Genomic DNA, 114051 nt, shown 5'->3' with positions numbered 1-114051 from the left:
AGAGACCGGCGTGCCGCTGCCGACCGTGCAGAAGCTGGTGAGCCGGCTGTCCGCCGCGGGACTGATCGAAAGCACGCGCGGCACGGGCGGCGGTTTTCGCCTGTCGCGACCGCCCGCGATGATCTCGCTCGCCGACATCATCGAGGCGGTCGAGGGACCGATCGCGCTGACCTCGTGCGTCGATGGCGCATCGCAGGATTGCTGCGTCGAGCAGACCTGCAAGGTCAAGCCGCACTGGAACGCCGTCAACGGCGCGGTCCGCGGTGCGCTTGCCGGCGTGTCGCTCGCCAGCCTTTCGCAAACCCCTGTTTTGCAGGTGCCCGCATGAAGAACACATTGCACGCAGCGCTTTACCCCTTCCTCCGCGTCTCCGCGTCTCCGCGTGAATCAATTTTGTTCACGCGGAGACGCGGAGACGCGGAGATTTTAGAGAGCCGCTTTGCGGCCGAGGACAGATAATGGCTACCCGGAACGCAGAGGCATACGCCGCCGCGAACAAGACGTACGAGTGGGGCTTCTCCTCGGACATCGAACAGGAATTCGCGCCTAAAGGTCTGTCGGAAGACACGGTGCGCTTCATTTCCGCCAAGAAGGGCGAGCCGCAGTGGATGCTCGACTGGCGGCTGAAGGCGTTCGCGTTGTGGCAGACGATGGAAGCGCCAGACTGGTCGAAGCTCAACGTGCCCCCGATCGATTACCAGGACGCGTACTATTACGCGGAGCCCAAGGCGAAGCCGAAGCTCGGGTCGCTCGACGAGGTCGATCCGGAGATCCTGCGCGTCTACGAGAAGCTCGGCATTCCGATCGGCGAGCAGAAGATGCTGGCGGGCGTGGTCGAGGATCCGCTGAACGAGGACGGCACGCCCAAGCGTCGCGTCGCGGTGGATGCGGTGTTCGACAGCGTCTCGGTCGCGACCACGTTCCGCAAGGAGCTCGCGGCTGCAGGCGTGATCTTCCGCTCGATCTCCGAGGCGATCAAGGAATATCCCGATCTCGTCCGGAAATGGCTCGGGAAGGTCGTGCCGCAGCGCGATAACTATTTCGCGACGCTGAACTCGGCGGTCTTCTCCGATGGCACGTTCGTCTACATCCCGGAGGGCGTGCGCTGCCCGATGGAGCTGTCGACGTACTTCCGCATCAACGCCGAGAATACCGGGCAGTTCGAGCGCACGCTGATCGTCGCGGACAAGGGCAGTTACGTTTCGTATCTCGAGGGCTGCACCGCGCCGATGCGCGACGAGAACCAGCTGCACGCGGCGGTGGTTGAACTCGTCGTGCTCGACGATGCCGAGATCAAGTATTCGACCGTGCAGAACTGGTATCCGGGCGACGAGAACGGCGTCGGCGGGATCTACAACTTCGTCACCAAGCGTGCGCTGTGCCAGGGCAAGAACTCGAAGGTCAGCTGGACTCAGGTCGAGACCGGCAGCGCGATCACGTGGAAATACCCATCGTGCGTGCTGCTCGGCGATGGCTCGGTCGGCGAGTTCTATTCGGTCGCGGTGACGAACAATCGCCAGCAGGCCGATACCGGCACGAAGATGATCCACCTCGGCAAGAACACGCGATCCACGATCGTGTCGAAGGGGATTTCGGCCGGGCGTTCGGACAACACGTATCGCGGACTGGTGCGCGTCGCGCCGACCGCGGAGGGCGTGCGGAACTTCACGCAGTGCGACAGCCTGCTGCTCGGCGACCAGTGCGGCGCGCATACCGTGCCGTATATCGAGGTCCGCAACCCGTCGGCGCAGATCGAGCACGAGGCGACGACGTCGAAGATCTCCGAGGACCAGCTGTTCTACGCGATGTCGCGCGGGCTGGATCAGGAGGCGGCGGTGGCGCTGATCGTGAATGGCTTTGCGCGGGAGGTTTTGCAGCAGCTGCCGATGGAGTTCGCGGTGGAAGCGCAGAAGCTGCTGGGGATCTCGTTGGAGGGGTCCGTTGGATAGCCCGTTCTTCTTTGAAGGCACCACGTACTGGTCTCGGGGCGATGAGAGAGCACACTTCGATTGGCTGGGTAATATAGCGAGCATTCGCGATATTCGGGGGCAGGGGCGGCGGGTCTTTCTGACAATAGACCGAAGCGCTGTAACGGCGCAGGATCTCGAGGAATTAAACGCCGTTTATCGCCGTTACGGTGGTGATCTGAAGCAGCTAGAAATCATAGAAGAAGACGTAAATGCTGAAAATTGAAAACCTCCACGCCGAGATCGACGGCAAGGAAATTCTCAAGGGCCTGTCGCTCACCGTGAACGCGGGCGAGGTGCACGCGATCATGGGGCCGAACGGGGCGGGCAAGTCGACGCTGGGCTATGTGCTCGGCGGGCGGCCCGGTTATGAGGTCACCGCGGGCTCGGTGACGTTCGACGGCGTCGACCTGCTCGAACTCGAGGCGCACGAGCGCGCTGCGGCGGGCGTGTTCCTCGGCTTCCAGTATCCGGTAGAGATCCCCGGCGTGTCGAACGTCCAGTTCCTTCGCGAGGCGCTTAACGCCCAGCGTGCGACGCGGGACGAGAAGCCGCTGTCGGGCGGTGAATTTCTGAAGCTTGCGCGCGGGCAGGCGGATCTGCTTGGCATGGATTACGACATGCTCAAGCGGCCGGTGAACGTCGGCTTTTCGGGCGGCGAGAAGAAGCGCAACGAGATGGTCCAGATGGGCATCGTCAACCCGAAGTTCGCGATCCTCGACGAGACCGATTCGGGCCTCGACATCGATGCGTTGCGCGTCGTCGGCGACGGCATCAACCGCATCATGCGCGCACCCGACAAGGCGGTGCTGCTGATCACGCACTACCAGCGGTTGCTGGATTACGTGGAGCCGGACTTCGTCCACGTCCTGGCGGACGGCAAGATCGTCCGCTCGGGCGGCAAGGAACTGGCGCAACAACTCGAGAGCGAAGGCTATGTGGGGATCGCCGCATGAGCGTTCTGTCGCAAATCCTCCCCGGCACGGGGAGGGGGACCAGCGAAGCTGGTGGAGGGGGTTCTCCGCTGGACGTCACGTCTGTGGAAGCCCCCTCCACCCCACCGCTAAGCGTCGCGGTCCCCCTCCCCGTGGCGGGGAGGATTTCAGGATCGGACTTCCTTCGACGCGCGAGGAATCCTGGCGCTGGGGTGATCCGGCAGCGATCGCGGCGGCGGCCGAATTGCCGCGCGGCATTGCGCTGGATGCTGGCGAGTGGTTTCTCGACTTGCCGGGTGCGCGGGCGGTGTTCGTCGATGGCGTGCTCGACGAGGGGCGCAGCGATCTGCGGCACGTCGCGATCGTTCCGATCGACGGCGGATCGCATGCGCTTGGGCGGCGGACGACCGGTCTGGGCTGGTCCTTGCGCGTCGACGCGGATGCGACGGCCGAACTGATCCAGATCGTCCACATCGCGACGGGCGGCGACAACCAGCTTCCAGCGGAGATCGTTCTCGCCAATGGCGCGAGCGCGTCGGTGGTCGAGACGTATGTCGGGGCTGGGTGGTCGAACCGGTCGACGCAGATGATGCTTGGCAAAGGTGCGAAGCTGACGCGCGCGGTGCGGTTGCTTCAGTCCGATGGCTTCGTGTCGTTGCGCGAGGAGGTCGAGGTCGGCGCCGAGGCGAGCCTGATCGTGACGGTCCTCGGCGCGGGCGATGCTGGGACGCGGATCGATGGTGCGATCACCGTGACGGGTGACGATGCGTTTGCCGAATATGGCGGCGCGTTGCTGACACGGAACGACCAGCGGCAGGAGTGCGCGGTGTCGGTGCGGCATGCGGCGCTGAACGGGCAGAGCAAGCAGATCTGGCGTGCGGTCGCGGCCGACAAGTCGACGGCGAGCCTTGCGGCGCGGGTCGAGGTGGCGCGCGATGCGCAGAAGACCGACGGCGTGCAGTCGTTGCGCGGGTTGCTGTTGCAGCGCACCGCGACGGTGAATCTGAAGCCCGAGCTGGAGATTTTCGCGGACGACGTGAAGTGCGCACACGGCGCGACGGTCGGCGAACTCGACCAGCGCGCGCTGTTCTACATGCAGAGCCGCGGCATCCCGCATGCGAAGGCGCAGGCGCTGCTCACGCGCGCGTTTGTAGGCGATGCGTTCGTGCAGATCACGGACGAGACGGTGCGCGAGGCGTTCGTGGCGGACGCCGATGCGTGGCTGGAGCGGGCGCTTTCTGCTCCGCTTCCGCCTGCGGGAGGGGTTGGGGGAGGGGCTTCATCATGAGTATCGTTCTCGACCAGGCCCTCCTCGACCCCTCCCGCAAGCGGGAGGGGAGGCGTTGGATCGCCTGTCGGATTTCCCGGCGATCCCCGATGGCTGGGCGTATCTCGATACCGCTGCGACTGCGCAGAAGCCGCAGGTCGTGGTCGATGCGATTACGCGCGCGTATGGCGAGACCTACGCGACGGTGCATCGCGGCGTGTACCAGCGTTCGGCGGACATGACGATCGCCTATGAAGTGGCACGTAAGGCCGTGGCGCGGTTCATCGGTGCGGGGTCACCCGACGAGATCGTGTTCGTGCGCGGCGCGACCGAAGGGATCAACCTCGTCGCACAGTGCTGGGCAGGCGAGCAGTTGAAGGCGGGCGATCGCATCCTGCTCTCCATGCTCGAGCATCATTCGAACATCGTGCCGTGGCAGATGGTCGCCGAGCGCGTCGGGGCGGCAATCGACGTTATCCCGCTCACCCCCGACCACCGCATCGATCTCGACGCGATGGAGCGGATGATCACGCCCGCGCACAAGCTGGTCGCGCTCGGGCATGTCTCGAACGTGCTCGGCTCGGTGCTCGACGCGAAGCGCGCTACCGAGATCGCGCATTCGGTCGGCGCGAAGATCCTGCTCGATGGGTGTCAGTCGGTGCCGCGGATTGCGGTCGACGTGAGGGCGATCGGCTGTGATTTTTACGTGTTCTCCGGGCACAAGCTGTACGGTCCGACCGGGATCGGCGTGCTGTGGGCGAAGCCGGAATTGCTCGACGCGATGCCGCCGTACCAGGGCGGCGGGTCGATGATCGACAAGGTGTCGTTCGCCAAGACCACTTACGCGCCGCCGCCGGGCCGGTTCGAGGCGGGGACGCCGCATATCGTTGGCGCGCTCGGGCTGCATGCGGCGATCGACTATGTCGAGAGCATCGGCCTTTGTGCTATCCATGCGCACGAGACGGCGCTGGTGACCGCCACGCGTGAGGCGCTGTCGGGGATCAATTCGGTGCGGCTGTACGGCCCGGCGGACTCGGCGGGGATCGTGAGCTTCACGATCGAGGGGGTTCATCCGCACGACATCGGCACCATATTGGACGAGGAGCGCGTCGCGATCCGCGCCGGCCATCACTGCGCGCAGCCGCTGATGGAGGCGCTGGGTGTCGAGGCGACGGCACGTGCGAGCTTCGGCGTATATAACGGGCCGGCGGACGTCGAAGCGCTGGTGCGCGGTATCGAGCGAGTAACGAGGATCTTCAAATGAGCGATCGGTTCGAGATCGAGGAAGTGGATGCCGTCGCATCGCCGCCCAAGGCACGCGTCGTGATGGAGACGGACTCCGACGCGGAACGGAAGCGCGATTATCTCGCCGGGTTCCTGGCGCAGAAGCCGCAGGTGGACTCGCCGGTCGAGCCCGGCGGCGCTGTGTACGATGCGATCATCGAGGCGCTGAAGGAAATCTACGACCCCGAGATCCCGGTGAACATCTATGACCTGGGGCTGATCTACGGGGTCGAGGTGACCGAGGACGGGCATGCGGTGGTGGCGATGACGCTGACCACGCCGAACTGTCCTGTCGCGGAGTCGATGCCGGCAGAGGTTGAGATGCGCGTCGGGTCGGTGCCGGGGGTCGGGTTTGCGGAAGTGAACCTGGTCTGGGATCCGCCCTGGGATCCGCAGAAGATGTCGGACGAGGCGAAGCTAGAGCTCGGGATGCTCTGACTTCTGCTTCCGCTCGCGGGAGGGGGCAGGGGGTGGGCACGCGCTCACCTCTCGAACGACGGTTATGAGTGGCTGGCCGGGAGCCCACCCCGGCCCCTCCCGCACGCGGGAGGGGGGAAGGAAGGACGATCATGGCGACGACATTGCGAGCACGGCCGGCGGCGCTGAACCTCACGGAGACGGCGCATGCGCGGATCGCCGACCTGATGGCGCGGGCTCCGGCGGATGCGATCGGGGTGAAGCTGTCGACGCCCAAGCGTGGGTGTTCGGGGCTGGCCTATTCGGTGGATTACGTCACCGAGGCTAAGCCGTTTGATGAACGCATCGACACGCCGGGGGGGACCTTGTTCGTCGATGGCGGGTCGATCCTGTACCTGATCGGCTCGACGATGGACTGGGTCGAGGACGATTTTACCGCAGGGTTCGTGTTCCAGAATCCGAACGCCAAGGGTGCCTGCGGGTGCGGCGAGAGCTTCACGGTCTGAGAGTTGCCGTAAGGAAACGTGTTTCCCCGCGAAGGCGGGGACCCAGGCTGGGCTCCCGCCTTCGCGGGAGAACAAGGACGAGCGGACTGCCGTTGGATTTCGGCTCCTCTCTACCACCCCGGCGAAGGCCGGGGCCCAGTTGGGAAACGCTGCTGACATAGCGCTGCGCATCGCCACGATGACCTTGCCAACTGGACCCCGGCCTCCGCTGGGGAGGATATTGTCGCTCGGGTAAGTGGATGGCCGCTGGCCTTGCCCCGTGGTCTCGTCCTGTGCCACTCCCCGCGCAACAAGAGGGGATATCCGTGGCCAGTCTGTTTCGCCGAAAAATCGTCACCGAGCAGCCGCCCGAGCATCAGCTCGCGCGGACCTTGTCTTGGCCGCATCTCGTCGCGATGGGCGTCGGCGGGATCGTCGGCACCGGCATCCTGACGCTGATCGGCGTTGGCGCAGGGCTTGCCGGGCCGGCCGTGATCCTCTCGTTTATCATCGCCGGCGGGATTTGTGCCTGCGCGGCGCTCGCCTATGCCGAGATGGCAACGATGATCCCGGCGTCGGGCAGCGCGTACACCTATAGCTATGTGGTGCTCGGCGAGCTGATCGCGTGGGTGATCGGCTGGTCGCTGATCCTCGAATACTCGCTCGTCGTGTCGACCGTCGCGGTCGGCTGGTCGGGCTATGCCGCGCCGTTGCTGCGCGGGGCGTTCGGCTTCCCCGAGGCGCTGACGCTCAGCCCCGAGCTAGGCGGTATCCTCAACGTCCCCGCGATCTTCATCATCGCGGTCGTCGCTGGCGTGTTGTCGTTCGGCACGCGCGAGAGTGCGACGCTGAACGCGGTGCTGGTCGCTGTTAAGATGATCGCGCTAACCGTGTTCGTGTTCATCGCGCTGAAGTATTTCAATAGCGCCAATTTACACCCGTTCATGCCCTACGGCTTCCCCAAGGCCGTGCAGCCCGACGGTGCCGAGCGCGGCGTGATGGCGGCGGCGGCGATCATCTTCTTCGCGTTCTACGGCTTCGACGCGATTTCCACCGCGGCGGAGGAGACCAAGAACCCCGGCCGCGATCTCGCGATCGGGATCGTCGGGTCGATGGTTGCATGCATCGCGATCTACATCCTGGTGGCGGTCGCCGCGGTCGGCGCGCTGTCCTACACCCGGTTCGCCGGCAGCGCCGAGCCGCTCGCGCTGATCCTGCGCGAGATCGGTCGGCCCGGGTTTGCGACGTTCCTCGGCGCCTCCGCGGTAATCGCGCTCCCGACCGTGCTGCTCGCCTTCCTGTTCGGCCAGAGCCGGATCTTCTTCACGATGGCGCGCGACGGGCTGCTCCCGTTGAGCCTCGCCAAGGTGTCGAAACGCGGCGCCCCCGTCCGCATCACGTGGATCACCGCGGCGATCGTCGCGGTGATCGCCGGCCTGTTGCCGCTCGCCGAGATCGCCGCGCTGGCCAACGCCGGCACGCTCGCCGCGTTCGTCGCGGTCTGCGCCTGCATGCTCGTGATGCGCCGCCGTGCGCCCGATGCGATCCGGACGTTCCGCGCGCCGGCGGCGACGCTGGTCGGCACAATCGGTATCCTCGGCTGCCTGTACCTCTTCTTCAGCCTCCCTCGAAGACGCAGCTCTATTTCGGGCTGTGGAACCTGCTCGGCCTAGGGATCTACTTCGTCTACGCGCGGCCGCGGGCACTCGCCGAGTGACCGGCTGGACGATCGGCATCATCGGCGGGTCGGGGCTGTACGCGGTCGACGGCATCGAGGACGGCCGCTGGCAGACGGTCAAAACGCCGTGGGGCGAACCGTCGGACGCGATCTATACCGGTCGCGTCGGCCATGTCGGTGTCGCGTTCCTGCCGCGGCACGGCCGAGGGCATCGCATTTCCCCTCGGCGCTCAACGCGCGCGCAAACATCGACGCGCTGAAGCGGCTCGGGGTCACCGACGTTCTTGCAGTATCGTCGGTAGGCTCGCTGGTCGAGGCCCGCCCGCCCGGCAGCTTCACTGTCGTCGACCAGTTCGTCGATCGCACCAAGGGGCGGCCGTCGAGCTTCTTCGGCACGGGCCTCGTCGCGCATGTTTCGATGGCGGATCCGGTTTGTCCGCGGCTCTCCCGCTATGCCGCCGACGCAGCGCGAGAAGCCGGCGCGCAGGTCGACGACCGCGGCACCTATCTCGCGATGGAAGGCCCGCAATTCTCGACCCGCGCGGAAAGCCGGCTCTACCGGCAATGGGGCTGCGACGTGATCGGCATGACCGCGATGCCCGAAGCGAAACTCGCGCGCGAGGCGGAGCTTCCCTACGCGCTGGTCGGCATGGTGACGGATTACGATTGCTGGCGCGAGGACGAGGCGGGCGTCGACGTCGCGCAGGTCGTGGCGCAACTTGGCGCGAATGCGGCAAAGGCCCGCGCGATGGTGATGGCGCTGCTGCGCAATCTGCCGATGGAGCGCGAGGCTTCGGCGATCGACACGTGTCTCGACACCGCGATCATTACCGCGCGATGTGCGCGATCCGTCGCTGGTGGCGAAACTCAGCGCGATAGCACGACGCGCGCTGTAGCGGGCGGATCCGCCGAGACGGATCCGCGCACGCGACTTACTTCTTCTTGTTCTTCCGCGCGGCGTACTTCGCGTCGCGAATCGCCTTCTTCTCGGCGTCGGTCAGCTCGACCTTGGCCTCGGCCTCGCGCTTCTTGGCAGCAGCCGCTTCGGCCTCCGCCTTCTTCGCAGCCTTGGCTTCGTCCTCGGCAGCACGCTTGGCGGCGCGCTTCTCGCGCTCGGCCAGTTCCTTGGCTTCACGCGCGGCGAGGCGCTCGGCAACGACCGCCTCGTCGATCGGCGGCTTGGCCTTCAGCGCTTCGAGCGCCTTCTGCTTGGCGGCGGCTGCGCTGCTCGTGCGGTCCTGGAAGCTGGGGTCCTTGAAAGAGGCCATTGTCGTAGAATAATCCTGTAATATCGGTCTGACCGCCCCGACGCAGGAATGCGCGGGCAGTGACGCTGACGGCGCCTGTAAATCATCGCGCGCCGGATCGGAAGAGATGTGTTCGAAAGCGCAGGTTTCAACCCACGCTGCGCAAACGGTGTCACCGATTCGTCACATCATCGTCATGCAAGCGTCATCCAAATCGCATCGTAACGTCACGTGCTCCGCATAGTCGCCTAATCGAGGTCGGCAGGGGGAGCCTGAGTCGATCCGTCAGATCAACGATATCGACCGGGAGTCTCTCGAATGACCATCTTCAAGCGCACGAGTCTTGTTCTGCTCGCCGGCACTGCCTGCCTTGCCCTCTCGGCCTGCGATGGCGCGGACAGCGTCGCGTCGCCGGGCGAAGGCGTGATCGTCGTACCGGGTACGCCGACGCCGAGCCCGACGCCCACGCCGACTCCTACCCCGACCGCAGGCACGCCCGCGACGTCGTGCCCGACCGGCACCACCGATGTCGGCGTCCTCGGCAATTACCGCTCGTGCCGCCTGCCGTCGCTGATCACGTCCGCCTTGAGCCTGCCAAAGGCCGCGGGCGTCGCCTATGAGATCAACGGCCGCGTCGACGTCGGCGTCGACATCGGCGGCGCAGGCAGCGCACCGGGCGGGATCGCCACCACGCTGACGATCGCAGCCGGCTCGCTGGTTTATGCCAACACGACCAATGCGGATAACGACTACATGGTCGTCAACCGCGGCTCGAAGCTGATCGCCGAGGGCACCGAGACGCAGCCGATCATCTTCACTGCGCAGGCGAACATCACCGGCGGCGTCACCGACGAATCGCAGGGCCTATGGGGCGGCATCATCCTGGCCGGTCGTGCACCGATCTCGAACTGCAACAATACCGTCCCCGGTGGCAACGTGGCCTGCGAGAACGTCGTCGAGGGCACCAGCACCGCGCTGTACGGCGGCGCGACGCCGACCGATAGCAGCGGCAGCATCCGCTACGTCCAGATCCGCTATTCGGGCACCGTCATCAGCCCGAACAACGAGCTTCAGGGCCTGACGCTCGGCGGCACCGGCTCGGGCACCACGCTCGATCACATCCAGGTCCACAACAGCTCGGACGACGGCATCGAGATTTTCGGCGGTCGCAGCAACCTGCGCTATCTAGTGCTGACCGGCTCGGATGATGACGGCCTGGATACCGATGTCGGCTGGCAGGGCTTCGTCCAGTTCGTGCTGGCGATCCAGAAGCCGGTCAACACACAGACCGACAACTACTCGACCGAGATCGATTCGAACGGCTCGGAAGACGCGCTGCCGCGCCAGGCTTACACGCTCGCCAACTTCACCTTCATCGAGACGTCGACCGCGACCAACGCGGCGATCCGTCTGCGCGGTGGTGCCGATGCGACCTTCGTCAACGGCATCGTCAGCAACCCGAACAGCGCGTGCCTCAACGTCATCGCCGGCGCCGATGCGGGCGGCAAGACGACCATCCGTCCTGCCGACACGACGTTGCAGGACAAGGGCCCGCCGGTGTTCAACTCGGTCGTGTTCAGCTGCCTGACGCCGTATGCGACGACCACCGTCAACGGCATCACCGTAACGGTCGAGGAGCAGCAGGCGCTCTTCCGCGCCGGTACCAACAACACCGATAGCGCCGCGGTCGGCTCGGCCGTCACCGGCACCTTCCTACCCGCGGGCGCATCGAGCACGACCACCGCGTTCAACGCCGCCACGCTCAACCCGACCGGGACGTCGTTCCTCGTCAACACCAACTATGTCGGCGCGGTCAACGGCAGCACCGACACCTGGTATCGCGGTTGGACCTGCAACTCGAACCGCGCGAGCTTCGGGACGACGAGCAGCGCCTGCACCGCGCTGCCGACCAGCTGACACCCACGCCAAGCCTGAGGCTGCGCGGGGGCGGGGGCCCGCCGCGCAGCCTTGTACCTACCGAATTCCTCTTGTTGCCGGGGCAGCCATGAAGTCATCCGTTCTCGTCTCCGTCCTGCTCGCGACGACGACGTTCGTCCCGGCGCAGTCGTTCGCGCAAAGCGCTCCCGCCGGCAGCGTCGTCTCGCCGCAGGCAGGGACGCCGGTCGAACAGCGCACCGACCCCGCTGCTCAGGCCGAACAACAGCAGGAGCAGGTCGAGATTTCGACGCCTGGCGGCAGTGGCACCGGTGAGGACATCGTCGTCGTCGGCCGCAACGTCCCGAACGCGGTCCGCGCCACCGCTGCCGTCGTCAACGTGCTGTCCTCGGCGGATATCGCGCGGACCGGCGAAGGCGATATCGCCGGTGCGCTCCAGCGCGTCACCGGGCTGTCGGTGGTCGGCAACGGCCTCGTCTATGTCCGCGGTCTCGGCGATCGCTATTCGTCGTCGCTGCTCAACGGCTCGCCGCTGCCGTCGCCGGAGCCGCTTCGCCGCGTCGTGCCGCTCGACATCTTCCCGACCAACGTGATCGCCTCGGCGGTCGTCCAGAAAAGTTATTCGGTCAATTATTCGGGCGAATTCGGCGGCGGCGTCATCAATCTGACGACCAAGGCGGTCCCCGAAAAGACGTTCTTCCAGTTCGGCGGATCGGTCGGCGCGGACACCGTCACGACCAGCGAACTCGGCTATGTCTATGACGGCGGCAAGCACGACTGGACCGGTTTCGACAGTGGCGAGCGCAAGGTGCCCGGCTTTATCAAGTCGGCGGGCGCGAACGGCACGTCGCTGACTGGCGCGCAGATCACCGCATTGTCTAACGCCAAGACGACCTTGCTCCAGCAGAACAACCAGATCCCGGCCAACCTCTCGGGCGAGACGAGCTTCGGCACCTCGGCCGATATCGGCAGCACGCGCGTCGGCGTGATCGCCGCGGCGGGGATCAGCAACACGTGGCGGACGCGCGACACGCTCCAGCAGTCGACCGACGACGTCGGCGGCATCCTCACGCGCGATTTCCGCACCGTGCTGACCGACAACCGCTCGATCATCAACGGGCTGCTCGGCTTCGGCGCGGAGTTCGGCGAGAACAAGATCCGCTGGACCAACCTCTACATCCACGACACGCTGAAGCAGGGCCGCCTCAGCACCGGCTCGACCTCGAACATCGGCGATGTCGACGGCATCCAGCCGTTCATTGTCCAGAACACGAGCTGGTTCGAACGCCAGTTGATCGACACGCAGCTGGTCGGCGAGTTCAAGTTTGGCGATTTCGCGCTCGATACGCGCGGCAGCTACGCGAAAACCGAGCGCAACTCGCCCTACGAACGCCAGTTCACCTATCAGTACAATGCAAATGTCGGTGACTATACCAATAACCTCAGCGGCTTGCAGAGCGCGGCGGTGGCGTTCAGCGAACTCGACGAGACGCTCTGGTCGGGTCAGGCGAACCTCACCTGGAACGTGCCGTTCGACCGCCCGTTCGCGCTGTCGGTTGGCTATGCGTATAGCGACACCGATCGCACATCGAGCCGCTATACCTTCCGTTATCAGACCGCGGGCAACGTCGCGCTGAACGATGCGGTCGCGCAGGAACGCCCCGACTATCTGTTGTCGGACTTCAACCTCCAGACCTATGGCATCGGCCTCGCCAACACGTGCGTCGCGCCAAACTGCGCGCCGACCTACGACGCGTCGCTGCGCGTCCATGGTGCCTATGCGCAGGTCGAGGGCGAGATCCTCGACGGTCTGCGCGCCAACGTCGGCATTCGTTACGAGGACGCGCTGGAGACGGTGCTGCCGGGTGGCGGTGCCGGCGTCTCGTTCGCGCAGACTAATCTGTCGCGCGCATACTGGCTGCCTGCGGTGACGGTGACGTGGAACTTCGCGTCGGACATGCAGCTGCGCGGGCATATGTCGAAGACGCTGGCCCGGCCGCAGTTCCGCGAGCTCGCGCCGCAGCTGTATCAGGATTTCGAGAGCGATCGCCTGTTCTTCGGCAACCCGTTCCTGACCGACTCGCAGCTATATAACGGCGAGCTGCGCTACGAATGGTATTTCGCGCGCGACCAGAAGTTCAACCTGGCGGGCTTCTATAAGCGCATCGACAACCCGATCGAGGCGGTCGCGTTCTTCCCGGCGGGCAGCGACACGCTCCAGACCGGCTTCGCCAACGCACCGCGGGCAAACCTGTACGGCGGAGAGGTCGAGCTGCAGAAATACGTCCCGCTCGACGGCCTCGGCGGCGATTTCTTCGCGACCCGTCGTCTCGTCGCGATCGCCAACTACACCTACACGCACTCCGAGCTGCAGGTCGGCGACGAACTGATCGCCAGCCCGATTCAGAGCAACGGCACCACCGCCAGCCTGCGTCCCGCCAACGTGCTGTTCCAGGACGGCGCGGCGCTGACCGGGCAATCGGATCACCTCATCAACCTGCAGCTCGGGATCGAAGACAAGGCGAGCCTGTCGCAGCTGACGTTGCTGTTCAATTACGCCAGCGACCGCGTGACGAACCGCGGTCCGGTCGGCGGCGGTGGCGGCGTTCGCCTGCCCGATCTGATCGAGAAACCCGGCATCCGCTTCGACGTCGTCGCGCGGCAGGGCATCGCCGTCTCGGGTAAGCAGATCGAGGTGAAGTTCGAAGCGCGCAACCTGACGGGGACGGGGTACCGCGAGTACCAGACTTTCTCGAACGGCGCCGAAGTCGACATCAACCGCTACAAGCTCGGCCGGGTGTTCACACTGGGGGCGAGCGTGCAGTTCTAAGGGCCGAAATACCTCTGCATGCTGCCACCCCGGCGAAGGCCGGGGCCCAATTGGCAAGGTGGACGTAATGGAGCGATGTGCCTCATTATCGCCGTCCCCCAATTGGGCCCCGGCCTTCGCCGGGGTGGTATGAGTTCATGAGGCTCGCCGACCTCAGCGCTCACCCCCAAGCTTTCTCCCGAAACCATTTGGTGATCACGTACTTGACCCCCGCGCGTACCTTCATCCCATGATGCAGCGTCGCCGCATTCAAGCTCCCGTCCGCGCGTCGGTTGTTCCACGCAAGCAGCTTGCCCGTCTCCGGCTGGACGATCTTGTCGACCACCTTGAACCGCGTCGCACCGCCCGCCTCAGGCTGGTTGAGATAGATCATAACGGTCCACGTGCGGTTGCCCGCCACCCCGCAATAACGATGATAGTCGACGCCGTTCGGCTCGAAATAGTCGGTGTGCCCTTTGAACTCCTGTCCGACCGCATAGCGCTGTCCCTGCAACGGCTCGCCGTGCACCGGGTCGAGCCCGGTCAGCGCCGCGATCCGAGCCTCGACGTCGATCACGACCGGATCGTCCGCCGACAGATCGCCCGTCTCGCTCGTCCGATAGCTCGCGTCACCGTTCGAATCGGAGATTGTCGACGGACGCCGCACCGCATCGATCCGCTCGATCAACGCCGTGCACAATTCGGGCGGCAGGAAGTCGCGCCGTACGAACAAATCGAGCTTTGCGCTCGGCACGCGTTGCACGCCGGGCGCGGACAGTCGGGTGAGGACCGGTTCGGGGGCAGGCCGCAGCCACTGGACGGAAGAGGATCGGACATCTGGGTCTTCTGCCCATCGGCGACGTAATGCGCTACCCCAGCTGTAACGCGCATGGCCGGCATCAGATTTCGTATGTTTGACGTACAAGCCATTGACGCGGAATTGTAACATGGCATGCCTACGCGGCGAGATGCGGGAAATTGGGGTGGGTCGCGCATGCGATTGAAGCTGGACGCGAGGGCGCGCCGTATCTTGCGGCGTATGCCGGTCGTGAATGTCTATAGTGTCGTCGAGCTTGCGCTGCTCGCGGGGCTTGCGGTCCAGTGCGCGCGGCTGGCCTGGACCATCGTGACGCCGATCACGCCGCTCGGCGACTGGCGCCCGGCCGCGTCGATGGTAGTCGGCTCGCCCGCCGACATCTTGCGCGGCTTCGATCCGTTCTTCCGTCTCGGCGGTGTGCCCGGAGCCCCGGCGACGGTAACGTCGCTCCAGCTCACCCTGTTCGGCACGCGCATGGACGAGGCGATGGGTCGCAGTTCGGCGATCATCGCCGGTCCTGACGGCGTTCAGCAGAGCGTTGCGATCGGCGATGAAATCCAGCCGGGCGTTCGTCTGAAGGCGGTCGCGTTCGATCACGTCACAATCGATCGGGGTGGTGTCGACGAGGATCTCTTTCTCGATCAGTCGGGTGCGGTAGCACCGGTCGTGCCGGGCGCTACTTCGGCCGGCGCGTCGTCCGATGCTGCCGGCATCCCCATTGCACAATTGCGGACCGAGATTGGCTTCATCCCTAGGATCGATGGGGGTCGGATCAGCGGGCTGACACTCCGGTCGCAAGGATCCGGTGCCGCATTTCGCGCGGCCGGGCTGAAAGACGGCGACGTGGTCACGTCGATCGGCGGACGACCTGTCACTGGGCCTGGCGATCTTGACCGGATCACCAAGGATTTCGCGGGCGGCGGCAACGTCCCCATCACTGTAGAGCGCGGACAGGATACTCTGTCTCTCGCCATCACGATTGCGCCTCCTCAATGAAAAGCTTCTTCTCGGACCCGTCGTGGCCTTGGTCCTCGTGGCTAGCGCGCATGCGCAGACTACGCTGAACGTTCGCGATGCCGATATCCGCGCGTTCATCGCCGATGCCGCCAAGGTTACCGGGCGCACGTTCATCATCGACAACCGCGTCGCCGGCAAGGTGACGGTGGTGACCGATCGCCCGCTGTCGCGCTCCGAGTATTTCGAGGTCTTCCTCTCGACGCTTCGCGCCAACGGACTCGTCGCAGTGCCGACCTCGAATGGCGCCTTCCGCGTCCAACCACTCGACAACGCCGCGTCGCAACCCAGCCGGATCGGGGTCGCCGGGGCCGCGCGCAACAGCTACGTCACCGAAATCGTTCGCCTCCGTGCGATCGACGCGCAGTCTGCGGTCGAAACCGTCCGCCCCCTGGTCAGCGCACAAGGCTCGGTCAGCGCGAACCGCGGGGGCAACAGCCTCGTCGTCGTCGATTTCGCCGACAACATCCGCCGCATCCGCGAAGTCCTTCGCCGGATCGACACCGACACCTCGTCCACCCGCGTCGTCGCGCTCAAGAACGCCAGCGCCAAGGAGATCGCGACCGCGCTGCAGGGCCTGATCGGGACCGGCACCGGCGGCGGGCAGGGCGGTGCCGCCGCCACTGGGCCGAGCGCCTCGGTCGTCGCTGTCGAAGGCTCGAATGCGGTCGCGCTCCGCGGCGATCCGACCACCGTCGCCCGCCTTGCGCAGGTCGCGGTCGACCTCGATCAGAAGGCGCGTAACGGCACCGAGATCAAAGTCGTGTTCCTCGAAAACGCGGATGCCGAGCAGTTGCTGCCGGTGTTGCAGGAACTCGTTGGCCAGACCCCGACCCAGCCCGTCCAAACCGCGCTTTCCCGCTCCAATTTCGGATCGAGCAGCACCAACGGCGCGTCCGGCGGCCAGTCGAATATCTCGCAGCCACAGGTCAACCAGTCGGTACCGACATCCGGTGGCTCAGCAGGCTCCGGACAGCCCGCGATCACCGCCGCGGGCGGAAAGACCGCTGCGGTGGTGACGCGTTTCGCCGGTGCCAACGCGATCGTCATCGCCGCACCCGCCGAAATCCAGCGCCAGCTGAACGACGTCGTCCGCCAACTCGATACGCGCCGCGAACAGGTGCTGGTCGAGGCGATCGTCGCCGAAGTCTCCGATACGACCGCCCGCACGCTCGGCGCGCAGTTCATCGTCGGTGATCCCAGCGGCGGCGCGTTCGGCGCGTCGACCTTTTCCAATTCCGCGCCGAACATCCTGCAGATCGCCGGCGCGATCGGCGCGACGCAGCTCAACACGTCGAGCACCACGACGGTCAATACCGACGGCAGCACGACGACCACCAACACCACCAGCGACGCCGCGAACACGCTGCAACAGTCGGCGATCAGCTCGATCCTAGCCGCGACCGGCGGGTTCGGCGGGTTCGGCGGCAAGATCGGCAGCACCTTCTTCGGCGCGATCATCAACGCGGTGAAGAGCGACACAACCTCGAACCTGCTCCAGGTCCCGCACCTCGTCACGCTGGACAACCAGGAGGCGCACAGCCTCGTCGGGCAGGAGATCCCGATCACCACGGGGCAGGCGCTCTCGACGAATTTCGACAACGCGTTCCGGACTACGCAGCGCCAGAATGTCGGTATCGAACTGACTGTACGCCCGCAGGTAAACTCGTCGGGGACGGTGAAATTGAACCTGCGCCTGGAGGTCAGCTCGATCGCCGGCCCGGTATCGAGCGACAACAGCGACCTGATCCTCAACAAGCGCGAGGTCGAAACCGTCCGCACCGTCGACGACGGCCAGATCGCGGTGATCAGCGGCCTGCTCGACGACAACGAGCGCCGCACGATCGAGAAGATCCCGCTGTTGGGTGATATCCCCGTACTGGGCCACCTGTTCACCTCGAAGGCGAAACAGCGGTCGAAGACCAATCTGATGATCTTCATCCGCCCGACGATCCTGCGCACCGCGGAGGACAGTCGCAAGCTGACCGAACAGCGCTACGGCTATGTCCGCCTGCAACAGGGCCTGCAGGATCCGAAGGAGGAGCCGTCGATCGACCAACTGATCCGCGACTATATGGGCGCCGCGCCGCCGATCCCGTCCGGCCCGATCCCCGGCAGCATCGAGGATCCGCGCATCGCGGTACCGGTACGCACCTCGACGATGGTCGTCCGGCCCAAGAAATGATTATCCGCGAAGGCCATGAGATCGACGCTCTTCCTTCCCCCTCCCGCTTGCGGGAGGGGTCGGGGAGGGGCTGCCTTAATCACGGACGAAGCGATCGAGGGCTATGTCATTCCCTCCCCGACCCCTCCCGCGAGCGGGAGGGAGCAGTGAAGCGTTTTCATCGACCGACCTGCCCCAGATCACCATCCCCTACGCCTTCGCCCGAAAGTTCGGCGTCGTCGTCGATCATACCGACACCGACTCGCACCTCACGATCGCGATGCGTGCCGGAGCAGACCCCAAAGTCCTGCTCGAACTCCGTCGCTATCTTGCCCGCCCATTCGACGTGACCTTCGTCGAACAGGTCGCGTTCGACCGTCTGCTGTCGAACGTCTACGCGATGGACGGCCAGGCCAACGCGCTCGCGGCGGTGGGGATGGGCGACGAACTCGACCTGCTCGCGGGTGACATGCCGACCGCGGAGGATCTGCTCGACACCGCCGACGACGCGCCCGCGATCCGCCTGATCAACGGCATTATCGCCGACGCGGCGCGCAACGGCGTGTCGGACATCCATATCGAGCCGTACGAGACCGGCCTCGTCGTCCGGATGCGGATCGACGGCGTGCTGCGCGAGACGCTGCGGATGCCGCCCAACGTCGCGCCGGTCGTCGTCAGCCGCATCAAGGTCATGGCTCGCCTCGACATCGCCGAGCGCCGCGTGCCGCAGGATGGCCGCATGGGGCTGACGCTTGGCGGCAAGCTGCTGGACGTCCGCGTCTCGACGCTGCCGAGCCGGGCCGGCGAGCGGGTCGTGCTGCGTATCCTCGACAAGGAAAACGCTGGCATCGACCTTGAAGCGCTCGGCCTCCCGCCCGCACTGTTCGCGCTGCTCAACGAGGCGCTGAGCGAGCCGAACGGCATCATCCTCGTCACCGGCCCGACGGGTTCGGGCAAGACTACCTCGCTTTACGCCGCGCTGCGCTTGCTCAACGATGGCAGCCGCAACATCCTGACCGTTGAGGATCCGGTCGAGTATGCAGTCGATGGCGTCGGCCAGACCCAGGTGAACCCGAAGGTCGGCCTGACCTTCGCCGCGGGCCTGCGTGCGATCCTCCGCCAGGATCCCGATGTCGTCATGGTCGGCGAAATCCGCGACCGCGAGACCGCCGAGATCGCGGTGCAGGCGTCGCTCACCGGCCACCTCGTGTTGTCGACGGTCCACACCAACGACGCGATCGGCGCGATCACCCGCATGCGCGACATGAAGGTCGAGAGCTTCCTGCTCGCTTCGACGCTCCGCGCGGTGATCGCCCAGCGCCTGGTCCGCCGCCTCTGCCCGACCTGCCGCAAGGCCGTCCCCGCCTCGGATACGGTAGCCCCGCTGCTCGGCATCCCCCCCGAGGCGATCGTCTACGTCGCGCAAGGCTGCGAAGACTGCAGCCAGACCGGCTACAAGGGCCGCATCGGCGTGTTCGAAGCGGTCCGCATCGACGACACCATCCGCCGCCTGATCAACACCGACGGCCACGAATCGGAGATTACCGCGCACGCGTTTGCGAAGTCCCCGAACCTCGCCCAGTCCGCCCGCGACCTCGTCCTGTCCGGCCAGACAACGGCCGAAGAAGCCGTCCGCGTATCCCGCCGCGACACAACCGAGATCGTGGAAAATGCGTAACGCCCAGAAAATCCTCCCCGGAACGGGGAGGGGGACCAGTGAGGCTGGTGGAGGGGGGCACCGCGCGCGCACCACCTGACATCATCCGCCACGGCTTCGCGCGCACGATCCCCACAGCTGGAACGTTCGCGGCACGCCCCCTCCACCACCGCTACGCGGCGGTCCCCATCCGCTTGCAGGGGAGGATGATGGCTGATTTCGACTACATCGCGATCGACACCAAAGGCGCCGAACGCCGCGGCCATGTCGCCGCCGCCGACATCGACGTCGCGCGCGCCACCCTCGACGCGCGTAAATTCTATGTCGTGAAGATCACCCCCGGCGCCCCCCGCAGGCAACCAAAGGCCGCCCGCTGTTCGGCCTCCAGCTCGGCACGCCGAAGATGTCTGGCAAGAACCTCACCCTCTTCACCCGCCAGCTTGCCACGCTCAACCGCGTCTCCCCGCTGGAGGAATCGCTCCGCACGATCACGCGGCAAACCGAACAAGACAGCGTCCGAACAATAGTCCAGCACGTCCATGCCGGTGTCGTCGAAGGCCGCCGCCTCGCCGACGCGATGGCGCGAGAGCCGAAAAGCTTTCCGCCCTTGTACCGCGCGATGGTGTCTGCCGGCGAAAGCTCGGGCTCGCTCCCGACGATCCTCGACCGTCTCGCCGCCCTGCTCGAACGCCAGGCCGAAATCCGCGGCAAGCTCATCACCGCGCTCGCTTATCCTTCGATCCTCGCGCTCGTCGCGTTCGGGGTCGTCACCGCGCTGATGATGTTCGTGGTGCCGCAGGTGGTCGAGCAATTCGACACGGTCGGCCAGCAACTCCCGCTGCTGACGCGGATGGTGATGGCGTTCTCGGCGTTCCTCGTCGGATACTGGTGGGTGATGCTGCTGATCGTCGTCGGTGGCGGCCTAGCCGGGTGGCGGGCGTTGAAGGACCCAACGCTGCGGCTCGCGTTCGACGGCTGGCTGCTCCGTATCCCGCTACTCGGCCGCCTGATCCGAGACCTTCACGCAGCAAGAATGGCACGCACGCTGGGCACGATGGTGGCGAGCCGCCTGCCGCTGCTCGACGGCCTCAACCTCACCGCCAGCACGATCCACAACCGCCGCCTCCGCCTTGCCTCCGACCAGATCGTCGACGCGATTCGCGGCGGTGGTTCGCTCTCCGCCGCGATGCGCCGTGCCGGTGTCTTCCCGCCGCTGCTGACCTATCTCGCGGCATCTGGTGAGGCAGCAGGTCGGCTCGACGAGATGCTCGAGCGCGCCGCCGACTATCTCGAACGCGAGTTCGACCGCTTCACCGCCACCGCGCTGTCGCTGCTCGAGCCGCTGATCATCGTCGTGATGGGCGGCATCGTCGCGACGATCGTGCTATCCATCCTGCTCCCGATCCTCCAGCTCAACACGCTGGCCGGACAATGAGGTTTCGTATGCGTCCCGAACTGAAGAAACGCCGCCGCGAGGCCGGCTTTACCCTCGTCGAGCTGATGGTCGTGATCGTCATCATCGGCCTGCTTGCAACGATCGTCGCACTCAACGTGCTGCCCTCGGGCGACACCGCGCGGATCCAGAAGGCGAAGGCCGACATCGCTCAGATCGAGGGTGGTCTGGAACTCTACAAGCTCCAGAACATGACCTTCCCCAACACCACGCAGGGGCTGAACGCGCTCGTCACCGCACCCGCGGGGCTGACCGATCCGTCGCGCTATCAGCGCGGCGGGTATCTGAAGAAGTTGCCGAACGATCCCTGGGGTCGCCCGTATCTCTACGCCTCGCCCGGCGCGCATGGCGAGGCCGACGTCTGGACCTTCGGGGCGGACGGTAAGGAAGGCGGCGAGGGGATCGATGCCGACATCGGCAGCTGGCAGTAAGCGGGAGGCTGGCTTCACGCTGGTCGAGTTGATGGTCGTCGTCACGATCATCGGACTCGCATCCGCTGTCGCCGTGCTTGTCATGCCGGACCCACGCGGCCGCGTGCTCGACGAAGCGACGCGCTTCGCGTTACGCGCCCGCGCCGCGCATGATTCTGCGATTGTCGAGACACGCCCGGTCAGCGTCTGGGTTACCGGCGGCGGCTATGGCTTCGACCGTCGCATGGCGGGTGGCTGGACGCCGATCGCCGAGAAGCCAATGCGCGTCGAACGCTGGAACGACGGGACCAAGGCCAGCATCGGCGATACCAGCGGTCGCACGCGGGTGACGTTCGATCCGACCGGCCTTGTCGATCGCCCCGCGGAGATCCGCCTCGACCGCGGCGGCGTGGCGGCAACCGTGCACATCGACGCCGACGGCAGCGTGCGAGCCGATGCGGGCTGAGCGCGGCTTTACCCTCATTGAAATCATGGTCGCGCTGGCGGTGTTCAGCCTCGCAGCGATGGCGCTCGTGCGCCTCGAAAGCGCGACGATCCGCGGCGCGTCGATCCTCGACGAAACGCTCGTTGCGCAGATGGTCGCGCGCAACGTAGCGATCGACGCGGTCACTAGCGCGCAACCGCCGACCGCGGGCCGCGTCACCGGCGTCGAGACGAACGGCGGCCAAGCCTGGACCTGGACCCGGCAGGTCAGCGCGCTCGGCGGCTCCAGCGTCCTGCGCATCGACGTCGCGGTCGCGGACCGCACTGGCACGCAACTCGGTCGGTTGACGATGGTTCGCCCTGCGCCACGGTCGGCGACATGATGCACTCCAGTTCCCCGGCCTCCGGTGAGGAACGAGTTAGGGGCACGGATTCCGAGGCCGGCTTCACGCTAATCGAAGTCATGGTGTCGCTCATGATCTTCGGGATGATCGCGGCCGCCGGCGTCGCCATCCTGTCATTCAGCGTGAAGGCGCAAAGCAGCACCGGCGCCAAGCTCGACGATATCAGCGCGCTCACCCGAACGATGTCGATCCTGTCCGCCGACCTCGCCCAGGCCTCGAACCGGTCGACTCGCGACGAAGCCGGCACCACCGTTCCCGCGTTCGTCGGCGAGAGCGGGTCGGGTGTCACGCCGATGCTGCGGCTCGTCCGCGCCGGCTGGAGCAACATCGACGGTGCAGCACGGCCGAGCACGCAGAAGGTCGCCTACCGCGTCGATGCCGGCACGCTCCAGCGGATCGCCTACCCGATGATCGATGGCGCGCAGGGTCTGCCCCCCGCCGCACTGCTCACCCACGTCCGCCAGGCCGCGTTGCGCTACCGGATCGCCGGCGCGTGGAGCGATCGCTGGGATGGCGCCAGTGGCAGGCCGTTACCCGATGCGATGGAACTCACCGTCCAGCGTGACGACGGCACGCAGTTCCGCCAGATGTTCCTCGTAGGGACGGGATATGTCCCCACACCGGCTGAAGGAACGGGCCCGTCGACCACGCCGCCGCCCGGCACGCCGTCGAAGGAGATGCCCGGTGCGCGGACCTGATCGCGGTTCGGACCGGGGTCGGAACGGGGGCCAGAACGGGGGCAGCGCTGCTCACCGTGCTGATGCTCGTCGCGATCATCGCCGTCATGGCAGGCGCGGCGCTGGAGAAACTGCGCCTGTCGACCCGGCTCGCGGGCAACGCCGCGACCGGCGAACAAGCGCGCGCCTACGCGTTCGCCGCCGAGACGATGGCGCTGACCCGCGTCTCCAATCTGCTCGGCCAGAGCCCCAAGCGGGTGACGCTCGCCGGCAACTGGAGCAACACGCCGTTCGGCCTGCCGGTCCCCGGTGGCTTCGCGACCGCCCGGGTCCGCGACGGCGGCAATTGCTTCAATCTCAACGCGCTCGTCACGCAAGCGACCACGCCCGGCGTGTATGTCACCAACCCCGAGATCCGCCCGCAATTCGTCCGGCTGATGCGGTTGCTGGGCGTCCCGACGCAGGTCGCCGAACAGGTCGCATCGGGCACCGCGGACTGGATCGACAGCGACCAGGACCAGCAGGCGATGGGCGCGGAGGACGGCGCGTATCTCGGCCGCGAGACGCCGTACCGCACCGCCGGCACGCTCATGTCCGACCCGAGCGAACTCCGCGCAGTCGCCGGCATGACGCCTGAGATCTACGCCACGCTGCGGCCCTGGATCTGCACGCTGCCGATCGCCAAGCCGTCGCCGATCAACGTCAACACGCTGGCGCCCGAACAGGCGCCGCTGTTCGCGATGCTGTATCCCGATACGCTGTCGGTCGGCAGCGCGCAGCAGATGCTGTTGCGTCGTCCGCCGCAGGGCTATGCCGACGTCGGCGAGATCACCAAGGCGGCGGCGTTGCAGGGTGCGGCCACCCTCGCGCCCGGTGCCGAGGCGACGGTGCTGTCGAAATGGTTCACGCTCGATATCGACGTGACGCTCGGCCGCACGCAAATGCAGGAACGCGCGCTGATCGACGCGAACCGACTTCCCGCGCAGCTCGTATCGCGGCAATGGGGCGAGCCATCATGACGACTTTGCTATTCCTTCCCGCCGGCGAGACCGGGTTTCGCTGGATGCGTGTCGCGGACGCGCGCGTGGTCGGGGAGGGGAGGGGATCCCCGATGCGATCGACGACGAGACGATCGCGGTAGCACCGGCGGATGCGGTGACGCTGCACTGGGCAGAGCTGCCGTCGCGTTCGGCAGCGCAGGCGACGGCGGCCGCGCGTATTCTCGCCAGCGAGGCGAGCGCGTCGCCGCTTATCGAACTGCATGTCGCGGTCGGTGACGAAGGCGCGAGTGACCGCCCGATCGGCGTGGTCGGCGTCGCGACGATGCGCGACTGGCTGCGGATGCTTGCCGAGGCGGGTGTCGATCCGGTCGCGCTGATCCCCGCACCGATGCTCCTTCCGCGCCCCGACGAGGGCTATGCGAGGGCGGAGCTGGCCGGGAGCGGCGTCGTTCGTGGTACGTCGAGCGGCTTCGCCGACGAGGCGCGGCTGACTGAGCTCGTAACCGGCGGCACCGCGCCGACCACGATCGACCGCGTCACGCTGGAGGCGGCGATCGTTGCCGCCGCCGCTTCGCCGCCGCTCGACCTGCGCCAAGGGCCGTTCGCACGGCGGCGCAGGTTCGCGATAGACTGGGGGCTGATCCGACGGCTTGCGCTGTTGTTGCTGACGATCCTCGCGGTGACGCTCGCGATCTCGCTCGTCCGCATCGCCAAGTACAGCTTTGGCGCGGATGCGTTGGAGGTTGAGGCAGACACGGTCGCCGTGACCGGCCTGCCGCGCGGCGAGACCGTGGTCGATGCCAGCCGACAGCTCGACGAACGGCTGTCGCGCGTACGCGGGCCGGGGCTCGGCTTCACCAACACGACCGCTGCCGCGTTCGCTGCGATCCGTGCCACGCCGGGGACCGAAGTCACCGGGCTCGATTTCCAGGCGAACGGCGACCTGCGACTGTCGGTCGCGGTCGAACGTGAGGCGCTCGCGACCGACCTCAAGCGTGCGCTCGAAGCAGCGGGCTTCACCGTCCGCGCGGGCGTATTCCAGGCCGCCGCCGGTCGTGTGACGGGTGAACTCACGATCAGCCCGGGGAGCGGACGATGACCGGCTTGAAGACGTGGTTCGAAGGCCGCTCGCTCCGAGAACGTCGCCTATTGCTCGTAATGGCCGCGCTCGCGGTGCTGACCTTGCTGTGGGCGCTGATCATCCGACCGATCGGTGACGGGTTGTCGAGCGCGCGCGAACGCCACGCCAGCGCCGTAACGCGGCTGGGCGAAACGCGCGCGCAGGTCGCGACGTTGCGCGATATCCAGCGTGACCGGGCAAGGCCGCTGACGGGCACGCTGGCGGACACGGTCCGCGCCGAGGCTGACCAAGCCGGCTTCGCGCTCGCGTCACTCGATCAGGACGGCGCGAACCGGGTGCGTGTGGGTATCCAGTCGGCGCGACCGGCGGCGCTGACCGCTTGGCTCGCGCGGCTCGAACGGCTCGGTATCCTCGTCGATTCGGTGGCGATGACCGACAAGGGCGACAAGACCGTCGGCGTCGCGCTCACGTTGAAGGCGCGCGGCATGAGGCGGATCCGTTTGCGCACCGGACCCGCCGCGCTGTTCGGTGGGATGCTGCTGATCGCGCTGATCGTCTTCCTGCCCATGCGCGCGGTGCTCGGCTGGGTCGGGGTCGGCGACGAGGGGCTGGTCGCGCGGCGCGTGTCGGGGACGATCTGGGGCGCGACGCTGACCGAGGCGCGGTTCGGCGATCTCGCGCTCGGCGACCTGCGCGCCCGGTTGTCGCCGCTGCCGCTGCTGGTCGGCCGCGCGACGATCGCCTTTGCCGGGCCCGATTCGGTGTCCGCCAGACCATTGCGCGGATCGGCGAGCGTCAGCCGCCATAGCTTCGGGGTCGATCACATGACCGCGACCGTCGCGACGGGGCGGCTGTTTGCGCCAGTGCCCGTTGCCTCGCTCGATCTCGACGACGTCTCGGTTCGGTTCCGCGACGGCCAGTGCGAGGCTGCCGAGGGTCGGGTCCGCGCGACGCTGGCGGGCGATGTCGGCGGGATCACGTTGCCGCAGTCTGTGAGCGGCACCGCGCGCTGCGACGGCACGGCACTGCTGTTGCCGCTGGCTAGCCAGGCCGGGACCGAGAGCATCGCGCTCAGGATCGAAGGGGCAGGGACCTACCGCGCCGAATTGTCGCTGCGACCGTCCGACCCGCTGGCGGTGCAAAAGCTGGAACAAGCTGGCTTCGTGCGCGGGCCGAACGGCTACCGGCTCGCCATCGAAGGACGTTTTTGACGTCTTTTTGGCAAGTCGACGGTTGACGCCGCCCGGCGACCCCCGCTAGGGGGCGATGCCTACGCGGCGGTCGTAGTTCAATTGGTTAGAGCGTCGGCTTGTGATGCCGGATGTTGCGGGTTCAAGTCCCGTCGGTCGCCCCATTTTCCCTTATTTTCGTAGGCCCCCGCAACGCGGGCGCTTTGGGCTGGTAAAACCGGTCGAAAAATAATATTTCGCGGCCCGGTAATTTTATTCCTCTTCAGGAGCCGGCGATGACAGCGGTTTGGGACCTTCCCGATTTCGACGACCACGAGGGCGTACATGCCTTCACCGATCCCGAATCGGGCCTGCGCGCGGTAATCGCGCTGCACTCGACCAAGCTCGGGCCGGCGGCTGGCGGCACGCGGTTCTGGCATTATGCCGATAACGGGCGTGCGGTGACCGACGCGCTGCGCCTGTCGCGCGGCATGAGCTTCAAGAACGCAATGGCCGGTCTGGAGCTCGGCGGCGGCAAGGGCGTTGTCCTCGCGGCCAAGCCCGGCGACGTCATCACGACGGCACAGCTTGAGGCGTTCGGCCGTGCGGTCGATTCGCTTGGCGGGCGCTATGTGACGGCGGAAGACGTCGGCATGTCCGAAGAGCGGATGAAGGTGATCGCCACGCAGACGCGCTACGTGTCGGGCCTGCCGGTCGCGAGCGGTGCGGCGGGCGGCGATCCCGGGCCGTACACCGCGCTCGGCATCTATCTCGGCGTGAAGGCGGCGGCGGCTCGTGGGCTCGGCGCGACCGACATGAAGGGCGTGCGCGTCGCGATCCAGGGCGTGGGCTCGGTCGGCGGCGGTCTCGCGCGGTTGCTCGCCAAGGACGGCGCGGTGCTGACGCTGGCGGACGTCGACGAGGGGCGTGCGCAGAAGCTGGCGGGCGAACTCGGCGCGACCGCGGTCGCCGCAGAGGCGATTCTGACGACCGAGGCGGATATCTTCAGCCCGAACGCGCTCGGCGCGATCCTGACCGAGATGTCGATCGCGGCGCTGAAGGCGAAGGTCGTCGCCGGCGGTGCGAACAACCAGCTGAGCGTCCGTGAGGACGGCGCGCGCCTGCATGCCCGCGGTATCCTGTACGCGCCGGATTATGTGATCAACGCGGGCGGGATCATCAACGTCGGCCTGGAGTATCTCGGGCAGGGCGATGAGGCCGAGGTGAAGGCACGCATCGCGCGCATCCCCGAGCGCCTGATCCAGGTCTGGGACGAAAGCGACCGCTCGGGCGAGCCATCGTCGGATGTCGCAGACTCGATCGCGAAGCGCCTGATTGGCCGCTGAATACAAGCAGCCTTCGCTCGTTTTGAGGGCGGGCGCTCCGATTACTCCCGTCATCCTGACGAAAGTCAGGATCCAGAGTAACTAAGCGTCGCCCTCTGCGGCCCTGGATCCTGACTTTCGTCAGGATGACGGCGTACGGGGAGGCGCCTCCCTCTTCCCGATGGGGAGAGGGTTCGAAGTCCGAGGTGACAGCCTCGCGATGTTGCCATAATGGCTATGCCCAGTGGCCACTCTACACGCCTTCGCAAATCCCGCGCGCTTCCTGAAGATCGCCAAGACGTTGACGCCGTTGCTCTTCTGGGCCGGCGTCGCGCTGATCGTGCTGGGCTGCTGGGCGGGCTTGACGCAGACCCCGCCGGATTATCTCCAGGGCGAGACCGTCCGCATCCTCTACATCCACGTCCCCGCCGCCTGGCTCGGGATGGGCGGGTGGAGCGGGATCGCGATCTCCAGCATCATGTTCCTCGTCTGGCGCCACCCGCTGGCCAGCGTCGCGGCGCGTGCGATCGCGCTGCCGGGTGCGGTGTTCGCGGCGCTATGTCTCATGACCGGCTCGATCTGGGGGCGGCCGACCTGGGGAACGTGGTGGCAATGGGATGGCCGGCTGACCTCGATGCTGCTGCTGTTCTTCGTCTATCTCGGCTATATGGCGCTCGCGAAGGCCGATGCGGATCGTGGCGGCGATGGGCGCGTGCCGGCGCTGTACGGGATTGCCGGGTCGGTGCTGCTGCCGATCATCCGCTATTCGGTGGTGTGGTGGAATACGCTGCACCAGGGGCCGAGCATCGGTCTGACGCAGTCGACGATCGCGGGTTCGATCCTGTGGCCGCTGCCGATCATGCTGGCCGGGTTCACGTTCGCGTTCGCCGGAATCGTGCTGATGCGGATGCGGACGATGCTGGCGATCACGAAGACCGAAGCGCGTATGCGCAGAATGGCGAGATCATGAATCCCTGGCCGTTCGTGACTGCTGCTTATGCCGTGACGCTGGGCGGCGGCGCAGTCATCGCTCTCCTGAGCTATCTCGCGATGCGGAAGGCCGAGAAGCCTGTCGTGAGCGAAGACGAACGATGAAGGCCAAACATCAACGCCTGACACTGGCGCTGCTGGCACTCGGTGCGGTCGTCGTCGCCGGGCTCCTCGCGCTGTCGGCGCTGAAGGATCAGGCATCATTCTTCTATGCGCCATCCGACGTTCGCCGCGACGGTCTGCCGCTAGGACGCGCGGTGCGGCTCGGCGGAATGGTCGAGGGCGGTTCGGTCAGGCGCGCGGCAGACGGCATCACCGTGCACTTCGTCGTCACCGATGGGCAGGCGACCACCCCGGTCGTCTTCGCAGGGATCGTCCCCGACCTGTTCCGCGAGAAATCCGGCGTCGTCGCCGAAGGCCAGTTCCAGCCCAACGGCAGCTTCGTCGCGTCGAACCTGCTCGCCAAGCACGACGAAAAATACATGCCGCCGGAGATGGCCGGCAAGATGCACGAGACCAAGACGCTCGAACCGGACGCCAAGCCGTGATCGCCGAAGCAGGCCTCGCCGCGCTCTGGTTCGCGGGTGCGCTGGCGGCGTTGCAGCTGGTGATGGCCGCTATTGGCATCGCGCGCGATCGTGAAGACGTTGCGGCGGCGGTCCGGCCGGTCGCGATCGTCCAAGGGTTGCTCGCCGCGCTTGCGATGGCGCTGCTGATTGAACTCTTCCTCGACTCCGACATGTCGGTAAAACTGGTCGTCGAGAACAGTCATTCCGCCAAGCCGTGGCTCTACAAATTCGCCGGCGCGTGGGGGAATCACGAAGGCTCGATGCTGCTCTGGGTGACGATCCTGGGGCTGGCCGGCGGAGCCGTCGCGATCTTCGAGCGCTCGCTGCCCGAACGCACGCTGACCGCGACGCTCGGTGCGCAGGCGACGATCGCACTCGGATTCTACGCGTTCCTGCTGTTCTCCTCGAACCCGTTCGCGCGGCTCAATCCCGCAGCGGCCGATGGCCTCGGGCTCAACCCGCTGTTGCAGGACCCTGGGTTGGCGTTCCACCCGCCGACGCTCTACACCGGCTATGTCGGCCTCTCGGTCGCGTTCTCGTTCGCGGTCGGCGCGCTGGTCACCCGCGACGTCGGGCCGGCGTTTGCGAAAGCGATGCGCCCCTGGGTTCTGGTCGCGTGGATATTCCTGACGCTCGGCATCACCGCGGGCTCGTACTGGGCGTATTACGAGCTCGGCTGGGGCGGCTGGTGGTTCTGGGACCCGGTCGAGAACGCCTCGCTGATGCCGTGGCTCGCCGCCACCGCACTGCTCCATTCGGTGACCGTGCTCGCGACGCGCGACGGCCTGCGAGCCTGGACGATCATGCTGGCGGTCGTCGCATTCTCGATGTCGATGATCGGCACCTTTCTGGTGCGCTCGGGCATCCTGACCAGCGTCCACGCGTTCGCGGTCGATCCGGAGCGCGGCGCGTTCATCCTCGCGTTGCTCGCGATCTACATCGGCGGAGCGCTGGCGCTGTTCGCAGCGCGGATCGGCACCGTTCGCGCGGGCACGACCTTCGATCCGGTCAGCCGCGAAGGCGGGCTGGTCGCGAACAACCTGCTGTTGTCGGTGATCCTCGGGATCGTCCTGATCGGCACGCTCTACCCGATCGTCGCGGCGAGCTTCGGCGTGCAGCTGTCGGTGGGGCCGCCGTTCTTCAACAAGGCGGCGGGGCCGATCGCGTTGCTGCTGGTCGCGGTGATGGCAGTCGGGCCGCTACTGCGCTGGCGCCGTGACGATGCGAAGGCGGTGCTCCGCCGCGTGATGCTGCCGATCGGCGCGACGCTGGTGGCGGCGCTCGCGCTGCTGTTCGTCTGGCCGGGCGTGCTGCCTTGGGCCGGGCTGTCGCTCGCCGCAGGGCTCGCCGTCGCCAGCGTCGCGCCGTTGTGGAAGCGCAATCTCAAGCGCACACCGCTGTTCACCTACGGCATGGTCCTCGCGCATCTCGGCATCGCTGTCAGCTTGGCCGGGATGGCGTCGGATAGCGCGTTTACCAAGGAAACGCTGGCCGCGGTCCGTGCGGGCGAGCCGGCACGGGTCGGACCTTATACCGTGACGCTCGACGGGATCTCGCCGGTGATCGGCGAGAACTGGTCGGCCCTGGAAGCGCGCGTCACCGCAACGCGCGGTAGCAGCGAGAGCATCCTGCGCCCGCAACTCCGCTTCTTCGCCAACCCGCCGACCAGCACAAACGAATCCGCCATTCTCACGGTGCTCGACGGCCAGCTCTATACCGTGCTCGGCCAGCCGGACGGGCAGGGGCGCTGGCAGCTTCGGCTCTGGTGGAAGCCGTTCGTGACCCTCATCTGGCTCGGTGGCGTGCTGATCGCGCTGGGCGGTATGCTGTCGCTGATCGGTCGGGTGCTTCGCGAGCGACGCGCCTCGATGCGGGCTGAATGGGCATGAAGCGGTTCGCGCTCTGGGCGCCGCTGGCGATCTTCGCGCTGCTGTTCGCAGTGGTGGCGAGCGGGCTGTTCCGACCGGCGGAGAAGGTAGTGCGATCGGCGATGGTCGGCAAGCCGCTCCCCGATTTCGCGCTGCCGGCGATGGTCCCCGGCAAGCCGGGCTTGACCAGCGCGTCGTTCCGGCAGGGCAAGCCGCGGTTGCTCAACGTGTTCGCAAGCTGGTGCATCCCGTGCATCGCCGAGGCGCCGCAACTGATGCGCCTGAAGGCAATGGGCGTACCGATCGACGCGATCGCAATCCGCGACACCGCGCCGGCGATCGCTGGATTCCTGCGCCGCAACGGCGATCCGTACGAACGGATCGGCAGCGATCGGGCCAGCCAGGTGCAACTGGCGCTGGGCTCGTCGGGGGTGCCGGAGACGTTCGTGATCGACGGCCGTGGGATCGTCGTGAAGCAGATCATCGGCGATATCCGGCCTGAGAATGTCGCCGAGATCGTGCAAGCCGTGAAGGACGCGCGGTGAAGAGGTCGCACTTCATTCCCCTCCCGCTTGCGGGAGGGGTTAGGGAGGGGCTTCTCGTGTCTCACCAACCGTACGTTTGCGTCCTGCCCTCCCCGACCCCTCCCGCGAGCGGGAGGGAGGTTCTTGCCGCGCTGTTGCTCTGCATCTCGCCGACCTTCGCCCAGCCGGTCACTCCGCCAGCGCATTACGCGAACGTGCAACTTGCCGACCCCGCGCAGGAAGCTTCTGCACGCGCGCTGATGGAGACGCTGCGTTGCCTCGTTTGCCAAGGGCAGTCGATCGCCGATAGCGATGCCGACATGGCTGCAGACATGCGTGCGCTGGTGCGTGAGCGGATCGAGCGCGGGGAGAAGCCTGCGTCGATCCGCGACTGGCTGGTGTCGCGTTACGGCGATTATGTGACGTACGACCCGCCGCTGTCGGGGCTGACGTGGCCGTTGTGGCTGGCGCCGATCCTGCTGCTTGGCATCGGCGGCTGGATCGCGCGGTCGAGCTTCCAGCGGAGGACGGGCTGATGGGTTACGTCTGGCTGGCCGCGATCGGGGTGGGAGCGTTTGCGCTGCTCGCGGTATTGAAGGTGAACCGGGTTCTTTGGACAATGGTCGCGGCGGCGCTGATGCTCGGCGCGGCGGGCTATGCGTGGCAGGGCCAGCCAGGGCTTGCCGGCCATGAAGTGTCCACCGGACTTGCAGCAACGCCGGACGACAGCGCGATGCTCGAACTGCGCGACCAGATGCTCGAGCGGTATACGGGCGCGGCGGCGTACCTGGTTGCGGCGGACGCGATGACGCGGATCGGCGACCGTCGCGCGGCTGTGCAGGTGTTGCTTGGAGGGCTCAGGATCGCCCCGAAGAGCGTGGTAATGTGGACCGGGCTCGCCAACGCGCTGGCGGCGCATGATGCCAACCAAGTTTCGCCACCCGCTTTGTTCGCATTCCAGCAAGCGATGCGGTTAGCGCCGAAGCATCCTGCGCCGCCGTTCTTTCTCGGACTGGCCTATGTGCGAGCGGGAGAGTTCGCGACGGCTCGCCCGTATTGGGCAAAGGCGCTGGCGTTGACGCCAGCCAACATTTCATACCGAGGCGAGATCGCCACTCGGCTCGCGCTGCTGGATCGGTTTATAGCTATGCAAGATACGCCGGACGCCGGCCAAAAATAATCTCGTCATCCTAGGGCAAGCCCAAGATGACGAGATTAAGCGCTTACTGCCCGCGACCGGTCTTCGACTGCAGTTCGTCGATCTTCTTCGACGCATCCGCCTTGGTCAGCGTCTCGTCAAATTCCTCATGCGCTTCCTCGGACAGCGTCTTGAGGTAGCTCGCCTGCGCACCGGTCATCTTTTCGTCGCCGGTGGTCCAGTCGTCCGGGTCCTTCTCGGCGTTCGAGAACGGTTCGGACTTGGGGTTCGGGGTGTCGGACATTGGAAATTCCTTTCCCTGTCCAACACCCGTGTTCCGTATCCGTTCCCGAGTCAGCCGGACCATGCTTCGTAAGGTAAACCTAGATCATCGGCGACCGCCTTGTACGCGATCTTGCCCTTGTAGACGTTCAGCCCGTTGGCGAGGTGCGGGTCGGCCTTCATCGCGGCCTCGGCACCCAGGTTGGCGAGCTTCAGGGCGAACGGCAGCGTCGCATTGTTCAGCGCGAACGCCGACGTGCGCGCCACCGCGCCGGGCATGTTGGCGACGCAATAGTGGATCACGCCGTCGACCTCGAACACCGGATCCTCGTGCGTCGTCGCGTGCGACGTCTCGAAGCACCCGCCCTGGTCGATCGCGATGTCGACCAGCACCGAGCCGCGCTTCATCGTCTTCAGCATCTCGCGCGTAACGAGCTTGGGTGCAGCGGCCCCGGCACCAGCACCGCACCGATCACCAGATGCGCGTTCTTCACCGCCGCGGCGATCGCGGCCTTCGACGCATACGCCGTCTTGATCTGGCTGGAGAAGAACATGTCGAGTTCGGCGAGGCGATCGTTCGAGATGTCGTAGATCGTCACGTCGGCGCGCATGCCGACCGCCATCTGCGCCGCGTTGACGCCCGACACGCCGCCGCCGAGGATCGCGACTTTGGCAGGCGCGACACCGGGCACGCCGCCGAGCAGAACGCCACGTCCGCCCTGCTCCTTTTCGAGATAATGCGCGCCGACCTGCACCGACATGCGGCCTGCGACCTCGGACATCGGCTTCAGCAACGGCAGGCCGCGACGGTTGTCGGTGACGGTCTCGTACGCGATGCAGGTCGCGCCGGACTTCATCAGCCCCTCGGCCTGCGGCTTGTCGGCAGCGAGGTGGAGGTAGGTAAAGAGCAGGTGGCGCGGTTCGAGCATCGCGATCTCGCTCGGCTGCGGCTCCTTCACCTTCACGATCATGTCGGCGCCGGCGAACACCGCGGCTGCGGTTGGCAGGATCGTCGCGCCTGCGTCGATATAGTCCTGGTCCTCGAAATCGATGCCCGATCCGGCCTGCGTCTCGACGACGACCTCGTGACCGGCGGCGACCAGTTCGGCGACCGATGGCGGGGTCAGGCCGACGCGATATTCGTGGTTCTTGATTTCCTTGGGGACACCGACGCGCATTGATTCCACTCCATTATCGTTTGCGCCATACTAGCGCGACTTGGACGGGAAGGGTTCGCAAACTGGTCGCGGTGCGATACCGCTTCTGCAAGATGATTGCATCCTTTGCCCTCGAAACGGGATAATCTTGAGCATCACGATCGAACGCAGGATTCTGGACCTGCTCGCCGCCAATTCCGACCTGACCAGCGCCGAGCTCGGCGACGCGGTTGGCCTATCGGCCAGCGCCGCGCATCGCCGGGTCGCACAGCTTCGGGAGAGCGGCGCCATCGTCGGTTACCGTGCGGTGCTGTCGCAGGCAGCGCGCGGTGATCCGAGCATTGTCCTCGTCAACGTCACGCTGCGGGATCAGCGCAAGGAAACGATGGCGGCGTTCGAGGCGGAGATCGTCGAGTGTCCGCAGGTCGTGCAATGCTTCCTGATGAGCGGGGAGGCGGACTACATGCTCCACGTCGAGATCCGCCACGGCGAGACGTTCGAGCGCATCCACCGCGAGACCTTGTCGCAACTGCCCGGGGTAACGCGGCTGGCGTCGCACTTCGTCATCCGTGAAGTGATCCGGCGATAGTGTTTTCCTGCGAACGCAGGAACCCAGGGCCAAGAACACCAGCGCCTGTTACCCTGGGCTCCTGCGTTCGCAGGAGAACCGGAGTGTTCTCACCTCAAGCGCTGGCGCGATCAGCCCCAGTTAATCCACGTTGCCCGCCCCGCCGTTGCCGCCTCCCGGCCCGCATGCTAAATGCGCGCGCTTGGGGCACAGGGTGAAATCGGAAATTCGATGAAGATTGCTGCACTTCCGGGTCGATTCACCGTCCAGTGAGCGTCGACCAGACCGCCGCGGCCTCGACCGTGCCACCCGCCAATCTCGATCTCGAGACGGGGCATCACAACTCCGACGGCATGCTGAAGCTCGCCTTCGGTGCGATCGGCATCGTCTTCGGCGATATCGGTACCAGCCCGCTCTACGCCTTCCGCGAGACCTTCGCCGGCCACCACAAGCTCGCGCTCGACGCGGCACACATCATGGGCGTCATCAGCCTGATGTTCTGGTCGATGATGATCGTCGTGACGGTCAAGTACGTCATCATCATCATGCGTGCCGACAACAAGGGCGAGGGCGGCAGTCTCGCGCTGCTCGCACTCGTCTCGGGCAAGACGAAGACCAAGCGCTGGAGCAAGGGCATCATCCTGCTCGGCGTGTTCGCGACTGCGCTGTTCTATGGCGACAGCATGATCACGCCCGCCGTCTCGGTGTTGTCCGCCGTCGAAGGCCTCGCCGTCGCCGCGCCCGCGTTCGCCGGCCTGGTACTGCCGATCGTCATCGTCATCCTGATCGGGCTGTTCTGGGTGCAGAAAAGCGGCACCGCGCGGATCGGCCTCGTCTTCGGGCCGATCATGCTGGTGTATTTCAGCGTGATCGCGGTGCTCGGTATCCTCAGCATCGTCCAGACCCCCGAGGTGCTCTGGGCGCTGTCGCCGCACTATGCGGTCGAGTTCTTCATCATCGATCCCGAGCGGGCGTTCTTGGCACTCGGATCGGTCGTCCTTGCAGTCACCGGCGCGGAAGCGCTGTATGCTGACATGGGCCACTTCGGGCGCAAGCCGATCGGCTTGTCGTGGCTGTTCTTCGTGCTCCCGGCGCTGATCCTCAACTATATGGGGCAGGGCGCGCTACTGTTTCGCGATGGTCGCGAAGCCTTGGTCAGCCCGTTCTACAATCTCGCGCCCGAAAGCCTCCAGCTCCCGCTCGTGATCCTCGCGACGATGGCTGCCGTCATTGCCTCGCAGGCTGTCATATCCGGCGCGTTCTCGGTGACGCAGCAGGCGATCCAGCTGGGCTTCATCCCGCGGCTGCGCATCGAGCACACCAGCGCCTCGACCGCCGGCCAAATCTACATCCCGCTCGTCAACGGCGCACTGATGGTCATGGTGATCCTGCTCGTGCTGTTCTTCCGCACCTCGTCGAACCTGACGAGCGCGTACGGGATCGCGGTCACGGGAGCGATGTTCATCGACACGTGCCTGCTCGGCGTCGTGCTGTTCCGCCTCTGGAACTGGCCGAAGATCGCCGCGATCCCGTTGCTGGCGATCTTCTTCACCGTCGACGGCGCCTATTTCGCGGCCAACCTTACCAAGGTGCCCGCCGGCGGGTGGTTCCCGCTGCTGGTCGGGTTCATCATCTTCACCTTCCTGACGACCTGGTCGAAGGGGCGGCAGTTGATGATCGACCGGATGCATGAGGCCGCGATGCCGATCAAGGTGTTCATCGGCTCGGCGGCCAGCTCGGCGTCACGCGTGCCGGGTACGGCGGTGTTCATGACCTCCACCGCGGACGGCGTGCCACATGCGCTGCTCCACAACCTCAAGCACAATAAGGTGCTGCACGAGCGCGTCATCCTGCTGACCGTCAAGATCGTCAGTCAGCCCTATTGGCCCGCCAACGACCGTGCGGTGCGCGAGGAGCTTGGCAGCGGCTTCCACCGGCTCGTGCTGCGCTATGGCTTCATGGAGGATGCCGACGTGCCTGCGGCGCTGCGGCAGGTCCATAATTGCGGTGCGGACTTCAAGATGATGGACACCAGCTTCTTCCTGTCGCGGCAGACGCTGCTCGCGTCGGACAAGCCCGGCATGATGATCTGGCGCGAAAAACTGTTCGCGTGGATGCTTCGCAATGCGGAAAGCGCGATGGAGTTCTTCCGCCTGCCAACCAACCGTGTGGTCGAGCTCGGTAGCCAGATCGAGATCTGATCATGACGGATACGCTGCCAGCCCCGATCATCGTCACCGCCTTGTTCGGTCGCCAGGACACCGCGTTCTTCGACTCGATGCGCCGCGAGCATTTTCCGCCCGAGCGCAACCAGCTCGATGCGCATCTGACGCTGTTCCACCATCTGCCGCCCTCGGGGCTCGACGAGCTCAAGCACCGCCTGAACCAAGAAACGCGCGGCATTCGCTCCCCGCAGGCGCGCGTCGGCGGCCTGATGTCGCTTGGTCGCGGTGTCGCCTACCGGATTGAGTCCCCCGAGCTCGTCGGCATCCGGGAGCGCCTCGCTGACGCGTTCACCGGCATGCTGACGCCGCAGGACGCTGGCGGCTGGCGTCCGCACGTCACGATCCAGAATAAGGTCAGCCCGCAGGTAGCCAAGCTTTTGCTCGGCAATCTGCAGCGCGATTTCACCCCGAAGGACGTCGAAATAGCCGGTCTGGGCGCGTGGTGGTATCGTGGCGGACCCTGGGAAGCGATTTCCCGGCACATGTTCGCTTGACCGTCCGGAAACCGCTTCCTATAGGCCGCGCCTCGCAGGGAAGAATGCTTCCCTGACGGACGGTACGGCGAAGTAGCTCAGTTGGTTAGAGCACGGGAATCATAATCCTGGGGTCGGGGGTTCAAGTCCCTCCTTCGCTACCATTTTCAAATACATTCCACGGGTCGTTGACCACCAGGATCGCGTCGCTGCGAGCGAGCGCTAGCAATGTCAGCCCATGTTCGCGGGCGTGGTCGATCGCCAGGCTGGTCGGGGCGGAGATACCCACCAGCATCGGCGCGCCGGCGATCAGCGCCTTGTCGACCATCTCGAAGCTGATCCGCGACGTGACCAGGATGAAGCCGTCGACGGGCTGCGCAGCGATCGCCAGTCCGCCGACCAGCTTGTCGAGCGCGTTGTGGCGACCGACGTCTTCATAGGCCGCGATGACCTTTCCTGAGCGATCACAGGCTGCGGCCGCATGAATTGCCCCTGTAGCGGCGTTGAGCGGCTGATGGGCGCGTAACCCGGCCAAGGCGGCAAACAGCGCGGAGACGGGCGTGGCGGGCCTTGGCGGCGTTCTGGGCACCGGTTTGCGCAGTTGCTCGAGCCCGGAGATTCCGCAGAGCCCACAGCTCGTATCGCTGGTCCGATGGCGGACGCGGTCGTGAATGCGGCCCTTGCAGCGCTCGGACAGCCCGACGCGGACGATCCAGCCGGCCTCCGCCTCGAAGACATCGATGTCTCGGACATCGTCGGCGCTGTCGGCAAGTCGCTCGGTCAGCAGGAAACCGGTGGTGAACTCGGCCAGATCGGCTGGGGTCATCATCATCACCGCATAGCCGAGCCCGTCGATCTCGATCGCGACCGGTACCTCGATCGCGATCGCACGCTCGCCCGCAGTGATCGAGATCGGGGCGCAGGATCTTGATCGGCAATGTCCGTGAAATCATAGGAGGGCGAGGTCTTCCGGGGTGTTGATGTTGACGATCGGTCCGCCAGCCGGGATCGGCAGCGCGCCGATCGCCTCGGCCCAGCCACGCACCGACCGTCTCTGCGATGCCGCAATATGCGCGATCAGCGTGGCGGTCGACGCGGTTTCCCAATGGCCTAGCACGGGCGCTTCGGGGCAGTAGGCGGGCGCCCGTCGCAACAATGCGTCGAGCAGCCCGCGCGGCAGCCGCGGCATGTCGCAGGCGATCGTCAGGATCGACGTGAACCCGAGCCCGTTGGCGTACTGGAGCGCGCCTGCGATACCGCCCAGCGGACCAAGCCCGGGGCAGGGCAGGTCGGGGATCGCGCCATCCGGCCCGACGATCACCACTTGGTCGACATGATGCAACAGCAGTTCGCGCGCATGTTCGGCGAGCGCGCGACCGTCGAACATCGCGCGCGCCTTGTCCGACCCGAACCGCGACGATCGCCCGCCCGCCAGGACGACACCAAGAACATGCGGTTGGGTCAGCGCGTCTTCTCGATCCGCACAGGCACCGATTTCGCGGCGGGCACATGGCTTTCGCGGGCATGGTGAGCAACCGGCATGAGCAAATTGCACTCCGGGTAATACGCACCCAGGCAACCCTCGGGGATCGAATATTCGACCACGCGGAGCTTGTTCAGGCGACGGTCCGAATTGCCGCCGGCATCGCCGACCAGATCGACGTCGTCGCCATCGGTGATGCCCATCCGGATCATGTCGCTTCGGTTCATGAAGACGATGTCGCGCGTGCCCTTCACGCCGCGGAAGCGGTCGTGATAACCATAGACGGTCGTGTTGAACTGGTCGTTCGACCGCAGCGTCATCAGGCGGAAGCGACCCTCCGCCTCCTCGAATCCGGTGACGTTCAGCGCCTGTGGAATGTTGATTTCCGCCTTGCCGCTCTCGGTCTTCCATTCGCGATGTGCGGCCGGGACGCCCTTCCAGAAGCCGCCAGGCGTGAACATCTGGTCGTTGAAGTTCTTGAACAGGTCCGGATACGTCACCTCGATCGCATCGCGGACACGCGCATAATCGCGCACCCATGCATCCCAGTCGAGCTTCGGATTGGGCGCGAGCGTCGCCTTGGCGATCCCGGCGACGATCGCCGGCTCAGACAGCAGCGTCTCCGCGGCGGGCGTGGCCTTGCCCTTCGAGCCGTAGATCTGGCTGAACAGAATCCTCGATCGACACGCTCTGCGGCCCGGTGCCCTGCATATCGGTCTCGATCTCGCCCGAGGCAGGGAAGCAGATACGACGTCTCGCCCGGCAGCAGGTGCGAGCGATTGAGTTTGGTCGCGATATGCACGGTCAGGTCGAGCCCGCGCCATTTCGGCTCCATCCGCGCATGGTCCGGGATCGCGCGAACGAAATTGCCGCCGAGACCGATAAAGGCCTGCGCGCTACCATCGAGGACCGCCTCGCAGGCTTCGACCGTATCCCAGCCCTTGGCGCGCGGCGGCTCGAACCCGTATTGCCCCGCGAGTTTGTCGAGCGGCGCGAGTTCAGGCTTCTCGGTGATGCCAACGGTGCGCTGGCCCTGCACGTTCGAGTGGCCACGAACCGGGCCCATGCCCGCGCCGGGCTTGCCGATGTTGCCGCGGAGCAGCATCAGATTGACGACCATGTGGACGTTGTCGATCCCGCCGACATGCTGGGTCAGGCCCATGCCGTACACCGCGATGACTGCCTTCGACTTGGCATAGACCTTTGCGGCTGCCTCGATCTCGGTCCGGGGCAGGCCGCTCTCATGCTCGATCGTCGCCCAATCGGTCGCGCGCGACCTCGGCGAAAGCCTCGAATCCGGTCGTGTGCTCGGCGAGAAACGCGTGGTCGAGCACCGGCAGGCCGTTGATCCGCTTGGCGTTGTCGTCGGCCTCGATGAGATATTTGCACATCCCCATGATCGCGCCGACGTCGCCGCCGGTCTTGAGCTGGTGGTATTGCGACGCGATCGGCGTCGACTTGCCCGTGACCATCTCGATCGGGTTCTGCGGGTCCTGGAATTTCTCCAGCCCTCGCTCCTTAAGCGGGTTGAAGACGACGATCTCGACGCCACGCTTCGCACAGTCGCGCAACGGATGCAGGAACCGCGGGCTGTTCACCCCCGGATTCTGCCCGAAATAGAAGATCGCGTCGCACTTCTCGTAATCCGAGAGATGGATCGTGCCGACCGCCGAACCGATCGCCGACTTGAGGCCGACCGACGTCGTCTCGTGGCACATATTGGAGCTGTCAGGCAGGTTCTGGCTGCCATACATCCGCGCGAGCAGGCTATACATGTACGACGTCTCAAGGCTGGCGCGGCCAGAGGCGTAGAAGATGACCTTGGTCGGATCATAGGTCTTCAGCTTGGCGCCGATACCCGCGAACGCCTCATCCCAGCTGCACGCGGCGTATTTGTCAGTCGCGGCATCATATTTCAGCGGATGTGTGAGGCGCCCGGCCTGTTCGAGATCATAGTCCTTCCAGCCGATCAGTTCGCTGACCGTATGCTGCTCGAAGAACGCCGGCGTCACGCGGAACGAGGTCAGCTCCCAAGCGGTCGCCTTGGCACCGTTCTCGCAGAACTCCGCAACGTGCGGGTGCGCGGGTTTGCCCCAGGCGCAGCTCACGCACGCAAAACCGTCCGGCTTGTTCTGGCGCGCGAGCTCGCGAATCACCTCCGGCCCAACCTTCTCGCGCGCCGAAATCTCGACCAGCGACTTCATCGAGCCCCAGCCGCCTGCTGGTGCGGTGTAGTCTTCGATCTCTACGGTCCGGTCGTCGCTCATGCTCATCTCCGCTTTTGACCTCTAACGAAGCGGCAAAGCTTTCGATGCAGGCGGCACAGATTTACCGGCGGTTCAAATCCGGGCTCCGATCGCCTAGATGCCATCCGAATCTCCAAGGAATCACGATGACGACGCACACGACCCGCATGCTTATCCTCGGCTCGGGCCCCGCCGGGCTCTCGGCCGCGATCTATGGCGCGCGTGCCGGGATGGCGCCGATCGTCGTGCAAGGCATTCAGCCCGGCGGCCAGCTTACGACGACGACCGATGTCGAGAACTATCCCGGCTTCAAGGACGTGATCCAGGGCCCGTGGCTGATGGAGCAGATGCAGGCGCAGGCCGAGCATGTCGGCACGCGGATGATGTGGGACACGATCACGCAGGTCGATCTGACCAGCCGCCCGTTCCGCCTGATCGGCGACAGCGGCGACGTGTACGAGGGCGACACGCTGGTAATCGCGACCGGCGCGCAGGCGAAGTGGCTCGGCATCGACAGTGAGGAGCCGATGAAGGGCAAGGGCGTCAGCGCCTGCGCGACCTGCGACGGGTTCTTCTACCGCGGCAAGAAGGTGGCCGTCATCGGTGGCGGCAACACCGCTGTCGAGGAGGCGCTGTACCTCACCAACCATTCGCCCGACGTGACGCTGATCCACCGCCGCGATCTCGCTGCGGTCGGAGAAGATCCTCCAGGAGCGCCTGTTCGCACACAAGGGTGTGACGGTGCTGTGGAACAAGGAAGTTCGTGAGTTCGTCGACGGCGGCGGCAATGCAGGCTTGGTCGCGCTGGAGCTCGAGGATACGGTGACCGGCGAGCGCTCGCGGCTTGCGGTCGATGGCGGGTTCGTAGCAATCGGTCATCACCCGGCAACCGAGCTGTTCCGCGGGCATCTCGATCTCGATTCGGACGGGTATATCTCGGTCGAGACCGGTTCGACGCGGACCAGCGTCGAGGGCGTGTTCGCGTGCGGCGACGTGGCGGACAAGGTGTATCGGCAGGCGGTGACCGCGGCGGGCACGGGCTGCATGGCGGCGCTGGACGCCGAGCGCTTCCTGGCGGCGGCCGAGTTTGCGGAGCTTGCCGAAGCCGCCGAATAAAGTTCGCGCGCCCCTGTTGTCCTCCCCCGTCATCCTGACGAAAGTCAGGACCCAGAGCCAAGGGCGCAATCGCCTGTAACCCTGGATCCTGACGTTTGTCAGGATGACGAAATTGCTATTGTCCGGCGATCTCCGTGACGATCTTGCCGTACAGCGCGGCGGCATTCTCGACCCCGGCAAAGCTGTGCGACGCCGTGTCGAACCGCGTCACCCGCGCCCCGCCACGATACCGCGCAGCAAACGCCAACGCCGTGGCATCGCGCGCCGCGAGCAAAACGACAGCCCGGTCGCCCCAATCGTCGATCGCACCGCAAACCCGCGCCGCCAGCGCGTCCCCGTCTGCCAGCTTCGGGCGCGAGAGTTTCCTGACGCCGTTCACCAGTTTGCGCAGATCGATCTCCCCCGGATCATTCGATACCAGGATCGGGGATCGCGCAATCGCTCGGCATAGCGGGCGCGGATCGCGGCGGCGGGGGGCAGGTCGTCGGTCGGTTCGATCACCCAGGGGTTGGCGAGCACGACCCGGTCGATCCCCGCAGATCGTCCGAACAGCGCGAGCGTACTGGCGGCGTCGCAATTGCCGAAGCCGATCATGCGGGTGATGTGCGGGGCTTGCGCTCGGAACATGGCGGCGGCGGCGATAAGGTCGGGCTCGGTGGTGAGATAACCGCCATTGTTCCCGGTCAGATCACCGACGCCGCGCCGGTCGTAGCGGAACACGGGCGTGCCGGTGGCGGCCAGGCGTTGGGCTAGCATCGCCATCCCGCGGTGTGCGCCGCTGCGGATTTCGTTGCCGCCGGATACTATGAGAAGTCCGGTCGTGCCGGGGGCTTCGTCTAGCGTAGCAGCGAGCGATTCGCCCTCGCAAGCGAACCCGATCAGCCTTCGCATGATGCGATCCAGTGCGAGATATCGGCTGCAAGTTGCTGTGCGAGGGCGATATCGTTGCCTGGTTCGGAGCGGCGCCAGAGCGGTGCACCGGCGTAGGTCGCATCGGCCGCGCGGGGATCGGTGTCCAGGCGTACGACCCGGTATCGTCCGCCTTCAAACGGCACGGCATCTTGCAGTTCGGCAAGCATCCCGGGGGATAGGCGGTTGCCGGCGTACTCGCCTTCCCGAGCGGATTTACCCGCTGCGGCGCGCGTGCGTTCGAGGTCGCGGACGAGGTCGGAGCCGGTGTGGGGGGCGAGGTGCCAGCGGCCGGCGAGGTCGGCGTCGGTATCGAGTAGCGCGCCGCTTCTTATCGAAAGAGCGTAGCTATGGACGCCAAGCTGCTGTGTTAGTGCGCGATAGGCTCGGCGCTGCTCGGACAGCTTCGCATCAAGGGTTGTTACGACACTTTCGCCGGTGCCGGGGAAGTCGGGCAGCAGGCTGCCGATGCCGTGATCCGCGAGCGCGCGCAGGATGGTGCAGGTGAACTGGCGCGTCCGGTTCGCCTCCTCGAACAGGGGGAGCGCGGCGATGACGATCGGGCCGGTATCGGGCCCGAACCGCAGCATCGCTTCGCGGCCGCCGGGCCAGTCATAGGTGTCGAAACGGAGGCTGGTCATCCTGTTGGAGGCTAGACCCCCTATCAGGTTCAGACCAGCGCCTTGCCCGCGGCAAACTGGACGAGCGCACCGAACGTTTCGAGCATCTCGCCATCGATCTCGTCGTCTTCGATCAGGATACCGAGCCGGTCCTCGAGCTCGGTCAGCACGCTCGCCACCGCCATCGAGTCGAGTTCGGGCAACGCACCGAACAGCGGCGTGTCGGCGGTGAATGTGGCGACACGGTCGGCGCTGAGGCCGAGGATGTCGGCGAGGACGGCGCGTACCGTCGTTTCGACTTGGGAAGTACCTTCGAAGATCACGAGCATCGCCTGAACCGTTACGAACCGGGGTGCGCTAGCGTGTGGGGGTGAATTCGGCAACGGGTTCGCGCTTATGAGGCTTGGCGCTATTAGGGGTGGATGATCGCGCTCGACCCCATTCCGTACCCTATCGACCATGTCGCCTTGCGCGGTGCCGCGGAGGACGTGGCGCTGGTCGACAAGGTCGGGACGATGACCTTTGCCGAGCTTGAGACACGCGTGGCCGAGTTGGCTGGGTGGCTTGCGGGCAGGGGTCTTGCGGCGGGCGATCGGGTAGCGACGTGGTTGCCGAAGACGCGCACTGCCTGCCTGATGCCGCTGGCGGCGGCGCGCGCTGCGCTGGTGCATGTGCCGGTCAATCCGTTGCTGCGGCGGGCGCAGGTCGCGCATATTCTGGGCGATAGTGGCGCTCGGTTGCTAGTGACTCAGGGGTCGCGGGCCGGGACGCTGGAGAGTGACGATGTTCCGGACGGGTGTGTTGTTGTAGAAGAGAGCGACCTTCTTCCGTTCCCCCGCGAAGGCGGGGGGCCAGGGTTACAAAGCGCAACGCCCGTGATTCCTGGGCCCCCGCTTTCGCGGGGGAACGGTGAAAGGATGGGGCCGTCCGATGCCGATCCCGACAGCCTCGCCGCGATTCTGTACACGTCGGGGTCCACCGGCCGGCCGAAGGGTGTGATGCTCAGCCATGCGAACCTGTGGCTTGGGGCGGTCTCGGTCGCGCATTTTCTGAAGCTGGAGCCGAATGACCGCGTGCTGGGCGTGCTGCCGCTGTCGTTCGACTATGGTCAGAACCAGCTCTTCTCGACCTGGATCGCAGGCGCATCGGTAGCGCCGCTCGATTATCTGGTCGCACGCGACGTCGTGAAGGCGGTCGAGCGGGTCGAGGCGACGACGCTCGCCGGGGTGCCCCCTTGTGGGTGCAACTTCTGGAGGCGGAGTGGCCGGCGGAGACCGCGGCGCGGTTGAAGCGGCTGACCAACTCGGGCGGTGCGCTGACGCCGCGGCTGGTGCGCGGGCTTCGCGAGCGGTTTCCGGCTGCCGACGTGTACGCGATGTACGGGCTGACCGAGGCGTTCCGGTCGACCTATCTCGATCCTGCGCTGATCGATTCGACGCCGGATGCGATGGGGCGGGCGATTCCGTTTGCCGAGGTCTCTGTGGTGAAACCCGACGGAACGCGTGCGGCGCCGGGGGAGGCGGGGGAACTGGTGCATTCGGGGCCGTTGGTCGCGCACGGCTATTGGCAGGACCCTGAGCGGACGGCGCAGCGGTTTCGCCCTGCGCCGGACGGCGAGGGCATGGCGGTGTGGTCGGGGGATACCGTGGTCGAGGGCGAGGACGGGCTGTTGCGGTTCGTCGGGCGCGATGACGAGATGATCAAGAGTGCGGGGAACCGGATCAGCCCGCTCGAGGTCGAGGAGGCGGTTCTGGCCGGCAGCGAGGCGCGCGAGGCGGTTGCGGTGGGCGTGGCGGACGAGCGGTTGGGGCAGGCGATCGCGGTGATGCTGGCGGGCGATGCGGCTGGGGAGGCGGGTTTGCGCACGCGACTGCGGACCGCGTTGCCGAGTTTCATGCAGCCGGGTCTGTATCTCTGGCGGGATGAACTACCGCGCAATGCCAATGGGAAGCTGGACAGGTCTGCGATCGCTACTGAGGTAAGCGCATGTTCCGTCGCTAACGCGGGGCGCCAGTCTGGGCTCCCGCCTTCGCTGGGGAACAAGGAGGAGCGCGCATCATGAAACCGATGGGTGCTCTTCCCCCGGAGTTTGCGCGACAAGACGGTGCGTTGAAGATCGGCGGCCGGTCGGCTGACGATTGGGTCGCGCAGGCCGGCGACACACCGCTGTTCGTCTACGACATGGCGATCATCGCCGCCCGAATCGCCCGGTTCCGCGCGGCGATGCCGGCGATCGATCTGCATTATGCGATCAAGGCGAACCCGCATGCCGATTTGCTGACCGCAATTGCGCCGCTGGTCGATGGGCTCGACGTCGCCTCGTCGGGCGAACTCGCCAAGGCGCTGGTCGTCAAACCTGCCGCGTCGATCAGCTTTGCCGGTCCCGGCAAGCGCGATGACGAGCTCTCGGCCGCGATCATCGCCGGCGCCACGCTCAACGTCGAATCGGAGGGCGAGGCAGCGCGGGCATTCGCGATCGGCGATCGGCTCGGGCGGACGCCGCGGATGGCAGTGCGCGTGAACCCCGATATCGAACTGCGTGGGTCGGGGATGCGGATGGGTGGTCGCGCGTCGCCGTTCGGCGTCGATGCGGTGCGCGCGTCGACCTTGGTCAAGGCGATCATCGCAGCGGGAGCGGACTGGCGCGGCTTCCACATCTACGCCGGCAGCCAGGCTCTCGATCCGGCTGCGATCATCGAGACGCAGGTCGCGACGATCGCGCTCGCCGCGCGATTGGCGGACGAGGCTGGCGTCGCACCCCCGCTCGTCAATCTCGGCGGTGGTTTCGGCGTGCCCTATTTCGCGGGCGACGTGGCACTCGACGTCGAGCGGGTCGGTGAGGCGCTGGCCGAAGCGCTGGCATCCCGCCCGCCCATTCTCGCTGAAACCCGGTTCGCGATCGAACTCGGCCGCTGGCTCGTTGCCGAGGCCGGCGTCTATCTTACCCGCGTCGTCGACGTGAAGCAGAGCCAGGGTGAGACCTTCGTCATCGTCGATGGCGGGCTCAATCACCAACTCGCCGCCAGCGGCAATTTCGGCACCGTCGTCCGCCGCAATTACCCGATCGCGGCCGCCGCGCGGATGGGCGAGACCCCGACCGAAACCGTCTCCGTCGTCGGTCCGCTCTGCACACCGCTCGACCGCCTCGGCGACAAGATCGCTCTTCCGCGAGCCGAGGTCGGCGATCTGATCGCGATCTTCATGGCCGGTGCCTATGGCGCCAGCGCCAGTCCTGTCGCGTTCCTCGGGCATCCACCGGCCATCGAGATCGTTACTGGTCCATAACCCCGACTGCCGACGGCGCGGGCGTGCATGGTTACGGGGCGCTCCTAACGCTATCTTCACCTGTTCCTTGCATAGCCGAGGCTGAGTTTAGCCGTTCGCCGGATGTCCGGTGGCCGGTGTGGCGCCAGGAGAAAGTGCCCATGCGTTCCGGATCCGTTTCGAAGACAGTGATGACCATCGGCCTCGCCGCAACCACGCTGAGTGCGTGCGCGACGACGTCGACGCGTCCCGCATTGCCGCCCGCGCCGTTCGTTGCGAACCAGGAGTTGCCGGGCGAGGAATATGTCATCGGGCCGCTCGATCAGCTCAACATCTTCGTCTGGCGCAATCCCGAATTGTCGTCGAAGGTCCAGGTCCGTCCCGACGGTCGGATCACGACCCCGTTGATCAACGATATGCCCGCCGTCGGCAAGACGCCTGCGATGCTCAGCGACGACATCAAGAAGGCACTCGGGTCCTATATCAAGGACCCGATCGTATCGGTGATCGTCGAGAATTTCAGCGGGACCTATAGCCAACAGGTCCGCATCGTCGGCGCGACCGAAAAGCCCGCCTCGATTCCCTATCGCGCCAACATGACGTTGCTCGACGCGATGATCGCGGTGGGTGGCCTCAGCCAATATGCCGCAGGGAACAAGGCGCGGCTGGTGCGGTACGATCGCACCACCGGCAAGCAGACCGAGTTCGCGTTGCAGATCGGCAATCTGCTCAAGAAGGGCGATTCGTCGGCGAACGTTCAGCTCGAGCCCGGCGACGTGATCATCATTCCCGAATCGATGTTCTGAGGCACGCCCAGATGAACGGGATCTATGACGAGGTGCGCATCGCGCTCCACACGATCTGGACGCGGCGTTGGCTGGCGCTCGCGGTAGCCTGGGGCGTGTGCGTGCTCGGCTGGCTGATCGTGTCGCAGATCCCGAGCCGTTACGAATCGACTGCGCGCGTGTTTGTCCAGATGCAGACGATCCTGCCCGCGGGAATGGATGGCGTACCGCAGACCGTGCCGATGACCGTCGACACGATCCGCACCACGCTGATCTCCGCGGTGAACCTCGAAAAGGTCGTCCGTGGCACCGATCTGGCGAACACCGTGTCGAGCGACCGCGACGTCGCGGACCGGGTTGCGAGCCTGGCCCCGAACATCAAGATCCTGTCGCAGCAGGATAACGTCTTTCAGATTACGACCAGCGCCTCCAGTCCCAAGCTCGCACGTCAGATCACGCAGAAGCTGATCGACCTGTTCGTCGAACAGAATCTCGCCGGCGATCGCTCCAAGACGTCGCAGAGCCTGACGTTTCTGGACCAGCAACTCGGGGCGCGTCAGAAGCAGCTCGCGGATGCCGAGGCCAAGCGCGCGGATTTTCAGAATCGCTATCTTGGTAGCCTGCCGGGGACCGGGTCGGTCAGCGACCGGATCAGTGCCGCGCGCTCGCAGATGTCTCAGGTCGATGGCGATCTGGCCGCGGCGCAATCGAGCCTGTCGGCAGTGCAGGGGCAGATGGCGGGAACCCCGGCGACCGTGCCGGGTGCAGGCGGTATCGCAGGTGCAGCGGGTCCTGCGCGTGCCCGTCTTCAGGCGATCCAGGGCCAGCTCGCCGACGCCCGTGCGCGCGGCTATACTGAAAATCATCCCGACGTCATTGCGCTCAGGAGCCAGCTTGCGGCGGCAACGGCGGCCGCGCGCAGCGAACCTCTTTCGGGCGGCAGCGGTGCGGGTAGTGCGCAGAACCCGCTTTACGCCTCGCTCCAGTCGATGGTCGCGGATCGCACGGCGACGGTGGCGTCGTTGCGGATGCGCCGCAGCCAGTTGCAGGGCGATCTCGACCTGTTGAACTCGAAGCTGACCGGCGATCCCGAAGTCGCCGCCGAGCAAGGCGCGATCGATCGCGATTACCAGGTGCTCAAGGATCAGTATGACGCGCTGCTGAAACAGCGCGAGCAGACCGCGATCATCGGCCAGGCACAGTCGCAGAGCGATCATGTGAAGTTCAGCGTGATCGACCCGCCGACGATGCCGAGCACGCCGAGCGCACCCAACCGTATGCTGCTGCTGACGGGCGTTCTGGTGGCGGGGCTGGCCGCCGGGATCGGTGCGGCGTTTGCGATGGGCCAGTTGCGCGCGACGTTCGCGACCAGCAACCGACTTGAGAATGTGGCGGGGATGCCGGTCATCGGCTCGATCAGCGAAGTCGTTACGCGCGTGCAATCGAGATCATCGCCGCCGTAGGTACAAGATGTTCCTGGGCGGCACCGCTGCATTGGGTGCCGCCTATGTGCTGCTGCTGGGGGTCGAGATCCTCCAGCGCGGTTTGGCGGCCTGAAGGGTATGACCGTGACGAAACCTGATCGCGAACCCTCGCTGCTCGAGCGCGCAGCCAAAGTGTATGACTTCAACGCACACGCGCGTGCTCGCAACATTGGGGCGGACGCGCCGATTACGCCCGAGCCAGCTGAAGTGCCGGCGGCTGTAGCGCCCGTCGTTGAACCTGCAGCGCCTGTTGTTAAACCAGATGTTGCGGCGCGTCCGCTCGATGTCACCGAGTCCACATTCCTGGCGATCCCCGAGGCGCTCCGCGCGCCGGTCGGCGATGAATTTGCCGACGACGTCTATTACCCGGAGGAGCCGGACGACACTGCGCGGATCGACCGCGGGATGTTGGCGGCGAATGGCATGATCGTGCCCGGCGCCCCGGTGGGTCCGCTGGCCGAGGAGTTCCGCCTGATCAAGCGCCAGTTGCTGATCGCCAGCGCGCGCATCGCCGAGAGCGACAGCCCCGACAAGGCGCGGATGATTCTGGTCTGTTCGGCTCGGCCCGAAGACGGCAAGACGTTCTGCGCAATCAACCTTGCGCTTTCGATTGCGGCCGAGCGCGATACCGAAGTACTGCTCGTCGATGCCGATGTCGCCAAGCCGGACATCGTCAATCAACTCGGGTTGGCGGATAGTCCCGGTTTGCTCGATGCGCTCGGCGATGCGCGGATCGACGTCGAGGATCTCGTGATCCATACCGACGTGCCGCATCTGGCGATCCTGCCGGCCGGCACGAAAACGGCTATGGATACCGAGCTGCTTGCCAGCGCGCGTACCCGGGCGGTGATCACGCGGCTGCTCGCCGCCAATCCACGCCGGATCATCATCATCGATTCGCCGCCCGCACTCGCCGCCTCGGCAGCCTCGGTGCTGGCGATGCGCGTCGGGCAGGTAATGCTGGTCGTCCGCGCCGATCGCACGCCCGAGAGCGAGCTCCGTGCCGCGGTCAATATCCTCGACGGATGCGAGCATATTCAGCTCGTTCTCAACGCTGTATCGTTCGTTCAAGGCGGCGCGCGGTTCGGCAGTTATTACGGTCAGGACAATGTCCAATGATGCGTCACGCAACTCGCAGCCTCGCATGGGCTGGCGGTGCGGTGACGCTCGCTGCAGCTGCCATGCCAGCCGCCGCACAGGACACGCGCCGGGTCACGATCACGCCGTATATCGAGGCAAGCCAGATCCTCGACGCCGATCTGAGCGGTGGCGACACGCTGACCTATACCAGTCTCGCCGCGGGCATCGACGCAGCGATCGCCACGCCGCGTGTGGCTGGGCAGGTCAGCTATCGCTATGAGCGCCGGTTCGCATGGAACGGCGATGTCGGCGATAACGACATCCATTCGGGTCTCGCGCGCGTCGACGCGAAGCCGAACCGCAACCTGACGATCGAAGCGGGTGGCATCGCCACGCGCACCCGGTCGGATATTCGCGGCGCCGCGCCTGGCTTGCTCGTCGGCAATGTCGACAACGTCGCGCAGCTGTACGCGGTCTATGCGGGCCCCAGTTTTACGGGCACCGCCGGCCCCGTCACGTTCAACGCCAATTACCGGCTAGGCTATACCAAGGTCGAGACGCCGACCTTCGCCGATACGAGCATCGGGGGCCAGCGGCTCGACTATTACGACGATTCTGATCGGTCATACGGCGACTGCCAATGCCTCCGTCGCGCCCGGCATGATCGCGCCGTTCGGCGTGACGCTGAGCGGCGCCTATGACCGTGAAACCGCCAGTCAGTTGAAGCAGCGCTATGAGGGCTATTACGGTCGTGGCGACGTGCTCCAACCGATCTCTCCCTACGTCGCGTTGACCGCGGGGGTCGGTTACGAGAAGATCGAGACGAGTCAGAAGGATGCGTTGGTCGACGCGACCGGCGCGCCTGTTCTCGACAAGGATGGTCGGTTCGTGACCAATGCCGCATCCCCGCGGCGGATCGCATACCGGACCGACGGCATCTATTACGATGCGGGCGTGGTCTGGCGGCCAAACCGCCGTACGTCGGTCGAGGGGCATGTCGGCAAGCGCTATGGCTCACTCAGCTATACCGGTACCGCCACCTATCAGGCATCGCAGTCGGTCGGTCTTGCGGTCAACGTCTATGACGGCGTCCAGACCTTTGGTCGCCAGCTCCGCACGGGCCTGAGCAATCTCCCGACTAGCTTCGTCTCGGGCCAGCAACAGGGCTTTGGCCAGCAGTTCAACGGGTGTGTGTTCGGCTCCAGCGGCGCGCAGCCGGGGGCGTGCCTCGACGACGTTTTCCAGTCGATCTCGACGTCGAGCTACCGCGCCCGCGGGATCGACGGCGTGCTTATCGCGACGCGTGGCCGGTCGACCTGGGGCGCGGGCTTGGGCTATGCCAGCCGCAAGCTCTATGCGCCAAGGCTCTCGCCGGGCATTGTCGTCAGCGGTCTCGACGACCAGAGCTATTACGGGCAGCTCTTCTACGCGCGGTCGTTGACCCCGGTATCGGGCATCAACGCCGATCTGTTCGCGAATTACTATGACAGTGGCGTCGAGGATAGCACCGGCGACAGCAACGTTTGGTCCTATGGCGGCACCGGCACCTATTATCACAATTTCGGACGACTCGGCACTACCGCGTCGCTCGGACTTTACAGCTTCAAGGTCGGTGACCTCGACAGCGACTGGTCGGCGCAGGCGCTGATCGGTGCGCGCTATCAGTTCTGAAGGCGAGAGCAGATGTACGACGAACATTACGGACTGACGGGTCGGCCTTTCCAGCTTACCCCTGATCCCAAATTCTGGTTCGAGACCGCCACGCACCGGAAAGCGATGGCGTATCTCGGCTATGGCTTGGCGCAGGGCGAGGGCTTCATCGTCATCACCGGCGACATCGGCGCGGGCAAGACGACGCTCGTCGGTCACCTGATGGACACGATCGACCACCAGCGACTGAACGCGATTCTGGCTGGTATCGACCGCGATCGAGGCGGACGACTTGCTGCGGATCGTCGCGACCGAATTGCACGTCGATCCGGCGGGGCTGACCAAGGCCGAACTGCTGACCACGATCGAGCGTGGGCTCCATGCGGTCGCACGCACCGGCAAGCGTACGCTGCTGATCGTCGACGAGGCGCAGGCGTTGCCCGTCTCGGCACTCGAAGAACTGCGGATGCTGTCGAACTTCCAGGCGGGCGGGCATGCGCTGTTGCAGATCGTCCTGCTCGGCCAGCCCGAGTTCCGTGATCGCTTGCACGGGTCGGAGCGGCTCGAACAGCTCCGCCAGCGCGTGATCGCGATCCATCATCTCGATCCGATGGAGGAGAGCGAAGTCTCGGACTATCTCGCGCACCGCCTGTCCGTCGTCGGCTGGACCGGCAATCCGGACTTTACCGACGATGCGTTTGCGGCGTTTTACGCAGGGTCGGCGGGTGTGCCCCGTCGCCTCAACCTGCTGGCGGGCCGCGTGATGCTGTATGCCGCACTAGAGGATCTTACGGTCATCGATGCCGCGGTGGTGCGGTCGGTGCAACGCGATCTCGAAGGAGATCTCCCGACACTGGCCACCGATACGGGAAAGGGCGCTGTTGCCGCGGTCGCCCCCGCCGAGTCCACCGCACAGCCTGCGCCGACCGTCGAAGCACCGCGTAGTGATCCGGCAACCGAAGACCGCATCGCGGCGCTGGAGGCACGGGTGGAGTTGCAGGATAAGGCGCTGCGGCGCGTCCTCACCTTGCTGGTCGATTGGGTCGAGAGCGATACGGATAAGCCCGAGTACGCGCCGATCCGCGGCGTAGCCGCCTGGCATGACGCTGCATAAGATGCCTGTTCTCAATGGCATGTCGGTCGATGTTGAGGACTGGTTCCAGGTCGGTGCCTTCGAGAAGGTCATCGACAAGGCCGACTGGGACTCGCTCCAGCCGCGTGTCGAGGCGAACACCGACGCCGTCCTTGCGCTGTTCGCCGAGCGCGACACGAAGGCAACGTTCTTTACGCTCGGCTGGGTCGCGCATCGCTACCCCGCGCTGATCCGCCGGATCGTCGATGCCGGGCACGAGATCGCCAGTCATGGCTGGGATCACCAACGCGTCTTCACGATGACGCCGGAGGTATTTCGTGCTGACCTAGTCCGCGCGCGTAAAGCGATCGAGGATGCGGCAGGGACGAAGGTCACCGGTTACCGCGCGCCGAGCTTCTCGATCGATCAGCGTACGCCTTGGGCGCATATCGAACTGGCGGAGGCGGGCTACACCTATTCTTCTAGCGTCGCGCCGGTGAAGCACGACCATTATGGCTGGCTCGACGCCCCGCGCTATGGGTTCAAGCCGCTCGCGGACAATGCGCTGATCGAGGTGCCGGTGACGGTCGCCAGGTTCGGAGAGCGCAAGCTCGCCACCGGCGGCGGGTTCTTCCGCCTGCTCCCCGCGGCGATCACCGACTTCGCAGTGCGTCAGGTCAACGGCGAAGATCGCCCGGCGATGTTCTATTTTCACCCCTGGGAGATCGATCCGGCGCAACCGCGAGTCGATGCGGCACCGATGCGCTCGAAGATCCGTCATTATTCGCGGCTGGGCGCGATGGCTGGGAAATTGCGCGGGTTGCTCGGCCGTCACGACTGGGGCCGCGTCGACGCGGTCGTCGCGCGCGAAGCGGCCCGACTGGCGTGACCGCGCCGATGCCCGTGGGCGTGCGCGAAGCGGACCTTCGCGATCCGGTCGAGTGTGCCAGGATCGCCGCTTTCGTAGCGGTGACCGAGGGCGCTACGCCATTCCACCTGCCGGCGTGGAGCCAAGCGGTCCAGGACGGATGTGGGCAACGCGCGCGTTACTTGCTCGCCGAGCATTCCAGCGGGGCGATTGCCGGGGTCCTCCCGCTGTCCGAAATGCGCTCACCGCTGTTCGGCCGCGCACTGGTGTCGACTGGGTTCGGCGTCGATGGCGGCATTTTGGGGAGGTCGATCGAACCACTCGCAGCGGGGGCTTGGAACCTTGCGCTGAGGACTGGCTGCCCCTCGGTCGAACTGCGCGGCGGTCCCGCACCGGAGGGTTGGACGAGCGACGACACCAGCTATCTCGGTTTCGCGCGGGATCTGGCGGCGGACGACGACGCCGAACTGCTTGCGATCCCGCGTAAGCAGCGTGCAGAAGTGCGTCGTTCGCTTGGGTTCGATCTTGAGATCATCACCGGCACAGACCGGAAATTGCTCGCCGAGCACTACCGGGTTTATGCCGAGTCGGTCCGAAACCTTGGCACACCGGTGTTTCCTGCCAAGCTTTTCCGCAGCGTTGCCAGCATGATGGATGCGGATGTTCTGACCGTCCGGCATGAGGGCAGGGCGGTCGCCAGCGTTCTCAGTCTGTATTTCGACGGCACCGTCTATCCGTATTGGGGTGGCGGGACCGACGCCGCGCGCGGCTTCGTGCCAACGACCGGATGTATTTCGCGCTGATGGCGCACGCCCGCGCGGGGCTGTACGCGGTTCGATTTCGGGCGTTCGAAGACCGGCACGGGCGCGGCTGCGTTCAAAAAGAACTGGGGCTTCACGCCCGAGCCACGGCTTTATGCCAAGCGCAGCAGCGGCCCGGCCCGCGAGGTGAACCCGCTCAACCCAAAATATGCGCTGATGGTGCGGACGTGGAAGCGCCTCCCGCTATGGGCCGCGACTGCTGCAGGACCGTGGATTTCCCGAGGCCTGGGGTGAGCCTGCTCTTCCTCGCGCATCGCGTACCGTTTCCGCCCGATCGCGGCGACAAGATCCGCAGTTTCCACATCCTCCAGTATCTGGCGCGACGTACGCCGGTGCATCTGGTGGCGTTCGCCGACGATGAAGCCGACTTCGATCCGCCGACCGCGTTCACTGACCTTCTCGCGAGTTGCAAGATCCTGCCACGGAAGAAGTCGCAGAAGCGCGCCGCGATCGAAGCGCTGGCCACGGGTAAGCCGGTATCGCTGACCGCGTTCGCCAGCGCGGCGATGCAGGCTGCAGTCGATCGCGTCCTGCCTGAGGTCACGAGCACCTACTGCTTCTCGGGCCAGATGGCGCAGTATCTGCCGGTCGGCGGGCCGCCGGTCGTCATGGATTTCGTCGACGTCGATTCCGCGAAGTTCGCCGGATTCGCCGAAGACACGCGCGGCCCGATGCGCTGGATGATGCGCCGCGAATCCCGTCTACTCGGTGCATTCGAGCACGATGTTGCGGCCCGCGCTTCCGCCAGCCTGTTCGTCAGCGAGGCCGAGGCCGCGCTGTTCCGCGCAGGCGGTGCGGCGGGGCGGATATTGGCTGTCGAGAACGGCATCGATTCGGTGAAGTTCGATCCGGCTGCGGACTTTGCAAACGTCGAAAGTAAGTACCCCCGGCGAAGGCCGGGGCCCAATTGGAGAGGTCGCAGTAATGGGGGATGGTCCTTTGCCATCGATATCCCCCAATTGGACCCCGGCCTTCGCCGGGGTGGATGGTGCGGGTGATTCGAATGGTTCCCCCCTCATCGTCTTCACCGGACAGATGGACTACCGCCCCAACATCGACGCGGTGACGTGGTTCGCGCGCGACATCCTCCCGCTGATCCGCAAACGCCACCCCGCGCATTTCGCGATCGTCGGCCGCGCACCGACCGCCGCAGTCCAAGCGCTGGCGGGTGACCACGTCACCGTCACCGGCGCGGTCGACGACGTCCGCGGCTGGCTCGCGGCTGCTGCCGTCTGCGTCGCGCCGTTGAAACTCGCGCGCGGCATCCAGAACAAGGTGCTCGAAGCCATGGCGATGGCGCGCCCTGTGGTCGCATCCACGGCAGCGGCGGAAGGTATCGACCACGCCGACACGATCCGCGTCGCGGACACCGCGCAGGACTTCGCCGACCGCATAGCCGCGCTGATCGAAACGCCTGGGACCGCCGCCGCGCTAGGCCAAGCCGCCCGCGCGCAGGTTATCCGTCGGTACGGCTGGGACGCCCGGCTCGCCCCGCTCGACGCTCTGCTGGGCCTCGCACCGTGACCGCATGGCGCCGCCACGGCCTCGCGCTCGCGCTGGTGGCGGCGCTGATCCTGCTGACGTTCCACAGCGATGTCGTCGGTCTCGCGCATATCTGGTGGACGAGCACCACCTTTGGGCACTGCCTCTTCATCGGCCCGGTGATCGCCTGGCTAGTTTGGCAACGCCGCATCGAACTCGGCCAACTGACGCCGACAGGGTGGTGGCCAGGCCTGGCCTTGGTCGCGGCTGGAGGATTCGGCTGGCTGATGGGTGATGCCGCGTCGGTCGGCTTCGCACGCCAATTGGGCCTCGTGATGATGCTGCAAGGCGCGGTCGTGACGATCCTCGGCCCGAATGTCGTGCGCGGCCTGCTGTTTCCGCTCGCCTACGCCGTATTCCTGGTGCCGTTCGGCGAGGGACTCGAGCCACCGTTGCAGGCGGTGACGGTCGCGATCGTCATGCCGCTGCTCCACCTCGTCGGCGTGCCCGCAGTCGTCGACGGCGTGCTGATCCACGCCGGACGCTATTATTTTGAGGTCGCCGAAGCGTGTTCGGGGGCCAAGTTCGTCATCGCGATGGTCGCGTTCGGGGTGCTCGTCGCCAATGTGTGCTTCGTGTCGTGGCGCCGCCGCGTGGTCTTTCTCGTCGTTTCGATGGTCGTGCCCGTCATCGCCAACGGGTTTCGCGCGTTCGGGACGATCTGGGCGGCGGACCTGACCTCGGTCGAGGCCGCAACCGGGTTTGATCACATCGTCTATGGCTGGGTGTTCTTCGGCTTGGTGATGGCGGGGGTGCTCGCAATCGGCTGGCGCTGGTTCGACCGCGCGCCCGACGATCCCGCGTTCGATCCGGCAACCCTCCAGACGCCACCCCGCCACCGCATCGATCTCGCCATCGCCGCTGCGTTGACCCTGGCGACGGTCGCGCTGTTCCCCGCCTGGAGTGCGGTCGTCGCCAGACGGGCGCAACAGCTGCCCGCGCATATCGACCTGCCCGAAATCCCCGGCTGGCACCGCGTCCCCGTCAGCACTCGCGCGCCGTGGACGCCCTATTATCCCGGCGCGGACCACTATCTGTTCGGCCGCTATGCCGATGCCTCGGGCGCGACCGTCGACATGAGCATCGCAGTCTTTGGCAGCCAGCATGAAGGCAAGGAGCTGATCGCGTTCGGCACCGGGGTGCTACGGCAGGAGGATCGCTGGGTACGCGTCGCCGACATTCCCGCGATCGCCGGCGGCAGCGTAATGCGGATCACCGCGCCCGGCCCCGTGGAGCGGATCGTCGCGACGTGGTACCGGGTCGGCGACGCAACGACGAACGACGAGACGCTGGTGAAGATCGAGACGATGAAGGCGCGGCTGCTCGGCGGTCCGCAACGCGCAGTGGCGATCCACCTCTCAGCCGAGGGTGCGGATCCGCGTCCGATCGTCCGGTTTCTCGGCGCGCTCGGACCGCTGGACCGGGTCGCCGATCACGCCGCAGGGATGCGCTGAATGTGCGGCATCGCCGGGATCTTCCATCCGGGCACACCCAAGCCGGTCGAGCCCAACCGCATCCTCGCGATGATCGCTGCACAGGCGCATCGCGGCCCCGATGGCGACGGCATCTGGACTGCGCCGGGCGTCGGTCTCGGCCATCGCCGGCTGTCGATCATCGACCTCGAAGGCTCGCCGCAGCCGATGTCGGACGGTACGCTGACAATCACCTACAATGGCGAAGTTTATAATTTCGCCGAGCTCCGCACCGAACTGACCGCGAAGGGCGCGCGCTTCCGGACCGAGGGCGATACCGAAGTTCTGCTTCACGCCTGGCGCGCGTGGGGACCGTCGATGCTCGACCGGCTGAACGGCATGTTTGCGTTCGCGATCCACGATCTCGGCCGCGCACACGCTGTTCCTCGCGCGCGACCGGATGGGCGTAAAGCCGCTCCATTATGTCGAGCTCGCGGACGGATCCCTTGCGTTCGCGTCTGAGCTGAAGGGCTTGCTCGCGCACCCGCAGCTCCGCCGCGTACCCGATCTAAGCGCGGTCGAGGACTACCTCGCTTTCGGGTATGTCCCCGATGACGCCTGTCTGGTCGCAGGCGTGAAGAAGCTTGCGGCCGGCCATTTCCTGCTCGTCGAACGCGGCCGACCTGTCCCAAGCCCGCGCAAATGGTGGGACCTCGACTTCTCCAACCGCGCGACCGGCTCGGCCAAGGCGTTGGGCGAGGAACTGGTCGACCGGATGCGTGCGGCCGTGCGCTCGCGGATGGTGGCGGACGTGCCGCTTGGCGCGTTCCTGTCGGGCGGCGTCGACAGCTCGGCAGTGGTCGCACTGATGGCGGAGGCGAGCCCCAAGGCGGTTCGCACCTGCACGATCGGCTTCGACGAAGCGGGCCATGACGAGCGGGAATACGCCGACACCGTCGCGCGTCGCTTCGCCACCGATCACCGCGAACGCGTCGTCCAGTCGGGCGATTTCGGGCTGATCGACACGCTGGTCGCGAGTTTCGACGAACCCTTTGCCGATGCCTCTGCGCTCGCAACCTATCGGGTCTGCGCGCTGGCGCGGGAGAACGTGACCGTCGCGCTTTCCGGAGACGGCGCCGATGAAGCGCTCGCCGGCTATCGTCGCTACAAGTTCCAGGCAGCGGAAGAGCGCATTCGCGGATTGCTGCCCGAGCATCTTCGGGAGGACGTGTTCGGCACGCTCGGCCGCTGGTATCCGAAGGCCGACTGGGCACCGCGACCGATGCGCGCGAAATCGACGTTGGTCGCACTCGCGATGGGCGGCGGCGAGGCGTATGCGCGGTCGGTCGGCGTGACCACGCCCGAACTGCGCGCGGACCTCTTCAACGCCAGCGCGCGTGCCGCCCTCCAGGGTCATCGTGCCGAAGACCGCTACGCCGCGACGATGGCGAACGCGCCCGCCCGCGACGCAATCGACCGCGCGCAATATGCCGACATCAAACACTGGCTGCCCGGCGATATCCTGACCAAGGTCGACCGCACGAGCATGGCGGTAGGTCTCGAAGCGCGCGAGCCGTTGCTCGACCACCGCCTGATCGAGTTCTGCGCGACGCTGCCCGCCAATATGCGGCTGCGGCACGGCGAGGGCAAATGGCTGATGAAGAAGGCGATGGAGCCCTATCTCCCGCGCGAGATCCTGTATCGGCAAAAGATGGGCTTCGTGACGCCGATCAGTGCGTGGTTCCGCGAAGGGCTGGCGGGCGAGGCGTCGGCGCTGGCCAGGTCGCGGACGCTGGGCGAGACGGGATGGTTCGACATGGCGACGATCGCGCGGATCGCGGATGAACACAGAATGGGGCGCGCCGAGCATGGCCGAACGCTCTGGCAGTTCGTGATGCTCGAACGCTCGATGAAACGGATGTTCGGCTAGGCGTTCAGTGGAGCTTGCCGCCGTCGCCGGCTTGAGCCCGAGCAATCAATTCGTCGAGCGCGGCTTCGTCGAGCCGGCCGGCGGTGCGCAACGCCGCTTCGGGGGTCATGGCGATGACCGTTCCGTCCGGCCCATCGATGATAACCTCGCCATGCTCATGGAAAACGTCACGGGGCTGGGCGTGCGGACGGGTCATCGCGCTTCTCCTGTTATTCGGGATCAACGCCGCACCAACGGGATGGGTCCGAACTGCTGACTCAACGCTCAGGACGCGACCAGTTCGCCCATCCAGCGGTCGAACAACTGCGGCCACAGCGATCCGGGCGAGCGTGGTGACAGGCGCGTACCGAAGCCGTGGCCGCCATGCTGGAGAAAGTGCGCCTCCGCCGGAATACTGGCGCGACGTGCTGCCGCGAGCGTGTCGACGCTGTTGGCGACGGGGACGGTGGTGTCGTCCTCGGCATGGACGAGGAACAGCGGCGGGTCGCCCGCCTTCAACTGCCGGTCGACCGCATAGCGCGCCTGGACTGCGGGCAACGGGTCGGGGCCGAGCAGGTTGGCGCGCGATCCGCCATGGCTTCGGCCGGGGTCCATGTTCGAGACGGCGTACATGAGGCCGGCCCATGCGGGGCGCGCCGAGTGACGATCGGCGGCGTCGACCGGGCGATAGGCCTTGAACTCGTGCAGGACCGTCAGCGAGCCGGCGAGATGCCCGCCTGCCGAGAAGCCGAGCACGCCGAGCTTCTCCACCCTGATCCCGTAGAGGCGGGCGTTGGCGCGTATCAGCCGCATCGCCCGCTGTGCGTCGGCGAGCGGCACGTCGGCGCGGTCGGCCCAGCCTTCGCCGGGCAAACGGTAGCTCAGCACGAACGCGGTGATCCCGAACGCATTCAGCACGCGCGCGACGTCGATGCCTTCGTTGCGGAGCGACGTGATCGAATAGCCGCCGCCGGGGACGATCAGCACCGCGCGGCCATCGGGACGCACAGGACGGAACACGCCGACTTCGGGACGCACCACGCCGCGCATCTGAAAATCGCGATACCCATCGGGATAGCGCGGCATGCGCGGCTGCGGGATCGGCAAAGGGTTCGGCGCGCCTGACGGGATGCCCGGCCACAGCGCGAACCGCTCGGCGGGGGGCCAGATCGGCAGGTCCGTCGCACGCGGCTGGCCAGCGGTGAGCTGCCCACCGGTCCGCGCGAATGCGGCGGGCGCCAGGCCGGCGGCGATAGGAAGGCTAAGGAGTGAACGGCGATCGAAAGTCATCTGGCAATTCTAGACGATCCCTGCACGTTCGGGGAGGGGAGCATGACACGATCGGTAATTATTCCGGGCGAAAGCCATCAGAAGACCGCGAGCGCCGCGTGCAACGTGAGTGCCACCAGCATGACGCTCGACAGCATGAAGAAGACGAACCGATCGCGGACTCGGTTGCTGGTCGCTTGGACTAGGCTGTGCACGATCCGCAGGCCGACATACGCCCAGGCGATCCAGGAATTGATCCCGTTGCCCGTCCCGCTCAGCGCCAGCACGGTGCATACCGCGTAGAACAGCGTCGGCTGCTCCATCAGGTGATTGTGGTTGTGCGCCTTCCACTGGACCTGGGGCGGTAGCGATCGATCTGCGTCGGACGCCTTGGTGCCGACGAGTTTGCCCATGTCTACGCCGGCCGCCTTCATCGCCGGTAGCCGGGTGGTGAGCGTCCACGCCAGCATCACGAGCGTCCACGCGATGAGGACGACCATCGGTCGCAGGATGTCGCTGTGCATAAAAAGCCTCCCCGGTTATCCGGATGAGGCTGCCTCAATTGCCCGGAAGGGGCAACGGTATCTCTAATCCTCCCCCGCTAGGGGGAGGTGTCGCGAAGCGACGGAGGGGGAGGCGGCGATAACGTCGGCTCCGTGACCTCCCCCTCCGTCAGGCAAGCGCCTGCCACCTCCCCCTTGCGGGGGAGGATCGTAGGTTCAGGCCTTGTCGAAGCTCGCGCCCCACTTGCGGACCGGACGGTCCTTCCAAAGCCCACGATGATACGCGTCCGACGCCAGCAACGGCATGACCGAACCGGCTTCCGCGAACACCATCTGCTCGATCCCCGTGTTCACCTTGCCCCACGAAGCCGCTTCCTGCAGCGTCGACGACGAGCACGCACCGTCGCGCACGTCGGCAACGGTGATCTGCACCGCATATTTGTGGACCTGGACGTCGTCATGACCGAGGATCTCGGCACAAACCACCGTGTCCTGGATGAAGTTCTTCGGCACGCCGCCACCGATCATGAGAAGCCCGGTGGTGCCCGCCTTGATCTTGATCTCGGTAAGCTCGCGGAAGTCGGCGATCGCGTCGAGGACCATGTACGGCTTGCCCGCCTTCACTGCGTCAACCTGATGCTTGACCAGGCCGAAGCCCGCCGACGAATCGACGAACGCCGGGCAGAAGATCGGCACGTCATGCTCGTAAGCGAGCTTGACGAGGCTGTTCTCCTTCTTGCCGTGCTCGACGAGGTACTTGCCCATCTCGCGGATGAACTCGCGGCTCGAATAGGCGCGCGGCTCGAGCGTCTCGGCGATCTCGAAGATCGTGTGGTCGACGTGCTGGAGCTCTTCCTCGTCGATATAGGTGTCGTAGATCCGGTCGATCATCAGCGAGCGCAGCACGTCGTCGTGCGGCACTTCAAGCGCCTGATAATGCTTGTGGCCGAGGCCTTCGAAGAAATCCATGTCGACGATGGTCGCGCCGGTCGCGACGATGCCGTCGATCATGTTGTTGCGCAGCAGCTCGGCATACAGGTCCATGCACCCGCCGGCCGAGGTCGAGCCCGCGATCACGAGGAAGATCGTGCAGTCCTTGTCGGCCAGCATCTGGTTGTAGATGTCGGTTGCACGGCCGAGGTCGCGGCTGGTGAACGACATCTTCTTCATCGCATCGACGATCGGCCGTGCATCGAAGCTCTTGATGTCGATGTGCTCGACGGTGGTCGAAAGGAGTTCCGCCTTGCGCTGCGCGTCGATGCGGGTGTCTTCGGTCATAACATGCTCCATAAATCCCCCTTCCGCTTGCGGGAGGGGTTAGGGAGGGACTGAAATATCCGCGAACGCCACGCTCGCGGACAAGCCCTCCTCGACCCCTCCCGTAAACGGGAGGGGAGGAAGAAGGGCACGGTAATAGAAGTTGGTTACAGCTTGACGACGTTCGACGCGAGGTCCTGGAAGCGTTCGTCATACAGCGAGACCATCGGCTCGTCGGTGACGATCACCGTCTCGTCCGATCCGAACCCGTTGAACGCGGTCCGCATCGCCGAGCCGTACGCGCCGAGCATGCCGATCTCGATATAATCGCCGGCCTTCGTATCCGCGGGCAGCATGAACGGGCCGACCATGTAATCCATGTCGTCGCACGTCGGACCGTAGAAGCTGAACTCCATGTCCTTCGCACGGCTGTCCGGCTCGCGGAGCAGCTCGGTCGGGAAACGCCAGCCGATATGCGCCGCATCGAACAGCGCACCGTATGCGCCGTCGTTGATATACAGCTCGGTCCCGCGGCGCTTTTCGACGCGCACGATGATCGACGAATATTCCGCGCAGAGCGCCCGGCCCGGCTCGCACCACAGCTCGGACGAATAGCTGACGGGCAGCGATTCGAACGCACGGTGGATCGTCTCGAAGAAATGCTCGAGCGGCGGGGGCTCCATGCCGGGATAGGACGACGGAAAGCCGCCGCCGACGTCGATGACGTCGACCGTGACCGCCGCCTCGACGATCGCCGCACGAACACGCTCCATTGCGTTGGAGTACGCTTCGGGAGTCATCGCCTGCGAACCGACGTGGAAGCAGATGCCGAGTGCGTCAGCAGCCTGGCGCGCCGCGAACAGCAACTCCTTGGCTTCGTGCGGGGCTGCACCGAACTTCGACGCGAGGCTCAGCTTCGAATGCTCGGAAGACACGCGCAAACGCACACAAAGCGTCAGATCGGAAGCTTCGCGAGTGGCGCGAACGACCTTGTCCAGCTCTTCCAGGCTGTCGAGGCTGAAGGTGCGGACGCCGTGCGTGAAATACGCCTCGGCGATCGCTTCCTCGGCCTTGACCGGGTGCATGAAGCAGAGCGTAGCCTCGGGAAGCGTCCGTGCGACCAGGCGCACTTCGGCGATCGACGCCACATCGTAATGCGTGATGCCATTGTCCCACAGGATCTGCAGGAGTTCGGGAGACGGGTTCGCCTTCACCGCATACATCGAGCGACCCGGGAACTTCTCGACGAAGAACCGAGCGGCGCGCGCAGCAGCGTGCGGACGAACGAGCGTTACCGGGTTGACCGGGCGCCCTTTAGCGATGTCGATGCCGCTCCCGATGCGGGAGGTGTCGGCGGTCGAATGGGCTTTCGCTAACCCCAGCGCGATATGATGCTTGACCAATTCAAGGGACCTCCAATGTCCTGAGACAAATTACGAAAACACTGCCTTGCGGTTGGAAGTCCCATGGGGCAGCGGAAGGGCGATCTACGGTCGCTTGCCCCCCATGTAAATAGGGTTGGGCGCATAGGAGCCAGTGTGTGACGATTTTGCGACAGCCGACGCGGGCGGGGGTACGGGACGCCGCGGAAAAGATCGCGCGGATCTTGCCGCCGACACCGCTGTTTATCAGTGAAATCAAAGGCATACCGGTCGCGTTCAAGGCCGAATCGTTGCAACCAATCGGCGCGTTCAAGATTCGCGGCGCGTGGCATCGGCTCACCGCATTGGACGACGCCGCACGGAAAAAAGGTGTCGTCGCCTTCTCGTCGGGCAATCACGCGCAGGGCGTGGCCTGGGCGGCGAAACGGCTAGGCATGGCAGCGACGATCGTGATGCCCTCGGATGCGCCTCGGCTGAAGCGCAGAATCGACTTTGGCATTGGGCGCCGAGGTCGTGACCTACGACCGCGCCACCGAAAGCCGCGAGGCAATCGCTGCCGGATTGGCGGAAGCACGGGGTGCGACACTGGTGCCGAGCTTCGACGATCCGTGGATCATCGAGGGGCAGGGGAGCGCGGGCATCGAGGCCGCCGCACAGATGGCGACGCTCCGCATGGGCGTGCCGAGCCGCGTCGTCATCCCCTGCGGTGGCGGCGGCCTGTCGGCAGGCATCGCGCTGGCCTTGAAGGACAGCGCGATCACCGTCGTCGAGCCCGAAGGCTGGGACGACATGCGCCGCTCCCTTGAAGCGTCTTGGATCGAACCCGTCGGCCCCAACCCGCCGCCGACCGCCTGCGACTCGCTCCAGACGTTGCGCGTGTCGCCGCTGACCTTCGACGTCCTATCCCGCCGCGACGCGACCGGCGTAGCGGTCAGCGAATCGGAGATCGCGTCGGCACAGCGCTGGGCCGCGGAGAAACTCCGACTGGTTATCGAACCAGGCGGCGCGGTCGGGTTGGCGGCGGTGCTTTCGGGCAAGGTAAAACCCGAACCCGGCCTGCTCGTCATCCTGTCCGGCGGCAACGTCGACCTCGTCGCCTACGCCAAGGCGATAGCCGGCTGACTAGGCTGGCGGCAGGGTCTTCACACGCGGCTTTGCGCAGGCATAGGCCTGCTGGTAACTCCGGTTCCAGCAAGCGACGAAGCCGTCGAGAATATTGAGGTTCATCGGCCATGCGAAGGCGCGTGGCTTGCCGTCGGCACCTACCGGAGCATAGCCGGCCGGGCGCGGCAGCGCGGCGAGCTTGGCGCGCGCGGTGTCCAGTCCGGCCAAGTCGCGGCGCAGGAAGGCGACGCTGCCGTCGACGTACAGATTCCAGCCAAACCCGGCATCCTGCTCCGCCGGTTTTCGCGCCGCCTCGAACAACGCGATCGCGCGTGCCGTCTGCCCTGCGTTCGCGCGCAACTGGCCTTCGTGCCATTGCAACAGCCCGGCGGTGCGCGGATTGGCGGGATGACCCGCGCGCCATTCCGCGATCAGGTCGGCGGCCTGCGCATCGCATCCGGCGTTGGCGAGCATGCGCCAGCCGCTCGTCATGGTTTGATCGAACGCGCGTTCGTCGAGCGCCATCATCGCGGGCTTGTCATATTCGCAGCTCGCCGGGGTCTGCGCGGCGATCATCGCGAGAAAGGCCAGCATCACACCTCCGAGTATCCGATCGAGGTCGCCAAGCTATTGCCGTGCGCCGCGCGAAGTCAACGCGCTTCAATCCAGGCTTTTCGTGGCGTATCGGACGGCATGAACGCCGCCCTGACCAGCATCGCCGCCGCCGCCCCCGCCATCGCTATGCTGGCCATGTTCGCCTGCCTGATCGGCGGGGTAGCGCTGATCGTGAAGAGGCAGGACACGAAAAAGGGCGTGCTGATGCTCGTGATGGCCGCGGTGTTGCTGGCCAACGTAGCAATCTGGACGCTCTAGCTCCCTCGCCCCTGCGGGGAGAGGGAAGGGGCCCGCCGCGCTTGCGGTGGGAAGGGAGAGGGGAGTTGGGGAGAGCGGATCAATTCCCAACTCCCGCTCATCCGACGCTGGCGCACCACCTTCTCCCCAAGGGGGAATGGGGGTCAACGGATAGGCGAGTTCGGGTCCAACCGCATATCCAGATACTTGTCCACGCTGCCCATCAACTCCGGCATCTCATGCTCGAAGAAGTGGTTGGCCTTCGGGATCGTGTCGTGATGGATCGTGATGTGCTTCTGCGTCCGCAGCTTGTCGACCAGCTTCTGCGTAGCCCCCGGCGTCGCCACCTCGTCGGCCTCGCCCTGGATGATGATCCCGCTCGACGGACACGGCGCCAGGAACGTGAAGTCGTACAAATTCGCCGGCGGAGCCACCGAGATGAATCCGCGGATTTCCGGACGGCGCATCAGCAGCTGCATGCCGATCCACGCGCCGAAGCTGACGCCCGCGATCCAGGTCGTCTGCGCCTCGGGATGGAAGCTCTGCACCCAGTCGAGCGCGCTCGCCGCATCCGACAACTCGCCAACGCCGTTGTCGAACACGCCCTGGCTCTTACCGACACCGCGGAAATTGAACCGCAGCGTCGCGAAGCCGCGCCGCTGGAAGGTCTTGTAGAGCTGCTGCACGATCGCGTTGTTCATCGTGCCACCGGCCGACGGATGCGGGTGCAGGATCATCGCGACAGGTGCGCGCGGACGCGGGCCCGGCGCAAAACGACCTTCGAGACGGCCTTCGGGACCGGGGAAAATGACTTCTGGCATAGGCACTCGCGAGCTGGGATACGCACTCGGGTGGAGTGCCGGATTATCGACGCTATATAGGGAACGAGCCCCTTTTCGCAATTGGAACTGGTCCTGTCCCGCATCTACCTCGATCACGCCGCCACCACGCCGATGCGCCCAGAGGCAGTGGTAGCGGTGACGGAAGGCATGGCGCGTTGGGCGAACCCGTCCTCGCCGCATGCGGAGGGACGCGCGGCGCGGGCGGCGCTGGAGGACGCGCGGAAGCGGATCGCCAAGGCGCTGGACTGGCCGCATCACGTGATCCTGACCAGCGGTGCGAGCGAGTCCGCAACGCTGGCGTTGCGTGGCCGTCCCGGTGTTGCGGTGGCGGCGGTCGAGCATGATGCAGTCCTGCGCTCGGCCGAACAGCCTGTAATGCTGGACGTCGACGCAGGCGGTATCGTCGTGAACGGGGAGGGCGCCCAGGCGATCGCTCTCCAGTCCGCCAACAGCGAAACAGGCGTCCTCCAGACGCGACCTACCGGCGTCTGGATAGCCGATTGCTCCCAGACGGCCGGCAAGCTCCCGCTCCCCGACGCGGACCTGATCATCGTCTCGGCTCACAAGCTCGGCGGCCCCCCAGGCATCGGTGCGCTGCTGGTTCGCGATCTCGGCATGCTCCACCCGACTGGCGGGCAGGAGCGAGGCTATCGCGGCGGCACCGAGAACCTCCCCGGCGCGCTCGGTTTCGCCGCCGCGCTCGAAGCCCCCCGCGACTGGTTCGCCGACATGCCCGCCCTCCGCACCACGCTCGACGAAGCGATCCTCTCTGGGGGCGGTGAGACCCTCGCGCACAAATCCCCCCGCATCCCGACGATAGCCTCCTACCGCATGCCGGGCGTCAGCTCCGCCGCACAGTTGATCCGCCTCGACATGGCCGGCTTTGCCGTGTCAGCGGGTAGCGCTTGTTCGTCGGGCAGCATGCGTCCGAGCCACGTTCTAGCCGCAATGGGCTATTCCCCCGAAGCCGCCGGCGAAGTCGTCCGCGTCAGCTTCGGCTGGACCACAACGGTCGAAGATGTCGCCAAGTTCGCCGAAGCCTGGACGCGCATCGCCACCGATATAAGGCGGACCGCATGACCTACCTCGACTACCAGGCGACCCCCCTCGCGCCCGAAGCGCTCGCCGCGATGCTCCCCTGGCTCGAATCGCAGCACGCCAACCCGCATTCTCCTCACCGCGAGGGCCGCCGTGCCAAGGCCGCCGTCGAAGTCGCCCGCGATCAGGTCGCCGCGCTGCTCCCCGCCGGCGGCCGCGTTGCCTTCACCAGCGGCGCGACCGAGGCGCTCAACTGGGCGATCAAGGGCACGATCGGCCCGATCCTCACGCTCGCCACCGAACACGCCGCCGTCCTCGACACGGTCGCAGCGGAAGCGGCGAGCGGGCGCCAGGTCACGATCCTCCCGGTCAACCCAGACGGCGTGGTCGACCTCGACCAAGCCCGCGCCGTAGTCCAACCCGGCACCGGTCTCGTCGCCGCGATGTTCGTCAACAACGAGATCGGCGTTATCCAGCCGGTCGCCGCGCTTGCAGAGATCGCCCACGCAGCCGGCGCGCTGATGCTCTGCGACGCGGTGCAAGGCTATGGCCGGGTGCCAATCCCCGACACCGTCGATCTCCTCGCGATCTCCGCACACAAGATCCACGGCCCCAAGGGCATCGGCGCGCTCTGGATCCGCGACGGCATCGACCTCGCCCCGCTGATGCACGGCGGCGGCCAGGAAGCCCCCGGCCGCTCCGGCACGCTTTCGCCGGCCCTCTGCGCAGGCTTCGGTGTCGCCGCGCAACTCATGGTCGACCGCAAGGCCCAGGACGCCGCGCACATCGACCGCCTCTGGTCGCTCGCGCTCGACCGCCTCGGCCCCGGCTGGACGATCAACGGCTCGACCGACCACCGCTACCACGGCAACTTCAACATTCGCCGTGAGGGCTTGGACGTAAACCGCCTGATGTCCGATCTACGCGACATCGCCTTCTCCGCCGGCTCCGCCTGCGCCAGCGGTTCGGGCCGCTCCAGCCACGTCCTTCGCGCGATCGGCCTCACCGAAGCCCAAGCACGCGCCAGCATCCGGCTCGGCTTCGGCCGCTACACCACCGAAACCGAACTCCGCGACGCGATCGATGCGATCGTCGCCGCAGCCGAGGCGCAATGGCCATGATCGTCCGCTTCATCGCCCGCGACGGCACCGTTACGCTGGCCGCGGCAAGCCCCGGCGACCGCCTGCTCGACGCAGCGCAGGCGCATGACCAGCCGCTCGAAGGCACCTGCGAAGGCCAGCTATCCTGCGCGACCTGCCACGTCATCGTCGATCCCGCCGATTTTGCCCGCCTGCCACCGGCAAGCGAGGACGAGGAGGACATGCTCGATCTCGCGCACAACGCGACGCGCACCAGCCGTCTCGCCTGCCAGATTCGGCTGACGGACGCGCTCGATGGCTTGACCGTGCGCATACCCGGTTAGGTCAGCAAAGCTTACAGGAAGACAACGGCCGGTTCAGGAAACGTCCACCGCCGGAAGCGGATTATCTCCTCATCGCCTCAATGTACGAGGTCTTGAGAGGAGTACCGGACATGAAGATCATCGCAATGTTCGCCGCTGGCGCGTTGGCCGCGGGAACGCTGTTCGCTTCGGCCCCCGCCGATGCCCAGCGCCACGGCTGGGACGGCCCGCGTGGCGGCCACGGCTGGCATGGCCCCCGCGGCGATCGCGGCTGGCATGGACGGCGCGGCTGGGACGGCCCCCGCCACGGGTATCGCGGATACCGGGGCGGCTATCGTGGTGGCGGCTACGGCTATCGAGGCCCGCGCGGCTACGGTCGATCGCGCGTCGTCTGCCGGATAGAGCGCGGTTATTATGGCCCGGTTCGTCGCTGTTTCCACCGCTGATACGGAACCGTAACGACCGCGCTTAGTTTGATAACATAGGTTGCCGGGTTTCGCAGAGCCCGCACCAGCAGGAGAATATCATGAAGTTGTTCACGCTCGCCGCCGCCGGTCTCGTCGCGCTCACCGGCCTTGCCCCCGTCGGCATCGCCGCCGAGGCTTCGGCACAGCGCACTGTCGTCCATGAGCGTACCGTCGTGCGTCACAACGACCGTCGCCCCGGTTACCGTCGTCACGTCGTTCGCACGCGCCAGGTCTGCCGAAACGTGTACCGCAACCATCACCGCCAGCGCGTCTGCCGCACGGTCCGCTACAACCGCTAAGTCAGGCCGCTCGTATTAAAGCGCCTTGATCATCCCGCCCGACCCCGCCATATGCGCCGCGGGAGTCGGGCGGACGTGGTCGTCGCCAACTTGGTCAGATCCGGAAGGAAGCAGCCACAACGACTAAGCCACGGGTCGTCCCGGCTCCCACCGCGAACTTTTGCAAGCAAACGTGAGCGCGGCCAGCGGTGCAAGGCACCGTCTGACGATGCGGCTTAGCCGCAGCGCACTTCTGATCTTCTGATATAAAAAAGCCGATAGTATCCCAAACCGCGGACCCTCGCGTCCGCAAGGGAACAGAAAGGGTTCGCTAGCCCTTCGACACCGCCTGTCAAACCGCCTATATCGACCGCAATGTCAGATTCATTCGACCTGGGCGAGCCCCCGCAGCCAGCCAAAGCGGCGGACGTCGCCTACCGCGTGCTCGCGCGCAAATACCGACCGCAGACCTTTTCCGAGCTGATCGGGCAGGACGCGATGGTCCAGACGCTCGGCAACGCGATCAAGCGCGACCGGCTCGCGCATGCCTTCCTGATGACCGGCGTCCGCGGCGTGGGGAAAACCTCGACCGCCCGCCTGATCGCCAAGGCGCTCAACTGCATCGGCCCCGACGGCGAGGGTGGCCCGACGATCGACCCCTGCGGCGCCTGCGAACCCTGCCGCGCGATCGCCGAGGGCCGCCATATCGACGTGATCGAGATGGACGCCGCCAGCCATACCGGTGTCGACGACGTCCGCGAGATTATCGACGCGTCGCGCTATTCGGCGGTCACCGCGCGCTTCAAGATCTACATCATCGACGAAGTCCACATGCTGTCGAAGAACGCGTTCAACGCGCTGCTGAAGACGCTGGAGGAGCCGCCGCCCCATGTGAAATTTCTGTTCGCGACCACGGAAGTGAACAAGGTCCCGGTGACGGTCCTGTCGCGTTGCCAGCGCTTCGACCTCCGCCGCATCTCCGCCGAACAGCTTTCGAAGCACTTCGCCTGGGTCTCGACCGAAGAAGGCGTCGTCGCCGATCCTGAAGCGCTGATGCTGATCGCGCGCGCCGCGGAAGGCTCCGCGCGCGACGGCCTGTCGATCCTCGACCAGGCGATCGCGCATGCCGGGCTCGAAGGCGGCGGCGTCACGGCGGAGGCGGTCCGCCAGATGCTCGGCCTGTCCGATCGCGGCGCTGTCCGCGATCTGCTGACGCTGATCCTGGCCGGCGACGGGGCAGGGGCGCTCGCCTCGATGCGCCGACAATATGACTATGGCGTCGACCCGCTGTCGGTGCTCCGTTCGCTGCTCGAAACCGTCCACGGCATCACGCTGACCAAGGTCGGCACGCCGCCTGACGCCGCGCAACCGATGGAGGAGCGCGCGGTGCGCGAGGAATGGGCGGCCTCGCTCGGCTATCCCGCGCTGCATCGCCTGTGGCAGCTTTTCCTAAAGGGCCATGACGAGGTCGCCAAGGCCGCGCTGCCAATCGAAGCCGCGGAGATGGCGCTGTTGCGTGCGATCTACGCCTCGACGCTGCCCGATCCCGGCGAGCTTGCCCGCCAGATCGCCAGTGGTGCGACCGCCGCGGCTGCACCAACGGCGCCGCCGCCGCCTGTTCCGTCCGGCGAAGCGCCGCCCTCAAACGCTGGTTCCGCTGCGAAGGCACCCGAACCCGTCGCGACCGGCCCGATCCTGCCGCCGACGTTCGAAGCGCTGGTCGATCTGCTCGACGAATCGGGCGGCCTCGCGATCGCCGCGCGCCTTCGTCACGGTGCCCGCGTCGTAAGCTATGCGCCGCCCGAATTCGCGCTCAGTGGTAGCCGCCCGGTTTCGGCCGATACGCTCGCCGAACTCAACACGCTGCTGAAGACGGTGACGCGGACCGCGTGGAAAGTGTCGATCGTCGACGCGCCCGGCGAGCCGACGCTGCGCGAGGCGCAGGACGCCGCCGACGCCGCGGTGCGTCAGGCTATTCTCGAATCCCCCATCATGAAGGCCGCGGTGGCAGCGTTTCCCGACGCCCAGCTAGAATCGTGGCCCGGTCAAAGGAGCAACGCATGAAGAATATCGATGAAATCCTCGCCATGGCGCAGAACGTCCAGAACGAGATGGAAAAGGCGCAGGCCAATCTCGACACGATCGAGGTCGAGGGCGCGTCCGGTGGCGGCCTCGTCAAGGTGAAGGCGTCCGCCAAGGGCCGTATCATCAACATCGCGATCGACGATTCACTGATGCAGGTGAGCGAGAAGCAGATGCTCGAGGACTTGCTGACGGCGGCGTTCAACGATGCGCGTGCCAAGGCGGATGCGGTGTCAGGGAGCGAGATGTCGAAAATGACGAGTGGCCTGCAACTGCCGCCAGGCTTTAAGCTGCCGTTCTGAACCAAATCGAGTTCGTTTCGGGGCGGGAACAATCGCTCTTCGGCCGGCGTTGCGCTCTCCAGTAATCAGGGAGAGTCAAAATGGCCGAAGAGCGTATCGTCGAAACCCCGACCACCCACACCACGATCATCGAACGCCGTGGCGGCGGCAGCGGCATGCTGATCGGCATCGTCCTGCTGATCGCGGTCCTGATCGGTGGCTATTACCTGTTCAGCCGCCAAGGCGCGCAGAACAGCAAGGACGCCGCGATCACCTCGGCGGCAAAGAGCGTCGGCAGTGCCGCCGACAAGGCCGGCGACGCGGTCGAGAAGTCGACGCAGTAACGTCCACGACGTGCGTACAGGTGATACCACCCCGGCGAAGGCCGGGGCCCAATTGGGGACGCGTCTGACTGAGTGCAGCGCTTAGTTACCAGAGCCTTTCCAATTGGGCCCCGGCCTTCGCCGGGGTGGTGCTGCGCCAGGGTGGCGTATCCTCATGGCGTCGAATTAGGGCGCCGCCCTTATCGCAAACACCCATCCAACCCATCGTTCCGTACCACCGAGACCCGCCGCGACAGCGTGTTTCCGTGGCGTCGCACGAACCCATACGGGTCGATCGCAGCCCGCTTTTTCGGCAACGGCAGCACGGCGGCGATGCGCCCCGCCTCGGTCGGCGACAGCTTCGACGCGTCGTGATTGAAATACCGGATCGCCCCGGCGTTCGCGCCGTACGTCCCGATCCCCGTCTCGGCGATGTTGAGGTACACCTCCATGATCCGCCGCTTCCCCCACAGCGTCTCGATCAGCACGGTAAAATACGCCTCGAACGCTTTGCGCACATAGCCGCCGCCCTGGAACAGGAACGCGTTCTTCGCGGTCTGCTGGCTGATCGTCGAGCCGCCGCGGATCCGCCCGCCCTGCGCATTGCGAGCCGCTGCGCCCGCCATCGCCTTGAAATCGAAGCCATGATGCGAACAGAACCGCGAGTCCTCGCCAGCGATCGCCGCGCGCGCCATGTCCGGGTCCATCTCGGATAGCGGCATCCAGTCCTTCGTCACGCCGTGGCCGTTGAGCACGTCGCCCATCATCGTCCAGGTGAACGGCACCGGCACGAACCGATAGATGCCGACCCAGGCGACGGTAATCAGGACGAACCCGAAGACGATCTTGGCGAAAATGCGGAAGAAGCCCATCGGCGCTCCTTATGCGATCGTAGCAGGCTCGCCAATCACCGCGCGCGGCCGCAACGCCGGTCTCATACGCCCCATGTGCGGTGGAGAAGTCGAACGGGTGGCACGCCTCGCCGGCGAAGTGGATCCGGCCGTCGACCGATGCGGCGAGAACGGCGCGTTGTCCGGCCCGACCTATGCGTGCGTGACTGTAGCTGCCGCCGATATAGGGTTCGTGCCGCCAGCGGGTTGCAGCGAGTGGGGTGAAGCGCTTGCGCCAATCGCTGCCGAGCAGGCCCACAAGTTCGTCGATCGCGAACTGCGCGGCGTCGCGGTCCTCCAGCATCTCCGCGCAGTCGCCGCCGAAGAAGCTCTCGACGATCGGCCAGCCGAACGGCGACAGGCGGTGGCTGGCGGTGCAGGTGCTGTACGGGTTGCCGATCAGATGCGCGTTGGTCGGCCATTCGGGGCGGTCGACAAAGAGAAATACCTTGTCCGCGAGCCCGAGCGGGAGGTCGGCGGCGGCGGCGTGCTTGTCGGGGAGGGGCGGGTCGAACACGATATGTGATTTGGCGAGGACGGTAGTGGGGACGCAGACGATCACGTGGTCCGCCTCGATCGTGCCGGCGGGGGTGTCGAGTTTGATGCGATGGCCGCTGTGATCAATGCGCGTTACAAGCGTCGAGAGGCGAACGTTCAGGCCCGTGGCGTGACTGACGACCAGCGTGCCGTAGCCTTCCTTCACCGTCCAATTATCGTCGGTCGAGGCTTCCTCGTACGCTGCCCAGTCGTGGAGCGAGACCTCGCTGAGGTTCGCACCATTTGCGTAGCCGGAGATGGCGTCGATCTTCGGGCGCCATTTGTCGTTGGGGCCAATGAAGTCGGAGAGAGGGCGGTCGGCGCCTTCTAGGGCAGCGAGAGCGCGCTTGTTCCAGGTTGCGTACGCATCGGCGGATGAGGCTTGGTCTGCGGGCGAGAAGCCGAGATCGCGCCACTGGGTGCGCCAGTTTGCGTCGGAACGATCTACGGTGAAGCCAGAAGTCTCAGCGATGTTGGTCCATGGGTTGCGCTGGGCGGAGTGTAGCCAGCCGCAACCGGCGTCGACATGGTCCCCCACGAAGGCGGGGGCGCATTCTGGGCCCCGCCTTCGCGGGGGAACAAGCTTTTCAGGGAGAGGCTGTGGGCTCGGCCGCCGAGACGGTCGCTCGCCTCGACCAACAGAACGTCATGCCCGTCATCATGCAGCGTCCTGGCCGCTGCAATACCGGCAGCACCGCCGCCGATGACGACGGTGCGCACCACGTTAAGCCGCCAGCAGGCGCTTTTCGCCGGCAATGCGCATCATCGCCTTTTGCAGCTTCTCGAACGCCCGCACCTCGATCTGCCGCACGCGCTCGCGCGACACGCCGTAGACTTGCGACAGTTCCTCGAGCGTCTTGGGATCGTCGGTCAGGCGACGCTCGGTCAGGATATGCTGCTCGCGCTCGTTGAGATCGTCCATCGCCGACACCAGCATCGAGTGGCGAACGTCCGCCTCCTGCGCATCGGCGACGATCTTGTCCTGCAACGGCGCGTCGTCCTGCAGCCAATCCTGCCACTGGCCTTCGCCATCCTCACGCATCGGCACGTTGAGCGACGTATCGCCGCCCATCGCCATGCGACGGTTCATGCTGACGACGTCGGTCTCGGCGACACCCAGATCGGTAGCAATCTTGGTAACGTGCTCGGGGCGCAGATCGCCATCCTCGAACGCATCGAGGCGGCTCTTCATCCGGCGCAGGTTGAAGAACAGCTTCTTCTGCGCCGCCGTGGTGCCCATCTTCACGAGGCTCCACGACCGCAGGATGTACTCCTGGATGGACGCGCGGATCCACCACATCGCGTAGGTGGCGAGACGGAAGCCGCGCTCGGGCTCGAACTTCTTCACGCCCTGCATCAGGCCGATATTGCCCTCGGAGATCAGTTCCGACGTCGGCAGGCCGTAGCCGCGATAGCCCATCGCGATCTTCGCCACGAGGCGGAGATGCGAGGTCACGAGCTGCGCCGCAGCCTCGGTATCGCCATGCTCCTGAAAGCGCTTGGCGAGCATGTATTCCTGCTCGGGTTTCAGCAGCGGGAATTTCTTGATCTCGGCGAGATAGCGATTGAGACCCGCCTCGCTGCCGAGCGCAGGAATCGTCGCTGGAACGTTGGAGCGGGCTGCCATGGTCGTAATCCCTTTCTGCTGACCCCAATTGCCGCACTGCGGCATGGTGTCGATTATCTATACGTCAAGCTGGGTGAACAGTTCCTGCATGTCTGCGGGCATTTCGCTTTCGAACGCCAAAGCGATGCTATTCACCGGATGGATGAACCCCAGATGCGCCGCGTGCAAGGCTTGCCGGCGGAAACCGAGCGTTTCGAGAAGCGACTTCTGAGCTTGATTTGTTCTACCATAGACCGGGTCGCCGAGCAACGCGTGACCGATCGACGCCATGTGCACGCGCACCTGATGCGTCCGCCCGGTCTCAAGCCGGCACTCGATCAGTGCCGCCTTGTGTAATGCCTTTATGGTCGAGAAATGCGTCACCGCGCGCTTGCCGCCTTCGACGATCGCGATCTTCTTGCGGTTCTGGGGACTACGCGCGAGGGGGCGTTGACGGTGCCGCTCGGCGGGCGCGGGATACCACCGACGATCGCCTTGTAGCGGCGGTCGATGCTGTGGTCGTGAAACTGCTTGGCGAGACCCTCGTGCGCGCGGTCGGTCTTGGCGGCGATCATCAGCCCCGACGTGTCCTTGTCGATGCGGTGGACGATTCCCGGCCGCGCGACACCGCCGATGCCCGACAGATTGCCCGCGCAGTGGTGGAGCAGCGCGTTGACCAATGTCCCATCGAAATTGCCCGCGGCGGGGTGAACGACCAAGCCGGCGGGCTTGTCGATCACAATCAGGTCGTCGTCTTCGTAGGCGACGACGAGCGGAATATCCTGCGCTTCGTTGTGAAGCGGGGTCGGCGGCGGGATCGCGACCGCGAACACTTGACCCGCCGCAGCCTTCTTCGCCGAGTCACGCCATTCGCGACAATTGAGCGTGACCTGGCCCGCCGCGATAAGTGCCTTAAGCCGCTCGCGCGACATGTCCGGTAGCACTTCGGCGAGCGCACGGTCGAGCCTCCAGCCATCCGTGGCCGGCGTGATCGATGCTTCGACGATGGAAACCCCCGGTCCATGTCGTAGCGATGTGGCGATGAGCGTGACGATTTCAAGCGAAGTGCTGACACAAGTTGTTGCCGCGGCGACCGCGTCGCCCGACGCGGAAATTTGTGGGCTGCTGTTCGGGACGGCGGGGCTGATCGAGGCGGCGGAGGCGTGCGCGAATGTCGCGGCCGATCCCGCGCGGACGTTCGAGATCGATCCAAGCGCTTTGTTCGCGGCGCATCGACGGGCACGGGGGGAGGGCCAAGCGTGGTCGGGCATTATCATTCGCATCCGTCGGGTTTGCCGGTTCCGTCTGCGCGTGATGCGGCGCAGGCTATGGGGGATGGGGCGATCTGGGTGATCCTTGGCGGGGGTGAGGCGCGTGCGTGGCGATCGGTCGAGATGGGCGCGTTCGTCGAAGAGATGATCGACAATACGTAAACCTCACCACCCGTCATCCTGACGAAAGTCAGGACCCAGGCCTAGGTGGTGCAACGTTCTTGGCTCTGGGTCCTGACTTTCGTCAGGATGACGGAGGGACGCACGTTAAGCCCGTTGTGAGAGTCGGCGACCGCAACCCTTGCGCGCCGTCCGCACCCCCGCCACAAGACGCTCCAGAATTAGGGGATTTTCATGACGGTCAGCCCGGTCGATTTCGCGAGTCTGCTGTGTTCGCGCCTGTGCCACGACCTGCTGTCGCCGGTGGGGGCGCTCAACAACGGGCTGGAACTGCTCGCCGATGAGACCGATCCGGCGATGCGCGAGCGGGTGATGCAGTTGCTCGCCGACAGCGCGCGCGTCCGCCAGCAAGCTGAAGTTCTTCCGACTGGCTTTCGGGGCGGCCGGTGGGTTCGGCGAACTGGTCGACACGCACGAGGCGCGCAATGCGATCGAGGGGCTGGTTGCCGAGAACAAGCGGATCACGTTCGTCTGGGCGGTCGAGGCGTCCGCGATGCCCAAGTCGGCGGTCAAGGTGCTGCTCAACCTCGTCCTGATCGCGACCGAGTCGCTCGTTCGGGGCGGCACGATGGAGGTCGGGGGCGAGGATAACGAGGGCCAGCTCGAGATCGTGGTGAAGGTCGAGGGGGGACGGATCGTACTCGATCCCGAGATCCGCCGGACACTGGTCGAAGGCGCGGGCGCGCATGCGGTCACGCCGCGGCGGCAGCGGCGTACATGATCAACACGCTGGTGACCGATGCAGGCGGCACAGTGATCGTGTCCGAACCCGCCGAGGGGATCATGATCTTCGGCGCCGTCTTCAACGCGCGGTAAGGCGCGCGGTCTTTGCGATCCCCTGGCGGGGGTATTGAGAAGTCGAGCTAACGCCCCCTTAACCTCCGCCATGCATGACAGGCCTCGAACGCGGGGCTCGCATGGACGATTTGCTACAGGAATTCATTGCCGAGACGCGCGAAACGCTGGAGGCGATCTCCGGCGAAATCGTCGCATGGGAAGCCGCGCCCGCCGACCAGGGGCGTCTCGACGCGATCTTCCGCTTCGTGCACACCGTCAAGGGCAGCTGCGGGTTCCTCGACCTGCCACGCCTCGCGCGCCTCAGCCACGCTGCGGAGGATGTTCTCGCCGCGGTCCGCGATGGCAAGCGCACGCCTGATACTGCGCTCGTCAACGCGGTCCTGGGGATCGTCGATCGGATCGGGGCTATCGTCGAGGCGATCGCCGCCGGCGCACCGCTCGACAATTCCGACGAGGACCTGTTGATCGCGGCCCTCGCGCCCGATGCACAGCCCTGTGCGCAGGCCCCGGCCGCACCGCAGAACCGTGCCGTCAGCCGCAGCGTCCGCCTGAATGTCGACCTGCTCGATCACATGATGAGTGGCATGTCCGAGATGGTGCTGGCGCGCAACGAGCTCGCCCGCCGACTGCGCGACAGCGATGTCGATCCGCAGGTCGAAGCGGCGCTCGAACGGTTGTCGCTGACGGTTGCCGACATGCGCGACACCGTTACGCGGACGCGGATGCAAAAGGTCGATGCGCTGTTCTCGGCGCTGCCTCGACTGGTTCGAGACACCAGTGCGGAGCTCGCCAAGAGCGTCGACCTCGTGATCGAGGGCGCCGATGTCGAGCTCGATCGCGAGATGATCGAACTGATGCGCGACCCGCTCGGCCACATCATCCGCAACGCGATCGATCATGGGATCGAGACACCGGCCGAGCGGCGTGCCGCGGGTAAGCCGATGACCGGACGACTGATCGTGTCGGCGCGGCAATCGGGGAACCAGATTCTCATTGAGATTGCCGATGACGGCAAGGGCATCGACGTCGCGCGGATCGTCGCCAAGGCGGCGGAAAAGCGCTTGTACGGCGTTGCCGAGCTTGCGCTGATGAGCGAGGCGGCCAAGCTCGACCTGATCTTCGCACCCGGTCTGTCGAGCCGCGACACGGTGACCGCGATCTCGGGACGCGGCGTCGGCATGGACGTCGTGCGCGCCAATATCGAACAGATCGGTGGACGCGTCGTGCTGACCAACGATCCGGGTCGAGGTCTGCGGATCGTCATCCATGTGCCGCTAACGCTGTCGATCCTGTCTACGATCATCGTCGGCGTCGGCACGCAGCGTTTCGCGCTGCCGCGCCAGGCGATCGAGGAGATCGTCATGGTTCGCGGCGATCAGGTGCGGATCGACACGATCGGTGACGCTGCCACCGTCACGGTACGCGGCAAGCGGATGCCGCTGGTTTCTCTCGGCCACCTTCTCGATCTGAACAGCGACGCGCCGCCGACGTTGGTGATCGTCTCGACGCGTGAAGGCGATTACGCACTCGGTGTCGATACCGTGCTCGACACCGAAGAGCTCGTCGTCAAGCCTGCCTCTCCCGCCGTGATGGCGACCGGCGTCTATGCGGGCAAGACCTTGCCCGACAATGGCCTGCCGATGCTGTTGCTCGATGCCTCCGGGATCGCGGCGGTCGCAGGCCTGCGTTTCACGCCGGTCACGTCGGTTTCTGCACAGGTCGAGGAGGTTGTACCGGGTGTGCCCGCCTTGCTGTTCGACGATCTCGATGGCCAGCGTCGGGCGATCGCGCTGGCGGTTATCGATCGCGTCGAGCCGGTCCCGACCGACGCGATCCGCTGGTCGGGCGGGGCGATGCGCCTGTCGGTCGGCGATACGATCATTCCCCTCCATGCGGTCGCCGAACTTGACGCGCGCACCGAGGTGGCCGTGTTGCGGCTGACTGACGGCGAGAGCGAAATGGCATATGCGATTGCCGAGGCGATCGAGATCGTCGCGCTGCCTGCCGAGATGGCACCGGCACGGGGCACCGGGCCGATTGCCGGGGTCGTCTCGATCGCCGGTGAGCAGATCGAACTGGTCGATCCGCATGCGCTGTTCGCGGGCCAGCCAGTGACGTTGGCGTCGCTGCCGGTATGTCTGTTGCAGGTCGATGGATCGGGCTGGATGGAGACGTTCCTCAAGCCTGCGCTCGAGGCGTCGGGCTATCGCTGCGTCACGGCGCTGGCGGCGGGCGAGACCGCCGCAGTGGCGCTGGCGATGGAGGACGCGCCGGTCCGCGATACGATGGCGCCGGTGGTGACGCTGCGGCGGACGCCGACCGCCGATCACGACGACGATCTCGAGCATCTATCGGTACGATCGGCCGGCATTGATCGCCGCACTCGCGGCACGGAGGGCGATGTGAGCGAATTGTTCCTGGTGGCGCATATCGCGGGTCGCGGCGTCGCGATCGCCGCCGCGCAGGTCGACTCGGTGGTGGATATCGGCGAGATCGTCGCGGTACCGCGGGCGGAGGCCTTTGTCCGCGGACTGGCGGCATTGCGCAGCCGGGTGGTGACGGTGATCGATACCGGTACCGCGCTGGGGCTGGAGCCGACCCCGGATGGCGCGAGGCGTGCGGTCATCACCGCCGTCGAGGGCCACCATTACGCGATCCTGGTCGATTCGGTCGAGGATGTCGCGCCGTTCGCCCGACTGCCACTATCGTCTGGACTGGCGCTGCATCGTGGTTGGGCCTCGGCGGGCATCGGCATCGTCGAGCGCGATGGCGAACCGCTGCTGATCCTCGATCTGGCGGCGGTCATCTCCGACACTGCACTAGCCGCCTGAATTTTCTCTCACTTAACCGGGTGCTTACGCTTTTCTGCGTAGACCGTCCCAACGATTTTCCCCGGAAGGCTTTCCATGAAGACCTGTCTCGTCGTCGATGACTCCAAGGTGATCCGCAAGGTCGCGCGTCACATCCTGGAGACGCTCGACTTCACCGTGACCGAAGCCTGTGATGGCCGCGAGGCTCTGGCATCGTGCTTGGCGTCGATCCCTGACGTGATCCTGCTCGACTGGAACATGCCGGTGATGAGCGGCATGGACTTTCTGCGTGCGCTGCGGGAGGCCGACATCCCGAGTCGTCCGAAAGTCGTGTTCTGCACGACCGAGAACGGCATGGCGTATATTCGCGCGGCGATCGAAGCGGGGGCGGACGAATATGTCATGAAGCCGTTCGATCGCGACACGCTCGAATCTAAGCTCCAGATCGTCGGCATGGCCTGATCCGGCCCGGACGATGGCCAGTCGCTCCCCTCCAGTTCCGCGGCTCGATCGAGACCATGACGGCCAGTCTATCGACGGGTTCGCACGAGTCCTGATCGTCGATGATTCGGTGGTCGCCCGGGCGGTGATCGCGCGACTGATCGACGCCAGCGACCGCTTTTCGGTCGTCGGCGCGGTCGGTACGGCCAAGGCGGCGCTCGAGTTTCTGGCACGCGCGACGGTCGAATTCATCTTGCTGGATATCGAGATGCCGGGCGTCGACGGCCTGACCGCGCTGCCGGATCTTATTGCCGCGGGGCAGGGGGCCAAGGTGCTGATCGTGTCGTCCTCCGCCGACGATGGCGCCGCGGCGTCGGTCCAGGCGCTGGCGCTCGGGGCCGCCGAGACGTTGATCAAGCCGTCGGCGGGCGCGCTGTCCGGTCGGTTCGGCCTGGCGCTCGTCGGCAAGCTCGAACGCCTGTGCGAACGTCCGGCGCTGATGCCGCCCGCGATACTGGTCCGCTCGCCGGCTTCGGGCCCGACGCCAGTGCGTCCCGAGCGACGGCCGGCGCAGTCGGTATCGACCTCGCCCCGGGTCCGGGCAGTGACGAGCGACGAGTACGACATCGTCGCGATCGGCGCGTCGACCGGCGGCATTCATGCGCTCAGCCAGCTTTTTCGCGAACTCCCGACCGGGTTTCGCCTCCCGATCGTCATCACGCAGCATTTGCCGGCATCGTTCATGCCGTATTTCGCCGCGCAGATCGCTTTGATCGCGGGCCGCCCGTGCGAGGTGGCGACCGATCGATTGCGGGTGCGTCCGGGCCGCATCATCGTCGCGCCGGGCGATGCGCATCTCAAATGCGTCGCGCTCGGCGCGGATGGCGCGGCGTTTCGCCTCACCCAGGATTTCGCCGCCAGCGGTTGCATGCCGTCGGTCGATCCGATGCTGGCGTCGATCGCCGAGGTCTATGGTCCGCGCATGATCGCGATCATCCTCAGCGGAATGGGGCGCGACGGGGCAGAGGGGGCGCGTCGCGTTCACGATCTCGGCGGGTGCGTCGTCGCCCAGGATCAGCAGAGCTCGGTCGTTTGGGGGATGCCAGGCGCGGTGGCGGCAACGGGTGTCGCCGATGCGGTCTTGCCACCCGATGCGATCGGTCGCCTCATCGCGACGCGGCGCCGGCCATGACGCTCGCCAAGTCCATGCCCATCGTTGCGTCGCAGACCGCGATCAACGTGCTGACCGCGCTGCTCGAGGCACGTACCGGCCAGCAGATCGCGGCCTATCGTTCGTGGCGTCTCGATACCGCGCTGAAACCGCTGCTGCGCGATCGGAAGCTCGACACGCTCGACCAGTTGGTGACGCAGTTGCTCGAAGGCAGCGACCGGCTGATTGGCGACCGGATCGTCGACGCGCTGGTCAATCAGGAAACCTCGTTTTTCCGCGATGCGCTGGTTTTCGATCAGTTGGTCGAGGCGGTCGCAGCGGCGCAATCGGACCGTCGCCGCGTCCGGATCTGGTGCGCGGGGTGCTCGACCGGGCAGGAGCCGTTGTCGCTGGCGATGGTGTTTGCCGAACGACATGCCGCGAGCGGCGCGCCGATGCCTGAAATCATTGCCACCGACGTGTCCGAAGCCGCGCTAGCGCGTGCGCGGGCGGGGCGCTTCTCGCAATTCGAGATCCAGCGCGGGCTGCCCGTACGGCGGATGATTCGCTGGTTCGATACGACCGGCAGCGACTGGGTGGCGAAACCCGAGTTGGTCAAGCTGATCACGTTCCGACGCATGAACCTGGTGTCCGATCAGCCCCCGCCGGGACGGTTCGACATCATCCTGTGCCGCAACGTGCTGCTGTACCTGTCGACGGAAACCAAGGCCGGCGTGTTTCCCAAGTTCGCCGACGCGCTCAACCCTGGCGGAAAGCTCGTGCTCGGCGCCGGTGAGACGGTTATCGGCCAGACCAGCGCGTTCGAACCCAGCCGGGAATTCCGCGGTTTTTATCAGGTGAACACCAAAGACCCCCGCACCCGATCCACGAAATGATGAACGTGAGTCACGGCACGGCGTAACGGCAAGAGAGCGGTGCAAGGACGCCGTGATGCCCCGGATGAAACCGCGAGGGTGAGCGCTCGGCGGCACTGATGATAGTCGCCGCGCCGATCATCCGGCCGTTCGTCGGAGCCTATTACGTTGGCGGTCCGTTAACGCTATTGATGTCGGCAGGCGGTGGCCTGACACTGCGCGGTGTCGCACGCGTCGTGATCCGTGGGGCTCAGAGTGGCGTCGGCTTGGCCGAACGGCGTGAAGGGAAGCTGGCTTGAAGTTTATCGAGACACCGTCACCAAATTTCGACGATCGTTCGCTGCCCATCACGATGATCGTGCTCCACTATACCGGCATGCAGGACGGCGCGTCGGCGATCGCCCGGTTGCGCGATCCGGCGGCGAAGGTGTCGTCGCATTACCTGGTCGAGGAGGACGGCACGGTCCTGCGGATGGTCGCGGAAGACAAGCGCGCCTGGCATGCCGGCCGCTCGCATTGGCGCGGGATCGAGGACATCAACTCGGCAAGCATCGGCATCGAGATCGTCAATCCTGGTCACGAGTTCGGCTATCGCCCGTTCCCGCCCGAACAGATCGCGTCGGTCGTGGCGCTGGTCGCGGAGATCAAGGACCGCCACGAAATTACCCGCGGCAACATCGTCGGCCATTCGGACATCGCGCCGACCCGCAAACGCGATCCGGGCGAACTGTTTCCGTGGCATGAACTCGCGCGACGGCGGCTGGCGCTGCCCAGGCCTACAAAGAACCTTATGGATCCTGGCTGGACCGAGGGCGGCTTTTGCTTGGCGCTTGAACGCTTCGGCTACGACGTCGAGAACCGGATGGCGGCGACGATGGCGTTCCAGCGCCGCTTCCGTCCGGAATTGGTCGATGGTGAAGTCGACGCGGAATGTCGCTGCATCCTGCTCGCATTGCTGCTTCCCAAACCGATGGGCGACGACTAGGGGTCTGCGCGCCAGAGGGTCGGGCGGCCGCGGGTGTTTTCGAACACGCGAGGAAAGTCCGGGCTCCGCGAAACGACGGTGCCGGGTAACGCCCGGCGAGGGTGACCTCAGGGAAAGTGCCACAGAGAGCAGACGGCCAACCCTCGGCACAAGCCGGGGCGGTCAGAGTGAAAGGGTGCGGTAAGAGCGCACCGCGCGCCTGGTAACAGGGGCGGCACGGCAAACCCCACCGGGAGCAAGATCGAATAGGGGTGGCACATGGGCTTCGTTTCAGCTCGTCACCCGGGTTGATTGCTTGAGGCGGCGGGTAACTGTCGCCCTAGAGGAATGGTCGCCTAACTTCCGTATCGAAGGATCGGAAATGGACAGAACCCGGCTTACAGACCCTCTGGCATCCTTCCCCGAACCGTAGCAGACTGCGGCGGAACTACGTCGGGGGAAGTGATGCGTTTCGGAAATTTCGGCGTGCTGAGTGTTGGCGTGATGGCGATGACCGCAGCGTCGGCGCAGACGGGGGCTCCGCCAGCGACCACCACCGTACAACAGGATTTCGACACCGCCGCGGCGCTTGATGCGAAGGGCGACAAGCCCGCCGCGCTCGCCGCGTGGCAGAAGCTCGAGGCGCGCACCAAGCCCGGCTCGCGCAGCCGCGGCGTCGCGCTGATCCGTAAAAGTGCCGCGCTTTTCAAGCTCGATCGGTCCGACGATGCGGTGACCGCGGCGCGCGCCGGGCTTGCCTTGTTGCCGGCGAGCGATGCGACGCTTGCCGAGGATCGCTGGCGGGCGAATTACAATCTCGGCACCATTGCGGAAAACGCGCTCGACTACGCGGGGGCGAGCGATTCCTACGCGAGCGCCGAGACCGCCGCCGATACGCCCGACCTGAAAGTCGCATCGATGCTGGCGCTGGCGAACACCAAGACGTTTACCGACCCCGCCGCCGCGGATGCCGCGCTCGCCCGCGCGGATGCGTTGCTGAAGCCGCTAAAGACTGATGGCAAGCTGAAGGCGCTGGTCGCGCGTCGTCACGCGATCCTGCTGCTCAACCGTGGCGCCTACGAACCGGCGCGTGCCTATGCGGTCGAGGCCGTCAAGCAACTCGGTGGCCTGACCTCGCAGACCGACGTGACCGACGTCTCCGCGCGCTCCGATGCGGCGATCGCTTCGCTGCTGGCAGGCAAGGCGGACGACGCGCGCCGCTACATGGCGATGACCGGGGCGGGCCGGCTGACCAAGGGCGAGTTCGATCCGGCAGTACAGATGGACGTCCCGCCGTGCGGTGGCGAGGCCGATCTGCGCCCGGCGGACATGGCGGTCGTCGAGTTCACGATCGGCGACGACGGCGTGGTGAGCAGGGTCTCGCCGATCTATGCGGCGGGGGGCGGTGCGGTTGCGCTGGAGTTCGCGCGCGGTTCGCGACTGGTCGTGGACGCCCGAGCAGGTCAAGGCGCTACCGGCGTTCTTCCGCTACAACGTCCGGATCGAGATGCGCTGTTCGACCGCGTTCGAGCGTCCGTCGATCACCAAGTTCCTCGACGCCGACATGGCGACGTGGCTCGAATCGAAGGGGCTTGCGCTGCCGACCGAGGAGCGCGGCGCGGATGCGGTCGCCGTCGTCCGCCAACGCGCGGCGCTCGCCGCAGCGGAGGCGAAGTCCGGCGCCACTTCGCTCGCCGCGCTGCCACCGCTTTATCAACTCGTGAACAATGCGGTGGTCGGGCGCGAGGAGAGCAACGTCCTCGCACGGCGGGCGCTCGCGATCGCCGAGGCGCAGGGCGCGCCGCCGACCGCACGGCTGCCGCTGGATATTAGCGTCCGCCAGACCGACAGCGCGGACAACTGGAAGAACGAAGTCTACGCGCGGGCTAACGCCGCTGCTGTCGGTCCCTGCGTACGCGAACGATCCCAAGGCGCGGTCCGCGACCCTGTTGCTGATCGCCGAGCGGACCCATTCGCGCAGTCGCCGCGCGGTGCTGCTGCAGCAGGTGGCCGACGACAAGGGGCTCGCCGCGAACGATCCGTTGCGGGTCGGTGCACTGATCCGTCTCGCGTCGCTTCAGCAACAGGCAGGCGAAACCGCAACCGCGCGCGACGTTCGAGCGGTCGGGGCTGGCCGCGAACCAGTGCGCGATCCTCGATGCGCCGCCGCACTTCCTGTCGGCGGGCGGCGTCTTCCCGAACGAGGCGATGGCCTGGGGCTTCGAAGGTTGGACCAAGACGCAGTTCGACGTCGATGCCAACGGCCGGGTACTCAACCAACGCGCGGTACTCAGCTATCCGCCGTTCGTATTCACCAAGGCGGGCGTGCAGACGGTGGCGGGCGCACGCTGGAGCAAGACCTTCCGCCCCGATGGCGGTGTCGGCTGCGGCGGGCTGTCGCAGCAGGTGCGGTTCAAGATGCCGGGGTGAAGTATTGCTTCATGATCCTCCCCCTTGTGGGGGAGGATTCGCCATCGCCTACACCAGCACCTTGTCCGGCCGCCCGACCTCCTCCAGCACGGTCGTCGAATCGATCTCCATCATCGGTTTGATTAGCCCGTCGCGGATGTCGTAGACCCAGCCGTGGAGCAGTACTTCCTGCCCACGTGCGAACGCCCCTTGGATCGTCTTGGTACGCGCAAGCCGCACGAGCTGGTCGCGGACGTTGACCTCGACCAGCCGGTTGACCTTCTGCTCGCGGTCGGGCTGCGCGTCGATCTCGTCGGCATGGTCGTGTAGCACGCAGCGCGCGGTACTGAGCCAGTCGTCAACCGGACCGGTCGTACCGCCGTCGAGCGTCGCGCGGATCCCGCCGCACGCGTAGTGGCCACAGATGATGATGTGGCGCACGCCCAGCACGTCGACTGCATATTGCAGCACCGACATCAGGTTCGTGTCGTCGTCCTTGACCAGGTTCGCGATATTGCGGTGGATGAACATGTTGCCGGGTGGCGTCATGGTCATCTGTTCGGGGCCGACGCGGCTGTCCGAACAACCGATCCACAGGAACTCCGGGTTCTGGCCGACCAGCTGGCGCTGGAAGAAGTCGGCGCTCTCCTCGATGATCTCGGCCGCCCACGCCTTGTTGGCGAGCAGGAGCTGCTTGTACTGCCTCATGCGAAACGGACCTCGGTCTGGGGGGCGTTGATCAGCTTGACGGTACGCAGCGCGAGATCGCCGCGGATGAGCACGGTGATGCCGCGATACGCGGCGCCCTTGATGAACGCGTTGATGATGTCGACATTGTCGAGATCGACATAGCTGGTCGACGACAGGTCGATCAGCAGGTTGGCGTTGTCGGGCACCTTGGCGAGCGACTTCTGCAGTTCATATTTGTGGATAAAGTACAGGTTGCGGCGGGCGCGGACGAGGCAGTCCTCGTCGTCGCAGGCGAAGGTGATCGCGGTACGGAAGTTGCGCGCGACGACGAACACGAAGCCGACCGCAAGGCCGATGACGATGCCTTCGAGAAGATCGGTAAACAGGATCGCAGCGACCGTGACGACGAAGGGAATGAACTGCGTCCAGCCCTGCTTGAAGCGTTCGGTATACAGCTTGGGCTTGGTCAGCTTGTAGCCGGTCGCGATCAGCACCGCGGCGAGCGCCGACAGCGGGATCAGGTTCAGCACCGCGGGAATCAACGCGACGCTGACCAGCAGCCAGAAGCCGTGCAGGATCGTCGACAGCTTGCTCTCGGCCTTGGCATCGACGTTCGCCGACGAGCGGACGATGACGGACGTGACGGGGAGGCCACCGATCAGCCCGGACAGGATGTTGCCGCCGCCCTGCGCCATCAGCTCCCAGTTCTTGTCGGTCGAGCGACGGCGCGGATCGATCTCGTCGACCGCCTTGACGCTCAGCAGCGATTCGAGGCTGGCGACGATCGCGAGCGTGACGGCACTGCTCCAGACGATGCCCATCGTGATCCCCGAAAAGTCGGGGAAGGTGAACAACGACGGGAATTGCGACAGCGTTTGCGTGATCGGCACCTGGACGAGGTGCGTCGCCTGCAACTGCCAGTCGGGCTTCACGGCGCCAAGCAACATATTGCCGAAGATGCCGATCAGCACGACGACCAGCGGGCCGGGGACGAAGCGCAGGGGCCCGTCCTTGGGCTTTGCGCCATCCCACCAGAACAGGAAGGCGAGGCTGATCGAGGCGATCAGGATCGCGCCGGGGGTGACGGCTGCGCTGAGGCTGTCGAGGATCCGCGAGAAGGTGTTGATACCGTTCGCAGTGGTGAATTCGAAGATCCCCTCGGCCTCGCGGTCGAAGCCGACGGCATGCGGGATCTGCTTGAGGATCAGGATCAGGCCGATCGCCGCGAGCATGCCGGTGATGACCGAAGACGGCACGAATTCGCTGAGGATGCCGGCGCGGGTCAGCGAGAAGCAGATCTGGAGCACGCCGGCCAGCACGACCGCCATCAGGAACATCTGGTAGCTTGGCATGCTCTCGATCGCGGTGAGCACGATCACCGTCAGGCCGGCGGCGGGGCCGCTGACCGATAGCGGCGACTTCGAGAACAGGCCGACGGCGATGCCACCGACGATCCCCGAGATGATCCCGGCGAACAGCGGCGCACCCGATGCCAGCGCGACGCCGAGACAGAGTGGCAGCGCGACGAGCGCGACGACGATGGAGGCGGGAAGATCCGCGCGCCACGTGGTAAGCTTTGGAATGAGAGTCGGCACCAGGGCTCCTGTCGCTAAGGTGTCGGCTGGGAATACGTCCGCACCGGACGCGTCTATCCATGCCACATGACAAATAGTTCATGTTCAGTAAGCGATGAACGGTGGCTGACTCAAGTTGGAATGTTGCGACGCGGAAGATTGTTCGGTTGCACGCGTTTGGGTTGGCTTTGCCGCGCACGGTTGCGTTGTCCGCGCGGACGCCTATCTCGGGCCGCTATGGCGAGAAGCACGACACGATCTTCCGACTGGGGTTTTCCACGCTGGCGCGAGTATGGCGCGAGCAGCGAGGCGGTGACCGTGCGGCTGTGCGACCGGCACGGCTGCAACGAGCCGGGCAATTGTCCTGCGCCGAAATCGCCGAACAGCCCCGATCGCTGGTATTTCTGCATGAACCACGCAGGCGAATATAATCGCGGGTGGAATTACTTCGAAGGCTTGAGCGCAGAAGAGGCTGCCGAGCGCGAGGCGGCGGAAACGCGGACCGCCGATGGCTATACCGATCCCAAGCATTACGCTTGGGCGGGCTCGGGTGATGGCAGCCGCTCGCGTGATGAGATGCGCGCGCTGGAAGTGCTGGATCTGGAGCCGGACGCGACGTTCGAGGACGTGCGCGCGGCATGGCGCAGGATGGCGAAGGCCAACCACCCGGATGTGCGGCCTGATGACAAGGATGCAGCGAAGCGGTTCCAGGGCGTGCAGGCGGCGTATGAGGTGCTGAAGGCGGCCGAAGACCAGCGGACGTGGAAACCGGCGTGATCCGCGTTCTTGCCAGCCGGTGGCAGGGGAGCGTGCTGGTCTGCGGGAAATGTTCGAAGAAGTTGGACGGCGGGTTCGGCGACAAGGGGCGGACGCCTCTGGTCAAGCTGCTGCGTCAGGCGCTCGGCGTGAAGAAGGGCCGCAAGGCGGACCGCGGCGTGGTCGAGGTCAAGTGCCTCGGGGTTTGCCCGAAGAACGCGGTGGTGATGGTGGACGGCGCTCGCCCCGATCGGTGGATGCTGGTGCCGGCTGGGGCTGACGTGAGCGAGGTCGTCGCGTCACTGACCGCCAGCGTGCCGTCACCCTCGCCGCCTTCGGCGTCTCTCCCCTCCCCTGAGGGGAGAGGGAAGGGGCCCGCGGCGCTTGCCGGGTGGGAAGGGTGAGGGCACGTTATTCGGCGTACCGCTCCGCCGTCTCGCGGATCAGCGCGATCATGTTCGGGATCCCTTGAGTCCGGTTCGAACTCAGCTGTTTGCTCAGATCGAACGGCGCCAGTTCCGCCTTGATGTCGGTCGCGACGATCTCGGATGGCGCCTGATCCTGCACGGTAAGCAAGACCAGCGCGATGATCCCCTTGGTGATCGCCGCATTCGAATCTGCCAGGAAATGCAGCCGGCCATCGTCGGTCGTTGTCGGATATACCCATACCGACGCCGAACACCCCCGCACCAGCGTCGCATCGGTCTTGAGCGCATCCGGCATGGGTTCGAGTTCTTTGCCGAGATCGATCAGCAGGCGGTAGCGATCGTCGGGTTCGAGGAAGTCATATTCCTCGCGGATGTCGGTGAGGGTGGCCATGGAAGCGGCGGTTACTCCCGAGACGGCTCGCTCGCAACAGTCCGGCTAGCCATATGCTCGAACCCGAGCCGATTGCATTGTGCCGAACCGAAATATCTACCCCAAGCCTCTTTCCGTCACCCCAGCGAAAGCTGGGGTCTCCCCGTTATGATGAGACCCCAGCTTTCGCTGGGGTGACGGTCCAGGGAGGAGATGCCGGACATAGGATGCCAGGGGGCGTCCTAAAGATCCACCCCGGCGGCGATCGCCTCGAGCTTCTTGATACGTTCCTTCAGATCGGCGATCTCGATCCGCGATCCGGTCGACACCGCGACCGGCATCCGGCCGTCCTGCGCATGATCCAGTTCCAGCCGCCGCAGCGAGAGCCATCCGCGCCATCCGGCCAATCCGCCGGCGACGACCATCGCCAGCCCCGCAAGGCTCGCCAGCGCCAAGGTGATGTAAAGGTTCGGGTCGATCATGTCCGCCTCCTAGCGGTCGCGGAGCCGCTCGATCTCTCGGTCGAGATCGACGCTCTTGTGGTTATCGGTGATCACGCGCTCCAGCACCTGGATGCGTTCCTTCATCTGCTGCACTTCGTCGCGCAGCCGCGCCGCCTCGGGGTCGTTCATCAGCGAGACGCCTTCGCCGCGGCGCGCGCTCTTGTGGCGCGATTTGAAGATGCCGGTAATCATCACGATCAGGACGATCATCACGACCATCACCTGTCCACCATTCATGATCTTATCTCCTGTGTATTGGCTTCATTGAGCGGGGTTCGGTCAAGCGGGTGGTCGTCGCGCAATTGCTCGATGGCGTCCGACAACTCGATTTTGCGATCGGTGACGATCCGTTCGAGCACCCGGACCCGCTGTTCCAGGCGTTCGGTATGGGCGGCATATTGCGCGGACTTCTCGGCGGTCTGCGCATTGAGCGCGGTTGCCATGCGCTCCTTGTGCTTGATCCAGTCCTTGAAGACGCTGCTGCCGATCCCGAGGATGACCGGAAGTCCGATCACGATAAAGACGAGCAGGAAGATCGTGAAGTTGTTCATGATCCCTGTCCTCAGCGATCGCGGAGAGCGTCGATCTCGCGAGCGGTGCGCTCGGCGGGATCGGTGGCGATGCGTTCAAGAACCGCGATCCGCTCTTCGAGGCGCGAGACCTGGCCGGTCAGGCGTTCATTCTCGCTGCTGAGCAGTTCGACCTTGCGATCACCCGCCGGGTCCTGCTTGGGCCCGCCGCCCCAGCTCATCGTGTTGCCCCAGTCGTCGCTCGGCGGATAGCCGTGCTTGGTACGGATCCAGTTGTTCGCGATCCAGCCGATGGTCGTGATCGCGATGATCGCAAGCACAAATCCAGGTCCACCCCAATGCATTGTCTGTCTCCCTGTTGACGCCGCGTCTCAGCGTAGGCTGTCGATCTCTGCCGCGAGGCTATTGCTGTTGCGGCTGGTATAGTGTGTCTCGATGTCGGCAAGGCGGCGGTCGATGTCGCGGAACTTGCTGCGGACCTCGGCGGTCGAACGCTTTGGGTTGGAGCGGACACCCTGCCAGAACTTCGCGTCATCGGGTGTCTCGTACAGGCCGGTCGGCTTCTTGGGCGCCAACCACGCGGTGGCGAAATAACCGAGAATGACCCAGCCGCTGGTGGCGACCGCCAGCACGACCATGGCGACCCGGATGAGCGTGATGTCCACGCCCGTGTAATCGGCGATCCCTGAGCAGACGCCCTTGAACTTGGCATTCTGCTTGTCGAGGTAAAACTGGGTGCGGCTACCGGACATGTCAGTTTCTCCGTTCGAAGGGGCGGTTGGCCTGGCGGTCGCTGTCGCGATCGAGCCGGTAGGGTGAGTCCGACTGGGTGGTGCCTAGGCCCGGCTTCCAGTCGGGATTGTCGGCGGCGATGATCCGTTCGACGGTCATCACCCGGTCTTCGAGGCGACGCGCGAGCATCTGCATCTCATCGAGCAGCCGCTCGTCCTCGTCCGTGATCTTGGGCGCGGTCTTCCACTTGGTGACATAGTGGAGGATCACCCAGGGCAGTCCGACGAAGAGGGTGGCGCATACGAGTACGGTGTCCATCTCAATCGTCCTTCTTCATGCGCGCTTTCAGCGCGGCGAGCTGGGCGTTGACCTTGTCGTCGCTGCGCAGCTCGGCGATTTCCTCTTCGAGCGTCTTGACGACCCCGAGCCCCATCGCATCCGCGCGGCCCTCGGCCTCGTCGACGCGGCGGTCGAGGATGTCGAAGCGGCTGAACGCCTCGTGCGTCTTCGGACCGTTGTACATCTCGCGCAGCCGGGTGCGGTTGTTCGCGCTTTCCAGCCGGGTCTGCACCGCGTTCTGCTTGGTGCGTGCCTCGCGGAGCTTGGTCTGGAGCTTGGCGATGTCCTCTTCGGATGCCCGAAGCGCATCGTCGAGCACGCCGACCTCGGCCTTCAACTGCTCGGCCATGTCGAATGCCTTCTGGCGCTCGACCAGGGCTGCCTTGGCCAGGTCCTCACGGTCCTTGCTCAGCGCCAGCTCGGCCTTCTCGGTCCAGTTGTCCTGGAGCTGCTCGAGCTTCGAGATATGGCGGCGCATCTCCTTCTGGTCGGCGATGGTGCGCGCGGCGGAGGCGCGAACCTCGACCAGCGTTTCCTCCATCTCGAGGATGATCATGCGGATCATCTTCGACGGATCTTCGGCCTTCTCGATGAGATCGGCGAAGTTGGCGGCGACGATGTCGCGGGTGCGGGAAAAGATGCCCATGTAAATCCTACTCCAGGGGTCGGCCCGAGGCTCTAAGCCGTCGGGGTCTTATGCCACGATCGAGGTGTGAACCGCGATAGGCGTTGTGTTGGTTGCGATCGCTGGGCCGACTGCGCCGAGGACGCAGGTTGCGCTGACGACGATGGTGCAGAGGGTGGCGGCGACGGTGCGGGCGATGGTGGTGTTGAACATGGTGGGTCCCCTTTAAGACTGGTTGGTTCCGCTATTCGGCGGGTTGCCTGAAGCATTGCATCTGTCGTGCCAGTTTCGAAAATGGCGGAATTGCAGGGGTTTGCGCGATTTTGGGTGCGAGGCGGCACCCGTAAGCTTGCCAAGAGTTGGGAATTCGCGCCACATCTTCGCCATGGAGCGAACAACCCAGGTCATCGGCGAGTCCGGTACGTTCATGGCAGCGCTGGAACGCGCGTCGCGGGCGGCGGCGTTGGACCGTCCCGTACTGGTCATCGGCGAGCGTGGTACGGGCAAGGAACTGGTCGCCGAGCGCCTTCACCGGCTGTCGCCGCGGTGGGACCAGCCGCTGGTCATCATGAACTGCGCGGCGTTGCCCGAGACGCTGATCGAGGCGGAACTGTTCGGGCACGAGGCGGGCGCGTTCACCGGCGCGACCAAGGCGCGGGTCGGGCGGTTCGAGGAGGCCGATGGCGGCACGCTGTTCCTCGACGAGTTGGGGACGCTGTCGATGGCGGCGCAGGACCGCCTGTTGCGCGCGGTCGAGTACGGCGAGATCACGCGGATCGGCTCGTCGCGACCGATGCGCGTCGACGTGCGGATCGTGGCCGCGACCAACGAGCATCTGCCGGACAAGGTCGACCGGCACGAATTCCGCGCCGATCTGCTCGACCGGTTGTCGTTCGAGGTGGTGACGTTGCCGCCTTTACGCGCGCACCGGCGACGTGGTCGTCCTTGCCGAGCATTTTGGCCGGCGGATGGCTTCGGAGCTTGGCCGCGAGCGGTGGGAGGGGTTCGGCCCGGCGGCGATGGACGCGCTGATCGCGTATCGCTGGCCGGGCAACGTCCGCGAACTCCGCAATGTCGTCGAGCGCGCGGTGTATCGTTGGGAGCAGGCGGGGCCGATCGATGCGATCGAGATCGACCCGTTTCAGTCGCCACACCGGCCCGGTGCTTCGACCGCGCCGAAGCCTATGGTTGTAGCTCCACGCGCGGCCGAAGCGGATGACGGCGAAGACCCGGTCGTCGCTTGCGAGGAAGGCCCCTCGGACTTCAAGTCCCGCGTATCCCGCTTCGAACGCGACCTGCTCTCGCGCGCGCTGTCCGAACACCGCTTCAACCAACGTGCGACCGCGGAGGCCCTAGGCCTGAGCTACGACCAACTCCGCCACGCCCTGAAACGCCACGACCTGCTCAACGCGGGCGCTTGAGCTACAACCACCCGTCATCCTGACGAAAGTCAGGATCCAGAGCCAAGCAGCACGGCGTTCGTAATTCTGGGTCCTGACTTTCGTCAGGATGACGATGTGGCGTCCTCACCCGCTCTTCCTCACCAACCCCGCGAGCTTCTTCAACTTCGGCGCGACCATCGGCACGGTCAGCATCGTGCTCGCCAGCGCCATCAGCAGCAGCGCGGTGAAGGTCTCGTTGGTGATGATCTTCTTATCGAGCAGGATGTTGACGAAGATGATCATGATCAACGCCTTGGTCTGGAGCAGCCAGCCGATCGCCGACGCTTCGCCCGGCCGCCACTTCAGGATCCGCCCGGCAGAGTGAACACCGATCAGCTTGCCGCCGACCGACGCGACCAGCAACAACGCCGCCGCGGCGAACACCGCGTAACCACCGACCGCCCACTGCGTCTTCAACCCCGTCGACAGGAAGAACACCGGCATCACCGCGAGCAGCACGAAATGGCGGAACTGGTCCATCTTCGCGGTCGTGAACCATTTCGAATCGAGCACCGCGCCCGACAGGAAGGCGCCGACCATGAAATGAAGCCCTGCCCAGTCCGCCGCGAACCCGCAGCCGGCCAGCCAGATCAGGCTGACATACCAGCGGTCGCGCTCCTCGATCCGCGCCATCAACTTGCGCACGATCAACGTCGCGATCGCGAACCCGACCAGGAAGCCGCCCTGCCGCCCGACGCGTTCCCAGTCGAGCAGGATCAGCGCGAGCACACCCCAGATCGCGATGTCGTCGAGGCTGGCATAGCGCAGGATCTCGTTGGCCGATCGGCTGACGCAGCACATCGAGCTTTTCCAGGAACAGCACGAGGATCGGCAGCGCGGTGACCGCGCACGCCATGCCGATGCCGAGCACCACCTGCCATGTCGCGCCGTCCGGCCCGCGCCAGCCGGGATAGCGCAGCATCAGTACCGCGGCGATGCTACCGGTGATCAGCGGTACCGCAAGCGCCAGCCCTGCGGTGACGCCGGTCTCGCCGCGCCGTTTCCATGCTTCGCCGAGGTCGAGTTCGATCCCCGCGACCCAGACGAACATCATCACCGCCCACCAGGCGATGCCGTTGAGAGATCCCAAGGTCGCGGGCGTGAAGACGGTCGCGTAATAATCGGGATACGCCGCGCCGAGCACGCCCGGCCCGAGCAGGATGCCGCCGAAGATCTGCACCACCACCAGCGGCGCCCAGTAATCGGTCCGCCCGAGCCGCCACACCAGATACGGCACGGTGAAGATGATGAGTATCGCGAGGAGGAAGACCTCCGTCGGCGTCATGGCGTGCATGTGGATCCCCCGGCGCCGATCGGTTCCCCCGCCGGCTTCGTTTCGGTAGCGATAGTATTCGGTGAAACCGGGCGCGGCAATATGCGGACGCGACGATACGCCCAGCGCTGACCGATCTCCGCGCTGCGTCATTTCGGGACAGGGCATGATAGCGCGCTCGGATCGGCTCGCCGAACGTCTGCGTTCCGTGCGATTGAACGCCGTGCGCCGCAGACGCTGGCGGAGGAGGATTTTCGATGAAACGATCGTTGCTGGCGCTCGCGCTGTTCGCTGTTCCCGCGTTCGCGCAAGGCGCTGCGCCGTTCACGGTCAACGGTCAGGGGTTCGCGACCCTGCAGGAGGCGGTCTCGTCGATCCGCATGGGTACCGCGACGATTCTGATCGCGCCCGGCACGTACCGGCAATGCGCGGTCCAGGCGGGCGGCCACATCACCTTCAAGGCGGTTCAACCCGGCACCGCGATCTTCGAGAGAGTGGCCTGCGAGGACAAGGCGGCCTTGGTGCTGCGCGGGCAGGGCTCGGTGGTCGATGGCCTCGTCTTCCGTGGCTATCGCGTATCGGACGGCAACGGTGCCGGCATCCGGACCGAGATGGGCGACCTGACCGTCACCAACGCGATGTTCCTCGACAGCCAGGAGGGTATCCTCGGAGGGCAGCCGACCGGACAGAAGATCACGATCGATCACTCGACGTTTGCCGGGCTCGGACAGTGCGACGAAGCCCCGAACTGCGCGCACGGAATCTATCTCGCCAACCAGGGCCGCGTGACCGTCACCAACTCGCGGTTCGAGCGGGGCACCGGTGGTCATTACGTCAAGGTGCGCGCGCCCAATGTGACGATCACCGACAACAGCTTCGACGACACCGGCGGGCGCAAGACCAACTACATGATCGACCTGCCCGACGGCGCCACCGGCCTGATCGCGCGCAATACCTTCGTGCAGGGCAAGCAGAAGGAGAATGGCTCGGCACTGATCGTCGTCGCCGCGGAGGCGAAGACTTACCCCTCGACCGGTCTGCGGGTGGAGGACAACGACGCGCGACTGACGCCGGGGGATACGCACACGCCGGCGTTCATCGTCGACTTCAGTCATGACCGGCTGGCGATCGGCGCGAACCGGCTCGGGACCGGGTTGAAGCCGTTCGAGACGCGCTGACAGCGAAGAACGCCGCTAAGCCGTAGCTCCCACCGGAACCGTCACCCCAGCGTAAGCTGGGGTATCCCAGTTGGGACGGGACGCGTGCCACACGGGGATATCCCAGCTTTCGCTGGGATGACGGGTTAAGGGGCGGGGGGCAGTGCAGGCTGCTGATGTCGCAACCGACGAAGCGGCAGCACCGCGCCAACCCAGAAAAATATGCTGTCCCGCGAAGGCGGGAGCCCAGGCTGGACTCCCGCCTTTGCGGGAGAACATACTAGGCGAGCGTCATGTGCCTCAGCTTGGGCAGGTGCTCGCAGCGCTTGGATCGAGATCGAGGCACCGCCCGTCCAGTCCGTTCACCGGCAACCCGATCGTCGCCGCCAAGGTCGGCACGATATCCACCGTCTCCACCGACAGCGGCTGCTCGAACCCGGTCATCTCCTTGCGCCAGAACAGGATCGGCACGCGGCGGTCGTAATCCCACGGCGAGCCGTGCGTCTCGACATAGCCACCCGCCGGCGACACGATCGTCGTCACGCGCGGCTTGAGCAGCACCACCATCTGCCCCGACCGCTCTGGATAAAAGGAGGCACGGGCGCGCTCGATCAGGGTCCAGGTCTCGGGCGGTGACTTCGCCATTGGCGTTGCCATGATCTCGGCTGCGGAGAACGCCCCCGCGACCTGGGGCAGCGCGCGGTAGCGGCGGAGCGCCTCGGCTAGCACCTTCGTCCGCGTTTTTTCCGGCAGCGAGTCGTCGATATAGACGTCGCCCTCGGTACCGAGCAGCACGCTCCCCGGCAGGCCTATGTCCTTGGCGATCGCGGTGCCGACCTGCTTGGCCAGCACGTTTTCGTCCATATGCGCCTCCATCGGCATCGCGCGCTGCTGCTGGCGCTCGGTCGCGTCGTGCGCGCCGTGATCCGCGGTAAGCACGACTTCGTAATCGACCCCGGTTTCGTCCATCACGTTGAAGAAATCGCCCAGCGTCTTATCGAGCTGCGCCATCTGGATGCACATCTCCGAGCCCTGCGTCCCGTAGGTATGGCCGATATAATCGGTCGCCGACGCGCCGATATCGATGATGTCGGTCTGCGGCCCCTTGCCGAGCTTCATGTCCTGGACCAGCGCTGCCGCCATCGCGAACACCGCGGCGTCGGACGCGGGCGACACGCGGAAGCCCTTGGCATCGCCCGCCTCGCGCTCGAAGCGTCCCTGGCCGTAGGTCTTGCCCGCGATCACGATCGGATGGTTCACGCCCGCGCAATAGCCCGGCAACGGCAGCGCCGCCTGCGGCTTGGCGATCAGCGCGGCGACCGCGTCGCGCGTACGCTGCACCGCCGGCGGCACCGCGCGGCCGGCATAGGAGACATAGGTCTTGCCGTCCCACCACCAGAGCTCGTCGACCTTGTGGCCGCCCATCATCACCGCCGCGCGATCCTTGCCCGCGACCGACACGGAGCGGGTGCGCGGATCGCGCGCCTTCATCATCTCGCCGAGCGTCGGCACCTTCAGGTGCATGTCGGACACGGTGTAGCTGTCGTGCGTGCTGCCCGTGACGCGCTCGTCCTCCGAGCAATAGACGATCTTGTCGGGCCGTCCGGCGCGCTGGTCGACCCAGTTGTTGGCGATGATCCCGGTATGCGCGGGCCGCATGCCGGTCAGGATTGTCGAATGGCCGGGGCACGTCTCGGTCGCGGCATGGCTCTGGTAGCCGCTTGGGAACACAGCGCCGTTCAGCAGTCGCGTGAATCCACCGGTATAGTGATTGCGATATTGCTGAAACAGGTCGGCAGCGAACTGGTCGACCGAGATCGCGACGATCAGTTTCGGCGGGGTGGTCGGCGTCGCCGCAGGGGCAGGGGCGGGCGCAGGAGGCGCCATCTGCGCGGAGACCGATGCGGCCGAGGTCAGCAGGAGCGCGGCGATAAGTGCTTTCACGAACAGTCCTTTAGCCAGCGACGACCATAAAGCGCGGTCGTCGCTTTGAAGTGCAATACGACAAGGTCACCGCTATGGCTTTGCGCGATGAACGAAACAAGGATGGCCATGCGCGGATTACGTTGCGTCCTGATGACGGTCTTGCTGGCCGTCTGCGGGCTGGCGAGTGCGCCAACGTTTGCGGAATCGCTGAACGGCTCGAGCCAGCATCTGATGATGAAGCTGGTTGCCGAGAGCGATCACCCCAAGGCCGGCGCACCGCTGACGATCGCGCTGGCAACGACGCCCGAAGCTGGCTGGCACGGCTATTGGCGCAACCCGGGCGATGCGGGCTTTCCGGCGACGTTCGACTGGACGCTGCCCGCTGGCGCGAAGGCGGGTGAGCCCGAATGGCCGGTACCGACGACGCTGCTGATCGCGGGCTTGATGAACTATGTCTACGAGGCGCCCTATGCGCCGCTCGTAACGATCCAGGTCCCGGCGGGGCTGGCGGCGGGGACGAAATTCCTGATCCGGCTGAAGACGAGCTACCTCGTCTGCTCCGCGACGATCTGCGTGCCCGAGGAAAAGGCGCTCTCGCTCGACCTCACGATCGGTGATGGCGCGCCGTCGCAGGCGGCCGCGTTCGCTGGCTGGCGGCAGGCGATTCCGAAGCCGCTCGACGCCGGCGCGACCTATGCCGCAAACAACGGCACCATGCGGATCGCCATCCCGTTCCCCGCAGGCGCGAAGGTCGACAAGGCGTATTTCTTCCCCGTCACCACTGGCGCGATCGAGAACGGCGCGGCGCAGACGGTGACGCGCGATGGCGACCGGCTGACGATCAGCACCAAGGTCGCGGCGAACGCCAAGGTTGGCGGCCCGATCGAGGGCGTGCTGCGGATCGGCGAAGGGCAGGGGCTCGGCGTCAAGGCGACGCCGGGCGTGGTCGGCGATGGGGCCGGCAGCGGCCCAATTAGCGCGAGCGGCAAGAGCATCTGGCTGACCGCACTGATCGCGTTCGCGGGCGCAGTGCTCGGCGGCCTGATCCTCAATATCATGCCGTGCGTGTTCCCGATCCTCAGCCTCAAGGCGCTCAGCCTCGCGCGCGGCGGTGCTAGCGAGAAGGAGGCGCGCGGCGAGGCCTTGGCCTACACCGCGGGCGTCGTGCTGGTCTGCCTCGGGCTCGGTGCTGCAATCCTGGCACTCCGCGCAGGAGGCTCGGCGGTCGGCTGGGCATTCCAGTTGCAGCATCCGGCGGCGATCGTTGTCCTGCTGTTGCTGAGTGCTGCGATCGCGTTCAACCTCGCCGGCCTGTTTGAGGTCCCGACGCCGCGCTTTGCCGGCGAGAGCGGCGCGAGCGGGGCGTTCGCGACCGGTGCGCTAGCGGCGTTCATCGCGACGCCGTGTACCGGGCCGTTCATGGGTGCGGCGCTCGGCGCGGCGCTGGTGCTGCCGTGGCCGGCGGCGCTCGCCGTGTTCGGCGGGCTCGGAATCGGGCTTTCGCTCCCGTTCCTCGCGATCGGGTTCATTCCGTCGTGGCGGCGGTGGCTGCCCAAGCCAGGTGTGTGGATGGAAACGTTCCGCCATATCCTGTCGGTGCCGATGTTCCTGACCGCGATCGCGCTCGGCTGGGTGCTCGGGCGACAGACTGGCGTCGATACGCTGACGCTGGCCTTGGTCGCGGTGCTGGCGGTCGGCGCGGTGCTCTGGGTCGGTGGCACCCGCCAGCGCAAGGGCAAGGCGTTCGGCGTGGCGGCACAGGTCGCGCTGGCGGTGGTGTTCGTCGGCAGCGCGGTTCTGATCGCGCGCGCCACCGGCGGCGGCGAAGGTCGCCACAGCAGGGGACGAGCCGTTCACCGAGGCCCGGCTCGCATCGCTGCGGGCCGAAAAGCGCCCGGTGTTCGTGTATTTCACCGCCGACTGGTGCCTGACGTGCAAGGTCAACGAGAAGGCTGCGATCGATACGGCCGGCGTGCGTGACGCGTTCGCCCAGCACAAGGTCGCGGCGTTGATCGGCGACTGGACCGACGGCGACCCGGTAATGGGCCGTTTCATCCAGGCCCACAACCGCGCCGGGGTGCCGCTGTATCTGTATTATGCGCCGGGTGCCGCCGAACCGACCGTCCTGCCGCAGGTCCTCACGACGGGCTTGCTGGAAGGGCTGGGCGCCTAAGTCTTACGGACGCCCTCTAGATTCCGTCATCCTGACGAAAGTCAGGATCCAGAGTACCAGGGAATACGCTCGACGACCCTGGAACCTGACTTTCGTCAGGATGACGGGCGCGAGCGGCGGCAGAGCGTATTCCACCCTTGTGCAGCGCAGCGAAGCGTTGCAGCATGGAACCGTAACGCTTGATGGGGAATTGACCGTTCCGATGGGGAAACAGGCGTTCGACGAAATCATGGGGACGCCGGGCGATACGACCGCTCGTCCCGAACTTGCGGCTCTCGGGCATTGGATCGAGGAGACGCCTGACGCCGAGCTCCGTCGTCGGCAGGAAGCCGCCGAGACCACCTTCCGGCAGCTCGGCATCACCTTCGCGGTCTACGGCGAGAACGAAGCGGCCGAGCGGATCATTCCGTTCGATATCGTCCCCCGCGTTTTCCTGCACGACGAGTGGACCCGCTTGTCGGAAGGCCTCGTCCAGCGCGTCGATGCGATCAACGCATTCCTCAACGACATCTATGGCGAACGTCGCATCCTGAAAGAGGGCATCCTCCCCGAGGATCTGGTGTTGGGGAATGCGCAGTTCCGGCCCGAGATCGCCGGCATCCGGCCGCCGCACGGCGTCTGGGCGCATATCTGCGGGATTGATCTGGTCCGCACCGGCCCCGACGACTTCTTCGTGCTCGAGGACAATGCGCGCACGCCGTCCGGCGTCAGCTACATGCTGGAAAACCGCGAGGCGATGCTGCGCCTCTGTCCCGAGCTGTTCCGCGAGTTCCGCGTCGCGGCGGTCGACAGCTATCCCGACCTGTTGCTTGAGACGATGAAGTCGGTGGCGCCGCACGGCACGGGCTCCAACCCGACCTGCGTGCTGCTGACGCCAGGCCATTACAACTCGGCCTATTACGAACATAGCTTCCTCGCCGATTCGATGGGCATCGAACTCGTCGAGGCGGCCGATCTGGTGGTCGACGACGACATCGTCTGGATGCGGACGATCGCCGGGCGGGTGAAGGTCGACGTGATCTATCGCCGGATCGACGACGATTATCTCGATCCGCTCGTGTTCCGCCCGGACTCCGCGCTTGGCGTGCCGGGCCTCATCGCAGCCTACGCGGCCGGCAACGTCGCGATCATGAACGCGCCGGGCAACGGCATCGCCGACGACAAGGCGATCTACAGCTACATGCCCGACATCGTGAAGTTCTACTCGGGCGGCGAGTGCAAGTTGCGCAACGTCGAAACCTGGCGGTGCCGCGAACCGCAGGCGTTGCAATACGTGCTGGACAACCTGGAGGACGTCGTCGTCAAGCTGGTAGACGGCTCTGGTGGCTATGGCATGCTGGTCGGGCCGACCTCGTCGAAACAGGAGATCGAGGATTTCCGCGCGGCGCTCATTGCCGAACCGCACCGCTACATCGCGCAGCCGACGCTGGCGCTGTCGACCGTCCCGACGATGGCCGATGGCGGCCTGTCCCCACGCCACGTCGATTTCCGCCCGTTCGTGTTGAGCGGGTCGAAGGGCGTGCAGGTCGTCCCCGGCGGCCTCACCCGGGTCGCGCTCAAGGAAGGTTCGCTGGTCGTCAATTCTAGCCAGGGCGGCGGGACCAAGGACAGTTTCGTCCTGATGAAGGATCAGTCGCAGCGGATGGGAGCGGGCGGGATGACGCAAACGATGGGCGGCATGTCGCAGACGCTCGGCACGACCCTGCCGTCGCCGGGAGCGAATAGCTGATGCTCTCGCGTACCGCATCGTCGCTCTACTGGCTCGGCCGCTATTTCGAGCGTGCCGACTTCATCGCCCGGCTGGTCGAGGCCACCGTTCGTCTCGACGTTCTCTCCTCGCAGCCTGCGGGCGAGGCGGCCTGGGCCTCCGCGCTCGCCGTTACCGAAACCGAGGAGCCGTTCGCGACGCTCGGCGGCAACCTCAGCCAGACCGAGGTCGTCCGCTTCCTCACGCTGGACTCGAGCCACCCCGGCTCGATCGTCCGCTGCGTCGACATGGCGCGCAACAACGCCAAGGCGGTCCGTACCGCGCTGACCCGCGAAGCCTGGACCGCGATCAATCGGGCGTGGCTGTTGTTCGAAAACCGGACGATCCCGCGCAGCACCACCGACCAGATGAACCTAGTGGAGGCGGTGAAGACCGAAACGCGCGGGTTCGAAGGCGCGATCCACCGGATGCTGCGCAATCAGACGACATGGTTCATCCGGCTCGGGCAAGCGGTCGAGCGCGCCGACAACACCGCGCGTCTGCTCGACGTCAAATACCATATCCTGCTGCCCGAGGGGCAGAAGATCGGCGGCGCGATCGATCGCGACCAGTGGACGACGATTCTCCAGACGGTGTCGGCCGTGACCGCGTATCGCTGGCTCTATAGCGACGGACTGCGGCCGGCGGACGTCATCGACTTGCTGATCGCCCGCGTGGAACTGCCGCGCAGTCTCGCGGCGTCGGTCGAGGAGACGGTCGACGTGCTCAATCTGCTGGCGAAACGCACGGGTAATCACGGGGAGGCGGACAGGATGGCACGGATGCGCGCATCACGCATGGCCAAGACGCGGTCGGGGAAGTGATCGCTTCGGGTCTGCACCAGTATCTGCAGGCCTTCATCGCCGAGAATGCGCTGCTCCACGGCGCGATCGGCCGCCAGTTCAAGTTCCATTGATGCGGCTGTCGATCGATCATCATACGATCTACCGCTTCACCCAGCCACAGGGCCGGCTGGTCCAGATGCTCCGGCTTACGCCTGAGAATACGCACGACCAGACCGTGGCATCGTGGCGGATCGACGTCGATTGTGACGCGCGGTTGCGGCCGGGGCGTGACGGCTTCGGCAACGCGGTGACGATGCTGTACGCCGAGGGGCCGGTCGACGGGATCGAGATCACCGTTAAGGGTGAGGTGCTGACGAGTCACTCCGACGGCGTGCTGCACGATGTCCACGAGACGTTGCCGCCCGCGCTGTTCCTGCGCGCGACCGAGGCGACGGCTTTCGACCCTGCGATCGCCGAGTTCGCGGCGGATGCGGTGGTCGGTGCACGCGATCGCGTCGGGGCGCTGCACCGGCTTAACCGGGCGCTGCATGGGCAGTTCGTCTTCGATGCCGGACGCCCCGAGCCCGGGCTCACCGCGGGTGCTGCATTCCGAAAGGATAGCGCTACGCCGCGCGACATGGCGCAGATCTTCGCGGTCGCGGCGCGGTCCTTGGGTGCACCTGCGCGGTACGTGTCGGGCTATCATCACAACGACCATGAGGTGGTGCATTTCCCGACCCCGCATGGCTGGGCTGAGGCGTATGTCGACGGGCTCGGCTGGGTCGGGTTCGATCCGTGCACGGGGATGTCGCCCGAGGAGCATTACGTGCGGGTCGCGATGGCGCTCGATGCCGCTGGGGCGGCGCCGGTCGCTGGATCGCGGTTGGGCGAGGGGGTGAGGAACTCGACGTCGACGTTGTGGTGCAGCGGGAAGACTAAGACTGTTTCCCCGCGAAGGCGGGGACCCAGACTGGGCTCCCGCCTTCGCGGGAGAACAAGGCTTAGCCGGTTTTGCGGTATGACCACCCCGGCGAAGGCCGGGGCCCAATTGGCAAGGTGGTCGTAACTAAGGGCTATCTTGTGTTAGCAGCGTTTCCCAATTGGGCCCCGGCCTTCGCCGGGGTGATGGCTCATGAAGTGCCGCCGGGCCACCCAACTACCCTAGCTGCAACTCAGGCCGTCGCCGCGACCCGCGCAGGCGACGTCACCAGATCCGCATCCTCGAGCCGTCGCCATCCCGCCGGGCCCAGCACCTCGAGCGGCCGATACCGCGTCTTGTATTCCATCCGCGGCGAGCCCTTCACCCAATAGCCCAGGTACACGTACGGCAACCCGGCCTCGCGCGCGGATCAGATGGTCCATGATGATGAAATTGCCGAACCCCGGCCGGCTGTCCTCGTCCGCCGCAAAGAAGCTGTAGACCATCGACAGCCCGTCCGCCTGGCGATCGGTCAGGCAGGCGCCGATCAGCCGCCCGCGCGCGCCGTCGACCGAGGGCTCGCGGTACTCGACGATCACCGAATTGACCGGCGAATGCTCGATCATGTCGGCGTAATCGTCCTCGTCCATTCCGGCCATGCCGCCGCCCGGATGGCGCGTCCCGAGATAGCGGCGAAGCAACTGGAACTGCTCGTCGGTCGCCCACGCCTTGCACGCGGTCACTTCGACATCGCCGTTGCGCCTGAGCAACTTACGCTGCGTCGCGTTGGGCATGAATTCGTTCGTTACCACGCGGACCGACACGCACGCGGTACACCCGGCGCATGACGGTCGATACGCGACGCCCTGGCTGCGACGAAACCCGATCCGGCCGAGCGCATCGTTTAGCTCACTCGCATGCGGCCCGGTTAGCTCGGTGAACACTTTCCGCTCCTGCCGACCCGGCAGATACGGGCACGGCGACGGGCTGGTGACGAAGAAGCGCGGGAAACGAAAAGGCGCAGTCACCGAACCGGATGTCCTTCAGGGAAGCGCGAAAGGTCGCGTTCCACAGCATATGGTCGCGTCATGCAATACTGAAAAGCGCGTTTACCACGATAATGGGTTAATGCGCTAAATCCCCGCAGCACCGTGCTATTTATGCGAGCTCCACGGTCGAGGTCTCGTACCCGCCAGCGCGCAATGCGCCGACCAGCCGATCGAGATGCGCGCGGTCGCGGAGCTCGCATTCGATGTCGGTGATGAGACCCTTTGCCGGCAGCGTCGTGAAGACGCGCTGGTGATAGATCTCGATGATGTTGACGCGTTCCTGATCGAAGATCCGCGCGACGTGGAACAGCGCACCCGGCTTGTCCTGCAACCGGATACGCAGCCGTGCGAGCCGCCCCGACCGCGCCAGATCGCGCAGCAGCACGTTGGCGAGCAGCCGCGTATCGATATTGCCGCCGCATAAGACGATGCCGACGGTCCTTCCCGCGAACCGCTCGGGGTGCGACAGCAGCGCGGCGAGCCCGGCGGCCCCCGCGCCCTCGACCACCGTCTTCTCGATCTGGAGCAGCAGGCTGACCGATTCCTCGAGGCTCCGCTCACTGACCAATACGATATCATCGACCAGTTCGGCGACGATCTTCGACGTGATCGCACCGGGCTCCTTGACCGCGATGCCCTCGGCCAGCGTGTCGCCCGCGCACGGCATGTCGGTGCCGTTGATGCGGTTGTACATCGATGGAAACAGCTCGGCCTGCACGCCGACGATCTCGATCGGATGACCGCCGGCCTGCTGGCTCGCAGCACGCGCGACCGTCGACATGCCGGAGATCAGCCCGCCGCCGCCGATCGGGATGACCAGCGTATCGATCTGCGGCACGTCCTCGAGCATCTCGACCGCGACGGTCCCCTGGCCGGCGATGACGCGGGGGTCGTCGAACGGGTGGACGAAGGTGAAGCCGCACTCGCCCTCCAGGATGCGCGCGTGCGCGTAGGCCGCGTCGAACGTCTCGCCGTGCAGCACGACGTTGGCGCCGTGGCCTTCGGTCTGCATGACCTTCACGGTCGGCGTGTTGGTCGGCATCACGATCGTCGTCGGGATGCCGAGCCGGTTGGCGTGATAGGCGAGGCCCTGTGCGTGATTGCCGGCGGACGCCGCGATGACGCCCTTCGCGCGCGCCTCGGCCGACAGCTGCAACAGCGTGTTGAGCGCGCCACGCTCCTTGTACGCCGCGGTGAACTGGAGGTTCTCGAACTTCAGATACACCGTCGCCCCGGTCATCTGGCTCAGCGTCTTGCTGATCAGCGTCGGCGTGCGGACGATCGAGGCGCGGATCCGGTCGTGTGCGAGCCGGACGTCGTCGATCGAGACGGGGAGGGTGGGTGCCGCTACGGCAGCGTGGGTAGCCATGTCCGACCCGCTAGACCATCTGGCGCGCGGGAAACACCGCTTATGCGCGAAGGCTATGGCAATACCGGCATTTATCGGCACCGGAACGAGGGGCACAGCGATCGCGCCGTATCTCGTGGTGAGCAACCTGTTCATAACGGCTGATAAATCATGTGGCGTGGGTCAACATCCCGGCGTGCAAATGTGGAGAGTATCGAAGTGATGCGTTTTCTAATCTCCGCGGCTGCGATCGCGCTGCTGTCCACGCCCGCGCTTGCCGACGGGATCGTCGACAACGTCAACGGCATCACCGTCGCCGACGGCGGTCGCGTGATCCACTTCAAGGCGATCCTGATCGACAAGGATGGCAAGGTCACGCGGCTCGTGCCACCCGGCGAGGAAGCGCCCAAGCTCAGTCGTAAGGAATTGAAGAAGAACGCCGGCAAGCCGCTTTACGACTGGCGGATCGACATGGGTGGCAAGACCGTGCTGCCGGGCTTCATCGATGCGCACGGCCATGTGATCGAGATGGGCTTCGGCGCGCTGTCGCTCGACCTGTCGATGACCAAGTCGCTCGACGAGGCGAAATCGAGGATCGCGGCGTACATCGCGGGCAATCCCGACCGCAAATGGGTGATCGGGCGCGGCTGGAACCAGGAGGCGTGGGGGCTGGGTCGCTTCCCGACCGCGGCGGATCTCGAGTCCGTTTCCGGCGGGCACCCGATCTGGCTGTCGCGGGCTGATGGCCATGCGAGCTGGGCGAACCGTGAAGCGATGCGCGAGGCGGGCGTCACCGGCTTGACCGTCTCGCCTGCGGGCGGGCGGATCGATAACACCGGCGGCGCGCCCGCGGGCGTGTTCGTCGACGGCGCACAGGCGTTGATCGAGAAGGTCGTGCCGCAGCCGCTGCCCAAGGAGCGCGACGCCGCCTTCCTCACCGCGCAGAGCATCCTGCTGCGCTACGGCGTCACCGCGGTCGCCGACATGGGCACGACGCTCGACGACTGGCTGACCTATCGGCGGATGGCGGATATCGGCGGGCTGCGCGTCCGCATCATGAGCTATGCGATGGGCGTCGAGACCGCGAGCCGGATCGGCGGTAAGGGGCCGACGCCGTGGCTGTACAATGATCGCCTGCGGATGGGTGGCGTGAAGCTGTACGCCGATGGTGCGCTCGGCTCGCGTGGCGCGTGGTTGCTGAAGCCGTATTCGGACGCGCCCGGCCAGTCGGGGCTCGGTTTCCTCACTGACGACCAGCTCCAGAACCAGATGAGCCGCGCGGCGATGGACGGCTATCAGGTCGCGGTGCACGCGATCGGCGACAAGGCCAACCAGATGGTGCTCGACGCGATCCAGGTCGAGAGCGAGACCTATACCGGCGACCGTCGCTGGCGGATCGAGCATGCGCAGGTGGTCGATCCGACCGACCTGCCTCGGTTCGGCAAGTTCGGCACGATCGCCTCGATGCAACCGACGCACGCGACCAGCGACAGGACGATGGCCGAGGCGCGACTCGGGCCGAACCGGCTAGCGGGCGCCTATGCATGGAAGTCGATGCTGACCAACGGCGCCAAGCTCGCGTTCGGGACCGACTTCCCGGTCGAGAAGCCCGATCCATTCGCGACCTGGGCGGCGGCGTTCACGCGGCAGGATGCCGATGGTCAGCCACAAGGCGGATGGCAACCGCAGGAGCTGGTGACGCGCGAGCAGGCGTGGTGGGCGATGACGGGTGCGGCGGCCTATGCCGGGTTTGCGGAGACCAAGTTCGGTGCGCTCGCACCGGGCCAGCGGGCGGACTTCATCATCGTCGACCGCGATCCGACGATGGCCTCGCCGACCGACCTGCGCGCCACCGTCGTGCAGGAGACGTGGATCGGCGGCGAGAAGGTCTGGGTGCGCAAGTAACGCCAATGACGCACAGGGTTACTGGCGCATCCGGATCAGCCCTTCCTGCGCGACGCTCGCCACGAGGCGGCCGTCCCGTGCGAAGATCTTGCCACGGTTGAAGCCGCGGGCGTGGCCCGACCAGGGGCTGTCGCAGGCGTAAAGCAGCCAGTCGTCGGCGCGGAAATCCTCGTGCAGCCAGAGCGAATGGTCGAGGCTCGCGGTCTGCAGCCCCGGCGTGATCCAGTTCTTGCCGTGCGGCAAGAGGGCCGTGCCGAGCAGCGCCATGTCCGACGCATAGGCGAGGATCGCGCGGTGCATCGCCGGGTCGTCGCCGATCGGCGCGATCAGGCGGAACCAATTGGCGTAGTTTGGCGCCTGCGGCGCGGGATCGATCCAGCTGCGCGGGTTGACCGGCCGCACCTCGATAGGCCGCCAGCGCAGCATGTGCGCGCGGAATTTCTCGGGGATGCCGTCGATATTCTCGAGCCGCAGGTCGCGGTCGGAGCGGAGCGTTTCAGGCGCCGGCACGTCGGGCATCGCGTCCTGATGGTGCAGGCCTTCCTCGGGCATCTGGAACGACGCCGCCATGTTAAGAATCGGCTGCCCCTTCTGCATCGCGATCACGCGACGGGTGGCGAAGCTGCGACCCTCGAAATCGCGGACGACGCGGTAGACGATCGGATAGTCCTCGTTCCCCGGCCGCATGAAATACGCGTGCAGCGAGTGCGCGGCCTTGGGGCTGTCGGTCGAGCGTTGCGCAGCCTGCAGAGCCTGCGCGATCACCTGTCCGCCAAACACGCGCCCGACCCCACCGGGCTGGCGCTTGCCGACATAAAGATCGGTGTCGACCTCCTCGATCTCAAGCAGGTCGACGAGACCCTGGGCGAGTGCTTCGGGTGTTACTTCGGCAGTATCGGCAGGCATCTGACCTCCTTGTTCACCCGCGAAGGCGGGTGCCCAGTCTGGGCCCCCGCCTTCGCGGGGGTACAACCTACGGTCAATACCCGGCGGCTACCGCCAGCCGGTCCGCGTGGAAGTTCGCATCCCCGAACAGCTCCGCCAGCACCCGCGCACGCTTCATGTAGAAGCCGATGTCGTACTCGTCGGTCATGCCGATGCCGCCGTGCATCTGGATGCCCTCTTGGACGCTGAGCGTAGTCGCCAGCGCAGTCATCGCTTTTGCCACCGACACAGCTTCGTCTGCTCGTTCACTGTTTGCATCGAGCAACTGCTGCGCCTTGAGCACGGCAGCGCGCGCGACCTCCATCTCCGAATACACATGCGCGGCGCGGTGCTGGAGCGCCTGGAAACTGCCGATCAGCGTCCCGAACTGCTTGCGCTCCTTCATGTAGCCGATCGTCATGTCCATCGCTCCGCCGCCGACGCCGAGCAGTTCGGCGGATGCGCCGGTTCGCCCTGCGCGCAGGAGGCGATCGAGCGGCTTGCGACCGGCATCGACCTCCCCGATCACCGCATCCGCATCGACCTCGACGCCCTCGAACTCTAGCCGTGCGGCGAGGCTAGCATCGGCGAGGCGTTCGGCGTTTGCTGTCAGCCCTGCGGCATCCTTCGGCACGGCGAACAGCGTGATGCCGTCCGCGTCGTTGTCCGCTCCCGCGGTGCGGGCCGCGACGATGATCAGGTCGGCGGTGTGGCCGTGCGTGACGAACCGCTTGGCGCCGGTCAGCTTGAATCCGTTGCCCGAGCGTTCGGCCTTCATCGCGACAATGTCGCGGTGCTTGGCGCCCTCGTCGATCGCCAGTGCGGCGACAGTCTCGCCGGCGATGATGCCGGGGAACCAGCGTTCGGCCTGCGCTGTGCCCTTGAGCGCCTCGACCGCCGCGACCGCAGTGGAGAGGAACGGGGAGGGGGACAGGTTGCGCCCGATTTCCTCCAGCACCACGCCCGCCTCGACATGCCCGAGCCCGAGCCCGCCCTGGTCCTCGCCGATCAGGATTCCGGTAAAGCCCATCTCCGCGAACTGCTTCCAAAGGTGGCGCGAGAAGCCGGTCGCGTCGTCGGCATCGCGCAAGGCCCGCATGTGGCTCACGGGCGCGTGCTCTGCGACGAAGTCGCGGATCGTGTCCTGAAGGACGGTCTGGTCGTCGTCTAGATACAGTGGCATTTCGGGTACTCCGTCGCCCCGAAGGCTTCCGTCACCCCAGCGGAAGCTGGGGTATCGTGCGGCAGGGGGCGGTTCGTTTCGGGGAGACCCCAGCTTTCGCTGGGGTGACGTGCGTGGTCAGGGGTGCATTAGGCAGGCAATTCCAGGATGCGCTTGGCGATGATGTTGAGCTGGATCTCGCTCGTCCCGCCCTCGATCGAGTTCGCCTTGGTCCGCAGCCACGACCGCGGGATCGCACCGCCGCGCGACCGATCGCTGTCCCATTCGAGCGCATCCGATCCGCCCGCCGCCATCATCAGTTCGTACCGACCCTTGTTCAGCTCGGTACCATAATATTTCATCATGCTTGGCTGAGCCGGATGCGCTTTGCCCGCCTTCAACTCGTCGATGAACCGCTCGGACATCGCCCCGAACGCCTTCGCCCGCACCTCGAACAGCGCGATCGACGCGCGCAGCAGCGGATCCGCCAGCCGCCCGTCATGCCCAAGCCCGACGGTCGCGATCGCCCCGTCGATCAGCGGATTGCCGCCGCTCGACGCCAGCCCCATCCCCGAAATCATCTCGCGCTCATGCCCGAGCAGGTACTTCGCGACGTCCCACCCCTTGTTCTCTTCGTAGACGCGGTTGAACTTGGGCACCTCGACATTGTCGAAGAACGTCTCGCAGAACGGCGAATTGCCGCTGATCAGCAGGATCGGCTTGGTCGATACGCCAGGCGAGGCCATGTCGAACAGCACGAAGCTGATCCCGCCCTGCTTCGAGGTCTTGTCGGTGCGGACGAGGCAGAAGATCCAGTCGGCCTTGTCGGCGTAGGACGTCCAAACCTTCTGTCCGTTGACGAGATAATGGTCGCCCTTGTCCTCCGCCGAGGTGGCAAGCCCGGCAAGGTCCGACCCCGCATTTGGCTCCGAATACCCCTGGCACCAGCGGATCTCGCCGCGTGCGATCTTGGTCAAATGATCGAGCTTCTGCTCCTCGGTGCCGTATTTGAGCAGTGCCGGCCCGAGCATCGAGATCCCGAACGAATTGAGCGGATTGCGCGCCTTAATTGCCGCCATCTCTTCGCGCAGAATCTTCGTCTCCGCAGGCAACAATCCACCGCCGCCATACGACTTGGGCCAGTCGGGCACGGTCCAGCCCTTGGCGGCCATCTTGTCGAGCCACTCCTTCTGCGCAGGACTCGACGGCTTGAACTGACGCCCGCCCCAGCAGACATCGTCTTCAGACCGCACGGGTTTGCGCATCTCGGGTGGGCAATTCTCCGCGAGCCACGCGCGGGTTTCGGACCGGAAAGTATCGAGGTCGGACATCGGATCAGCTCCTGCTTAGTCGATTGCACAGCGCGGCGATGGCGATCGCGTCGTGGTCGCGGTAACGGTTGGTGATGACCTGCACGCCGATCGGCAGGCCGCGCGGGTCGATCCCGACGGGCACGCTGGTCGCGGGCAGATTGGGGAAGGTGGCGAGCCCGGCCCAGGCGAACTGGACGCCGAACGGGGTGTCCTCGCCGTCGATCGACAGCGTGCGTCGCGCGACGTTGCGCTCGGCGATATGCGCGAAGGCGTTCACGCCGCTGGCCGGTGCGATCACCGCGTCGAACTGCTCGAACAGCGCACCCCAGGCGCGTTGCAACCGCGCCTGCGAGATCGAGCAGGTCGAACCAGTGCGACAGCGTCGCGACCTTGCCGTCGCGTGCCGGGCCGCCGCGCGTCATCGCGATGCCGAGCATCCGCATATAGTCGGCATGCTGCACGGCGAGGTCGATCGGCGGCATGGCACCCGAAACAGTAGCGCCGGAGCGGCCCAGCGCCTCGCCGACATGCTCGATAGCCGATACGATCGACGCATCCACGCGCGCCGCGGGATGCGCGGTCAGCAGCAGGATGCGCGGCCGGGCAAGATCGACGGTCGCAGAAGGCAACCGCAGATCGGCGAGGGTATCAAGCGCAACGGCCAGATCCTCGGGATTGCGCGCGAGCGGTCCGATCACGCCGAGAGCCGCGCTCGCCCCATCGGTGCCGGGCACGCGGTGGCCGAGATCGGACAAGGCGCCATAAGTCGGCTTGTGCCCCCAAACGCCGCAGAACGCGGCCGGCACGCGGATCAAGCCGCCGATATCGGAGCCAAGTTCGAGTGGTACCATCCCCGACGCGAGCGCGGCCGCGGCACCACCCGACGATCCGCCGGGCGTCAGCCTCGGGTCGAGCGGATGGTTGGTGCGACCGTAGATCGGGTTGTCCGCCTGCCAGTCGCTCATCCGCACCGGCACGTTGGTCTTGCCGAGGATCACCGCGCCCGCCGCCTTCAGCCGGGTCACAGCCACGGCATCGCGGTCGACGATATTGTCGCGGTGGACCCCGACGCCCCAACTGGTCGGCAGCCCGGCGACGTCGAACGATTCCTTGACCGTCATCGGGACGCCGAACAGCGGCCGGTCGTCCGGACCCTCCGCATCGAGCGCCCGCGCCGCCTCCCGCGCCCGCACGAAATCGCGCACGACGACGGCGTTGATCGCACCGTCGCGCGCCTCGATCCGCGCGATCGCCGCATCGCACTCGGCGAGCGCGGTCGTCTCGCCCGCACGGATCGCGGCCGTCGTCTGAAGCGCAGACCGCTCCATCAGCGATCGACTACCGGCAAGAAACGACCGCGACCGATCACTTCAGTCGACCACCCGATGCCGCGGCGTCCTTCAACGACTTAGCCACCGGGAACCCGTATTTCTCGAGTCCCGCGACGACCTTCGGCAACCCCTCGGACTGCGCCCAGAACATCGGTCCGCCGCGATACACCGGCCAGCCATAGCCGTAGATCCAGACCACATCGACGTCCGACGCGCGCTGCGCCTTGCCCTCTTCGAGGATCAGCGCACCCTCGTTGACCATCGTGTAGAGCGTCCGCACGACGATCTCCTCGTCGCTGATCTCGCGCGGCGTCACGCCCGACTTCTTGCGGAAATCGTCGATGATCTCGGTGACCCGCGCAGAGTTCGACGGCGTCCGCTTC

The 114051-nt window shown here is 65.9% G+C and carries 100 protein-coding genes, 2 tRNA genes, 2 other RNA genes and 23 pseudogenes (2 of these 127 only partly in view); 83 read left to right on the top strand and 44 right to left on the bottom strand.

Annotation, left to right across the window (positions count from 1 at the left end):
- The 10 genes and pseudogenes from QP181_RS08010 to mtnP form a co-directional block, all read left to right on the top strand.
- Window positions 1-328 carry the 3' portion of an SUF system Fe-S cluster assembly regulator gene (locus QP181_RS08010; RefSeq protein ID WP_056057656.1) on the top strand. 101 nt of this gene lie to the left of the window's left edge, so 328 of the gene's 429 nt are visible here — the last part of the coding sequence; its start codon lies off the left edge, out of view; the stop codon is at window positions 326-328.
- A 130-nt stretch (window positions 329-458) separates the two neighbouring features.
- Window positions 459-1949, top strand: coding sequence for a Fe-S cluster assembly protein SufB (gene sufB / locus QP181_RS08005; RefSeq protein ID WP_333928199.1), 1491 nt, complete (start codon window positions 459-461; stop codon window positions 1947-1949).
- Entirely contained in the window at window positions 1942-2193 is a 252-nt protein-coding gene (locus QP181_RS08000; RefSeq protein ID WP_333928198.1) for a hypothetical protein, read from the top strand. The genes sufB and QP181_RS08000 overlap by 8 nt, the downstream gene beginning before the upstream one ends.
- Window positions 2180-2923, top strand: coding sequence for a Fe-S cluster assembly ATPase SufC (sufC, locus tag QP181_RS07995; protein WP_248521220.1), 744 nt, complete (start codon window positions 2180-2182; stop codon window positions 2921-2923). The genes QP181_RS08000 and sufC overlap by 14 nt, the downstream gene beginning before the upstream one ends.
- Window positions 2924-3146: 223 nt before the next feature.
- Entirely contained in the window at window positions 3147-4190 is a 1044-nt protein-coding gene (locus tag QP181_RS07990) for a SufD family Fe-S cluster assembly protein (RefSeq protein WP_333928197.1), read from the top strand.
- Window positions 4191-4245: 55 nt separating this feature from the next.
- Window positions 4246-5433, top strand: a complete 1188-nt coding sequence (locus QP181_RS07985) for a cysteine desulfurase (RefSeq protein ID WP_333928196.1) — start codon at window positions 4246-4248, stop codon at window positions 5431-5433.
- The gene (locus QP181_RS07980; protein ID WP_333928195.1) at window positions 5430-5891 is read left to right on the top strand and encodes an SUF system Fe-S cluster assembly protein; all 462 of its coding nucleotides are present in this window, start codon (window positions 5430-5432) and stop codon (window positions 5889-5891) included. The genes QP181_RS07985 and QP181_RS07980 overlap by 4 nt, the downstream gene beginning before the upstream one ends.
- A gap of 131 nt (window positions 5892-6022) precedes the next feature.
- Window positions 6023-6376: a HesB/IscA family protein gene (locus QP181_RS07975; RefSeq protein ID WP_107962784.1), complete on the top strand. Its 354-nt coding sequence runs from the start codon at window positions 6023-6025 to the stop codon at window positions 6374-6376.
- Window positions 6377-6681: 305 nt separating this feature from the next.
- Window positions 6682-8072: pseudogene (locus QP181_RS07970) on the top strand (amino acid permease).
- A pseudogene (gene mtnP / locus QP181_RS07965) lies at window positions 8069-8929 on the top strand (S-methyl-5'-thioadenosine phosphorylase). The pseudogenes QP181_RS07970 and mtnP overlap by 4 nt, the downstream one beginning before the upstream one ends.
- Before the next feature lie 36 nt (window positions 8930-8965).
- Here mtnP and QP181_RS07960 read toward each other — a convergent pair.
- Window positions 8966-9301, bottom strand: a complete 336-nt coding sequence (locus tag QP181_RS07960) for a DUF6481 family protein (RefSeq protein WP_132740214.1) — start codon at window positions 9299-9301, stop codon at window positions 8966-8968.
- Window positions 9302-9598: 297 nt separating this feature from the next.
- Here QP181_RS07960 and QP181_RS07955 point away from each other — a divergent pair, with 297 nt between their 5' ends.
- Together QP181_RS07955 and QP181_RS07950 are read left to right on the top strand one after the other, a co-directional pair.
- Window positions 9599-11197 carry a beta-helix domain-containing protein gene (locus QP181_RS07955; protein ID WP_333928193.1) on the top strand — a complete coding sequence of 533 codons (1599 nt, stop codon included), beginning with the start codon at window positions 9599-9601 and terminating at the stop codon, window positions 11195-11197.
- Between the two features lie 88 nt (window positions 11198-11285).
- Window positions 11286-14006: a TonB-dependent receptor domain-containing protein gene (locus tag QP181_RS07950; protein ID WP_333928192.1), complete on the top strand. Its 2721-nt coding sequence runs from the start codon at window positions 11286-11288 to the stop codon at window positions 14004-14006.
- 160 nt (window positions 14007-14166) lie between these two features.
- Here QP181_RS07950 and QP181_RS07945 read toward each other — a convergent pair whose 3' ends face one another.
- The gene (locus QP181_RS07945) at window positions 14167-14796 is read right to left on the bottom strand and encodes a prolyl hydroxylase family protein (RefSeq protein ID WP_333929591.1); all 630 of its coding nucleotides are present in this window, start codon (window positions 14794-14796) and stop codon (window positions 14167-14169) included.
- Between the two features lie 228 nt (window positions 14797-15024).
- Here QP181_RS07945 and QP181_RS07940 point away from each other — a divergent pair, with 228 nt between their 5' ends.
- The 20 genes and pseudogenes from QP181_RS07940 (at window position 15025) to QP181_RS07845 (ending at window position 32732) form a co-directional block, all read left to right on the top strand.
- Entirely contained in the window at window positions 15025-15798 is a 774-nt protein-coding gene (locus QP181_RS07940) for a type II secretion system protein N (RefSeq protein WP_443027583.1), read from the top strand.
- A gap of 22 nt (window positions 15799-15820) precedes the next feature.
- Window positions 15821-18001, top strand: coding sequence for a type II secretion system secretin GspD (gene gspD, locus QP181_RS07935; RefSeq protein WP_333928190.1), 2181 nt, complete (start codon window positions 15821-15823; stop codon window positions 17999-18001).
- Between the two features lie 103 nt (window positions 18002-18104).
- Window positions 18105-19658 (top strand): GspE/PulE family protein, encoded by a 1554-nt coding sequence (locus tag QP181_RS07930; protein WP_333928189.1) that lies wholly within the window; start codon window positions 18105-18107, stop codon window positions 19656-19658.
- A 188-nt stretch (window positions 19659-19846) separates the two neighbouring features.
- Window positions 19847-21072, top strand: a pseudogene (gene gspF, locus QP181_RS07925) (type II secretion system inner membrane protein GspF).
- Window positions 21069-21521 (top strand): type II secretion system major pseudopilin GspG, encoded by a 453-nt coding sequence (gspG, locus tag QP181_RS07920; protein WP_333928188.1) that lies wholly within the window; start codon window positions 21069-21071, stop codon window positions 21519-21521. Before gspF ends, gspG begins: the two are co-directional and overlap by 4 nt.
- Complete coding sequence (locus QP181_RS07915; RefSeq protein ID WP_333928187.1) at window positions 21496-21966, top strand: GspH/FimT family pseudopilin; 471 nt, start codon at window positions 21496-21498, stop codon at window positions 21964-21966. Before gspG ends, QP181_RS07915 begins: the two co-directional genes overlap by 26 nt.
- Entirely contained in the window at window positions 21956-22327 is a 372-nt protein-coding gene (gene gspI, locus QP181_RS07910) for a type II secretion system minor pseudopilin GspI (protein ID WP_333928186.1), read from the top strand. Before QP181_RS07915 ends, gspI begins: the two co-directional genes overlap by 11 nt.
- Window positions 22324-23046, top strand: a complete 723-nt coding sequence (gene gspJ / locus QP181_RS07905) for a type II secretion system minor pseudopilin GspJ (protein WP_333928185.1) — start codon at window positions 22324-22326, stop codon at window positions 23044-23046. Before gspI ends, gspJ begins: the two co-directional genes overlap by 4 nt.
- The gene (gene gspK / locus QP181_RS07900) at window positions 23043-24044 is read left to right on the top strand and encodes a type II secretion system minor pseudopilin GspK (RefSeq protein ID WP_333929590.1); all 1002 of its coding nucleotides are present in this window, start codon (window positions 23043-23045) and stop codon (window positions 24042-24044) included. Before gspJ ends, gspK begins: the two co-directional genes overlap by 4 nt.
- A gap of 10 nt (window positions 24045-24054) precedes the next feature.
- Window positions 24055-25125 carry a type II secretion system protein GspL gene (gene gspL, locus QP181_RS07895; protein WP_333929589.1) on the top strand — a complete coding sequence of 357 codons (1071 nt, stop codon included), beginning with the start codon at window positions 24055-24057 and terminating at the stop codon, window positions 25123-25125.
- Complete coding sequence (gspN, locus tag QP181_RS07890; RefSeq protein WP_333928184.1) at window positions 25122-26318, top strand: type II secretion system protein N; 1197 nt, start codon at window positions 25122-25124, stop codon at window positions 26316-26318. The genes gspL and gspN overlap by 4 nt, the downstream gene beginning before the upstream one ends.
- Window positions 26319-26384: 66 nt before the next feature.
- Window positions 26385-26461, top strand: a tRNA-His gene (locus QP181_RS07885).
- 111 nt (window positions 26462-26572) lie between these two features.
- Window positions 26573-27622: a Leu/Phe/Val dehydrogenase gene (locus QP181_RS07880; protein WP_333928183.1), complete on the top strand. Its 1050-nt coding sequence runs from the start codon at window positions 26573-26575 to the stop codon at window positions 27620-27622.
- A 223-nt stretch (window positions 27623-27845) separates the two neighbouring features.
- The gene (ccmC, locus tag QP181_RS07875) at window positions 27846-28571 is read left to right on the top strand and encodes a heme ABC transporter permease CcmC (protein WP_333928182.1); all 726 of its coding nucleotides are present in this window, start codon (window positions 27846-27848) and stop codon (window positions 28569-28571) included.
- Window positions 28568-28696, top strand: coding sequence for a hypothetical protein (locus tag QP181_RS07870; protein ID WP_333928181.1), 129 nt, complete (start codon window positions 28568-28570; stop codon window positions 28694-28696). Before ccmC ends, QP181_RS07870 begins: the two co-directional genes overlap by 4 nt.
- The gene (gene ccmE, locus QP181_RS07865; RefSeq protein WP_333928180.1) at window positions 28693-29139 is read left to right on the top strand and encodes a cytochrome c maturation protein CcmE; all 447 of its coding nucleotides are present in this window, start codon (window positions 28693-28695) and stop codon (window positions 29137-29139) included. Before QP181_RS07870 ends, ccmE begins: the two co-directional genes overlap by 4 nt.
- Window positions 29136-31049 (top strand): heme lyase CcmF/NrfE family subunit, encoded by a 1914-nt coding sequence (locus tag QP181_RS07860; RefSeq protein ID WP_333928179.1) that lies wholly within the window; start codon window positions 29136-29138, stop codon window positions 31047-31049. The genes ccmE and QP181_RS07860 overlap by 4 nt, the downstream gene beginning before the upstream one ends.
- Window positions 31046-31573 carry a DsbE family thiol:disulfide interchange protein gene (locus tag QP181_RS07855; RefSeq protein ID WP_082441168.1) on the top strand — a complete coding sequence of 176 codons (528 nt, stop codon included), beginning with the start codon at window positions 31046-31048 and terminating at the stop codon, window positions 31571-31573. The genes QP181_RS07860 and QP181_RS07855 overlap by 4 nt, the downstream gene beginning before the upstream one ends.
- Before the next feature lie 131 nt (window positions 31574-31704).
- Complete coding sequence (locus QP181_RS07850; protein WP_443027582.1) at window positions 31705-32088, top strand: cytochrome c-type biogenesis protein; 384 nt, start codon at window positions 31705-31707, stop codon at window positions 32086-32088.
- Window positions 32088-32732 (top strand): tetratricopeptide repeat protein, encoded by a 645-nt coding sequence (locus QP181_RS07845; protein ID WP_333928178.1) that lies wholly within the window; start codon window positions 32088-32090, stop codon window positions 32730-32732. The genes QP181_RS07850 and QP181_RS07845 overlap by 1 nt, the downstream gene beginning before the upstream one ends.
- A 43-nt stretch (window positions 32733-32775) precedes the next feature.
- Here the strand turns inward: QP181_RS07845 and QP181_RS07840 are convergent, their stop codons facing one another.
- The gene (locus QP181_RS07840; protein ID WP_056058060.1) at window positions 32776-32994 is read right to left on the bottom strand and encodes a DUF3072 domain-containing protein; all 219 of its coding nucleotides are present in this window, start codon (window positions 32992-32994) and stop codon (window positions 32776-32778) included.
- Window positions 32995-33044: 50 nt separating this feature from the next.
- A pseudogene (gene ald, locus QP181_RS07835) lies at window positions 33045-34150 on the bottom strand (alanine dehydrogenase).
- Between the two features lie 127 nt (window positions 34151-34277).
- Here ald and QP181_RS07830 point away from each other — a divergent pair.
- The 4 genes from QP181_RS07830 to QP181_RS07815 all read left to right on the top strand — a co-directional run bounded on the left by QP181_RS07830 (window position 34278) and on the right by QP181_RS07815 (window position 37559).
- Window positions 34278-34718 carry an Lrp/AsnC family transcriptional regulator gene (locus tag QP181_RS07830; protein WP_056048254.1) on the top strand — a complete coding sequence of 147 codons (441 nt, stop codon included), beginning with the start codon at window positions 34278-34280 and terminating at the stop codon, window positions 34716-34718.
- A 281-nt stretch (window positions 34719-34999) separates the two neighbouring features.
- Window positions 35000-36898: a potassium transporter Kup gene (locus QP181_RS07825; RefSeq protein ID WP_443027581.1), complete on the top strand. Its 1899-nt coding sequence runs from the start codon at window positions 35000-35002 to the stop codon at window positions 36896-36898.
- A gap of 2 nt (window positions 36899-36900) precedes the next feature.
- A complete protein-coding gene (locus QP181_RS07820; protein WP_132896830.1) occupies window positions 36901-37416 on the top strand; it encodes a 2'-5' RNA ligase family protein in 516 nt (171 codons plus the stop codon).
- Window positions 37417-37482: 66 nt separating this feature from the next.
- Window positions 37483-37559, top strand: a tRNA-Met gene (locus tag QP181_RS07815).
- Here QP181_RS07815 and fdhD read toward each other — a convergent pair.
- The 3 genes and pseudogenes from fdhD to QP181_RS07800 all read right to left on the bottom strand — a co-directional run bounded on the left by fdhD (window position 37538) and on the right by QP181_RS07800 (window position 41145).
- Window positions 37538-38302, bottom strand: coding sequence for a formate dehydrogenase accessory sulfurtransferase FdhD (gene fdhD, locus QP181_RS07810; RefSeq protein WP_333929587.1), 765 nt, complete (start codon window positions 38300-38302; stop codon window positions 37538-37540). The two genes, QP181_RS07815 and fdhD, sit on opposite strands and share 22 nt — an antisense overlap.
- 42 nt (window positions 38303-38344) lie before the next feature.
- The gene (gene mobA, locus QP181_RS07805; RefSeq protein WP_333928177.1) at window positions 38345-38950 is read right to left on the bottom strand and encodes a molybdenum cofactor guanylyltransferase; all 606 of its coding nucleotides are present in this window, start codon (window positions 38948-38950) and stop codon (window positions 38345-38347) included.
- Window positions 38857-41145, bottom strand: a pseudogene (locus QP181_RS07800) (FdhF/YdeP family oxidoreductase). Before QP181_RS07800 ends, mobA begins: the two are co-directional and overlap by 94 nt.
- A 125-nt stretch (window positions 41146-41270) precedes the next feature.
- Between QP181_RS07800 and trxB the strand changes: the two are divergent.
- Window positions 41271-42240, top strand: a pseudogene (trxB, locus tag QP181_RS07795) (thioredoxin-disulfide reductase).
- A gap of 115 nt (window positions 42241-42355) precedes the next feature.
- On the opposite strand, the gene QP181_RS07790 reads toward trxB, so the two are convergent.
- Genes QP181_RS07790 through QP181_RS07775 form a run of 4 tightly spaced genes read right to left on the bottom strand, consistent with a single transcriptional unit; the run spans window position 42356 to window position 44098 of the window.
- A complete protein-coding gene (locus QP181_RS07790) occupies window positions 42356-42619 on the bottom strand; it encodes a hypothetical protein (RefSeq protein ID WP_333928176.1) in 264 nt (87 codons plus the stop codon).
- Window positions 42616-43131, bottom strand: coding sequence for an alpha/beta hydrolase family protein (locus QP181_RS07785; RefSeq protein WP_333928175.1), 516 nt, complete (start codon window positions 43129-43131; stop codon window positions 42616-42618). Before QP181_RS07785 ends, QP181_RS07790 begins: the two co-directional genes overlap by 4 nt.
- Entirely contained in the window at window positions 43119-43790 is a 672-nt protein-coding gene (locus QP181_RS07780; RefSeq protein WP_333928174.1) for an alpha/beta hydrolase family protein, read from the bottom strand. The genes QP181_RS07785 and QP181_RS07780 overlap by 13 nt, the downstream gene beginning before the upstream one ends.
- Window positions 43791-43819: 29 nt before the next feature.
- Window positions 43820-44098: an acyl carrier protein gene (locus QP181_RS07775; RefSeq protein WP_132740135.1), complete on the bottom strand. Its 279-nt coding sequence runs from the start codon at window positions 44096-44098 to the stop codon at window positions 43820-43822.
- Window positions 44099-44191: 93 nt separating this feature from the next.
- On the opposite strand from QP181_RS07775, the pseudogene QP181_RS07770 reads away from it, so the two are divergent.
- The 13 genes and pseudogenes from QP181_RS07770 to QP181_RS07700 form a co-directional block, all read left to right on the top strand.
- Window positions 44192-45756 (top strand): annotated as a pseudogene (locus QP181_RS07770) (acyl-CoA ligase (AMP-forming), exosortase A system-associated); the annotation flags it as partial.
- A 71-nt stretch (window positions 45757-45827) separates the two neighbouring features.
- Window positions 45828-47054: a pyridoxal-dependent decarboxylase, exosortase A system-associated gene (locus QP181_RS07765; RefSeq protein WP_333928173.1), complete on the top strand. Its 1227-nt coding sequence runs from the start codon at window positions 45828-45830 to the stop codon at window positions 47052-47054.
- A 140-nt stretch (window positions 47055-47194) separates the two neighbouring features.
- Entirely contained in the window at window positions 47195-47839 is a 645-nt protein-coding gene (locus QP181_RS07760; protein WP_132740128.1) for an XrtA/PEP-CTERM system exopolysaccharide export protein, read from the top strand.
- A gap of 11 nt (window positions 47840-47850) precedes the next feature.
- Window positions 47851-49281, top strand: coding sequence for an XrtA system polysaccharide chain length determinant (locus QP181_RS07755; RefSeq protein ID WP_333928172.1), 1431 nt, complete (start codon window positions 47851-47853; stop codon window positions 49279-49281).
- Between the two features lie 99 nt (window positions 49282-49380).
- Window positions 49381-50421 carry an AAA family ATPase gene (locus QP181_RS07750; protein ID WP_132896824.1) on the top strand — a complete coding sequence of 347 codons (1041 nt, stop codon included), beginning with the start codon at window positions 49381-49383 and terminating at the stop codon, window positions 50419-50421.
- Window positions 50421-51083 (top strand): hypothetical protein, encoded by a 663-nt coding sequence (locus tag QP181_RS07745; protein WP_333928171.1) that lies wholly within the window; start codon window positions 50421-50423, stop codon window positions 51081-51083. Before QP181_RS07750 ends, QP181_RS07745 begins: the two co-directional genes overlap by 1 nt.
- Window positions 51043-52053 (top strand): hypothetical protein, encoded by a 1011-nt coding sequence (locus tag QP181_RS07740; protein WP_333922835.1) that lies wholly within the window; start codon window positions 51043-51045, stop codon window positions 52051-52053. Before QP181_RS07745 ends, QP181_RS07740 begins: the two co-directional genes overlap by 41 nt.
- A 12-nt stretch (window positions 52054-52065) precedes the next feature.
- Window positions 52066-53146, top strand: a pseudogene (locus QP181_RS07735) (ExeA family protein).
- A 1-nt stretch (window position 53147) separates the two neighbouring features.
- On the top strand, window positions 53148-53993 hold the full coding sequence (locus QP181_RS07730; protein ID WP_243643383.1) for an XrtA system polysaccharide deacetylase: 846 nt from the start codon (window positions 53148-53150) through the stop codon (window positions 53991-53993).
- 8 nt (window positions 53994-54001) lie between these two features.
- Window positions 54002-55027, top strand: a pseudogene (locus tag QP181_RS07725) (FemAB family XrtA/PEP-CTERM system-associated protein).
- Window positions 55024-56308 (top strand): annotated as a pseudogene (locus tag QP181_RS19975) (glycosyltransferase); the annotation flags it as partial. The pseudogenes QP181_RS07725 and QP181_RS19975, both read left to right, overlap by 4 nt.
- Window positions 56309-56313: 5 nt before the next feature.
- On the top strand, window positions 56314-57789 hold the full coding sequence (xrtA, locus tag QP181_RS07710; RefSeq protein WP_333928169.1) for an exosortase A: 1476 nt from the start codon (window positions 56314-56316) through the stop codon (window positions 57787-57789).
- Window positions 57790-59677: pseudogene (locus QP181_RS07700) on the top strand (XrtA/PEP-CTERM system amidotransferase).
- A gap of 4 nt (window positions 59678-59681) precedes the next feature.
- Here the strand turns inward: QP181_RS07700 and QP181_RS07695 are convergent.
- From QP181_RS07695 to QP181_RS07675, 5 genes are all read right to left on the bottom strand, one after another.
- Complete coding sequence (locus tag QP181_RS07695; RefSeq protein WP_333928166.1) at window positions 59682-59873, bottom strand: hypothetical protein; 192 nt, start codon at window positions 59871-59873, stop codon at window positions 59682-59684.
- A 68-nt stretch (window positions 59874-59941) separates the two neighbouring features.
- Window positions 59942-60946 carry an alpha/beta hydrolase gene (locus tag QP181_RS07690; RefSeq protein WP_333928165.1) on the bottom strand — a complete coding sequence of 335 codons (1005 nt, stop codon included), beginning with the start codon at window positions 60944-60946 and terminating at the stop codon, window positions 59942-59944.
- A 77-nt stretch (window positions 60947-61023) separates the two neighbouring features.
- A complete protein-coding gene (locus QP181_RS07685) occupies window positions 61024-61449 on the bottom strand; it encodes an MAPEG family protein (protein WP_333928164.1) in 426 nt (141 codons plus the stop codon).
- Window positions 61450-61644: 195 nt separating this feature from the next.
- A complete protein-coding gene (locus QP181_RS07680; protein WP_307084423.1) occupies window positions 61645-62706 on the bottom strand; it encodes a 1,9-bis(guanidino)-5-aza-nonane synthase in 1062 nt (353 codons plus the stop codon).
- 146 nt (window positions 62707-62852) lie between these two features.
- Entirely contained in the window at window positions 62853-64088 is a 1236-nt protein-coding gene (locus QP181_RS07675) for a type III PLP-dependent enzyme (protein ID WP_333928163.1), read from the bottom strand.
- Window positions 64089-64225: 137 nt separating this feature from the next.
- On the opposite strand from QP181_RS07675, the pseudogene QP181_RS07670 reads away from it, so the two are divergent.
- A pseudogene (locus QP181_RS07670) lies at window positions 64226-65189 on the top strand (threonine ammonia-lyase).
- Here QP181_RS07670 and QP181_RS07665 read toward each other — a convergent pair.
- Complete coding sequence (locus QP181_RS07665; protein WP_333928162.1) at window positions 65190-65765, bottom strand: hypothetical protein; 576 nt, start codon at window positions 65763-65765, stop codon at window positions 65190-65192. It abuts the pseudogene before it with no gap.
- Window positions 65766-65864: 99 nt separating this feature from the next.
- Here QP181_RS07665 and QP181_RS07660 point away from each other — a divergent pair, with 99 nt between their 5' ends.
- Window positions 65865-66044 carry a hypothetical protein gene (locus QP181_RS07660; protein ID WP_332754242.1) on the top strand — a complete coding sequence of 60 codons (180 nt, stop codon included), beginning with the start codon at window positions 65865-65867 and terminating at the stop codon, window positions 66042-66044.
- Between the two features lie 143 nt (window positions 66045-66187).
- On the opposite strand, the gene QP181_RS07655 is transcribed toward QP181_RS07660, so the two are convergent.
- The gene (locus tag QP181_RS07655) at window positions 66188-67045 is read right to left on the bottom strand and encodes an alpha/beta hydrolase (protein WP_333928161.1); all 858 of its coding nucleotides are present in this window, start codon (window positions 67043-67045) and stop codon (window positions 66188-66190) included.
- On the opposite strand from QP181_RS07655, the gene QP181_RS07650 reads away from it, so the two are divergent.
- From QP181_RS07650 to QP181_RS07610, 9 genes are all read left to right on the top strand, one after another.
- Window positions 66932-67945: a cysteine desulfurase family protein gene (locus QP181_RS07650; RefSeq protein ID WP_333929586.1), complete on the top strand. Its 1014-nt coding sequence runs from the start codon at window positions 66932-66934 to the stop codon at window positions 67943-67945. The genes QP181_RS07655 and QP181_RS07650 overlap by 114 nt on opposite strands.
- Window positions 67942-69024 carry a cysteine desulfurase family protein gene (locus QP181_RS07645; protein WP_333928160.1) on the top strand — a complete coding sequence of 361 codons (1083 nt, stop codon included), beginning with the start codon at window positions 67942-67944 and terminating at the stop codon, window positions 69022-69024. Before QP181_RS07650 ends, QP181_RS07645 begins: the two co-directional genes overlap by 4 nt.
- A complete protein-coding gene (locus QP181_RS07640; protein WP_132740791.1) occupies window positions 69021-69326 on the top strand; it encodes a 2Fe-2S iron-sulfur cluster-binding protein in 306 nt (101 codons plus the stop codon). Before QP181_RS07645 ends, QP181_RS07640 begins: the two co-directional genes overlap by 4 nt.
- 110 nt (window positions 69327-69436) lie before the next feature.
- The gene (locus QP181_RS07635) at window positions 69437-69751 is read left to right on the top strand and encodes a hypothetical protein (protein WP_207894179.1); all 315 of its coding nucleotides are present in this window, start codon (window positions 69437-69439) and stop codon (window positions 69749-69751) included.
- Window positions 69752-69831: 80 nt separating this feature from the next.
- On the top strand, window positions 69832-70071 hold the full coding sequence (locus QP181_RS07630; RefSeq protein WP_132740078.1) for a hypothetical protein: 240 nt from the start codon (window positions 69832-69834) through the stop codon (window positions 70069-70071).
- Window positions 70072-70129: 58 nt separating this feature from the next.
- An RNA gene (ffs, locus tag QP181_RS07625) (signal recognition particle sRNA small type) lies at window positions 70130-70225 on the top strand.
- 200 nt (window positions 70226-70425) lie between these two features.
- Complete coding sequence (locus QP181_RS07620) at window positions 70426-72114, top strand: DNA polymerase III subunit gamma/tau (protein ID WP_333928159.1); 1689 nt, start codon at window positions 70426-70428, stop codon at window positions 72112-72114.
- The gene (locus tag QP181_RS07615; RefSeq protein ID WP_093399186.1) at window positions 72111-72434 is read left to right on the top strand and encodes a YbaB/EbfC family nucleoid-associated protein; all 324 of its coding nucleotides are present in this window, start codon (window positions 72111-72113) and stop codon (window positions 72432-72434) included. The genes QP181_RS07620 and QP181_RS07615 overlap by 4 nt, the downstream gene beginning before the upstream one ends.
- An 80-nt stretch (window positions 72435-72514) precedes the next feature.
- On the top strand, window positions 72515-72757 hold the full coding sequence (locus QP181_RS07610) for a hypothetical protein (RefSeq protein ID WP_056048365.1): 243 nt from the start codon (window positions 72515-72517) through the stop codon (window positions 72755-72757).
- A 179-nt stretch (window positions 72758-72936) separates the two neighbouring features.
- On the opposite strand, the gene mtgA is transcribed toward QP181_RS07610, so the two are convergent.
- The 5 genes and pseudogenes from mtgA to QP181_RS07585 form a co-directional block, all read right to left on the bottom strand.
- Window positions 72937-73608, bottom strand: coding sequence for a monofunctional biosynthetic peptidoglycan transglycosylase (gene mtgA / locus QP181_RS07605; RefSeq protein WP_333928158.1), 672 nt, complete (start codon window positions 73606-73608; stop codon window positions 72937-72939).
- Window positions 73609-73708: 100 nt separating this feature from the next.
- Window positions 73709-74701, bottom strand: a pseudogene (locus tag QP181_RS07600) (flavin monoamine oxidase family protein); the annotation flags it as partial.
- Complete coding sequence (locus QP181_RS07595) at window positions 74608-74883, bottom strand: FAD-dependent oxidoreductase (RefSeq protein ID WP_333929585.1); 276 nt, start codon at window positions 74881-74883, stop codon at window positions 74608-74610. The pseudogene QP181_RS07600 and the gene QP181_RS07595, both read right to left, overlap by 94 nt.
- Window positions 74884-74887: 4 nt before the next feature.
- Entirely contained in the window at window positions 74888-75790 is a 903-nt protein-coding gene (gene rpoH / locus QP181_RS07590; RefSeq protein ID WP_056048373.1) for an RNA polymerase sigma factor RpoH, read from the bottom strand.
- Between the two features lie 57 nt (window positions 75791-75847).
- Window positions 75848-76776 (bottom strand): annotated as a pseudogene (locus tag QP181_RS07585) (RluA family pseudouridine synthase).
- A 34-nt stretch (window positions 76777-76810) separates the two neighbouring features.
- Between QP181_RS07585 and QP181_RS07580 the strand changes: the two are divergent.
- The 12 genes and pseudogenes from QP181_RS07580 (at window position 76811) to QP181_RS07530 (ending at window position 86688) form a co-directional block, all read left to right on the top strand.
- Window positions 76811-77202: pseudogene (locus QP181_RS07580) on the top strand (M67 family metallopeptidase).
- A gap of 192 nt (window positions 77203-77394) precedes the next feature.
- Window positions 77395-78036: pseudogene (locus QP181_RS07575) on the top strand (histidine phosphotransferase family protein).
- A gap of 101 nt (window positions 78037-78137) precedes the next feature.
- Window positions 78138-80424, top strand: a pseudogene (locus QP181_RS07570) (chemotaxis protein CheA).
- The gene (locus QP181_RS19970) at window positions 80421-80849 is read left to right on the top strand and encodes a chemotaxis protein CheW (protein WP_132740054.1); all 429 of its coding nucleotides are present in this window, start codon (window positions 80421-80423) and stop codon (window positions 80847-80849) included. Before QP181_RS07570 ends, QP181_RS19970 begins: the two are co-directional and overlap by 4 nt.
- Window positions 80850-80924: 75 nt before the next feature.
- Window positions 80925-81290: a response regulator gene (locus QP181_RS07565; RefSeq protein WP_132740051.1), complete on the top strand. Its 366-nt coding sequence runs from the start codon at window positions 80925-80927 to the stop codon at window positions 81288-81290.
- A gap of 13 nt (window positions 81291-81303) precedes the next feature.
- Window positions 81304-82461, top strand: coding sequence for a chemotaxis protein CheB (locus tag QP181_RS07560; RefSeq protein ID WP_333928156.1), 1158 nt, complete (start codon window positions 81304-81306; stop codon window positions 82459-82461).
- The gene (locus tag QP181_RS07555) at window positions 82458-83315 is read left to right on the top strand and encodes a CheR family methyltransferase (protein WP_333928155.1); all 858 of its coding nucleotides are present in this window, start codon (window positions 82458-82460) and stop codon (window positions 83313-83315) included. Before QP181_RS07560 ends, QP181_RS07555 begins: the two co-directional genes overlap by 4 nt.
- A gap of 98 nt (window positions 83316-83413) precedes the next feature.
- Window positions 83414-83593, top strand: coding sequence for a hypothetical protein (locus QP181_RS07550; protein ID WP_333928154.1), 180 nt, complete (start codon window positions 83414-83416; stop codon window positions 83591-83593).
- Complete coding sequence (locus QP181_RS07545; RefSeq protein WP_333928153.1) at window positions 83590-84279, top strand: N-acetylmuramoyl-L-alanine amidase; 690 nt, start codon at window positions 83590-83592, stop codon at window positions 84277-84279. Before QP181_RS07550 ends, QP181_RS07545 begins: the two co-directional genes overlap by 4 nt.
- Before the next feature lie 11 nt (window positions 84280-84290).
- Window positions 84291-84675, top strand: an RNA gene (gene rnpB, locus QP181_RS07540) — RNase P RNA component class A.
- Between the two features lie 48 nt (window positions 84676-84723).
- Window positions 84724-86091, top strand: a complete 1368-nt coding sequence (locus QP181_RS07535; protein WP_333928152.1) for a hypothetical protein — start codon at window positions 84724-84726, stop codon at window positions 86089-86091.
- A gap of 297 nt (window positions 86092-86388) precedes the next feature.
- Window positions 86389-86688, top strand: a complete 300-nt coding sequence (locus QP181_RS07530) for an energy transducer TonB (protein ID WP_333929584.1) — start codon at window positions 86389-86391, stop codon at window positions 86686-86688.
- Window positions 86689-86736: 48 nt separating this feature from the next.
- On the opposite strand, the gene QP181_RS07525 is transcribed toward QP181_RS07530, so the two are convergent.
- Together QP181_RS07525 and QP181_RS07520 are read right to left on the bottom strand one after the other, a co-directional pair.
- The gene (locus QP181_RS07525; RefSeq protein WP_333928151.1) at window positions 86737-87375 is read right to left on the bottom strand and encodes a carbonic anhydrase; all 639 of its coding nucleotides are present in this window, start codon (window positions 87373-87375) and stop codon (window positions 86737-86739) included.
- Entirely contained in the window at window positions 87372-88952 is a 1581-nt protein-coding gene (locus tag QP181_RS07520; RefSeq protein ID WP_333928150.1) for a SulP family inorganic anion transporter, read from the bottom strand. Before QP181_RS07520 ends, QP181_RS07525 begins: the two co-directional genes overlap by 4 nt.
- 216 nt (window positions 88953-89168) lie before the next feature.
- On the opposite strand from QP181_RS07520, the gene QP181_RS07515 reads away from it, so the two are divergent.
- On the top strand, window positions 89169-89708 hold the full coding sequence (locus QP181_RS07515; protein ID WP_132740030.1) for a J domain-containing protein: 540 nt from the start codon (window positions 89169-89171) through the stop codon (window positions 89706-89708).
- Window positions 89705-90091, top strand: a complete 387-nt coding sequence (locus QP181_RS07510; protein WP_333928149.1) for a (2Fe-2S) ferredoxin domain-containing protein — start codon at window positions 89705-89707, stop codon at window positions 90089-90091. The genes QP181_RS07515 and QP181_RS07510 overlap by 4 nt, the downstream gene beginning before the upstream one ends.
- Before the next feature lie 7 nt (window positions 90092-90098).
- Here QP181_RS07510 and QP181_RS07505 read toward each other — a convergent pair whose 3' ends face one another.
- From QP181_RS07505 to QP181_RS07465, 9 genes are all read right to left on the bottom strand, one after another.
- Complete coding sequence (locus QP181_RS07505; RefSeq protein ID WP_333928148.1) at window positions 90099-90506, bottom strand: SufE family protein; 408 nt, start codon at window positions 90504-90506, stop codon at window positions 90099-90101.
- A 221-nt stretch (window positions 90507-90727) separates the two neighbouring features.
- On the bottom strand, window positions 90728-90967 hold the full coding sequence (locus QP181_RS07500; protein ID WP_132896795.1) for a hypothetical protein: 240 nt from the start codon (window positions 90965-90967) through the stop codon (window positions 90728-90730).
- A 9-nt stretch (window positions 90968-90976) separates the two neighbouring features.
- The gene (locus QP181_RS07495; RefSeq protein WP_132896794.1) at window positions 90977-91225 is read right to left on the bottom strand and encodes a hypothetical protein; all 249 of its coding nucleotides are present in this window, start codon (window positions 91223-91225) and stop codon (window positions 90977-90979) included.
- Window positions 91222-91539 (bottom strand): hypothetical protein, encoded by a 318-nt coding sequence (locus tag QP181_RS07490; RefSeq protein ID WP_333928147.1) that lies wholly within the window; start codon window positions 91537-91539, stop codon window positions 91222-91224. The genes QP181_RS07495 and QP181_RS07490 overlap by 4 nt, the downstream gene beginning before the upstream one ends.
- 11 nt (window positions 91540-91550) lie before the next feature.
- Complete coding sequence (locus QP181_RS07485) at window positions 91551-91862, bottom strand: hypothetical protein (RefSeq protein ID WP_333928146.1); 312 nt, start codon at window positions 91860-91862, stop codon at window positions 91551-91553.
- 27 nt (window positions 91863-91889) lie between these two features.
- Complete coding sequence (gene pspC / locus QP181_RS07480; protein WP_333928145.1) at window positions 91890-92270, bottom strand: envelope stress response membrane protein PspC; 381 nt, start codon at window positions 92268-92270, stop codon at window positions 91890-91892.
- A gap of 1 nt (window position 92271) precedes the next feature.
- Window positions 92272-92568, bottom strand: coding sequence for an envelope stress response membrane protein PspB (gene pspB / locus QP181_RS07475; RefSeq protein WP_333928144.1), 297 nt, complete (start codon window positions 92566-92568; stop codon window positions 92272-92274).
- Between the two features lies 1 nt (window position 92569).
- Window positions 92570-93235, bottom strand: a complete 666-nt coding sequence (pspA, locus tag QP181_RS07470) for a phage shock protein PspA (protein WP_056482347.1) — start codon at window positions 93233-93235, stop codon at window positions 92570-92572.
- Window positions 93236-93283: 48 nt separating this feature from the next.
- Window positions 93284-93427: a hypothetical protein gene (locus QP181_RS07465; protein ID WP_165911400.1), complete on the bottom strand. Its 144-nt coding sequence runs from the start codon at window positions 93425-93427 to the stop codon at window positions 93284-93286.
- Between the two features lie 172 nt (window positions 93428-93599).
- Between QP181_RS07465 and pspF the strand changes: the two are divergent.
- A pseudogene (gene pspF, locus QP181_RS07460) lies at window positions 93600-94635 on the top strand (phage shock protein operon transcriptional activator).
- 105 nt (window positions 94636-94740) lie between these two features.
- On the opposite strand, the pseudogene QP181_RS07455 reads toward pspF, so the two are convergent.
- Window positions 94741-95950: pseudogene (locus QP181_RS07455) on the bottom strand (cation:proton antiporter).
- A gap of 236 nt (window positions 95951-96186) precedes the next feature.
- Between QP181_RS07455 and QP181_RS07450 the strand changes: the two are divergent.
- Window positions 96187-97107: a right-handed parallel beta-helix repeat-containing protein gene (locus QP181_RS07450; protein WP_333928143.1), complete on the top strand. Its 921-nt coding sequence runs from the start codon at window positions 96187-96189 to the stop codon at window positions 97105-97107.
- A gap of 279 nt (window positions 97108-97386) precedes the next feature.
- Here QP181_RS07450 and QP181_RS07445 read toward each other — a convergent pair whose 3' ends face one another.
- A complete protein-coding gene (locus QP181_RS07445; protein WP_333929583.1) occupies window positions 97387-98973 on the bottom strand; it encodes an alkaline phosphatase family protein in 1587 nt (528 codons plus the stop codon).
- A gap of 189 nt (window positions 98974-99162) precedes the next feature.
- Between QP181_RS07445 and QP181_RS07440 the strand changes: the two genes are divergently transcribed.
- The 5 genes and pseudogenes from QP181_RS07440 (at window position 99163) to QP181_RS07420 (ending at window position 104783) form a co-directional block, all read left to right on the top strand.
- A complete protein-coding gene (locus tag QP181_RS07440; RefSeq protein WP_333928142.1) occupies window positions 99163-100992 on the top strand; it encodes a protein-disulfide reductase DsbD domain-containing protein in 1830 nt (609 codons plus the stop codon).
- The gene (locus tag QP181_RS07435; protein WP_333928141.1) at window positions 100910-101185 is read left to right on the top strand and encodes a thioredoxin family protein; all 276 of its coding nucleotides are present in this window, start codon (window positions 100910-100912) and stop codon (window positions 101183-101185) included. The genes QP181_RS07440 and QP181_RS07435 overlap by 83 nt, the downstream gene beginning before the upstream one ends.
- 202 nt (window positions 101186-101387) lie before the next feature.
- On the top strand, window positions 101388-102914 hold the full coding sequence (locus QP181_RS07430; protein WP_333929582.1) for a circularly permuted type 2 ATP-grasp protein: 1527 nt from the start codon (window positions 101388-101390) through the stop codon (window positions 102912-102914).
- Window positions 102914-103848: pseudogene (locus QP181_RS07425) on the top strand (alpha-E domain-containing protein). Before QP181_RS07430 ends, QP181_RS07425 begins: the two are co-directional and overlap by 1 nt.
- Window positions 103848-104783, top strand: a complete 936-nt coding sequence (locus tag QP181_RS07420; RefSeq protein WP_333928140.1) for a transglutaminase family protein — start codon at window positions 103848-103850, stop codon at window positions 104781-104783. Before QP181_RS07425 ends, QP181_RS07420 begins: the two are co-directional and overlap by 1 nt.
- 106 nt (window positions 104784-104889) lie before the next feature.
- Here the strand turns inward: QP181_RS07420 and QP181_RS07415 are convergent.
- Both QP181_RS07415 and QP181_RS07410 read right to left on the bottom strand, forming a co-directional pair.
- Window positions 104890-105664: pseudogene (locus tag QP181_RS07415) on the bottom strand (arginyltransferase).
- 130 nt (window positions 105665-105794) lie between these two features.
- Window positions 105795-107054 (bottom strand): threonine ammonia-lyase, encoded by a 1260-nt coding sequence (locus QP181_RS07410; protein ID WP_132739984.1) that lies wholly within the window; start codon window positions 107052-107054, stop codon window positions 105795-105797.
- A 201-nt stretch (window positions 107055-107255) separates the two neighbouring features.
- Between QP181_RS07410 and QP181_RS07405 the strand changes: the two genes are divergently transcribed.
- A complete protein-coding gene (locus QP181_RS07405; protein WP_333928139.1) occupies window positions 107256-108938 on the top strand; it encodes an amidohydrolase in 1683 nt (560 codons plus the stop codon).
- An 18-nt stretch (window positions 108939-108956) separates the two neighbouring features.
- Here QP181_RS07405 and QP181_RS07400 read toward each other — a convergent pair whose 3' ends face one another.
- The 6 genes and pseudogenes from QP181_RS07400 to QP181_RS07375 form a co-directional block, all read right to left on the bottom strand.
- On the bottom strand, window positions 108957-109844 hold the full coding sequence (locus QP181_RS07400) for an acyl-CoA thioesterase (protein WP_333928138.1): 888 nt from the start codon (window positions 109842-109844) through the stop codon (window positions 108957-108959).
- A 73-nt stretch (window positions 109845-109917) separates the two neighbouring features.
- Window positions 109918-111045 (bottom strand): acyl-CoA dehydrogenase family protein, encoded by a 1128-nt coding sequence (locus QP181_RS07395; RefSeq protein WP_333928137.1) that lies wholly within the window; start codon window positions 111043-111045, stop codon window positions 109918-109920.
- Between the two features lie 128 nt (window positions 111046-111173).
- Window positions 111174-112355, bottom strand: coding sequence for an acyl-CoA dehydrogenase family protein (locus QP181_RS07390; protein WP_333928136.1), 1182 nt, complete (start codon window positions 112353-112355; stop codon window positions 111174-111176).
- A 4-nt stretch (window positions 112356-112359) separates the two neighbouring features.
- On the bottom strand, window positions 112360-112677 hold the full coding sequence (locus tag QP181_RS07385; RefSeq protein WP_333928135.1) for an amidase family protein: 318 nt from the start codon (window positions 112675-112677) through the stop codon (window positions 112360-112362).
- Window positions 112678-113032: 355 nt separating this feature from the next.
- Window positions 113033-113665 (bottom strand): annotated as a pseudogene (locus QP181_RS07380) (amidase family protein); the annotation flags it as partial.
- Between the two features lie 37 nt (window positions 113666-113702).
- A pseudogene (locus tag QP181_RS07375) lies at window positions 113703-114051 on the bottom strand (3-hydroxyacyl-CoA dehydrogenase NAD-binding domain-containing protein) (it continues 1683 nt past the right edge of the window).

The sequence above is a fragment of the Sphingomonas sp. LR55 genome (assembly GCF_036856015.1).
Taxonomy (GTDB): domain Bacteria; phylum Pseudomonadota; class Alphaproteobacteria; order Sphingomonadales; family Sphingomonadaceae; genus Sphingomonas.
This window is presented reverse-complemented; position numbering and strand designations above follow the sequence as displayed.

What these genes read in the sequence shown, in the direction of transcription:
- QP181_RS07635 (WP_207894179.1), top strand. Translation starts at nt 69,437, where the DNA reads ATGAAGATCATCGCAATGTTCGCCGCTGGCGCGTTGGCCGCGGGAACG.
- QP181_RS07880 (WP_333928183.1), top strand. Translation starts at nt 26,573, where the DNA reads ATGACAGCGGTTTGGGACCTTCCCGATTTCGACGACCACGAGGGCGTA.
- gspN (WP_333928184.1), top strand. Translation starts at nt 25,122, where the DNA reads ATGACCGGCTTGAAGACGTGGTTCGAAGGCCGCTCGCTCCGAGAACGT.
- QP181_RS07500 (WP_132896795.1), bottom strand. Translation starts at nt 90,967, where the DNA reads ATGATCGACCCGAACCTTTACATCACCTTGGCGCTGGCGAGCCTTGCG.
- QP181_RS07780 (WP_333928174.1), bottom strand. Translation starts at nt 43,790, where the DNA reads ATGACCAGCCTCCGTTTCGACACCTATGACTGGCCCGGCGGCCGCGAA.
- QP181_RS07550 (WP_333928154.1), top strand. Translation starts at nt 83,414, where the DNA reads ATGATAGTCGCCGCGCCGATCATCCGGCCGTTCGTCGGAGCCTATTAC.
- QP181_RS07515 (WP_132740030.1), top strand. Translation starts at nt 89,169, where the DNA reads ATGGCGAGAAGCACGACACGATCTTCCGACTGGGGTTTTCCACGCTGG.
- QP181_RS07420 (WP_333928140.1), top strand. Translation starts at nt 103,848, where the DNA reads ATGCGGCTGTCGATCGATCATCATACGATCTACCGCTTCACCCAGCCA.
- QP181_RS07465 (WP_165911400.1), bottom strand. Translation starts at nt 93,427, where the DNA reads ATGTTCAACACCACCATCGCCCGCACCGTCGCCGCCACCCTCTGCACC.
- sufC (WP_248521220.1), top strand. Translation starts at nt 2,180, where the DNA reads ATGCTGAAAATTGAAAACCTCCACGCCGAGATCGACGGCAAGGAAATT.
- QP181_RS07980 (WP_333928195.1), top strand. Translation starts at nt 5,430, where the DNA reads ATGAGCGATCGGTTCGAGATCGAGGAAGTGGATGCCGTCGCATCGCCG.
- QP181_RS07775 (WP_132740135.1), bottom strand. Translation starts at nt 44,098, where the DNA reads ATGCTCGTGATCTTCGAAGGTACTTCCCAAGTCGAAACGACGGTACGC.
- QP181_RS07870 (WP_333928181.1), top strand. Translation starts at nt 28,568, where the DNA reads ATGAATCCCTGGCCGTTCGTGACTGCTGCTTATGCCGTGACGCTGGGC.
- QP181_RS07665 (WP_333928162.1), bottom strand. Translation starts at nt 65,765, where the DNA reads ATGCTGGCCTTTCTCGCGATGATCGCCGCGCAGACCCCGGCGAGCTGC.
- QP181_RS07450 (WP_333928143.1), top strand. Translation starts at nt 96,187, where the DNA reads ATGAAACGATCGTTGCTGGCGCTCGCGCTGTTCGCTGTTCCCGCGTTC.
- QP181_RS07750 (WP_132896824.1), top strand. Translation starts at nt 49,381, where the DNA reads ATGACCGTGACGAAACCTGATCGCGAACCCTCGCTGCTCGAGCGCGCA.
- gspI (WP_333928186.1), top strand. Translation starts at nt 21,956, where the DNA reads ATGCGGGCTGAGCGCGGCTTTACCCTCATTGAAATCATGGTCGCGCTG.
- QP181_RS07930 (WP_333928189.1), top strand. Translation starts at nt 18,105, where the DNA reads ATGTCATTCCCTCCCCGACCCCTCCCGCGAGCGGGAGGGAGCAGTGAA.
- gspG (WP_333928188.1), top strand. Translation starts at nt 21,069, where the DNA reads ATGAGGTTTCGTATGCGTCCCGAACTGAAGAAACGCCGCCGCGAGGCC.
- QP181_RS07745 (WP_333928171.1), top strand. Translation starts at nt 50,421, where the DNA reads ATGCGTCACGCAACTCGCAGCCTCGCATGGGCTGGCGGTGCGGTGACG.
- QP181_RS07645 (WP_333928160.1), top strand. Translation starts at nt 67,942, where the DNA reads ATGACCTACCTCGACTACCAGGCGACCCCCCTCGCGCCCGAAGCGCTC.
- pspC (WP_333928145.1), bottom strand. Translation starts at nt 92,270, where the DNA reads ATGTCCGGTAGCCGCACCCAGTTTTACCTCGACAAGCAGAATGCCAAG.
- QP181_RS07405 (WP_333928139.1), top strand. Translation starts at nt 107,256, where the DNA reads ATGCGTTTTCTAATCTCCGCGGCTGCGATCGCGCTGCTGTCCACGCCC.
- QP181_RS07430 (WP_333929582.1), top strand. Translation starts at nt 101,388, where the DNA reads ATGGGGAAACAGGCGTTCGACGAAATCATGGGGACGCCGGGCGATACG.
- QP181_RS07535 (WP_333928152.1), top strand. Translation starts at nt 84,724, where the DNA reads ATGCGTTTCGGAAATTTCGGCGTGCTGAGTGTTGGCGTGATGGCGATG.
- QP181_RS07845 (WP_333928178.1), top strand. Translation starts at nt 32,088, where the DNA reads ATGGGTTACGTCTGGCTGGCCGCGATCGGGGTGGGAGCGTTTGCGCTG.
- QP181_RS07630 (WP_132740078.1), top strand. Translation starts at nt 69,832, where the DNA reads ATGAAGTTGTTCACGCTCGCCGCCGCCGGTCTCGTCGCGCTCACCGGC.
- QP181_RS07390 (WP_333928136.1), bottom strand. Translation starts at nt 112,355, where the DNA reads ATGTCCGACCTCGATACTTTCCGGTCCGAAACCCGCGCGTGGCTCGCG.
- QP181_RS07785 (WP_333928175.1), bottom strand. Translation starts at nt 43,131, where the DNA reads ATGCGAAGGCTGATCGGGTTCGCTTGCGAGGGCGAATCGCTCGCTGCT.
- sufB (WP_333928199.1), top strand. Translation starts at nt 459, where the DNA reads ATGGCTACCCGGAACGCAGAGGCATACGCCGCCGCGAACAAGACGTAC.
- QP181_RS07940 (WP_443027583.1), top strand. Translation starts at nt 15,025, where the DNA reads ATGCCGGTCGTGAATGTCTATAGTGTCGTCGAGCTTGCGCTGCTCGCG.
- QP181_RS07495 (WP_132896794.1), bottom strand. Translation starts at nt 91,225, where the DNA reads ATGAATGGTGGACAGGTGATGGTCGTGATGATCGTCCTGATCGTGATG.
- QP181_RS07975 (WP_107962784.1), top strand. Translation starts at nt 6,023, where the DNA reads ATGGCGACGACATTGCGAGCACGGCCGGCGGCGCTGAACCTCACGGAG.
- QP181_RS07690 (WP_333928165.1), bottom strand. Translation starts at nt 60,946, where the DNA reads ATGACTTTCGATCGCCGTTCACTCCTTAGCCTTCCTATCGCCGCCGGC.
- QP181_RS07915 (WP_333928187.1), top strand. Translation starts at nt 21,496, where the DNA reads ATGCCGACATCGGCAGCTGGCAGTAAGCGGGAGGCTGGCTTCACGCTG.
- QP181_RS07955 (WP_333928193.1), top strand. Translation starts at nt 9,599, where the DNA reads ATGACCATCTTCAAGCGCACGAGTCTTGTTCTGCTCGCCGGCACTGCC.
- QP181_RS07820 (WP_132896830.1), top strand. Translation starts at nt 36,901, where the DNA reads ATGACGGATACGCTGCCAGCCCCGATCATCGTCACCGCCTTGTTCGGT.
- QP181_RS07490 (WP_333928147.1), bottom strand. Translation starts at nt 91,539, where the DNA reads ATGAACAACTTCACGATCTTCCTGCTCGTCTTTATCGTGATCGGACTT.
- ccmE (WP_333928180.1), top strand. Translation starts at nt 28,693, where the DNA reads ATGAAGGCCAAACATCAACGCCTGACACTGGCGCTGCTGGCACTCGGT.
- QP181_RS07755 (WP_333928172.1), top strand. Translation starts at nt 47,851, where the DNA reads ATGAACGGGATCTATGACGAGGTGCGCATCGCGCTCCACACGATCTGG.
- QP181_RS07855 (WP_082441168.1), top strand. Translation starts at nt 31,046, where the DNA reads ATGAAGCGGTTCGCGCTCTGGGCGCCGCTGGCGATCTTCGCGCTGCTG.
- QP181_RS07730 (WP_243643383.1), top strand. Translation starts at nt 53,148, where the DNA reads ATGCCTGTTCTCAATGGCATGTCGGTCGATGTTGAGGACTGGTTCCAG.
- rpoH (WP_056048373.1), bottom strand. Translation starts at nt 75,790, where the DNA reads ATGGCAGCCCGCTCCAACGTTCCAGCGACGATTCCTGCGCTCGGCAGC.
- QP181_RS07560 (WP_333928156.1), top strand. Translation starts at nt 81,304, where the DNA reads ATGGCCAGTCGCTCCCCTCCAGTTCCGCGGCTCGATCGAGACCATGAC.
- QP181_RS07395 (WP_333928137.1), bottom strand. Translation starts at nt 111,045, where the DNA reads ATGCCACTGTATCTAGACGACGACCAGACCGTCCTTCAGGACACGATC.
- QP181_RS07410 (WP_132739984.1), bottom strand. Translation starts at nt 107,054, where the DNA reads ATGGCTACCCACGCTGCCGTAGCGGCACCCACCCTCCCCGTCTCGATC.
- QP181_RS07950 (WP_333928192.1), top strand. Translation starts at nt 11,286, where the DNA reads ATGAAGTCATCCGTTCTCGTCTCCGTCCTGCTCGCGACGACGACGTTC.
- QP181_RS07680 (WP_307084423.1), bottom strand. Translation starts at nt 62,706, where the DNA reads ATGACCGAAGACACCCGCATCGACGCGCAGCGCAAGGCGGAACTCCTT.
- QP181_RS07660 (WP_332754242.1), top strand. Translation starts at nt 65,865, where the DNA reads ATGAACGCCGCCCTGACCAGCATCGCCGCCGCCGCCCCCGCCATCGCT.
- QP181_RS07555 (WP_333928155.1), top strand. Translation starts at nt 82,458, where the DNA reads ATGACGCTCGCCAAGTCCATGCCCATCGTTGCGTCGCAGACCGCGATC.
- gspJ (WP_333928185.1), top strand. Translation starts at nt 22,324, where the DNA reads ATGATGCACTCCAGTTCCCCGGCCTCCGGTGAGGAACGAGTTAGGGGC.
- QP181_RS07505 (WP_333928148.1), bottom strand. Translation starts at nt 90,506, where the DNA reads ATGGCCACCCTCACCGACATCCGCGAGGAATATGACTTCCTCGAACCC.
- QP181_RS07655 (WP_333928161.1), bottom strand. Translation starts at nt 67,045, where the DNA reads ATGCGGCGAGGACGGGTTCGCCCAACGCGCCATGCCTTCCGTCACCGC.
- QP181_RS07485 (WP_333928146.1), bottom strand. Translation starts at nt 91,862, where the DNA reads ATGCATTGGGGTGGACCTGGATTTGTGCTTGCGATCATCGCGATCACG.
- QP181_RS07400 (WP_333928138.1), bottom strand. Translation starts at nt 109,844, where the DNA reads ATGCCTGCCGATACTGCCGAAGTAACACCCGAAGCACTCGCCCAGGGT.
- QP181_RS07445 (WP_333929583.1), bottom strand. Translation starts at nt 98,973, where the DNA reads ATGGCGCCTCCTGCGCCCGCCCCTGCCCCTGCGGCGACGCCGACCACC.
- pspA (WP_056482347.1), bottom strand. Translation starts at nt 93,235, where the DNA reads ATGGGCATCTTTTCCCGCACCCGCGACATCGTCGCCGCCAACTTCGCC.
- QP181_RS07610 (WP_056048365.1), top strand. Translation starts at nt 72,515, where the DNA reads ATGGCCGAAGAGCGTATCGTCGAAACCCCGACCACCCACACCACGATC.
- QP181_RS07840 (WP_056058060.1), bottom strand. Translation starts at nt 32,994, where the DNA reads ATGTCCGACACCCCGAACCCCAAGTCCGAACCGTTCTCGAACGCCGAG.
- QP181_RS07525 (WP_333928151.1), bottom strand. Translation starts at nt 87,375, where the DNA reads ATGAGGCAGTACAAGCAGCTCCTGCTCGCCAACAAGGCGTGGGCGGCC.
- pspB (WP_333928144.1), bottom strand. Translation starts at nt 92,568, where the DNA reads ATGGACACCGTACTCGTATGCGCCACCCTCTTCGTCGGACTGCCCTGG.
- QP181_RS07760 (WP_132740128.1), top strand. Translation starts at nt 47,195, where the DNA reads ATGCGTTCCGGATCCGTTTCGAAGACAGTGATGACCATCGGCCTCGCC.
- QP181_RS07740 (WP_333922835.1), top strand. Translation starts at nt 51,043, where the DNA reads ATGATCGCGCCGTTCGGCGTGACGCTGAGCGGCGCCTATGACCGTGAA.
- QP181_RS07765 (WP_333928173.1), top strand. Translation starts at nt 45,828, where the DNA reads ATGAAACCGATGGGTGCTCTTCCCCCGGAGTTTGCGCGACAAGACGGT.
- mtgA (WP_333928158.1), bottom strand. Translation starts at nt 73,608, where the DNA reads ATGGGCTTCTTCCGCATTTTCGCCAAGATCGTCTTCGGGTTCGTCCTG.
- QP181_RS07960 (WP_132740214.1), bottom strand. Translation starts at nt 9,301, where the DNA reads ATGGCCTCTTTCAAGGACCCCAGCTTCCAGGACCGCACGAGCAGCGCA.
- QP181_RS07440 (WP_333928142.1), top strand. Translation starts at nt 99,163, where the DNA reads ATGACGGTCTTGCTGGCCGTCTGCGGGCTGGCGAGTGCGCCAACGTTT.
- QP181_RS07640 (WP_132740791.1), top strand. Translation starts at nt 69,021, where the DNA reads ATGATCGTCCGCTTCATCGCCCGCGACGGCACCGTTACGCTGGCCGCG.
- QP181_RS07615 (WP_093399186.1), top strand. Translation starts at nt 72,111, where the DNA reads ATGAAGAATATCGATGAAATCCTCGCCATGGCGCAGAACGTCCAGAAC.
- QP181_RS07695 (WP_333928166.1), bottom strand. Translation starts at nt 59,873, where the DNA reads ATGACCCGTCCGCACGCCCAGCCCCGTGACGTTTTCCATGAGCATGGC.
- QP181_RS07620 (WP_333928159.1), top strand. Translation starts at nt 70,426, where the DNA reads ATGTCAGATTCATTCGACCTGGGCGAGCCCCCGCAGCCAGCCAAAGCG.
- QP181_RS07565 (WP_132740051.1), top strand. Translation starts at nt 80,925, where the DNA reads ATGAAGACCTGTCTCGTCGTCGATGACTCCAAGGTGATCCGCAAGGTC.
- QP181_RS07685 (WP_333928164.1), bottom strand. Translation starts at nt 61,449, where the DNA reads ATGCACAGCGACATCCTGCGACCGATGGTCGTCCTCATCGCGTGGACG.